Consider the following 113,516-nt stretch of genomic DNA (forward strand, 5'->3'; position numbering starts at 1 on the left):
AGCCCGCTCACTACAACAATGTGGAACGATTCCGAAGCGAAAGTGATCTAGTCTCAGTCACCCAGGGAGAGATCGCCATGTTCCGCTACTTCGAGCAACTCAGTTCGCGTATTGCAGCACCCTTCGTAGCCGGCAGCTCCCGCGACAGCAAGGTGTGGCAGTGCCGCTGCGGCCAATCGCTGTTCTTTCGCAACAGCCAGTGCCTGGCCTGCCAGGCGCTGCTGGGCTATCAACCCCAGCAAAGTCGACTCGCCTCCCTGCAACCCGGCCCGGTCGAAGGTACCTGGCTGCAGGACGGCAACCTCGACGCCGGCGCCTTCCGCCGCTGCGCCAACCTCGACACCCCGGCCGCCTGCAACTGGCTGATCCCGGCCCACAGCACCGCGCCGCTGTGCGTGGCGTGCAGCCTGAACCGCACCATTCCTGACTTATCGATCCCGGAAAACCACGAGCGCTGGCGCAAAGTCGAAACCGCCAAGCGTCGCCTAGTGGCGCAACTCATCAGCCTGGGTCTGCAAGTGGTGCCCAAAAGCGTCGACGAAGACACCGGCCTGGCCTTCGACTTCGTGGGTATCGACTTGGAAGGCAATGCCCCCATGACCGGCCACTCGAACGGCCTGATCACCCTGGACATCAAGGAAGCCGATGACGCCCACCGCGAAAAAGTCCGCGTACAAATGCGCGAGCCCTATCGCACCCTGCTCGGGCACTTTCGCCATGAAGTCGGCCATTACTACTGGGACCGGCTGATCGCCAATACCCATTGGCTTGAACCGTTTCGCCAGCTGTTCGGCGACGAACGTGCCAGTTACGCCGAGGCCCTCGACCAGCACTACCAGAACGGCCCACGCCTGGACTGGCAGCAAACCTGCGTCAGCGCCTACGCCACTATGCATCCCTGGGAAGACTGGGCCGAAACCTGGGCGCATTACCTGCACATGATGGACGCCGTCGACACCGCCCTCGGCTTTGGCATGAGCGCCCGCGAGATGGACCTGGATTACCAGCCATTCCCGCTCACCACCCTGTACGATCCCGAACACCCTGGCGGCGTGGCATTCCTGTCGTTCGTCAACGCCTGGATCGAGCTGGCCGGTATGCTCAATGAGCTGTCGCGCAGCATGGGCCAGCCGGATTTCTATCCCTTTGTGCTGCCACCGGCGGTGATTGCCAAATTGCACTTCATCCACCTTGTGATTCAGGAGGAGGGCGGCAGGGCCGATGAGGCGGTGATTCTGTAGGGGCACAAGTGCTTGAGCCCCTTCATATTTTTAATCCGCCCCCAACGGTTGTAACTTCCGAGGAGATCGGTACAATGGCCCCGCTTGCCGAGAGGCAGGCGTCGTTATGGTGACCCCATCGGTCCCCCCGCAACGATTACCCGTGAACCTGGTCAGAGCCGGAAGGCAGCAGCCACAGCGGGAACATTGTGTGCCGGGGTGTGGCTGGTGGGGTTGCCTCCATAACGCTCTTCCTTGCAACACCTCCTTAAATTCAATTCAAAAAAATGCGTCCAAGCCATCTGCCATCGAGCAGTCCATGGCGGCATACTCCAGTGCCTGGCATCCGGAGACAACACACGTGGAAAAAGTCGACGACCTCACGCGCGAGAAGCTGCGGGAGTGGCAGATGCGGCGCCTGGAGATCAAGGACCGCATTCAATCCCATCCTGAACAGACCCTGGAATTGTCACGGGTGCTGGACCTTATGGACGACGAGCACGCGGAAATCCTCAGCCAGGCAGAAATGATCCGGACGGGGGAGGTGGCCAACGAGCCCGCACCGCCTGTCGATCCAGCAGCGCCGCCCCTCACAGGTGCCTACACGCTGCAATTGAATGTGGCCGCACAGAGTGCCGAAGACCTGCGCCGGCTACTGGATATGGCGGTCTTCGAACTCCAGCAGCAGGTCACTGCGATGGCCACTACGGCTGACACGGGTCCTCATTGCGGCGGTATGTCAGGCTCCCTCGGGGAGTATCGGTTTGAACTGGGCGGTCAGGGCAATGCCTGATTCCCTGGCGGCGAGGCGTTATGCAACCGGAACACTTTGATTTAGCCAGCCCGGTCTTCCTGCCTGTCACGGAGGAAACCTGCACGGCCCTGCTCGGCGCGGACGCTGCCAAGGCCCTGGTCGGCCTGACGGACCCGGAGTTGGCCGCCGTGCTGGTGATCCAGAACCTGGCCCAGGCGGCGCAAAAGGACCTGACGTGCGCGGGTGCCGAGCGTATCTTGGCCAAGTTGCTCGATTGGTCGGTGGACACCCAGGCAGAGGGCGCCGCCACGTTGTTGTCCGAAGCCCTGCGGCTGTTCGATGCGCGCAAGCTGTACTTCGGCTTCAATGCCCTTAAAACCGTCAATCTGCGCCTGCTCTCGGCTGAAGAAGTCGCGGCGCGGGATTACCTGCTGCCTACGGGTAAATGGGATATCGGCTACAAGGTCCGCCATTTGCGCAACAACGATCCGTTCAGCCAGCAGATGGTCACGCCCCGGCACCGCGAGCGCTGGCTCAGCCCGGCCCAGGACAAGCTGGTGCGGACCTTTCGCGCCAACCTGAACGAAGACCTGCATGTCCAAGGCTACGCCGGCATCGGCAAGAGCCACCTGCTCGGCGCGTTGATGGAGTGCCTGCGGCCGGCCCAGACCCTGATATTGGCCCGCACGGGGGCAAAACTCGCGACTTTGCGTGAACGCATGGGGCTGGCCAAGGACAGCAAGACCGGCTCGACCTTCGCCGCCTTCGCCAAGGCACTTTTGCAAGGGCAGCGCCCCGCCGCGCAGGCCGCGCCAGTCCGGTTGCCCGGCAAACACGAAGTGTCGCAGACCCTGAATATCCATGGCTGGCGTGGTCACGATGGTGCAGCAACGCTCGATATCTGCCTGAAGGTGCTCGACAGCTATTGCCACTCCAACCATCACAGTCTGTCGGCCCGGCATCTGCCGCATTTCAAACAGCCTCTGTCCAGCGTGGATGCCCAGGCGTTGCTGGAGTATTCCAGCCGGTTGTGGACGTACGTTCAAGCCAACCCGCAATGGGCCGGTCAGACGGCCTTCGCAGCCCTGTTGCTGATCAAGCGTGCAAGCCTCGACGGATGCGTGGTGCCGCCGCGCTACACCCATGTGCTGATCGATGAAAGCCAGGACATCCCGCCTTCGTTGTTGCAGATTATCGAGCGTGGCCGTCAGGTGCTGATCACCCTAGGCGATGAGTACCAATTGGCCAGCGGTGTAATGGTCAGGCGCAAGCGCGAAGTCCGGCACACCGATATCAATTACTCGGTGCGTTCGGGCCGCAACGTCGAGCGCCTGGTCAACCCGCTGATCAGCGTGCACTCGCAAAAGGGCAAGACGCCCTTCGAAGGCGCGCGGGATGCCGACGTCGGCATTGAGCATTATCCTCAGGGCTTCGTGCCACCCGAAGGCTGCGTGGTGTTGACCGCGTCCCCGTGGGACACCATGAAATGGGCCATCCAGTTGCAACAGGCTAACTGCCCATTTGGCTTCTTCGACAGTGCCGCGCAGCAGGATCTGCAGCGCTTCATGATCAGCGTCATCGCGCTGTTCAAGCCAGAGTTCTACAGCAACGAGCACAACGACAACGGCCCCCATGCGTACTTCAGCGACATGGATGACTGGCAACAGGTGCGCGATGCCAGCCAGTACGACGAGTCGTTCCTGTGGGTCGAGGATGAGTTGGAAAAAGGCTTCAACGTCGCTGATATCACGCGTTTGAATCGCCTCAGCGGCGTCCCCGGCAAACGCTGCCTGCTGATGTTGGCGGAGGAGGCGGGCGGCATGGAGTTCGACCGGGTGTTGCTCACGCCGGAGTTGCTGACCAACGTGAAATTCAAGGACGCCTATGCGTTCGACCAGCGACTGTGTGCGGTGTACATCGCCATTTCACGGGCGCGGGTGCAGCTGTACCTGCCTTACGACGTGGTTGAGTGGATTGATTTCCACACCTATCAGAAAACCCGTGAATTCCACGGTTACTGATTTATTTAATTCGGCTGTTTCACAACTTTCAGCGGTCGCTCTGGACAACCTAAAACCACCTTGTTAGTTTCCGCCAGCCACTTGTTTCAGAGTATGACAAGGTGCGGAGTTGATATTGAAGTGCCACCACTTCTTTAACTAACAAGGATGTCTTTGATGAAAAGCCTGCAAGGGTTGCCCCGTCTTATCAGTGCCTCGGTAGGTGCGCCCGGTAAAGCCCGCAACTTGCCCGCCGATGTGCAGTGCATCCAATATTTATTCAATCTGATCATTCCAAAACTGGGTTTTCCGCTGACCGAAAACGGTAAGTGCGATGGCCAGTTGGTGCAGTGCATCAGCCAGTACCAGTTCCGTCATCTCAAATATTCGCATCCCGATGGGGTGATCGACCCGACCGGTAAAACCTTCAACAGCCTGATCGAAGAGGCGGTGAAGGTGCCGGTGAAGGCGTTTCCGAGCATGCGTATTCCAAGCTTTCTGAATGCATTCGGTAACAACCAGGGTGACGCGGTGCAAGCCACCGTCAACGTGTACCTGGACCGTATGCGGGCGATGATCGAGGCTGAGCGGCGCAACCGCCAATTGATGTTGCAGGCCACGTGTGATGGCGGCATGACGCTCACCGATACGGATTTTCAGAATGCCGCCAAGCAGTTGGGCAACGGCATTTCGGTGAATGTCATCAGGGCCTTCGCCACGGTGGAGTCCGGTGGTCGCTCGGGGTTCGGGCCGGCCAAGTTACCGATCATTGCGTTTGAAGGGCACCAATTTCGCAAGTACACCAAGCATATCTACGACCAGGCGCATCCGCTGCTTTCGTACATCTATGTGAGAAAGGCCGGGCCGCAGTGGCAGGTCAATAACAAGGATCAGGTCAAGGCCTGGGAAACCATGGCCACTGCATTCGCCCTGGACCAGGAAGCGGCGTTGATGTCGGCGTCGTGGGGCATGTTTCAGACCATGGGGTTTAACTACGCTTCATGCGGTTACAAGACGGTGTTTGAGTTTGCCGCGGCATTAAAAGTGAATATCGGTAACCAACTGAAGGCGTTTCTCGCGTTTTGCGCTAACAGCCCGGCGTTGATGACGGCCATGAAAGCCAAGGATTTCACTTCGATGGCCCGTAACTATAACGGCAAGGACTACGGCAACTATGACGTCCTGATGAAAGACGCCTACGAGAAACTTGAAGGAAAAAAATAAGATGATCCGTTTTCTAGCAGTGGGTGTGTTGTCGTTGTGCGTCGCAGCGCCTGTCTTGGCCGGTTCACCGGCGTTGCATTCAGGCAAATACGAAGCGCTGATGCTGGCCGTGACGCCTGAACATCAGGTGGAAGGCTATTACGCGGAAGAGATGGGGGAGGGCGTTACTCGCAGCTGCACGTTCTTTCTGCAAGGCAAGCCCTCAGCGCTGACCACCTGGAACGACACTGCCTATCCCGGCAGCGTGGCGCCTTCTTCGGACGGCGTGATCCTGACCGTGGAACAGGGTCGCCAGCATCCCGGTTGCTTGAGTGTACTGATGCCAGAGATCGCCACTGGCCTGGACTTGACCCAGACCGCCAACAAAAAGTGGATCGGCCTGGTGCAGGTATCCGCTGCCAAGGCTTACCTGCTGAAAACCCCAAGTGCCAAGGCCGCCAAGCGCCCCTACATCGTCAAGAATGACGTGGTCGGGGTGCTGGCCTTCAAGGATGGCTGGGCCCAGGTCGAGTTCATCAATGCCGATGACCGCTCGTTTACTGGCTGGATCAGCCAGGATCAGTACGCGCGTTTGGCGGCCCCTAAAAGCTGATCAGCCGAAGGTTTCACGCAACAACCCAGCAAATGCATCCCGCGCCAGATGCCGCTGGGTGTCCTTGTGCCAGAACAGCAGGTTGTCCACCGCCTGCAGTTCATCGAACCGGTACGACGCCAGCTGATTGGCCTGCTCATAGCGGGCCAGGATGCCTTCCGGCGCCAGCGCCACACCAATCCCGGCACTCACGCAACCAATGATCGTGCCCCAACTGGCATAGCTGGCAATGGTCGGCTTGAAGGCGTGGGGCCTAACCCAATTCTCCAGCGCCGCCCGATAGGGGCAGCCCGGCGGCCACACCAGCAAGGTGCGGCCAGCCAGGTCTTCGGCGCTGCGGATCGGTTCGCTGGAGGCGCTGGCGATCAGCACCAGGCGCTCGCTGTAGACCACGCTATGGTCGAGCTTTGCGCGTTTGTTGCCGGCGGCCACCAGCGCCACATCCAGGCGATGGTGTTGCAGGTCATCGAGCAGCTCGCCCCAGGCGCCGGTCACCAATTCCAGGCTGACATCCGGGTAGCGCCGGTGATACTCCGCCAACAGCGGCGGCAGTCGGCCGCTGGCGCTGGACTCAACTGCGCCGATGCGCAGGGTGCCACGGGGAATGGCGTTGGCGTCCACGGCGCGTTTGGATTCGTCCACCAGGGCGAGGATGCGTTCGCAGTATTCGAGGAAAATCTCCCCCGCCGCACTGATCGCCAACCCACGCCCGGCGCGGATGAACAGCGGCGTGCCCAACTCGCTTTCCAGTTGCTTGATGCGCGTGGTGATGTTGGACGGCACGCAATGCAGTTGCACGGCGGCCTGGGCCACGCTGCCGGTTTGCGCTACGGCTCGCACCATTTTCAGTTGGGCCAGTTCCATTGCTCAGTTCCAGTGATTTCAGAAGTCAGAAACGCTTAATTGTCCTACGCCTTTTGCGGGCCAAGACTGACGGCATTCCTTCTCAGTTTTCGGATGCCGTCGATGAACACCCCGTCACCCCTGAAGCTTACGCTAGTCATCGCCAGCGTCATCCTCTGTTGGGCCTATTCGCCGATTGGCGTGCACATGGGGCTGCACAGCTACAGCCCTGGCCAGCTGGCGCTGCTGCGGTTCTTGATCGCCTCGGTGTTCATGGCCGGTGTGGCGCTGGTGATGGGCATTGGTCGGCCACGTCTGCGGGATCTGCCGTGGCTGTTGGTGTTGAGTTTTTTCGGGGTGTTCCTGCATCACACCAGCCTGAACTATGGACAGCAATTCGTCACGGCGGCGGCGTCCAGCGTGTTGGCACAATCGGCGCCGCTGTTCAGCGTGCTGATCGCGTTTTTCTGCTTGAGGGAACGTGTCAGCCTCTGGCGCTGGAGCTGCGTGTTGCTCGGCCTGCTGGGTGTGCTGGTGGTGATCTGGGGCGATCACGGCCTGGGCGATATCGACCCGCGTGGCCTGTTGATCCTGCTGGCGGCGGTGTCGTGGAGCCTGTACTTCGCCATCCAGAAACACTACGCCCATCGCTATAGCCCGCTGACCATGGCGTGCTACATGGTGTGGGCCGGCACGCTGATGCTCTGTGTGAACCTGCCAGGTCTGCCCGCCGCCGTAATGCACGCGCCGTTGCCGGAAAACCTCGCGGTGCTGGTGCTCGGGATCTTTCCGAGTGCCCTGGCTTACCTGGCCTGGGGTTATGTGCTGAAACATGTCGAGGTCAGCCGCGCCTCGGTGGCGATGTACCTGATCCCGCCCGTGGCCATGACGATGGCGGCGACGCTGCTAGGCGAGCACATCGCCCTGCAAGTGGTGCTGGGCGGTGTGATCGTGTTGGCCAGCGTGGCCGCCATCAGTCTTGAGGGGCGTTGGGCGCGGTCTCTCCGGTGTACAGTTGGATGATCTGGTCGATCTCGCCCGACATCTTCATCCGCAACAAGGTGCGCAGGATCAACTGCACCGGCACGTTGGGGTCATTACGCACGGTGCAGCCCAGGTTCTGCTCATCGATCACCGCCACCTTGTGCAGGCGTTTGCCCACCGGCATCCGCTGGTTGAAGCGGTCGAGTATCCATTCATTGATCACCGCGAACTTGAAACGCCCGGCCACCAGTTTGTGCAGCACCTGCTCTTCGCTGCGCGCATCGTCGCGGCTGAGCTGGCCGCCGGCAAACAGCGGGTCGAGGGTGGCGTAGCGGTAATTGAGCACGGTGCCGATGGCTTGCGGCGCGAGTTTGTCGACCTGTACCGGCTGCGCAGGAATGTGCGTGCTGACCAACAGGTTGCGCTGCACCATCAGCGGAATGCTCCAGGTATAGTCGCCGGACTGGTCGTCGACCCAGGCCTGGGTGACATAACAGCGCACATCAATATCACCGTGTTCCATGGCGCTGGAGATGCGCGCCCGTGCCAGCACGTGGAATTGCGCCGGGCGGCCGACCTGAGTGGCCAGGCTCAACATCACGTCATACAAAATGCCCTGGGTGGGCCGGCCGTCCTCCAGCTGCACCATGGGCATCGCCCAACTGTCGGAAACCGAGAAGCGCAGCGGTGCGGGCGCTGCAAGGCTGGCCGTGGCAATCATCCATAAAACGCCCAGGACTGCGCGCATAAGCTCTCCGGGTTCAGGCCTTTTTGGGGCCAGTCACAAGAGCTTAGTCAGATTAGGCAAGCGTGCCGGATGCAATTTCCCCCTTGCTCCGCTAGCATTACCGGCTTCTGTTTCCCAGTTGCGACGGTTTTCCATGAGTTATCAGGTTCTTGCACGTAAATGGCGTCCGCGCTCGTTCCGCGAAATGGTCGGCCAGACCCATGTGCTCAAGGCTCTGATCAATGCCTTGGACAGCCAGCGGCTGCACCACGCGTACCTGTTCACCGGTACGCGAGGGGTGGGCAAGACCACCATTGCGCGCATCATCGCCAAATGCCTGAACTGTGAAACCGGTATCACTTCTACGCCATGCGGCACCTGCTCGGTGTGCAAGGAAATCGACGAAGGGCGCTTTGTCGACCTGATCGAGATCGACGCCGCGAGCCGCACCAAGGTCGAAGACACCCGCGAGCTGCTCGACAACGTGCAGTACGCGCCGAGTCGCGGCCGCTTCAAGGTCTACTTGATCGACGAAGTGCACATGCTCTCCAGCCATTCCTTCAACGCCCTGTTGAAAACCCTGGAAGAGCCGCCGCCCTACGTCAAATTCATCCTGGCCACCACTGACCCGCAGAAACTTCCTGCAACGATTCTGTCGCGGTGCCTGCAGTTCTCTCTGAAAAACATGACCCCCGAGCGGGTGGTCGAGCATTTGACCCACGTGCTGGGCGTCGAGAACGTACCGTTCGAAGACGACGCGCTGTGGCTGCTCGGCCGCGCCGCCGATGGCTCGATGCGTGACGCCATGAGCCTCACCGACCAGGCCATTGCCTTTGGTGAAGGCAAAGTCATGGCCGCCGACGTGCGCGCCATGCTTGGCACCCTCGACCACGGCCAGGTATTCGACGTGCTGCACGCGCTGATCGAAGGCGACGCCAAGGCGTTGCTCGAAGCCGTGCGTCACCTGTCGGAGCAAGGCCCGGACTGGAACGGCGTGCTCTCGGAGATCCTCAATGTGCTGCACCGCGTCGCCATCGCCCAGGCCCTGCCTGAGGGTGTCGACAACGGCCATGGCGACCGCGACCGTGTGTTGGCCCTGGCCCAGGCATTGCCGGCCGAAGATGTGCAGTTCTATTACCAGATGGGCCTGATCGGCCGCCGCGACCTGCCCCTGGCGCCCGATCCGCGGGGTGGCTTTGAAATGGTGCTGCTGCGGATGCTGGCGTTCCGGCCCGCCGATTCGGCGGATGCGCCGAGACAGCCGCTAAAGCCAGTGGGGATCAGCCAGGCCACAGTTGATTCCGCCAAACCAGTGGCTGGCTCGGCGGTGGTCGCGCCAGTGGTGGCTGCGCCTGCGCCAGTCGTGCCCGAGCCTGAGCCTGAGCCTATGGTCGCTGCGCCGGTGGTCGAGCCGCAAGCCATTATCGAGCCTGAGCCAGTCGTCGACCTGCCCTGGAATGATCCGGTTGAAGCTGAAGTCGAAGCCGAGCAAGCGCCCGCCGTGGAGCCTGTGCTGGAAACCACCGGCGAGCAGCCCGAGCTGACCCCGATGCCTACGCCGACCCCGGACAGTGTGGTGCCGGACGCCCCGGAATGGGTGTCCGCGCCGGTTCCCGAGCCGACCGTGGCCCAGGTGGAAGCCGCCACGCCGGGCATCGACCTCGACGACGAACCGCCGCTGGACGAAGACTACATCGAGCCGGACATGGATTCGGCCTACAGCTACCTGGACGACTTGGCCAGCGAACACACCGCCGAACCGGCCCCCGAGCCCGAGGCGGAACCCGCTGCCGCGCCGGCCACCGGCCTGGCCCTGCAATGGCTGGAATTGTTTCCGAAGCTGCCGATTTCCGGCATGACCGGTAGCATCGCCGCCAACTGCACGCTGATTTCCATCGACGGCGATCACTGGCTGTTGCACCTGGACCCGGCCCACAGCGCCCTGTTCAACGCGACCCAGCAACGCCGCCTGAATGACGCACTGAACCAGTACCATGAGCGCACGCTGACCATTGCCATCGAGCTGATCAAGCCCGAGCAGGAAACCCCGGCCCAGGCCGCGACCCGCCGGCGTATCAACCGCCAGCGTGAGGCCGAGGACTCGATCCACGGTGATCCGCTCATCCAGCAAATGATGCAACAGTTCGGTGCGGTCGTCCGTCACGATACTATTGAACCTGTCGAAGCCCCGGTGGCGTCATAAACCGGGCTACTAACTTGACCCACGTACTTTGAGGTGATTCCCATGATGAAAGGTGGCATGGCCGGCCTGATGAAGCAGGCGCAGCAGATGCAGGAAAAGATGGCCAAGATGCAGGAAGAACTGGCCAACGCCGAAGTCACCGGTAAAGCCGGTGGCGATATGGTCAGCGTGGTGATGACCGGTCGTCACGACATCAAGCGCGTGAGCATCGACCCAAGCGTATTGCCTGGCGTCGGTGAAGATGACCTGGAAATGCTCGAAGCCTTGTTCGCCGCGGCCGTCAACGACGCCGTGCGCAAGATCGAAGCCAACAGCCAGGAAAAAATGGGCGGCGTGACCGCAGGCATGCAATTGCCGCCGGGCATGAAGTTGCCGTTCTGATCCGGTAGCGTTAGCTAGACTCCAATGCCAGGCCTCGTGCCTGGCATTTTTGTTTGTGCCAAATCTGATCGAACCCTGGCACGGCACGCATGGTCTGCACCCTATACCGATGGATTCGATAAAGGAGCCCTTTCATGCCTCAAGAACCGACCCTGAACCAGCGCATTGTCCTGGTCTCACGCCCCCAGGGCGCACCGACCCCGGAAAATTTCCGCCTGGAACGCGTGAATCTGCCGGAGTTGGCCGACGGCCAGGTCCTGCTGAAGACGTTGTACCTGTCCCTGGACCCTTATATGCGCGGGCGCATGAGCGACGCACCGTCCTACGCCGCGCCGGTAGAAATCGACGAAGTGATGACCGGCGGGGCTGTCAGCCGTATCGAGCAATCGCGTAATCCGAAATTTGAAGTGGGCGACCTGGTGGTCGGCTCGACCGGTTGGCAGAGCCACAGCATTTCCGATGGCCGTAACCTGATGCCGGTGCCCAAGGGCCTGGCCAGCCCGTCCACGGCCCTCGGAGTGCTGGGCATGCCGGGCATGACCGCCTACATGGGCCTGATGGACATCGGCCAGCCCAAAACCGGGGAAACCCTGGTCGTCGCCGCGGCGTCTGGCGCGGTGGGCTCGGTGGTGGGGCAGGTGGCCAAGCTCAAGGGCTTGCGCGTGGTCGGCATCGCCGGAGGCGCCGACAAGTGCCGCTACGTGGTGGATGAGTTGGGCTTCGATGCCTGCATCGACCACAAAAGCGAACACTTCGCCGATGAATTGGCCCAGGCCTGCTTCAAGGGTGTGGACATCTATTTCGAGAACGTCGGCGGCAAGGTGTTCGACGCCGTGGTGCCCTTGCTCAATCCCAAGGCCCGGATTCCACTGTGTGGGCTCATCGCCGGCTACAACGCCCATCAACCCCCCAGCGGCCCGGACCGGCTGCCGGCGCTGCAACGGACCTTGCTGACCAAGCGCGTGCGGATCCAGGGTTTTATCGTGTTCGATGACTACGGTGATCGCCAGCCCGAGTTCCTCAGCGCGATGGCGCCGTGGGTGCGTGACGGCAAGATCAAGTTCCGTGAGGACGTGGTCGAGGGCCTGGAGCAGGCGCCCGAAGCCTTTATCGGTCTGTTGGAAGGGCGCAACTTCGGCAAGTTGGTCGTGCGCATTTGACGCTTATCCGGGGCGCGGGTATAAACCGCGTCTCGTTGTTTTGTCGGACCCTTCGCCCATGAGCTTCAGCCCCCTGATTCGCCAACTGATCGACGCCCTGCGCATATTGCCGGGTGTCGGCCAGAAAACCGCCCAGCGTATGGCGCTGCAACTGCTGGAGCGTGATCGCAGCGGCGGCGCCCGGTTGGCCCAGGCCTTGAGCCAGGCCATGACCGGTGTCGGCCACTGCCGCCAGTGCCGCACCCTCACTGAAGAAGAACTCTGCCCGCAATGCGCCGACCCGCGCCGCGACGATACGCTGCTGTGTGTTGTCGAAGGGCCGATGGATGTGTACGCGGTGGAGCAGACCGGCTATCGCGGTCGCTACTTCGTGCTCAAGGGCCACCTGTCGCCGCTGGACGGCCTGGGCCCGGAAGCCATCGGCATTCCGCAGTTGGTTACGCGCATCGAAGAGCAGGGCACGTTTACCGAAGTGATCCTGGCCACCAACCCGACGGTGGAAGGTGAGGCGACCGCACACTACATCGCGCAATTGCTGACCAACAAAGGCCTGATCACCTCGCGTATCGCCCACGGCGTGCCGTTGGGCGGCGAGTTGGAGTTGGTGGATGGCGGCACGCTGGCGCATTCCTTCGCAGGCCGCAAACCCATCGCCCTCTAACGGGCGACACCGTTAAAAATGTGTGCGGGCTTGCTCGCGAATGCGGTGGATCAGTCAATATCTTTGTTGACTGATACCCTGCATTCGCGAGCAAGCCCGCTCCCACATTGGTTCTGTGTCGTCATTAGAGTTTTCGCACGGCTTGATAACCAAGCAAGCGCTTGGTAAGTTCGCTCCACCTCACCGTGGAGCTTGCCGATGTCTGCCTATCAGCACTACTTCGACCCTAGCCACCAATTGGTCCGCGACAGCGTGCGTCGCTTCGTCGAGCGCGAGATGCTGCCGGGCATCGAACAGTGGGAGGAGGCAGAGAGCTTCCCCCGAGAGCTGTACCTCAAGGCGGGTGCGGCGGGGATTCTTGGCATCGGCTACCCGGAAACGTTGGGCGGCAGCCATGAAGGCGATCTGTTCGCCAAGGTCGCGGCCAGCGAAGAGCTGATGCGTTGCGGCTCCGGCGGCGTCGTGGCGGGGTTGGGGTCGTTGGATATCGGCCTGCCGCCTATCGTCAAATGGGCGCGTCCAGAGATTCGCCAGCGTGTCGCCCCGCAAGTACTGTCGGGCGAGAAGATCATCGCCCTGGCGGTCACCGAGCCGGGTGGCGGTTCGGATGTGGCCAGCCTGCAAACCCGCGCCATTCGTGACGGCGAGCATTACCGCGTCAGCGGCAGCAAGACCTTCATCACCAGCGGCAGCCGCGCCGACTTCTACACCGTGGCCGTGCGCACGGGCGGGCCGGGCTTTGCCGGCATCAGCTTGTTGTTGATCGAAAAAGACACCCCTGGTTTCAGCGTCGGCCAACAGCTGAAGAAAATGGGCTGGTGGGCGTCGGACACCGCTGAATTGTTCTTCGACGATTGCCGCGTGCCCGTCGGCAACCTGATCGGCGCTGAAAACATGGGCTTTGCCTGCATCATGGGCAACTTCCAGAGCGAGCGTCTGGCCCTGGCATTGATGGCCAACATGACGGCGCAGATGGCGCTGGAGGAAAGCCTCGAATGGGCTGCGCAACGCGAAGCCTTCGGTAAACCCATCGGCAAATTCCAGGTGATCAAGCATCGCCTGGCGGAGATGGCCACCGCCGTGGAGGTTTCACGGGAGTTCACTTACCGCCAGGCGGCCAAGATGGCCGCGGGCATCAGCGTGATCAAAGAGATTTCCATGGCCAAGAACCTCGCCACCGATACCGCCGACCGCGTCACTTATGACGCCGTGCAGATCCTCGGGGGCCAGGGTTACATGCGCGGCAGCCTGGTAGAGCGGCTGTACCGCGACAACCGCATCCTGTCCATCGGTGGAGGCACCCGTGAAGTGATGAATGAAATCATCAGCAAGCAGATGGGGCTTTGATCACTGTTCGCTCAGTGCAAACTGCGTCAGGCAAAAAGTCGGGATGCCCATGTCTTCCAGGCGCTGCGAACCGCCCAGCTCCGGCAGATCAATAATCGCCGCCGCTTCGAAAATCGTCGCCCCCATGCGTCGCACCAGGTTCGCCGCTGCAATCAGGGTGCCGCCGGTGGCGATCAAATCATCGAACATCAGCACCGAATCGCCCTCGCACAGGCTGTCGGCATGCACTTCCAGGAACGCCTCGCCGTACTCGGTCTGGTAACCCTCGGCCAGCACGTCAGCTGGCAGCTTGCCTTGCTTGCGGAACAGGATCAGCGGCTTGTTCAGTTGGTAGGCGATGATCGAACCGATCAGGAAGCCCCGCGCGTCCATCGCGCCGATATGGGTGAATTCGGCCTCGACATAACGATGGGCAAAGCTGTCTGCCACCAGGCGCAAGGCGCGGGGCGATTGGAACAACGGCGTGATGTCACGGAAGATCACCCCAGGCTTGGGGAAGTCGATGACGGGGCGGATCAGGGATTTGATGTCGAACGAATCAGAGGTCATCGTCGAAGAGTCCTGGGGCTGGAAACGGACTCGAAGTATACCTGCGGCCTCGCCGGTTGGCGCGGCCGCAAGTGTCTGCATCAACCTTCCAGCGAGCCACCGGCCAGCGCACATAGCTGGATCGGGTCGAGGATATGCACTTCTTTACCTTCGGCGGCGATCAGCTCGTTCTGCTGGAAGCGGGTAAACACGCGGGACACGGTTTCCACCGCAAGGCCCAAGTAGTTGCCGATTTCATTGCGCGACATGCTCAGGCGGAACTGGTTGGCCGAGAAACCCCGGGCCCGGAACCGCGCCGACAGGTTGACCAGGAAGGTGGCGATGCGCTCGTCGGCGGTTTTCTTCGACAGCAGCAGCATCATTTGCTGGTCGTCACGGATCTCGCGGCTCATCACACGCATCAACTGGCGGCGCAGTTGTGGCAGTTGGATGGCCAGTTCGTCCAGGCGTTCGAAGGGGATTTCGCAAACGGATGTCGTTTCCAGCGCCTGCGCCGACACCGGGTGAATCTCGGTGTCCATGCCCGACAAGCCCACCAGTTCGCTGGGCAAGTGGAAACCGGTGATCTGCTCTTCGCCGCTGTCGCTCAGGCTGAATGTCTTCAACGCACCCGAACGTACTGCATAAACGGAATCGAACTTGTCGCCCTGGCGGAACAGAAACTCGCCTTTTTTCAGCGGGCGGCCACGTTTAACGATGTCGTCCAGCGCATCCATGTCTTCCAAATTCAACGAAAGTGGCAAGCAGAGGGGGGCCAGGCTGCAATCCTTGCAATGAGCCTGGCTGTGAGCGCGCAGTTTGACTGGCTCGGACATTTCTTAAATCCTTGTGGGAAAACACACATAAGACGTAAGGGTAACGCACTGGGGTGCGCTGAGGCCAGCCTGTACAAAAAACCGGCAGCGGTATAAAGGTTTTTGTGTCGGGGTCGATACAGAAGGCATACCTATTGAGTCGGAGCTTGGATCATGTCTGTTATAGCTGCCTACAACCCTGCCATCCGCATTCCGACCGTCCCGGATGCAAAGCCTGCGGCTGAGGCCAAGGAAGCAGCGCCAGAGGTTGAAACCACCCATGCACCCAAAGTGGTGGAAGGTGTGACGGTGACTATTTCTGCCGATGCGTTCAAGGCGGCAGGTGCGGCCAAAAGCTCCAATGCGGATATCGATGACAGCGGCCTGGACGACAACGTCAAGCAGGTGCTGAAAATGATCCGTCAGTTGAAACAACAGATCGCCGAAAAACAGGCCGAGCTGGCGGCCGTTGCAGCGGCCAATAATCTTTCCCCTGAAGAGGCGCGCGCGAAAACCAGCGCGTTGCAGAGCGAGATCAGTTCTTTGCAGGCGGGCCTGATGTCGGCCCAGACATCACTCGCCAAGTCGATGAAAGGTATGAGTGCCGAGGATTCGATGAAAACCGCCTCACTGGCGATGTAATCAGATCACCCGTGAAAACCGTTGCCTGTTCTGGTGCTCCAGGTAGGCATCGAACACCATGCACACCGAACGCACCAGCAATCGCCCGGCCGGCAATACGCGAATGCCCTGGGCGTCGAGTTCGATCAGGCCATCCTCAGCCATCGCCGTCAGTTGCGGCCAGATGTCGTCGAAATACCCGCGAAAATCCATGTTGAAGGCCTGCTCGATCGTCTCGAATGCCAGGCTGAAATTGCAGATCAACTGCTGAATCACTTCCCGCCGCAACCGATCATCCGTAGTGCAGACCAGGCCGCGACTGGTGGCCAGTTGCGCGCCGGCCAGGGTGTTCTGGTAGCCGTTGAGGTCGCTGCTGTTCTGGCAGTACAGGTCACCGATCTGGCTGATCGCCGACACGCCGAGCCCGATTAAATCGCAATGACCGTGGGTGGTGTAGCCCTGGAAGTTGCGTTGCAGGGTGCCTTCTTCCTGGGCGATGGCGAGTTCGTCGTCGGGCAGGGCGAAGTGGTCCATGCCGATGTAGCGGTAACCGGCCTGGGTCAGTTGCTCGATGGTGGTTTGCAGCATCAAGAGCTTTGACGCGGGGGAGGGGAGTTCATCCGTGTTGATGCGCCGCTGGGGCATGAAACGCTCCGGCAGATGCGCGTAGTTGAACACCGACAGGCGGTCCGGTTGCAGCCTGATCACTTCTTCTACAGTGCGCGCAAAATTGATCGGCGTTTGCTTGGGCAGGCCGTAGATCAGGTCGATATTGATCGAGCGAAATTGCAGGGTGCGCGCTGCATCGATCACCGCGCGGGTTTCCTCAAGGCTCTGCAGGCGATTCACCGCCCGTTGCACTTCGGGGTCTAGGTCTTGCAGGCCGATGCTCACGCGGTTGAAGCCGAGCTCACGCAGCAGGCCCATGGTGGCCCAGTCCGCTTCACGGGGGTCGATCTCGATGCCGTAGTCGCCGGAATCGTCATCCAGCAAATTGAAGTGCTGGCGCAGGCAGCCCATGACCTGGCGTAGTTCATCGTGGCTGAGAAAGGTCGGGGTGCCGCCGCCAAAATGCAGTTGCTCAACCCGCTGTTTCGGATCGAGATGGCAGGCCACCAGTTGGATCTCTTGCTCCAGGCGTTGCAGGTAGGCCTGGGCGCGGCCACGGTCCTTGGTAATGACCTTGTTGCAGGCGCAGTAGTAGCAGATGTTCGCGCAGAACGGCACATGCACATACAGCGACAACGGTCGCACGGCTTTGCGGCTGTCGCGCAGGGCGTGGAGCAGGTCGAAGGTGCCGACCTGGCTGTCGAATTGTACGGCGGTGGGGTAGGACGTGTAGCGCGGTCCCGCCAGGTCGTAGCGGTGAATCAGATCGGTGTCCCAACGAATGGCGTCGAGCATGCGGGCGTTCCCCCGGATAGGCTAGTGGGCCGAGTCTAGGGGCGTGGCACAGGTGCCATCTTGATTTGCATCAACGGGGAGCGGCGCTATGCCACATGGCGATTTAGTGGCCCATCAACCAGTGCTGATGAGGTCCGGGCAACGTCCAGATACCGAAGAGTATCACCAGCAAGCCACCCGTCATCCGCACGCTGCGTTTACGCAATAACGCCGTGACCCGCTCGGCGGCCAATCCTGTCGCCAGCAATACAGGCCAAGTCCCTAGCCCGAACGCCAGCATCAGCAACCCGCTGTCCAGCGCATTGCCCTGGCTCGCCGCCCACAGCAGGGTGCTGTAGACCAATCCGCACGGCAACCAGCCCCACAGCGCGCCCAGCAGCAAGGCGCGCGGCACGCTGGACACCGGCAGCAAACGGTTGGCGACGGGTTGTATATAGCGCCACAGGCCACGCCCGAGGCTTTCGATACGGGTCAGGCCGCTCCACCAGCCAGCCAGGTACAGGCCCATGCTGATCAACAGCAACCCGGCCAGTACGCGCATGAACATCGCCGCCGGGCTGTTGGCCACTGCCCAACCGGCCAGGCCGATCAACACGCCCGCAGCGGCATAGCTGAAGATGCGCCCCAGGTTGTACGCCAGCAGCAGTTGAAACCTGCGGCCGCGCTGTTCCTTGGGGATCGCCAGGGTCAGCGCGCCCATCAGCCCGCCGCACATGCCCAGGCAATGGCCACCGCCAAGCAGGCCGAGGATTAGCGCGGAGACCAGCAGTGGCGCCAGCTCAAGCATGGGGCGGGTCTTTCGGCGGTTGTTCGGCGTGGTTGGCCTCTTCGACGCCGGCCAGGTGGTTGGGGTCCTGGTCGTCGAACAGCACGCTATGGGCCGGGCCGTCGAGGTCGTCGTACTGGCCGCTGTCCACCGCCCAGAAGAAGATGTAGATGGCCACGCCCACTAACAGCAGCGCCGCCGGAATCATCACGTATAAAGCTGGCATCTGCACTCCATGGCCGTGCGGCTCACACCGGCAGCGGGCGGGTTACTGAGGGGGCTCGGGCCGTTGGCGCGCTCGGCAGGCGAGTCAGGCGCAGGGCATTGAGCACCACGGTCAACGAACTGAGGGACATGCCCACTGCGGCCCAGATCGGGGTGATCCAACCCAGGGCGGCAAACGGCAGCATAAGGCCATTGTACAGCCCGGCCCACAGCAGGTTTTCAATGATCACCCGGCGGGTGCGCCGTGCCAGGGTAAAGGCTTGTACCAGCGCGTCCAGACGGTTGGACAGCAACACCGCGTCGGCGCTGGTCTTGGCCAGGTCGGTAGCGGTGCCCATGGCCACGCTGATATCGGCGGCGGCGAGTACTGGCACATCGTTGACCCCGTCGCCGAGCATCAACACCTTGCGGCCCTCCCTGTGAAGTTGTTGCAGTACTTGCAACTTGTCATCGGGGCGCAAGCCGCCGTGGGCTTCGTCGATGCCCAGTTCGGCGGCGACGCTGGCGACCATCGGCGAACTGTCGCCGGACAGCAACAACGTGCGCCAGCCACGCGCCTTGCACGCAGCGAGCAAGGCCGGCGCGTCGCTGCGCAGGCGGTCGTCGAGGACGAACCAGGCCAGGGCGCCTTCGCGGTCGCCCAGGAGCAGCCATTGGCCAGAAAGCTCAGGCGCAGCTGGGATTGGGCAACCACTGAGTTCACAGACGAAACCCGGTTGGCCAATGCGCAATACGCGCTCGCCCACACGCCCTTCAAGACCCAGCCCTGGCGAACTGATGACCTCATCGGCGGCCAGTGGCGCGCGGCCAAAAGCGCGGGCAATCGGGTGTTCGGAGCGGTTTTCCAGGGCGGCGGCGAGGCTAAGGCACAGGTCGGTGCTCAAGCTGCCCAGAGGGCGGATGGCCCGCAACGCCAGGCGCCCTTCGGTGAGGGTGCCGGTTTTGTCGAAAATCACCGTGTCGATCTGGTTCAAGCCTTCCAGCACATGGCCGCGCGTCAGCAGCAAGCCGAGTTTGTGCAGGGTGCCGGTGGCGGCAGTAAGGGCGGTGGGTGTGGCGAGGGACAGCGCACAGGGGCAGGTCGCCACCAGCATCGCCAGCACAATCCAGAACGCCCGCGACGCATCCAGCTCCCACCACAACAGGCCGATCAACGCGGCGGCGATCAGCGAGCACAACAGGAACCACTGCGCGGCACGGTCGGCGATCTGCGCCAGGCGCGGTTTCTCGGCCTGGGCCCGCTCCAGCAGGCGCACGATGGCGGACAAGCGTGTGTCGTGGCCCAAGGCGCGCACTTCGACGGTCAGCGCGCCCTCGACGTTGAGGGTGCCTGCGGTGACCGCGTCGCCGGTCTGGCGCGGTTGCGGCAGGTATTCGCCAGTCAGCAGGGACTCATCGATGCTCGATTGCCCATCGAGGATCACGCCATCTGCTGGCAGCACGGCGCCAGGGTGGACCAATACGCGGTCGCCGAGTGCCAACTCAGGGAGAAGGATGCGCTCACTTTGGCCATCGGCTTTAAGGCGCAGGCATGAGGCGGGCAGTAAATTGACCAATTGCGCAGTGGCGGCCGCCGTGCGTTCGCGGGCGCGGCGCTCCAGGTAGCGACCGGCCAGCAGGAACAGCGCAAACATGCCCACCGCGTCGAAATACAATTCGCCCACGCCGGTGATCGCGGTCCAGATCCCCGCCAAGTAGGCACCGCCGATGGCCAACGACACCGAAACGTCCATGGTCAGGTGACGCGTGCGCAGGTCGCGCATGGCGCCTTTGAAAAACGGTGCGCAGCTGTAGAACACGATCGGCGTTGTAAGAAACATCGCCACCCAGCGCAGGATCACGTGCAGCTCCGGGCTCAGGTCGATATTGAATTCCGGCCAGGTGGCCATGGTTGCCATCATCGCCTGAAACCACAAGAGCCCGGCCACGCCCAGCTGGCGCAGGGCCAGGCGGTTTTCGCTGGCCAATTGCTCGGCGGCGCGGTCCGGCTGATAGGGGTGAGCGGCGTAACCGATATGACGCAATTCGCTGAGCAGTTGGCTCAGCGGCAGTTGTCCGTCGGCCCAACGCACTTGCAGGCGATGGTTGGACAGGTTCAGCCGCGCCTCCGCCACGGCGGGCAGGCTGCGCAGGTGTTTTTCGATCAACCAGCCGCACGCAGCACAGCTGATGCCTTCCATCAACAGGGTGGCTTCGGCCAGTTCGCCTTCGTGGCGCACAAAAGGTTTTTGTACATCGGCGCGGTCATACAGCGCCAACTCGTCCACCAGTTGCACCGGCAATGCCTCGGGGTTGGCCGAGGCTTCGCTACGGTGCTGGTAATAGCTTTCCAGGCCGCCGGCCACAATGGCTTCGGCCACCGCCTGGCAGCCTGGGCAACAGAGCTCGCGGCGTTCACCGAGGATCACTGCGGTGAAGCGGCTGCCCGGCGGAACGGGCAGGGCGCAGTGGTAGCAGGGGATTGGGCTGGTCATGGCGCTGCTATTTTTTCAGGTCTTCAGCACCCTGCAACGGTTCATCGCCCAACAGCAAGTCCTTGTCGTGGCTGACCTGTTCTTCTTCGAACATGCGCCAAGTGCGGTCGCCTTCGACGCCGAGCAATTCGACGAAGCGACGGCCTTCGACCTTGTCAGTGACCTGGCCGATGTAGCGGCCGGGTTCGCTGTCGCTGCGGGCCAGGTTGATCTTGCGATCCTTCTCCGGCTGCGTCGGGGAAATCAGGTTCAATTCCAGGGTGGTCGGGTTGCTGTTGCCGGTGAGGTTCACTTCGACTTCACCGGTCAGCTCATCCAGGTGCACCTTGGCGCGCAGTTGCAGGGTCTGGGCCAGCAGTTCGCGGTCCAGGGAGCGGTTGATGCCTTTGCCGGCCTCGTAGTAGTTGTCGTTGACCAGGTTGTCCGGGTTGTTCACCGCGATGGTCACCATGGACAGGGTCAAGGTCACCGAACAGGCCAGGATCCCAATGATGATCCAGGGCCAGAGGTGCTTGTACCAGGGGCTTGCGGCAGTGGCTACGGACATGGTTCTGCTCTCTTCTAACGAACTTGTGGGCCGATGAATCGGCTCTTGGCTTCAATATGGACGCTGGCGTCATCGGCATCGGTGAGGATGAATTTCACCTCGTTGGTGCTCGACGGCAGTTGTTCTGGCGCACTCGACAGCTCCACCGGCATGCTGACGATATCACCGGCGGCCACCTTGATCTCACGGCGACCTTGCAGCTTGAGGTCGGGCAAGCCTGCGGCGTCGAGCACGTAGGTGTGGTCGCGCTGGTCCTTGTTCATGATCTTCAGGCTGTAGACGTTTTCGATGCGGCCTTCGGCGTTTTCGCGATACAGCACACGGTCCTTGCTCACGTCGAAACCCACCAGCGAGCGCATGAAGAACGCGGCCACCAACAGGCTGATCATCGCCAGCAGCACCAGCGCGTATCCAATCAGACGCGGGCGCAGCTTGTGGGTTTTCTGCCCGGACAGGTTGTGCTCGGTGGTGTAGCTGATCAGGCCGCGTGGGTACTCCATCTTGTCCATGATGTTGTCGCAGGCGTCGATGCACGCGGCGCAGCCGATGCACTCGATCTGCAGGCCGTCGCGGATGTCGATACCGGTCGGGCACACCTGCACGCACATCGTGCAGTCGATGCAATCGCCGAGGCCTTGGGCCTTGTAGTCGACGCCTTTTTTGCGCGGGCCACGCAGCTCGCCACGGCGCGGATCGTAGGAAACGATCAGGGTGTCCTTGTCGAACATCACGCTCTGGAAACGCGCGTACGGGCACATGTAGATGCACACCTGTTCGCGCAGCCAGCCGGCGTTGCCGTAGGTGGCGAGGGTGAAGAAACCCACCCAGAAATATGACCAGCCATCGGCTTGGCCGGTGAAGAAGTCGAATACCAGTTCGCGGATCGGCGAGAAATAGCCGACAAAGGTCATGCCGGTGACAAAACCGATCAGCAGCCACAGGGTGTGCTTGCTGAATTTGCGCAGGAATTTATTGGCGCCCATGGGGGCCTTGTCGAGCTTGATGCGCTGGTTGCGGTCGCCTTCGGTGACCTTTTCGCACCACATGAAGATCCACGTCCACACGCTTTGCGGGCAGGTATAACCGCACCACACGCGCCCGGCGTACACGGTGATAAAGAACAGGCCAAATGCCGCGACGATAAGAATGCCCGAGAGCAGGATGAAATCCTGGGGCCAGAAAGTCGCGCCGAAAATAAAGAATTTACGCTCCGGCAGGTTCCACCACACGGCCTGGTGGCCACCCCAGTTCAGCCACACGGTGCCGAAGTAAAGCAGGAACAGACCGGCACCGCCGAGCATACGCAGATTGCGGAACAGGCCGGTGAAGGCGCGGGTGTAGATCTTCTCTCGCGAGGCGTAGAGGTCGACAGTTTTGGCAGGCGGGGTAACGTCATGTACCGGTATTTGGTCGCTCATCATTGCATCCCACGGCGGTGGAGATTTGCCTCGGCCAGTACGTGCCAACCGGGGTCAAATTAGGGGTGTTGCAGTGGCCTAATGATACGCCCCCGATGCTGTGCAAAGGGTGCGACCTTTGGTCGCGTTGGGGGAAATCAATTGATGGTGTACGTGATCTGGATCAATTGACTTGGGAAGTATGGCCGGTTTTGGTGAGTAAGCAGGTCATTCGTCCCACGGATTGATCAGTGGGACGCCGCTGGATTTGAAATCACTGATGTTGCGCGTCACGACGGTCAGCCCGTGAGCCAGAGCGGTAGCGGCGATCAGTGCATCACTTTCATTGGTCCGGTCAGGCACATGCAGATGTGCACAACGCAGGGCGACTGCGGTATCCACCGGCAGAATCCTGGAATCAAAAGCGGGCATTACATGGCGCTTGAGCCAAGTTCTTAGCACCTTGCCTTGTACCGGGTCTCGGCGCTCGATACGCAATACCCCGGTCTCCAATTCTTTAAGCGTTATCGCAGAAATAAACATGCGCGCAGCGATGACACTTTTTGCCCATGCGACCACCTTTGCATCGGCATGGGGTTTGCGAAGTTCAGAAATAACGTTGGTGTCGAGTAGGTACATCAAGAGAGGTCCACAGGTCGATGAGTGATCACGCCGCGTTCGGTTTCGAAGTCGATATCGGCCGCTTCTGGCATCACTAGCAGATCAACGATGTCGGCATTGAGCCCTGTCAGTTTCTGGTAGTCCTCAATGCTTAGCAGTACATGGGCCGGCTTGCCGCGATCAGTGATAAAAACCGGCCCTTGGCGAGCTGCTTTTTTGGCACCACTTGTGTCTTGGTTGAATTCGCGGCTGGAAATGGTGGTGATGGTCATGGGGTGTTCCCCCTTCGTTAGACTGGATGTAGTTACGTTACTACTTGGCTGTCACAAACCGCAAGTGTGAGGCTACAAGTGGTAGTGGGTTCCTGCTGACATAACCCCGAGAGCCAGAATGAACAAAGCCCCGCCAGCTTTCGCTGCGCGGGGCTTTGATGTTTCGAGGGCTTACTGCTCTTCAGCCTTCTTATCCCCATGGGACAAGCTGTACACATACGCCGCGAGCAAGTGCACCTTGTCATTGCCTTGCAGTTGTTCCTGCGCCGGCATCTGGCCCTGGCGGCCCCAACGGATGGTCTGTTGCAGTTGGGCGAAGCTGGAACCGTAGATGAACGCACCGGGGTGGGTCAGGTCAGGCGCACCCATGGCAGGGGTGCCTTTGCCGGCCGGACCGTGGCAGGCCACGCAGTTGGCGGCGAAGAGTTTCTCGCCGTTGGCCACATCGGCTTTCACGCCTTCGGGCAGCTTGCGGCCGTCGAGGTTGGTCACCACGAACGCGGCGACGTCGCTGACACCTTGCTCCTTGAGGATATCCAGCCAGGCCGGCATCACGGCATGGCGGCCCTTCATGATGGTTTCCTTGATGGTGGCCGGCTCGCCACCCCAGCGCCAATCCGCGTCGGTCAGATTGGGGAAACCATAGGCGCCTTTGGCGTCGGAACCGTGGCACACCGAGCAGTTGGAGGCGAACAGGCGGCCGCCCATTTTCAAGGCTTGCGGGTCCTTGGCCACTTCTTCAATCGGCATCGACGCGAATTTGGCGAAGATCGGGCCGAACTTGGCGTCCGACTTGGCCATTTCCTTTTCCCATTCGTGTACGCCGGTCCAGCCGGTCTGGCCGTTGGCGAACGGGGTTTGCTTTTCTGTGTCGAGGTAGTTGTAGCCCGGCAGCAGGCCTTTCCAGTTGCCCAGGCCGGGGTACAGCGCCAGGTAGCCGAGGGCGAAGATGATGGTGCCGACGAACAGCATGAACCACCATTTCGGCAGTGGGTTGTCGTACTCCTCGATGCCGTCGAACGAGTGGCCGACGGTCTCGTCGGTTTGCTCGGCGCGCTGGCCCTTGCGGGTCGACAGCAGCAGCCAGGTCAGGGCGAAGATGGTACCCAGACTGAGGACTGTGACGTACAGACTCCAGAACGTAGTCATTCTTTGTTACTCCTAGAAGCTTGCTCGACGTGCTTGATGGCTTCGGGATCATCCGCAAAGGGCAGCAAGGTCGCGTCTTCAAACTCCGACTTGCGCTTGGGGCTGAACACCCACAACGCCAGGCCGATAAAGGCCACCATCACCACAACGGTGCCCAGGCCACGAATCATCCCGATATCCATGAAGAATCACCGTTTGCTTTTGATGATGGTGCCCAGGCCTTGCAGGTAGGCCACCAATGCGTCCATTTCGGTCTTGCCCTTCACGGCTGCGGCTGCACCGGCGATGTCTTCGTCGGTGTAGGGCACGCCCAGGGTGCGCAAGACTTCCATCTTCTTCGCGGTGTCCTTGCCGTCGAGCTTGTTTTCCACGAGGAACGGGTACGCCGGCATTTTCGACTCAGGCACCACGTTGCGCGGGTTGTACAAGTGCGCACGTTGCCAGTCATCGGAGTAACGACCGCCGACACGGGCCAGGTCCGGGCCGGTGCGCTTGGAACCCCACAGGAACGGGTGGTCCCACACGCTTTCGCCAGCGACCGAGTAGTGACCGTAGCGTTCGGTCTCGGCGCGGAACGGGCGGATCATCTGCGAGTGGCAGCCGACACAGCCGTTGGCGATGTAGACGTCGCGTCCTTCCAGTTCAAGGGCGGTGCGTGGCTTCATGCCTTCGACAGGCTTGTTGGTCACGTCCTGGAAAAACAGCGGAACGATCTGGGTCAGGCCGCCGATACTCACGGCGATGACCATGAAGAAGGCCAGCAGGCCGATATTCTTCTCGACTACTTCATGCTTCATCAGTGGGCTCCCACAACGGCGATCTTGGCGGCGGCTTCGGCTTCTGCAGGGTCGGAGGCACGCACGGTGCGCCAGACGTTGTAGGCCATGAACAGCATGCCGGCGGCAAAGAACGCACCGCCCAGGGCGCGGACGATGTAACCCGGGTGGCTGGCTTGCAGCGCTTCGACGAAGGAGTAGGTGAGGGTGCCGTCATCGTTGATCGCACGCCACATCAGACCCTGGGTGATGCCGTTGACCCACATGGAGGCGATGTAGAGCACGGTGCCAATAGTGGCCAGCCAGAAGTGCGTGTTGATCAGCGCGACGCTGTGCATCTGCGCACGTCCGAACAGTTTGGGGATCATGTGGTACAGCGCGCCGATGGAAATCATCGCCACCCAACCCAGCGCCCCGGCGTGTACGTGGCCGATGGTCCAGTCGGTGTAGTGGGACAGCGAGTTGACGGTCTTGATCGCCATCATCGGCCCTTCGAAGGTCGACATGCCGTAGAACGCCAGCGACACCACGAGGAAACGCAGGATCGGGTCAGTGCGCAATTTATGCCAGGCGCCCGACAGGGTCATCATGCCGTTGATCATGCCGCCCCAACTCGGGGCCAGCAGGATGATCGACATCGCCATGCCCAGCGACTGCGCCCAATCCGGCAGCGCGGTGTAGTGCAAGTGGTGCGGACCTGCCCAGATGTACAGGGTGATCAGCGCCCAGAAGTGCACGATGGACAAACGATACGAGTAAATAGGACGTTCGGCCTGTTTGGGCACGAAGTAGTACATCATCCCCAGGAAACCGGTGGTCAGGAAGAAACCCACGGCGTTGTGGCCGTACCACCACTGGATCATCGCATCCGTGGCCCCGGCGTAGGCCGAGTAGGACTTGAACAGGCTCACCGGCAACGACGCGTGGTTGACGATGTGCAGCATCGCCGTCACCAGGATGAAGGCGCCGTAGAACCAGTTGCCCACGTAGATGTGCTTGGTCTTGCGCTTGACGATGGTGCCGAAGAACACCACGGCGTAGGTCACCCACACGATGGCGAGCAAAATGGCGATCGGCCATTCCAGCTCGGCGTATTCCTTGGTGGTGGTGTAGCCCAGGGGCAGGGTGACGATGGCGCTCACGATGACCGCTTGCCAACCCCAGAAGGTGAAGGCCGCGAGGCTGTCGGAGATCAGCCGCGTCTGGCAGGTTCGCTGCACGACATAGTAGGAGGTGGCAAACAATGCACAGCCACCGAAGGCGAAGATCACCAGGTTGGTGTGCAGCGGGCGCAGGCGGCCAAAGGTCGTCCATGGCAAACCGAAATTCAATTCCGGCCAAACCAGTTGCGAGGCGATGAACACCCCGAGCCCCATGCCAAGGATCCCCCAGACCACCGTCATGATGGCGAACTGGCGGACTACCTTATAGTTATAAGCAGTCGGACTGATTGCTGTGCTCATTCTAAGGTTCCACGGTTTAGGTTTTTTTATAGGTAAAATCGGCCGCAAGTATGTAGAAAGCGAGGGGCCATTGCAACGCAATGGCTGACCTGTATCAATGCGTTCCACGCCAGATTCTGCGCCCTTTCCATGTTTGGCGTAAGGACAAAATCCGAAATCGAAAGCTGATCGAGTGGACAGGAAAATTTTGGGGTCGCAACGAATGCCGTCGCGTACGCCAGGATTGGTCCGCTGTGGGAACAAGCGTAGACCCGAAAGTGAGGAGGGGAAAGTTGTGCTTTGGAAGGGTGCGACACTTGGTCGCTAGCCAGGTAGAGCGGCTGCCCCAGATTGGGGCAGCGCTCAGCGGTTACTCAGGCTGGCTTTCTGGCGTTGCGCCATCAGCGTTGTGGGACAGGCTGTAAACATAGGCGGCCAACAGGTGCACCTTGTCATTGCCTTGCAACACTTCCTGCGCCGGCATCTGGCCTTGACGGCCGTGGCGGATGGTTTGCTGCAACTGCGCGAGACTGGTGCCGTAGATGTAGCCGGCCGGCTTGGTCAGGTCAGGTGCGCCCATGGCTTCCATGCCGTGGCCTTCCGGACCGTGGCAGGCGACACAGGTGGTGTTGAACGCTGCTTTGCCGGCGGCCAGGTCGGCGCTGTTGTCGGCGGGCAACGGTAGCTTGGCCATATCGTGGCGCACATAAGCGGCGACGTTTTTCACACCGTCGTCGCCGAGCATGTCACCCCAGGCCGGCATCGCCGCGTGGCGGCCGTTCAGGATGGTGGTCTTGATCGCTTCGGCCGAGCCGCCCCAGCGCCAGATATTGTCCGCCAGGTTCGGGAAACCAAACGCGCCCTTGGCATCCGAGCCGTGGCACACCGCGCAGTTGGAGGCGAACAGGCGACCGCCCATTTTCAGCGCTTGCGGGTCCTTGGCCACTTCTTCCACGGGCATGGCCGAGAATTTGGCGAAGATCGGCCCGAACTTGGCGTCGGCCTTGGCCATTTCCTTGTCCCATTCCTTGGTCTGGGTCCAGCCGTCTTCATAGCCCGGCAACACGCCTTTCCAGTTGCCCAGGCCCGGGTAGAGGATCAGGTAGCCGACCGCAAACACCAGGGTGCCGGCGAACAGCATGAACCACCACTGGGGCAGCGGGTTGTCGTATTCCTCGATCCCGTCGAAGGCGTGGCCCATGGTCTGGTCGACGCTGCCCTTGGTCTCGCCCTTACGGGTGCCGACCAAGAGCCAGGTCAGGCCGATCAGGCTGCCGAGGGTCAGTACGCAGATCCATGTACTCCAGAATAGGGTCATGGCCGAGTGCTCCTTATTGCAGGCTCTTCTTGAGCGTCGGATGGAGAAGGTTCATCGGCGAAGGGCAGCAGGCGTGCCTGCTCGAATTCCGCATTGCGCCGGTTGTTGAACACCCACAGCGACAGGCCGATAAAGGCGATGGCGACCACCAGCGTGCCGAGGCCGCGGATGGTGCCCGCATCGAATTCAAATCCCATGGCTCACCTCTTGCTCTTGATGGCAGTGCCGAGCACTTGCAGGTACGCAACCAGCGCGTCCATCTCGGTCTTGCCCTTGAGGCTGGCGACGGCGCCACTGATGTCGTCGTCGGTGTACGGCACGCCGAGGGTGCGCATCACTTTCAACTTGGTCTCGGTGTGGCTGCTGTCGACCGCGGCGGTGACCAGCCACGGGTAGGCCGGCATTTTCGACTCGGGCACCACGTTGCGCGGGTTGTACAAGTGCGCGCGGTGCCAGTCGTCCGAGTAGCGTGCGCCGACGCGTGCCAGGTCCGGCCCGGTGCGCTTGGAGCCCCACAGGAACGGGTGATCCCAGACGCTTTCGCCGGCGACCGAGTAGTGGCCGTAGCGTTCGGTCTCGGCGCGGAATGGGCGGATCATCTGCGAGTGGCACTGCACACAGCCTTCGCGGATGTAGATGTCACGGCCTTCCAGTTGCAGCGCGGTGTAGGGCTTCATGCCCTCCACCGGCTTGTTGGTGACGTCCTGGAAGAACAGCGGGACGATCTGGGTCAGGCCACCGATGCTCACGGCCAGCACCATGAGCAGCATCAGCAGGCCGACGTTTTTTTCAATCGTTTCGTGTTTCATCACAGACTCCTCAGGCCAGCTGCGCAGTGGTAGTGGCTTCGACGGGCTGCGCCGAACGCACGGTGCGCCAGGTGTTGTAAGCCATCAGGAACATGCCGCAGAGGAACACCGCGCCGCCCACCAACCGCACGATGAAGCCAGGGTGGCTGGCCACCAGGGTTTCGACGAAGGAGTAGGTCAAGGTGCCGTCTTCGTTGACCGCACGCCACATCAGGCCCTGGGCGATACCGTTGACCCACATCGAGGCGATGTAGAGCACGGTGCCGATGGTGGCCAGCCAGAAGTGCGCGTTGATCAGGCCGAGGCTGTACATCTGCTCGCGACCGAAGACTTTCGGGATCATGTGGTACAGCGCGCCGATGGAGATCATCGCCACCCAACCCAGCGCCCCGGCGTGTACGTGGCCGATGGTCCAGTCGGTGTAGTGGGAGAGGGCGTTGACGGTCTTGATCGCCATCATCGGGCCTTCGAACGTCGACATGCCGTAGAACGCCAGGGACACCACGAGGAAGCGCAGGATCGGGTCGCTGCGCAACTTATGCCAGGCGCCCGACAAGGTCATCATGCCGTTGATCATGCCGCCCCAGCTCGGCGCCAGCAGCACCAGCGACATCACCATGCCCAGGGATTGTGCCCAGTCCGGCAGCGCGGTGTAGTGCAAGTGGTGTGGGCCCGCCCAGATGTACAGGGTGATCAGCGCCCAGAAGTGCACGATGGACAAGCGATAGGAATACACCGGACGCTCGGCCTGCTTGGGCACGAAGTAGTACATCATCCCCAAGAAGCCGGCGGTGAGGAAAAAGCCTACCGCGTTATGCCCATACCACCACTGCACCATGGCATCCGTCGCACCGCCGTAGAGGGAGTAGGACTTGGTCAGGCTGACCGGGATTTCCAGGTTGTTGACGATATGCAGGATGGCCACGGTGATGATGAACGCACCGAAGAACCAGTTACCGACGTAGATGTGCTTGGTGTTGCGCTTCATCACCGTGCCGAAGAACACGATGGCGTAGGCCACCCAGACAATGGTGATGAGGATGTCGATCGGCCATTCCAGCTCGGCGTATTCCTTGGAACTGGTGTAGCCCAGTGGCAAGGAGATGGCAGCCAACAGGATGACCAGCTGCCAGCCCCAGAAGCAGAACGCGGCGATTTTCGGCGCGAACAGCTGGGTTTGGCAGGTGCGTTGCACCGAGTAGAAGGAGCTGGCGAACAGCGCGCAGCCGCCGAAGGCGAAGATCACCGCGTTGGTGTGCAACGGGCGCAGGCGGCCGAAGCTGGTCCACGGCAAGTCGAAGTTGAGTGCAGGCCAGACCAATTGGGCGGCGAGAAAAACCCCGAGCCCCATGCCGACGATGCCCCACACCACCGTCATAATGGCGAATTGGCGGACCACCTTGTAGTTATAGGCGGTACTTAATGTAGTGTTCATGGTTCCCCATCCACGGTTCAACCCAAGCCAATGCGGCACTTGGGCTGGAGTTATAGGCAGACTAAAAAGCGAGGCAAGCATGGGCAAAGAGCACAAGGCCAGTATTGACGGGGATCAATGGGCGCAGTGTGTGCGGGAACGCGGCTGGTTGTGGGATGTCGCGGCGGACGTAGCAGGAGGTACACCTGTGACGCTGATCCTGGCCCACGGTGCCGGTGCACCGATGGACTCATCCTTCATGAACGACATGGCTGCACGCCTTGCCGGGCATGGCGTCAACGTGTTGCGCTTCGAATTTCCCTACATGGCCCAGCGCCGTGTCGACGGCGGCAAACGCCCACCCAACCCGGCGCCGAAACTGCTGGAAACCTGGCGCGAGGTGGTGGCCGAGGTGCGACGTCATGTCGCTGGGAAGCTGGCGATTGGCGGCAAGTCCATGGGCGGGCGCATGGCCAGTTTGCTGGCGGATGAAGTGGGCGCGGACGGGTTGGTGTGCCTGGGGTATCCGTTTTATGCGGTGGGTAAACCGGAGAAGCCGAGGACTGAGCATCTGGCTGGGTTGAAGACGCCGACTTTGATTGTGCAAGGCGAGCGGGATGCTTTGGGCAATCGGGCTGCGGTTGAGGGGTATGCGTTGTCGCCGAGCATCGAGGTGATGTGGCTGGTGGCGGGGGATCATGACTTGAAGCCGTTGAAGGCGTCGGGTTTTAGTCATGAGCAGCATCTAGAGGCTGCGGCGGTGAAAGTTTCCAGTTTTCTTATGAGCCTTGAGTGAAACCTGTGGCGAGGGAGCTTGCTCCCGCTGGAGTGCGAAGCGCTCCCAAAATTTTGGGGCCGCTGCGCAGCCCAGCGGGAGCAAGCTCCCTCGCCACAGTGGCCTACCGGTTAAAACGCTCGACCAGGGAGTACTGGGTATTGGCTGTGTGAGTCAATTCTTCACTCAACTGCGCCGAGTTCAACGCCTGCTCCGACGTCTGATCCGCCAGCAATGCAATGGTGCTGATGTTACGGCTGATCTCTTCGGCCACCGAGCTTTGCTCTTCAGTTGCCGCCGCGATCTGCGTGGTCATGTCGGTGATATGCGCCACCGCCTCACTGATGCCCACCAGCGCCTGATCCGCCTCCATCACCCGCGCCACACCTTCTTCAGCCTGGCGGTGCCCGGCGTCCATGGTTTGCACGGCGGCGGCGGCAGTCTGTTGCAGCTTGGCGATCAGGGCGTGGATCTGCCCGGTCGATTCAGCTGTGCGTTGCGCCAGTTGACGGACTTCGTCCGCGACCACCGCAAAACCACGACCCATCTCGCCGGCACGTGCCGCTTCAATGGCCGCGTTCAGTGCCAGCAGGTTGGTCTGGTCGGCAATGCCCTTGATCACGTCGACCACGCCGCCGATCTCATCACTGTCCTTGGCCAGTTGGGTCACGGTCACGCCGGTCTCACCCACTGCGACGGACAGACGCTGAATCGCCTCGCGGGTTTCCCCGGCGATATCGCGGCCGCGACCGGTCAGGCGGTTGGCCTCTTGGGTCGCATCGGCGGTACGTTGAACGTGGCTGGCGACTTCCTGGGTGGTGGCTGCCATCTGGTTGACGGCAGTCGCCACCTGCTCAGTCTCGACGCGCTGGCGTTCCAGGCCACTGGAGCTGTTATGCGCCAGGGTGTTGGATTGCGCGGCCTGGTCGTTGAGGTGTTCGGCGGTGTCCTGCAAGCGCGTCAGACAGGTCTTAAGACGTGCCTCCTGGCTGAGGATCGACATTTCCAGACGCGCCTGGGCGCCACGGCTGTCGGTGTACATCTGCGCGATCAACGGGTCGGAGGTGGTCTGTTCGGCCAGGCGCAGCAAGCGCTTGAGGCCGCGCTGTTGCCAGCTCAGGCCCAGCAGGCCCAGCGGCACCGACAGCCCCGCCGCCAGGGCAAAGCCCCATTGGGAGGTGAGGGTGGCGCCGATCATGAAGCTCAACTGGCTCACCAGGATAAACGGCAGCCAGTCCTGCAACACCGGCAGCCACTTGTCCCGCTGAGGGATCGCTGACTTGCCCTGGTTGATGCGGTGGTAGAGCGCTTCGGCCCGGCGGATCTGCTCGGCGGTGGGCTTGATGCGCACCGATTCGTAGCCGACCACCTGGTTGCCTTCGAAAACCGGCGTCACATAGGCGTTGACCCAGTAGTGGTCACCGGTCTTGCAGCGATTCTTGACAATGCCCATCCATGGCAAGCCTTGTTTGAGCGTCGACCACATGTGCGCGAACACCGCCGCCGGAACGTCCGGATGACGGACCAGGTTGTGCGGGGCACGCACCAGTTCGTCGCGGGAGAACCCACTGATTTCGACGAAGGCGTCGTTGCAGTAGGTGATCACGCCTTTGGCATCTGTGGTGGAGATCAACCGTTGCTGAGCGGGGAAGGTACGTTCGCGCTGGGTAACGGGTTGGTTATTACGCATGATTGTTCAATCCGCAAGGCTTTCAGGGGGTATCGGCAGCTACAGGCGGTTATTTAACTTATTTTTGCAATAATCCATCGCTGCCGAAGGCCTCTTCGCTGATGAGGGGGCACTCAGCCCCACAAGGAAGCAGCCATCAGTTCGGCAGCCACGGGGTACCTGCAAGGTGAAATAAACCAGTCCAGGCGCAAAAACGCCCAACGCTTGATCGTCACATAGCGTTGAAGGAGCCGGCCCGGGGTTTTCACCACCAAGGGGGTGCTGAGCACGTCCAGCGCCATGTTGCGCTGGATAAGCGTGCGAGAGTAGTTCTCTTTGAACGAGTCTCTGTTGATGGAGGCAAGGCTCAGTCTTTCCAGGGCTTGTAGCGCGCTGTCGGTGTCGCCGGGCTCAAACACACAGGCGTTGGCGATCTTGGCTTTGGTGAACTGCTTGGCGTAGCCGGCCAACCCCGCCAGGATCGGCTTGCCGGTAGCGGCGTATTCAAACAGTTTGGAAGGCAGGACCCGGCGGAAAGACTTGAAGGTATTGAGGTGCAGGAAAAGGATGTCTGCCTGCCGATAGAATTCGATAAGGTTGGACCGCCTCGTCGGCGCAATCAGCTCGACGTTGGTGACATTCTGGGCCGCCAGGGCGCTGCGCAGTTTGCCCGCACTGCCGCCATCGCCGATCACGTAGAACTGAGCCGTGTGCGACAACTTCAGGGCCAGCGTCGGCAGGATATGCTCAAGGCCTTGGCCAGCCCCAATATTGCCTGCGTACACGATCTTGAGCCGGGCTGCGCTGGTCGCCGTTTTTTCCTGGTTTACCAGTGGTTGCAGGAACAGATCATCGACGCCATTGGTGTACGTCGAGAATGTCAGGTTCGGGTAGCGTTCGAAGAAGTAATCCTCAAACCCTGGGGAAATCAGATTTACCCGGCTCGCCTGGCGGATCGTGAAACGCTCCACCCATGAGAAGAGCAAGGTCCCCGCTCGGCCAAACCTGCTGGGGAAAAGCTCCGGTAGGGTGTCGACGAAAATATCCCGGATATCCAGATACAACGGAGTCCTGGTTCTGAACGCTATCGCCGCGGCAAGTGCGGCGGTCATCAGGCGCGACGAAGACGCTACAATCAAGTCGTAGTCCTGACCTTTGACGGCGTTGCTTACGCCTCGGGCATAGGTGGCAAATGCCCGGGCTTGATCGGCAATCCCACTTTTGTGAATGGGCAGGGGAATGCGTCGAATCGTCAGGCGAGCGCTTTCCTGAAAGATATCGGCCTGGGTGTTGTACGAGTGATACCGGTTGGGTTGCGTGGTGAGTACGTCGATCTGCAACTCGCTACTGCCGTGCGCCAGCAACGCCTTGACCAATGCTTCGACGCGAAACGAACCCGCCGCCAGATCCGGCGGGTAATAGAAACTCAGGAGCAGAACGCGCCGGATTACGGGCATGTGGCGCAGTGCTCGCGTTCCAGGACTTTTTGGTAGAGGTCCAGCAGCTGGTGTTCCTGTTGTTCCCAATTCAATTGCGCAGCGGCTTGAGCCGCATGGTTGGCGAATGCCTTGCGCAATGTCGCATCACTGCTCAAGCGATTGATTGCCGCGCTCAAGGCCTCATCGTCGCGATCACGGACGAGCAAGCCGATGTCGTGAGCCCTGACAATGCGTCGGATTTCCGGAAAGTCCGTCGCCACCACGGGCAGGCCGGCAATCAAGTATTCGAAGAGTTTGTTCGAGTCGGTAGTGAAGTGGTTCAGGCAGGTATTTTCAATGGGCTGCACCCCAATGTCCGCCGACGCCGTATAGCTGGGAAGATCAGCCAGGGAGACTGTCGGGATAAAATGCACCTGCTCCGTCAGGCCCAGTTCCTGGCTGAGCGCGGTCAAGGGCTTGGCCAGGCGGCCGCCCCCGATAAACACGAAGTAAGTGTTGGGCACGGTGGCCGCCACTCGCACCAACCGTTCGAGACCACGCCCCTGCTGCAATCCCCCTTGGTAGACCACCACCGGCCATGGTTGCGTCAAGCCGAGCTCTTCGCGAATACGTGCGCTGGCGGGGCTGCTGGTGAAGCGTGGTCGATTTTGCAGCACCACGGGGCGAGGTATCCCGTAGGCCCGGGCAAAGAACTTGGCGCGCGCATCGGTCGTCGTGATGGTGCCTTGGACCCTGGGCATCAATGTCCGCTCCACGCGGGCAACCAGGCCACGAAAACTGTTGTAGCCCTCGCGGCTGGTGCTGATTTCGTGGGCGTCATACACCACTTTCGCACCGCTCAGCCTAGCGGCCAGCCAGGCAGTGGGCAGGGTATTGACGTCATGGGCATGGACGACCGTTGCACGGTGGCATGCGACTCGCGCAAGCAGGCCCAAATGCGTCCACAGTCGGGCAACAATGCGCAGGACTTGCCTGGCCGGGCTCAGGCGGCCGATGGCGCCACTGCCAACTGCCGAGGCAGGCGCTGCTGTGCCGGACTTGCGCAGCTTCCAGAGCGGGCTGCGTGCCACGCGAACCACGTGAGTTCCGTTTTCCAGGGTTTCTTTTTCCAGGGTGACGCCGGGCGTGTGCAAGGCAAACACCGTCACTTGGTAACCGGCGGACTGGAGCGTCTGGGCTTCCTTCAACACGCGTGCGTCGTTGCGGAATTCATTCCAGACGATCATGGCGATACGGGGCACTGGCTATTGTTCCTGTTCATTGCGGGGTGTTTTAAGGTGTTCAAGTTGCTCGAGCATGTTGGGCAGTAGCGCAACGGCATCACTGAAGTTTGAACGGTGGCACAAGCGTTCGAAGGCGTAAGTGAATGCGCACAACAACACGGCAGCAGCAGGAACATCCACCAGGCTTTTACGCTCCTGTCGGGCTGTCTCGATGCCTAGTCTGAGTGTGGCGTGCTCGCCCACCGGCCAATTCGAACCCAAAGGCTCCATTTTCCAGCTGGCCCAATGGCTGACATGCGTGGTGCCATCAACGGCAATGAGCAATGTGTCTGAAGTGGTGTCCAGGGAGATGATTTGTCTCGGAAGGTCTGCCAGCACGCTGATCAGGAAATCGTACTGTTCGCTGAAACGCTCAATGTCTGCCACCTGTTCCTGGCTGGAAATGATGTGCAGATTTTCAATGATTTTGCGCGAAAGCCTTTGCTCGAGGTATTGATGAGAGCGGCTGAAACGCTTGACCAACGATTCGGATGGTTCAATGCAAAGCAAGCGCTGGTTGATGGAAATGACCCCCGTGCCGATTTCACGATGCGCCAACTTTCTATAATTATTGAAGTTGAACACATGGCAGGTCAGGTTCTGAATCCCGGCTCTTCCGAGAAACTGTGGAGCGGGTATATGGGGCGTATTTTTAAGCAGCGTATATTCTTGCTCCGCCAGTGATTTACTGTGTTCACCAAAAAGCTTGAAGAGGTATTTTTCAATATTGGGACTTTGCGCTGAGGTAAACTCAGCTTCAAAAGAATAGATATCCGTTCGGCCAATCTGGTGCCATTGGGTCGAGACCAGTTGGAGGTCAGCTGACGTTACACTCTTTATTGCCGCGGCAACCCACTGGTCGCGTTGTGCTTTGTTTAGAAGTTCGGTGATTTTTTCGGCGTAGGTACCGTTGTCAACGATGAGTTGCTGGTTGTGGAAAAACAAAGCGTTGATTTGGCGGTGCTGAGACCTTAGCGCAATGATGTCCTGCAAGAGGATGTTGAGCCGGGACATGCCTTGCCGAATCAATAGGAGTGAAATCAAGGCAGGGAAGATTTTGGGCGGTGACAGGTATAAAAAATCAATGATCATGCAAGCAAATACGAAAAGAAATCCCATGGAGCACATGGCATTCAACGTGGTGGCATGATGGTGCTCTAGGAGTCTTCTAGCCTTAGGGCTTTTATTATATAGGCTGACTAGGCCGATATAGGCAAGTGCGCAATAGGTGAGCGTTGCAGAGAAAAGGAGCGGGTAGATGTAAAGTAATATGGCCAGGGATGCTGCTGCGAAAGTGCCCGCCGACAGTCCACGGGTAAAACGCGCGTACGCTTGGGAAGCCAGTTGGTGCTGATTCTCGAAAAGCGCAAGTTTGCCGCTGTTTTTTAGCAGCTTTTGGGCGCCCTTTCTTGAGTGGTGCGCAATGATAAATTCACAGCCCAGATACAGCAGATAACACATCAGTGCCAGCAGACTGAGCCCGACGATTAGATGAGCTTTTTGCAGGCTCTTCAAATACAGGGGGTAGTATTTTGGAACAGTGTCCGAACCGAGCAGGATAAGGACTTTTATGGGGAGGAAAAATGTGAGGACTAACAATATTTGCGCGAATAGATTCGCCGTGAGCACGGTAAGTGTAGCTGCCGGTGTGACCTCGTAAAACTTTCGGCCCAGTGAGTAAAACCACCCCAGAGTGGACTTAATGTTTTTTTGAAGTTTCATCATTGTAGGTTAAACGGAGCTATCAAAAACAAGGGCATGTCCTCTGCAGCCGGTCGCGAGGGCCCCTGAGGCCCTCTGCGTTGGTCGGTATTATTCAGATTGACTGCCAGTACAGCGACAGTTGGCTGGTCTGGCCCGTGGTAGTGGTTTGTTCATGATAAATACTTCCTACCACCGGAAGGCCGGTTTTGTAGTAGTGAACCTTGAATGCCTTGTCACTGTTTTCAATGATTTTGCGGGTGTAACCCAGCGTTGAAAATTTTTGAAAAACAGCGTTTTCTGCGACTTTTGCCCCTGAGTTGAATTTGACTTCATGCAGCTTCAACTCGCCTTTGGCATTCGGCTTGGCAATCGTCTTGACCAGATCACCGCTGAGGGAGATTTTTTCGCCGTCACTCAGTATCAGTGTGCTTTTGTTTGCGGGGTTCGCGGCGCCCTGTGACGGCGAAGCGTTTTCGTTTCCGCAACCCGCCAAGCTGAGCAGAGCAGTGAGAAGGATGACTGTTTTTTTCATGGTGAATGCTCAGAGTTAATGTTGGTTGTTAATTCATGATGCGGGCGAGTAGTTGTTTCGCCACGGTTTTGTAGTAAGCGCTGGTGTAGTGATAGGGACAGAACGCCCACTTGTGGTCACCACCGGCCATCAGGCCAGCCTCCATGCCGCCAATCTGCTCGACGGCTGTCGAACTGTCTTCAAGGGGTGCGAGCATCGTGGAGATGATCTCGTTGTTCAGTTCGATAAGTTTTGCGAACTCAGAAGTATCAAACGACTCAACTTGATTGGCCTTGTCACGATAGGTGCTTGCCCAAACTGCCTTATGCACGAAAATATTCGGGCATATGGACGAGACTTTCTCCAGAAATGCGGGGAGTGCCCATGCCCTGAGTGCTTTTGCTTCAACACTCCATGGCCGCTTGATCTCAAAGTCGATTGCGGCGCGTTCAAAGGCCTTGATCAGTGGTCCGCTGGCGGAAAAAATCGAACCGTTGTGTTGGATCAGACCGATGCGTTCATCGATGAAGTCGACAAGGATAATATCCGGTCGAGACTTCTCCAGATCCTCCCAATGATTTTTGGCAAGGTCGTAAGCCGCACGTTTATCTTCGAATCCTTCGCCGGCCACCCGTACTCTTGCGTCCGTGCACGGCATTCCCATGTAAGAAACGACTGAAGACCTGGCCATGTAGAAGCACACTTCAAAGTCGTCCAGCGCCGACTTCTGAAACTCAAAAAGGTCTCGTGTCACGCACGAACCAAGAATGGCCACTCTCACTTTGTTGGAAGCGCCATTAACGGGGTTCGGACGAACTGCACGTCGCTCGAAGCGTTCTTTTTTTGCCGTCAGGGACTCAAGTTCGCGCGCTGTATTTTCAGACGGAGTGCGCAGCTCTTTCTTAATTTCGTTGCGTAGATTGCCGAGTTTTTCCAGGTACTTGTGTGGCATGCCAATGGGTGATTGGCGCAACATCGTGCACAAGTAGTTCAATTGTTCCTGAGACAGACCATAGTGCTGAAAAAAAGAGGGATCGAAGCCGATCTTTTTTTCAGTGTCACCCAGGATTCTCGCGCGCGCGCCAAAGAAGTAGGAATCACTGAGAGGGTGCTTAGTGTAAAGAAACAGCGGATAAGGCTTCTTCAAGGCGATGTGCGTAGACGGGATGCCTTGTTTTTCCAGTGTTTTAATCACAAGGTGGTGCGCGTATTGCGTGATACTTTTTTCCTTCACCCCCGGCGTGCGGTCTACCAAGGTGAGGGCTAATGCCAGCGTGTCGTAAGTGACTTCACGATAGCAGTTGTCGGAAGGTAGAAACTCGATGCCGTTATTCAGTGAGATGACCAGTACGTGCTCTGAAAGCGTGCTGTTCAACGCGGCGTCTTGGATATGGGCTACTACATCTTTGTGAATACAGTCATCGTCATCGATGCGCGACGTGATCAGCGTGTGTGCGTCCACGGTCTTGAGCAACTGCGACACTTCGTGGCTGACCAGAGAGTAATCGTCGACCTGAATGATTTTTGCATTCAGCTGTGTCTTGATGATGGCCTGCTGTAGACGGTGCAAGTGAACGATGGGTAATTGCGTGTCGGCAAAAATAACCCATTCGAAATCGGTGTTACTTTGATTCGCCAACGATGGAAATACTGTATTCAAAAGTATTTCCATGCGGTACATCAGCCATAGTTCGTCTTTGATGCCGATACCGAAGTTGGTAAAAAAATAGTGCTTGAATGGCGTGTTCATGGATGACTCATTTTACCGATCAGAGTGAGTTCAGCGGAGCAGATATGTGTTTTCTCGCTCTGCCCTACGACACGCCGCCTGGCGTGTGCGGACTTTTGGGCGAAGAGCATGGGGTTGAGAAACAGCGCTTCCATGGCATCGCTTAACCCACTGAATGATTCAGGATCACATAAATACCCGCAGTCCGAGTCGACAAATTCCGCTATTGCACCCACGGCATTGGTCACGGGTACCAACCCCGACGCCATTGCTTCATCACGCGACACACCCTGGGTATCCATCCGACTTGGACACAGGAATACCCCGAACTCTTTGTGAAGTCTGGCGATATGAGCCTGGGGCAGATAGCCTCTTTGAATCTGGACATTGGGATACTGGCGCAAGGGCGCAAGGGTTTCATCAAATAGCGGACCGTCGCCCACCATGAGTATCTGCAGCTCACTGAACCATGGCTTCTGCGCCAACAATTGAATCGCTTTGACACTCAAGTCATTGGCATAGGTGCGTGACGCATACGGCCGAATCGATAAAATCTTCTTGCGCTGCTCAACCGGCTTTTCCTCGTAGGAAAACAGCTCGGTATTGATCGGGTTGTGAATGATCTCGTATTGGCTTTCTGGCAAGCGAAAGCCAAGGTCTTCCATCACTTCTTCGGCGAAATAGCGCGATACAAACACCAGCTTCAGATTGGCCGGCATTGGCTGCAGCAACTCACGCCAGAAGGCCATGCGTTTTTCGCTGTCGAGTTTGCCCAGTGCCAGTTGCTCTTGCGTGTTGTAGTTGTATTCGCGGCGCCACCAGGGTTGGATTTCAGCGCCGTGGACCCATACGGTGAGGTTGATGTGGTCCAGGTGCTTGCGCAGCACTTCCCACATGGCGGGGTCGAGGAAATGCACGAGTACTGACCGATAGGCGCCGGACTCGAGCATCTTCGTCAGTGTTGCCTGAGAACCGGTGACAACATCCACGTTTTCGAACTCGTGGTAGCTCACCGACTCGTTGTTGCGCAGGCGGAACACGTCGACGTTGATGCCTTGTTCTTTATAGGCCGTGACACGCGTATGGACGAAACCGTTGCGGTACAGATCGTCGTAGGCCGGGTAATGGTTGGTGATCAGTAAGTGCTCGGCTTTGCCCAGCATGTCTGATGGCTGCAGATCACGATGGCCCAGCACCAGCGCCTTGATATGTGCGCTGCCGTTGGCGTAGACGCGCACGCCCAGGCGGACGAAGGCCGCTTCGGGCGGGACGTCGAAGGTGTGGTTGCGGTTGGCATGTTGCATCACATGGCTGATGCGCTGCTTCTGCGCATCGAGGAACAGCACCACCCATTGGATATTCAGCCCTGGTGTCGCGTCGAGGTAGAGCTTGACCTTGTTCCCGCCACCGAGCACATCGACGGTCAGTTCCTGCTTGGCGTAGTGGTACTCATGCTTGCCATCTTCAAGGGTGGACTCGATTTGCCATTCGCGGCCCTCAACCGTTTCCTTGAGGTGCTTGCTGCGCATTGGCTCAAACAAGGCTGCCAGTTGGCTGCCGCAGATTTCTGGCGAGGTATGGCTGTTCTGCAGGGGGGCGATGGCTTCGGCGCGACGTTGAAGCTCATGAATGCTGATGCCGGTGTCCAGTTCAAGGTCGTCTACCACGGCCGAAACATCCGTGCCGCCTGCGTGCCTGCAGTAGTTGAAGGCATCGATGGCCAGGCATTGCGCGTGGGGATAGTGCAACTCGGGTGCGTTTTTCAGCCAGGTGTTGACGCTCTGGTCGCCAATTAAGTCGATGTGGATCAGTGCAGTTCGTACGGCCAGCGTCTCAGGGCAGTGGTATGCCTGGCCTGGGTTGACCAATTGGATACCGTTGGCATCCTGGACAAAGTACGTGGTTTTACCCAGCACCCGCGCCTGGCTGTAGCGTGTCGCCAAGACCAGATCGAGCAGGTAGTTGGGGCCGTAATAATCGTCGGCAACCATCGTTCCCAGCCAAGCCGCATCGCCCGCCAGGGTTTTCAGTGGGGTAGACGCGACCTGTGCCGGCGTCAGCAGTTGCACGCGCGGATCACAGGCAGGTAACGCGCACCAAAGGTCTTCATCCACCACTACGTGCATCAGGAAATCAGGGTGGCGCTGACGCATGACGTGCTGGTTCAACGCCGCAAGCTGCGTGGCGTTCTCCGCCTTCGCGACGATGCACACACGAGGCAATAGGTTTGCTTGTGGCTCGCCGGTTACCTTGCTGATCACGTAGTTCAGTCGATGCGCGTAGGTGTGCTCTTGCATGACCTTGCGCAGGGCAGCCAGGCGCAATTTGTCGCTGTATCGCTCATCCGTGGTATGCAGGCTCAGCCGGCGCAGCATTTCCGGGCCATTGTCTGTGGTGATGACCAAATCCCCAAAGAGCAGGCGCACGCCTCGGGAAAAGTTGCTGACGGTGATGGTGTTGGAGCCCAGCAGTTCAAACACGCGACGGGCGAACATCGACTGCGACTGTTTGATCGAGTTGAGGTTGATTGCATAGCGGTAGCCTTTGTAGGCCAGGTCGATCTGGTCAAAACTCAGGGTACCGACAATGTAGGGCTGGTATTGCGGGGGAAACTGGTAGTTCTTGTCGTCCTTGCCGAAGTTGCGGTCAAAGATGTCCAGTGGACGCAGGCGCGGCAATTCGCCGACAAAGCTGGCGAGGTCGCGGGTACGCTCGGGATAGCGCGCGTAGTAGGCGCCTGCGAAGCAGAACGCGTCTTTGCGTTCATACAGTTCCACCGGGTTATGCACGGCCGGCTGACAAGCGAAGGGCAGCAGGTATACGCGCTCATGACCCAGCGCACCTTTGTAGCGGTGGATACAGTCGATATCGGTGGTGAACACGAAGTCGAACTGTTTGGCAGTGGAGAGGAAGGTCTCGAAGTGGACCGGGTCTTCCTTGTTCCAGAAAACCGTTGGAACCTTGTGCTCGCCGCACCATTTGAGGATGTCTTGCAGCTCATGGCTGTTGTGCCCGATCTTGCTGCCCCACAAATCGTCCTTGCCGCGCCATGCCGATTCGATAAAGAGCAGCTCTGGCTGGAACGCTTCAAGCTCTACTTGCCAGTTGTGCGGTGTCAGGGGCAGCAGGTTGCACTCATTGCGGTACGAGCCGAAGGTGAATTCGTCCATCACACAGGCGACTTTCAAGGGGCTTGCCGTGCCTGTTGCATCGTTGAGCAGGCTGCTGCGCGCATGGCTGATATCGTCCAGCAAAGAGGGCAGCGACACCGGCTCGGTAGGGGGGGGCAGCAGTGCTGCAACCGGTGTTTCAACGGTGTTGCCCGAGGCATGGCTGTTCTTGCGGGTCTTGGCCGCTTGACGATACAGGTTGAGCAGATTGGCCGGCAGACGCACCATGCCACCCAATGAACCGGCGCTCGACTTCAATTGGTAGCCCAATTGGTAGGTAAGACTCGAACGTGTCTTGATCAGGCGCTGTTCCGCCTGGTGACGCTTGGCTTCTGAGTTGCGCAGGTCGTCATTCAGCGCTTCGATCTGACGCTGTTGGGCGTCGCTTTGTTCGCGCAGCGTATTCAGCTCGGCGTTCAGTCGCGGAATCTGGGCATCCGTCGCCTCTCGGTATTTTTTGTTGGCCTCTTCCAGCCAGCTTTTGCACGAGGCCAGCTCACGCTGTACCAGGCTCAAGGTCTGTTCGCGTTCATCCAGATGTTCGGCCTTGCGCTGCAGATCACTTTCCAGCAGCGGGCGAGAGGTTCGCTCCTGATCAAGTGCGTCTGTCAGTTCCACGATCTGTGTACGGCAAGCCTTGAGTGCCTGATTGAGTTCAAGGATTTGTTGCTCATACTGGACATGAAGCCCGTCGATTTGCAGCAGCAGCGTGTCGATGTCTTTTTCCAGGTTCGATTGGAGCGATTCCTGTGCATGGCGCTGCTCTTCGGCTTGGTGAACGGCATTCAGCCGTTCGGTTTGTGCCAGGTGACGGCTTGTCCGTTCCTCCGTGACGTGTTCCTGCAGGCGCAGGTTCTGCTCGTTGAGCGTTTGGAGCTCATCGTTCAGCACGTTCAATCGGGCCTGCGCGTCAGCATGCCGGCTGTGCAGTTCGTCCAGTTCGCACTGGTACTGCGCGTGCTGATCTAGCTTCATTGCTTCCAGCTCGCTCAAGCGTGTCTTGAGTTGCTGGTTGTGCTCGATGGCCACCTGGTGCTTTTTATTGGATTCGTCCAGGCTTGACGTGAGCTCCGCCAGTTTGGCCAGCTCGGATCGCTGGTCGCTGACGGTCTGCTGCAGCGCCTTGGCCTTCGCCGCTTCGGGCTTGAGTTGGGCAATCTGTTCGGTGGCGGCTCGATATTTCGTGTTCGCCTCTGCCAGCTGTTTACTGGTGTGGGTCAAACTGTTTTGCAGGTTGCGTTCGATGGCTTCGAACGCTTTTTCGAGGTTGGCCACCTGTTCGATGCCCATGTCCAGAGGGGCCGGTGTGGTTGCGTCTTTTGGTTTGACGGCCACTACGCCAAGCCATTTGCCCAGCACCTTTACCTGAGTGATGTGCAGATGCTTGCTGAGCAGGCGCAAGGGCTCAAGCAAGTAGAACGTGTGCTTGTGGTCGATGAAATCATTGACGCCGAACGGCACAGTGATAATCAGGCAGCCATCCGGTTTGAGCAGGGAGGCGGCTTTCTCCACAAACAATTCCGGACGCACCAGGTGCTCGAGCACTTCGCTGATCACAATAGTGTCCGGCTCGGTGTCCTGAGTGTTCAGCGTCAAGAAGTCGGCATTCACGTAGCAGACTTTTTCCTGCACGTGGATGGGTTCGTTGGCCAGGTAGTGCCTGGCTTCCTCAATGGCCTGGGGGCTGGTGTCGACGCCGGTGACATTGCAACCCTCACGGGCAAGCAGCAGCGGGACGATACCCTGGGAGCAGCCCACATCCAGTACTTTACTCCCGCAGACCTGGGCGCAAATCCAGTGAATACGTGCCTGGGTTTCACGCATGAAGTGTTCGCCCAACTTCCCGTAATACGCCTCCATTACGCGATCATGAATGTCTGCCAGGGGCGCAGGCGCTTCCGCTGGCGTGGGGAGTTGGACGCTATTCATCTTCAATATCCTTATCAGGCCGCGAACACGCCGGCGGCGTCGATCACGATCGCCTCGTTGCGCAAATCGCCCATGGATTTGAACTCTCGGTGCTTGACCAGCAAAACGTGGATGTGAGCGCTGTCCAGCGCATACGCGGTGTCCACCAGTTGGTGGCCGGCAAGCGAGGCGGGCAACGCTTCGATGTTCGGCTCGACCAACATCAATTCAACGCCCAGTTCTTCACCCAACACTTGGGCGATACTCAGCGACGGGCTTTCGCGCAAGTCATCGATATCGGGTTTGAAGGCAAGGCCGTAGCAGGCGATACGTACCTGGCGTGCCGACATGTCGCGATGCTTGAGCAGAAACTCCGCCAAGGCCGTCTTGACTTGCCCGATGACCCACAGCGGCTTGCGATCATTCACCTCGCGGGCGCAGCGGATCAGGTTGGCCAGGTCTGGCGTCTTGCTCACGATGAACCAGGGGTCGACCGCAATGCAGTGCCCGCCCACGCCGGGGCCAGGTTGAAGGATGTTGACCCTGGGGTGATGATTGGCCAGGCGAATCAACTCCCAAGGGTTGATCTCGAGTTCGGCGCAAATCATCGAAAGCTCATTGGCAAACGCGATGTTCACATCGCGAAAGCTGTTTTCGGTGAGCTTGCACATCTCGGCTGTGCGGGTGTCGGTGATGATGCATTCGCCTTCGACAAACGCTTCGTACAGGCGTACGGCGGCGGACGAGCAGGCAGGCGTCATGCCGCCGATGATCCGGTCGTTATCGACCAGTTCGCGCAGCACGTGCCCCGGCAATACCCGCTCCGGGCAGTGGGCAATACGGATGTCGGATTGTTCCCCATGGGTGGCGGGGAAGGTCAGGTCCGGACGCGCTTCGGCAAGCCACGCGGCCATTTGTTCTGTCGCACCGACGGGAGAGGTCGATTCCAGGATCACCAGGTCGTTCTTTTTCAAGACTGCGGCGATGGCTTGGCTGGCTGCCTGGATGTAGCTGAGATCCGGTTGGTGGTTTTCCTTGAACGGCGTGGGTACGGCGATCAGGAATGCATCGGCCGGCTCGGGTGTGGTGGTCGCACGCAGGTACCCTTCGGTAACGGCGGCGTGCACCAGCATATCCAGGTCGGGCTCGACGATATGTATTTCGCCGCGGTTGATGATGTCTACAGCGTGCTGGTTGACGTCGACACCGATGACTTGCTTTTTGCGAGAGGCAAAGATGGCTGCTGTGGGCAGGCCGATGTAACCCAGGCCGATGACCGATACTCTTGGAAAATTCATGGCGCGCCCCGATTTTTTTCAACGTGCAATGTCATCAACGCTTCCCGGATCAATGCGCATGCTTCGCCCGAGCCATAGGGGTTGTGGGCAAAGCTCATGGCTTGATAGGCCGCGTTGTCACTGAGCAGAACGCTCAAGTTGTGGGTGATCGATTCCACGTCCGTGCCCACCAGTTTCACCGTCCCGGCGTCCACGGCTTCAGGGCGTTCGGTGGTGTCACGCATCACCAGCACGGGCTTGCCCAGCGCGGGTGCTTCTTCCTGTATGCCGCCGGAGTCAGTGAGGATCAGGTAGGAGCGAGTCATGAGGTAGACAAACGGCAGGTAGTCTTGCGGTTCGATCAGATGCACGTTGCTGATACCCGCCAGCAGGCGTTGTACGGGTTCGCGTACATTGGGATTCAAATGCACCGGATAAACGAACTCCACCAAGGGATACTCGCGTGCCGCGTTGGCCAAGGCCTGACAGATGCGCTCGAAGCCATCACCGAAATTTTCCCGACGGTGGCCGGTGATCAGGACCAGGCGATTCTCTTTGGGCAAAAACGAGAACTGCTCGTCGAACTGGGCGCGCACGCGGGTGGCGGGGTCGTCGAGTTTCTGCACGGTTTTAAGCAAGGCATCGATCACGGTGTTTCCCGTGACGTGGATGGCGCCCTCGTCGACCCCTTCATTGAGCAGGTTTTGTCGAGAGTTCTGGGTCGGCGCGAAATGCAAGGTCGCGAGGCTGCCGGTCAGGCGCCGATTGCCTTCTTCAGGCCACGGTGAATACAAGTTGTTGGTGCGCAAACCCGCTTCGACATGGGCGATGGGAATTTGCTGGTAATAGGCGGCCAGGCTTGCGGAGAAGGTGGTTGCGGTGTCGCCGTGGACCAGGATGACATCTGGCTTGAAGTCCTCGAGCACGGGCTTGAGCCCCTGCAGGATGGCCGTTGTCACGCCTGTCAGGCCTTGGCCCGCCTTCATTATGTTGAGGTCGTAGTCGGGGGTCAGGTCAAACAGATCAAGGACTTGGTCGAGCATTTCCCGATGTTGCGCGGTAACGCAAACCCTCGATTCAAATCGATCGTCGTTTTTCAGCTCGATGACCAGAGGCGCCATCTTGATGGCTTCGGGGCGTGTGCCAAAAATTGACAGGGTTTTAATGGGGTTTTTAATCACTTTATTACCGAAGCATCGATTGGTGTTTGATAATTTAAATACGCCGCTTGGGTGTAAATTAACTAACTGTCCCAATATTAAAAAACAGAAAGACCGAACTTCGCAACGGGGTGCGAAGCTTCTAAAGGAAGGGGGATATTGAAAAAGAAAACAGTTCCATTTAGCGCGATCCGTGGCCTATGTGACTCCGAAAATTCGCTCAGGCATGTCGCGACAATCCTTCTGAGAGGCGCGTAGTCATACCTTAAGCCGCAGGCACCGTACCACTTTGGATCCGATAAATCTTCGCGAAAAAAATTGATCAAACGGTTTACTTTCGTACTGGCAGCAGGTATCGGGGCGAATCTCAATGGAACTAATCGGAAATGAATAATTTTACGTAAATCATTGAAAAATAATGGAAAAAATATTCAAAATAGACTTTTTCAAGAATTTATGGGCGCCGCTGGTCGGAAATGACGAAATTGTTACAAGAAATAACAAAAATGTAACAGGGCGAAAAAAACGCGTTGACAGGGCGCTGGGGAGGAGCGCCGCGCGGAAAAAATCGGGGTGCAACCCATCCGTATCCGAGCGGGGGAGAGGGCGGTGGGCGCATGATTTTTTTGAACGTTCGGCGCGGGCTTTGATCGGCGCAGGCCCACCTGATTGTAATATGAAGCTGTACGCTAATGGGTTTGCAAGTTGAAGTTTAAAAGTGCGGCGAAGACTTTGATGTTGAGTTTTTAAGGGGCGAAATGTTTGAGCGAATTATCGTTTTATTGTGTGGTACATGTCCTACGTTGTGGGACCTAACATTGGATACGTAAGTAATCCGAAGTGAATCAAGTTCAAGCCAAAGTGCGTAGCTATTGCCGCGCCCAAACCGCCGAACCGATACGCCAGGCCATAACCCACCCCAGCGATGCTCGCCAGCAGCACCCAATGCCAGCCCGCGCCAAGGTGCGCCACCCCGAATAGCAGCGAGGCCAGCAGCAGCGCGAGGTTGTCGCCGTAGGGCAAATGCTTGAAACGCTGGCTCAAGCCACCTTGGACATAGCCACGGAACAGCGCCTCCTCGACCAACGTCACCAACAACAGGTTGTTAAGCACCCACAGCCAGGCCTGGTCCGGCCATTTCGGTGCCCAACTGATGACACCCAGCAAGGCGGCGGTGCCCAAAGCGGTGATGGCGGTGAGGGTCAACGCCAGCGCCGTCACGCAGATCGACAGGCGCAGCGAGCGCCGTGCCACGATCCACGGGCAGGCCAGGAGCAGCCAGAACCCGATCAGCGGTTTGTCCTGGTTCAGGAACATCGAGAAGGGCACGGCATCGTCGGTGAGATGTTGTGGGGCAATGCCACGTCCGTTGTAGAAGCCGGGCAACCAGTGCATCGCCAGGCTCAGTGCCAATACGATAAACAACCCGTGGCCCAGGTAGCGTGCCCACGGCGTGCGTTGCTGGCGTACGGCGTAGCCGGCGATCAGCAGCAGGGCGACGGACACCCCCGCCAGTATCCCCAGTTGCCCGTAGATCAAGGCCAGCAGGTAGCCGAGGGAAAGTAGCGCCAGGTACAGCCAGGGTAATGCGATCATGGGGAATCCTTGGGAAAATCTGCGCGGCATTATAGCCACCCGTCCTGCTGGGCCCCATGAAACTCCCTCTACATTCGCGGTTGGATTGTAGTGGTAAGCCCGCTCACAGTTTTTTCGGTCGCAACACCAACCACAACGCCCCCGCAATCAACACCCCGCCATACAAGTGCGCCATCGACAACGGCTCATCCAGCAGCAACGCGCCCCACAGTACGCCGAACGGCGGGATCATGAAGGTCACGGTCATCGACTTCACCGGTCCAATGGACGTCAGTAGGCGGAAGTAAAGAATGTAGGCAAACGCCGTACACACCAGCCCCAAGCCCAGCAACGACACCCACACCTTCCACCCACCCCAACTCGCGGGCGGTTGGCTGATTGCGCTGTAGGCGAAAAACGGCAACAGGAACAAAGTCGCACCGAGCATGCTGCCCAGGGCCGACAGGCGACTGTCCAAGCCGCCGCGCTGGTCCAGCCAGCGTCGCGCCAGGAACCCGGCAAAGCCATAACAGGTGGTCGCCAGCAAGCAGGCCAGCGCGCCCATCAACAATTCCAGGTCAAACGCCACGGGCCCGGCGCGGGTCAGTACACCCACACCGAACAAGCCCAGGCACACGCCGGCAATTTTTGACGGCGTCAGGCGTTCGCTGAAAAACAGCCCGCCGATCAACACACCCATCAACGGCGTGGTGGCGTTGAAGATCGCCGAGTAACCCGCCGGCAACACCTGGGCCGCCACCGAGTACATGGTCGCCGGGATCCCGGAGTTGATCACGCCCAATAGCAACACGGTCTTGAACTTGCCCTGGAAATCCCAGCTCACGCGCATCATCGACAAAATCACCAGCAACCCGGCGGCGGCAATCGACACGCGGAAAAACGCGGTCGGCACCGTGCCGATCTCCGGCGCAATGATGCGCATGAACAGGAAACTCGCCCCCCAAATAGCAGCGAGCCCTAGCAAATACAGGCTGTCGACAGGTCTCACGCAACACTCCTACCTCAATAAGCCCGCGAGTGTTGCATGACATTTCCAATGATTACAGGACAAACCGCGTCACCAGCCCATTCAGGTCCACCGCCAGGCGCGACAGTTCCTGGCTGGCCGCCGAGGTCTGGGTGGCACCGGCGGCGGTCTGGGTGGACAGGTCGCGGATGTTCACCAGGCTGCGGTCCACATCGCGTGCCACCAGCGCCTGCTGTTCGGCGGCGCTGGCGATCACCAGGTTGCGCTGGCTGATCTGCGAGATGGCTGCGGTGATTTTTTCCAGGGCGCTGCCGGCGCTGTTGGCGCGTTGCAGGGTCTGGCCGGCGTGTTCGGCGCTGCTGTTCAGGGCTTCGACGGTGTCCTGGGTGCCTTGCTGGATACCAGTGATCATCTGCTCGATTTCTTCGGTGGAATCCTGGGTGCGTTGCGCCAGGGAGCGCACTTCATCGGCGACAACGGCAAAACCACGCCCGGCCTCGCCCGCGCGGGCCGCTTCAATGGCGGCGTTGAGTGCCAGCAGGTTGGTCTGCCCGGCGATGCCTCGGATCACTTCCAGCACCTTGCTGATGTCCTGGGCCTGTACCGCCAGGCCTTCGGCTTTGTTTGAAGCGCCGAGCACTTCGTCCACCAGGTTCTGGATCGAGCTGATGGTTTCGCTGATCTGGTAGTGGCCGTGCTTGCTGTCCTCGTCGGAGGCCTGGGACGCCTCGGCGCTGGACACCGCATTGCCCGCCACTTCGTCCACGGCCGCGCTCATTTCGGTCACGGCGGTGGCGGCCTGTTCGATCTCGTCGTTCTGCGCTTGCAGCCCTCGGGTGCTTTGTTCCATCACCGAACTCATCTCTTCGGCCGCAGAAGCCAGCTGCTGCGCCGACTCGCTGATGCCACGGATAGTGCCTTGCAACTGCGCCTGCATGGTGGCCAGGGCCGTGAGCAATTGAGCCGGTTCGTCCTTGCCGCTGACGGCGATCGGCTGGCTCAAGTCGCCGCCGGCAATGGTGCGGGCCACGATCAGGGCCTGGCCGAGCGGGGCGGTGATGCTGCGGGTCAGCAGCCAGGCCAGCAGCAAGGTGGCGATCAGCGCGAACACGATGATCGAACCGACGATCCACTGTGCGCTGGAATAAGTCTGCGCGGCGGAGTCCACGGCGGTCTCCACACCGCTCTGGTTGAAGGTGATCATGTCCTCCAGGCTTTTGTTGAGGATCACGCCCTGTGGCGCCAGGCGGCTGTTGAGCAGATCGATGGCGTCCTGTTGCTGGTCCTTGTCCACCAGGGCAACGATCTGCGCGACGAGGGTCAGGTAGGCATTCACGTTACCTTCGAGCTGCTTGAGCATTTCGCGTTCTTCATCGCCGCTGAGCAGGGTTTTGTGATGATCGAGCAAGGTTTGCAGCTCGGTGCGCTGGCGGGTGATCAAGGCTTTGCTGTTGTCACGGATTCGCGATTCGTCGGTGGTTGCCAGGCGCAACGCCTCCAGACGGATACTGGCCACGAAGGCCGCGCTGTCGTGGATGTTCTCGATGCTCGGCATCCACGATTCTTCGATAACCAGTGCGCTCTGCCGCAACTTGGCCATCTGGCCCAGCCCAAACATCCCGACGATCACCAGCAAGCTGGCCAAAACCCCAAAACTCAGACTGGCACGCAGACCGATCCTCATGTTCCTCAATGACATCTCAATGCTCCTTGGGCGATTAGAACCTGTTCCCGGATCGGTCTTTGGACCTTGTTAGGGTGGGAGAGGGCGCGCTATATATCAAAGTGCCATCACCCTGGTAATCAGGGTTTCCCTTAGTTGGATCCAAAGCGCCGAGCGGAGATCGCGCCCAGCGTTGAGCAAGGTTTTTCGGCATTGGACAGCCAAGCCCCGCCGTTGCAGGCGTGCGGGAAAAGCGCAGTGCGACTTTTGGGTGCGTTTATTGACCGGATGGTCGAATTAAAAAAATTGAAAATAAATGTACGAAATGAACGAAGTTGTACAAGGCAGCGCAAGAAATGACCCTTCTCCTGTTCTCGTACACTGGCTAAGCTCAGGGCTTCCAGATGCCCGCAGAGGTTTCCCGCATGTCCCAATCCGCCCTCGCCCTCGCTGTCGCCCGGATGATCCTCGATGGCTTCGACGATTACCGTGAGCACTTTCGCCAGATCACCGATGGCGCCCGCGAGCGTTTTGAAAAGGCCCAGTGGCAGCAGGGGCAGGCGGCGTCGGCGGCGCGGATCAACCTCTATGAAGAAAAGGTCAGCGAAGTGATTGCGCGTTTGCGCAGCAGCTTTGATGACGGCGCATTACTCGATGTTGACCAGTGGCCCGTGGTGAAAAGCGCCTACATCGGCCTGATCGACCTGCGTTTCGACGATGAGCTGTCCGAGACCTGGTACAACTCGATCTTCTGCGGTCTGTTCAGCCACGACCTGATCAGCGACGGCTGCATGTTCATCCACACCACCCGGCCCAGCCTGCGCCGGGCACGGGCCGCGCAGACGCGTACCTACACGCCTGCCGGGAAAATCCCGGAAATGCTCGCGCAGATCTTTGCCGACTACCGTTTCAGCGAGCCTTACGCCGACCTGGCCGGCGACCTGCGCCGCCTTGAGACCCAAATGCGGGAAAACCTGCCGGACTGGGTGTGCAAGGACCCGGACCTCAAGGTCGAGCTGTTTTCCTCGGTGCTCTACCGCAATAAAGGCGCCTACCTTGTAGGGCGTATCTACACTCGCGACGAACAATGGCCACTGGTGATCCCACTGCTGCACCGTGAAGGGCAGGGCATCCAGATCGACGCGCTGATCACCGACGAAGCCGACGTGTCGATCATCTTCTCGTTTACCCGTTCCTACTTCATGGTGGATGTGCCGGTGCCGGCGGAATTCATCGGCTTTCTCAAGCGCATTCTGCCGGGCAAGCACATCGCTGAGCTGTATACCTCCATCGGTTTCTACAAGCACGGCAAGTCAGAGTTCTACCGCGCCTTGATCAACCACCTGGCGACCACCGACGATCAATTCATCATGGCCCCCGGCGTGCGTGGCATGGTCATGAGCGTGTTCACGCTGCCGGGCTTCAACACGGTGTTCAAGATCATCAAGGACCGCTTTTCACCGTCGAAAAACGTCAACCGCGCCACCGTGATCGAGAAGTACCGGCTGGTCAAAAGCGTCGACCGGGTCGGGCGCATGGCCGATACCCAGGAGTTCGCCGACTTCCGTTTCCCCTTGAGCAAATTCGAGCCCGAATGCCTGGCCGAATTGCTGGAAGTGGCCGCTGGCACCGTCGAAGTCGAAGGCGACACGGTGTTGATCCGCCACTGCTGGACCGAACGGCGCATGACCCCGCTCAACCTCTACCTCGACAACGCCAACCCCGCCCAGGTGCGTGAAGCCTTGGAAGACTATGGCCTGGCGATCAAACAACTGGCGGCGGCCAACATCTTTCCCGGCGACATGCTGCTGAAAAACTTCGGTGTCACTCGCCATGGCCGCGTGGTGTTCTACGACTACGATGAGATCTGCTTTCTCACCGAGGCCAACTTCCGCCACATCCCCGCGCCGCGTACCCCAGAAGATGAAATGGCTTCCGAGCCCTGGTACTCCATTGGCCCGCTGGATGTATTCCCTGAGGAATTCCCGCCGTTCCTGTTTGCGGATGCTGGCCAACGCAAGTTGTTCGATGAGCTGCATGGCGAGTTGTACAACGCCGATTACTGGAAAGGGCTGCAGGAGGCGATTCGCGCCGGTAAGGTGATTGATGTGTTTCCTTACCGGCGTCGGTGGGAGGAGAACCAGTAAAAGCTTTTAACTAAACCTTAAAGCGCCGCTCAGGCCAGGCAGCCTTGGTAGCGTCAGCTGTTTCCTTTACGGTTTTCCTTGCGGACATCCTTCAGCCAGGATTGGTCTCGACCCATCACCGTCAGCTCATCCGTAACGTTGGACGCTCGGTTCTTATCGGTGGGATTGGTACCGTTGGTTTGCACGTCGCGAGCCTGTTTGTATAGGGATGCCATTTCTTTGTTAAGCGCGTTATCGGTTTGTTTGACTTCGCGGGCGTTATTGAACTTTGTGATCGGGTTGCTGGTTTTTGGCGGGTTCGAAAGTTGATCGATGCGTTTTTGCGTCAGATTGATAGCAGGTTGAAAACTTGACGCGGGAAGCGCGGGTGTCGGGAACGTGGCGGGCAGGTTTTCCAGCTTGTCTTTGTTTTTTTTGAGCGCTTCGAGTTTCTTTTGTCTGTTTGGGCTCAGTGCTGAAGTGGGTTGTTGATCGAGCAGTGGCGCGGATGACTGGCTCCCGGAGGGTTTAAGCCAGGAGCCTTGGGATGCGTTGTTTTCAGGTGCGATAGACTGATATTTGTCGGCATAACTGTGGGTATTGCCGCTGTACGCGTGGTTGTTGGAGTTGATGGGCATACAAACCTCGTGCGATGAGCTTGGGGGGGGCTGTTGTTTCTAATGTGCCGAGTGGTTCCACTACTATTGCGTCACAGGCCGCTCATGAAATTCATGCCGCGTACTGCCTGACTGGACGTGTGGAAGTTCGAGATTCGATTGGCCGTCAAATTGGTGGGCGGTGTCGACGCGCTCTGCGGGGCTGCGTTGGACGACGGCTTTTCGGTGTAGGCGGGCGGGAACTCATATTTGGGCGGTGGTTCCGACGCTGCCGAGCGCGGTTGGGCCTGCATGGATACAGAGTAGCTGGGTAGATAAGGTTGGCTGTTTGTCGAATCGATAGGCATAAAAGCTCCGGTTTCATGAACGATACAGCGATCTGCCAATGGCTTCTGGCAGGTTGATTTGACCCTGCGTACGTCACTCAAACCATCGGATTTGCATGGTGAGATGGTCGGATGAGCGACTTTCTCTCGTAAGAAATATGTTCATTCGCAGGCGCGACGCGGCCAGTCACTGACTGAACATCTCCAGAAATGTAGAAATCTGCGACAATCGCCCCTCGTTTTTTCCGTCCACCGTTATGCAGGCGCGCCCTGCCTCACCCAGAAGACCTTTGCCACCCTGATGACCGACCAAGCGCCCACTATCGACCAACTGCTCAAGACCCTCGATCACGCCATGCTCGCCGACCGCCACCGCTTGCGGCGGCAGTTGCTTGAGCTGCGCAAGAAACCCGACGAGGAAAAGCTGGCGCAGTGGGTCGCGCGCATGCAGGCGTCTTGCGCCCAGGTCACGGCGCGGCGTGCCAGCCTGCCGGTGATCCGCTACGACGACAGCCTGCCGATTGCGGCCAAGCGTGATGAGATCAAAGCCGCGCTGAACAAGCACCAGGTGCTGATCATTGCCGGTGAGACCGGCTCGGGTAAGACCACCCAGTTGCCGAAGATCTGCCTGGAAATCGGTCGAGGCCAGTTCGGTCTGATCGGTCACACCCAGCCACGGCGAATTGCAGCACGCAGCGTTGCCAGTCGGGTGGCCGAGGAGTTGGCCACACCGTTGGGCGCGTTGGTCGGCTATCAGGTACGTTTTGAAGACCAGAGCGATTCCAACACCCTGATCAAGCTGATGACCGACGGCATCCTGCTGGCGGAAACCCAGAACGATCGCTACCTGGAACGCTACGACACGATCATCGTCGACGAAGCCCACGAACGCAGCCTGAACATCGACTTCCTGCTGGGCTACCTGAAGACCTTGCTGCCGCGTCGTCCGGACCTGAAAGTCATCATCACCTCGGCAACCATCGACCTGGAGCGTTTTTCCAAGCATTTCGACGACGCGCCGATTGTCGAAGTGTCGGGCCGTACTTTCCCGGTGGACACCTGGTATCGCCCGTTGACCCTGGAGCAGGACGAGGAGGGCAACCGCGTCGAGGATGACTTGACCGTAGACCAGGCGATACTCGCCACCCTCGATGAAATCGCCGCCTACGAGCGCAGCGAGCGCCGCAGCCCTGGCGATGTGCTGGTCTTCCTGCCGGGCGAGCGCGAGATCCGCGACGCCGCGGACATGCTGCGCAAGGCCCAGCTCAAGCACACCGAGATCCTGCCGCTGTATGCGCGCCTGTCGCCGGCCGAACAGCAGCGCATTTTCCAGTCCCATCCGGGCCGGCGCGTGGTGCTGGCGACCAACGTCGCGGAAACCTCGCTGACTGTGCCGGGCATTCGTTATGTGATTGACAGCGGCACCGCGCGCATCAGCCGCTACAGCTACCGCGCCAAGGTGCAGCGCCTGCCGATCGAGGCGATTTCCCAGGCCAGCGCCAACCAGCGTAAAGGCCGCTGCGGTCGGGTCGAGCCCGGCATTTGCGTGCGTTTGTACAGCGAAGAAGATTTTATCGGGCGTCCGGAATTTACCGACCCGGAGATCCTACGCACCAACCTCGCGGCTGTGATCCTGCAGATGCTGCACCTGCGCCTCGGCGAGATCACCGATTTCCCGTTTATCGAGCCGCCGGACGGCAAGGCCATCAGCGACGGTTTCAACTTGCTGCAAGAGCTGTCGGCGGTGGACCGCAACAGTCAGCTCACGCCATTGGGCCGTCAGTTGGCGCGCCTGCCGGTGGACCCGCGCATGGGCCGCATGCTGCTGGAAGCCGCCAAGCTCGGCAGCTTGCAGGAAGTACTGATCGTCGCCAGTGCCATGTCGATCCAGGACCCGCGCGAGCGTCCGCCGGAGCGTCAACAGGCGGCCGACCAGGCTCACGCGCAATGGAAAGATCCGGATTCGGACTTCGCCGGGTTGGTCAATCTGTGGCGCGGTTTTGAAGAGCAGCGCCAGGAACTGACCGCCAGCCCGCTGCGCAACTGGTGCCGCAAGAACTTCCTCAACTACCTGCGTTTGCGCGAGTGGCGCGACTCCCATCGCCAGTTGAGCCTGATCTGCCGCGACATGCAGCTGACCGTCAATAAAGAGCCGGCGGATTTCCCGAAACTGCACAAGGCGGTGCTCTCCGGCCTGCTCAGCCAGATCGGCCAGAAAACCGAAGACGGCGATTACCTCGGTGCGCGTCAGCGGCGCTTCTGGATTCACCCGTCCTCGGGCATCGGCAAGAAGCGTCCGCAATGGCTGATGACCGCCGAGCTGGTGGAAACCACCAAGCTGTATGCGCGCATGGTCGCCAAGATCGACGCCGACTGGATCGAGCCGCTGGCCGGGCACTTGATCAAGAAAAACCACTTCGAACCCCATTGGGAGAAGAAGCGCGGCCAGGTGGTGGCCTTTGAGCAGATCACCCTGTTCGGGTTGATTGTGGTCGGGCGTCGGCCGGTGCATTACGGGCCGATTGACCCGGTGGTGTCTCGCGAGTTGTTTATCCGCGAAGGTCTGGTGCGTGGCGAGATCCAGTCGCGGGCCAAGTGCCTCACGGCCAACCAGCAACTGCTGGAGCAACTCGACGAACTGGAAGCCAAGGCGCGCCGTCGCGACATCCTGGCGGACGAGGAAACCCTGTTCGCCTTCTACGACGCGCGGTTGCCAGCGGAGATCCACCAAACCGCGACCTTCGACAGCTGGTACAAGATCAACAGCCAGAAAGACCCGCAGCTGCTGATTATGCGCGAAGAGGACGTACTGGCCCGTGAGGCCAGTGAAGTCACCGCCGCGCATTATCCGGACACCCTGCACCTGGGCGATCTGGAACTGGCGTTGAGTTACCACTTCGAACCCAATCACCCACGCGACGGCGTGACCCTGCGCGTGCCGGCGCCACTTTTGCCTGCGTTGCCGCCGGAGCGCCTGGAATGGCTGGTGCCGGGGGTGATCGAAGCCAAGTGCATTGCCTTGGTGCGTAACCTGCCCAAAGCGCTGCGCAAGAACTTCGTGCCGGTGCCGGACTTCGTCAAGGCTGCGCTGCAACGTATCGAGTTCGGCCAGGGCTCGTTGCCCCAGGCGTTGGGCCGTGAGTTATTGCGTATGACCGGTGCGCGGGTCAGCGATGAAGCCTGGGCCGAAGCCGCGCAGCAGGTGGAAAGCCACTTGAAGATGAACCTGGAAGTGGTCGACGGTCAGGGCAAGTTCCTCGGCGAAGGCCGCGACCTGGCCGAACTGACCGCACGCTTTGCCGAGGCCAGCCAGGCCGCGCTGGCCGTGCCGCAAACCGCGAAAAGCCAACAGCCGGTGGAAGCCAAGGTGTTTGCGGCGGTGGCGGAAAAGACTCAACAGAAGATCGCCGGGCTGTCGATGACGGTGTATCCGGCGCTGGTGGAAGAAAACGGCACGGTCAAGGAAGGGCGCTTCTCCACGGCTGCCGAGGCGGAGTTCCAGCATCGCCGGGCGTTGCAGCGCCTGCTGATGCAACAACTGGCGGAACCGGCGAAATTCCTGCGTGGCAAATTGCCGGGTTTGACCGAGCTGGGCCTGATGTACCGCGAGTTGGGGCGCATCGATGCGCTAGTGGAAGACATCTTGCTGGCCAGCCTCGACACCTGCGTACTCGAAGGCGAAGCCAGCCTGCCGCGCGATGGTGCTGGCCTGGCCGCCTTGGCTGAGCGCAAGCGTGGCAGTTGGACCGAACACGCCGAACGCCTGGCGCGCCTGACCCTGGACGTGCTGAAACTGTGGCACAGCCTGCAAAAACGTTTCAAAGGCAAGATCGACCTGGCACAGGCCGTGGCCCTGAACGACATCAAGCAGCAGCTGAGCCACTTGGTGTACCCGGGTTTTGTGCGGGAAACCCCGGCTCAGTGGTTCAAGGAATTGCCGCGTTACCTCAAGGCCATCGAGTTGCGCCTGGAGAAACTGCCAAGCCAGGTGCAAAAGGATCGGGTGTGGAGCGGCGAACTGGCCGGTTTGTGGACGCAGTACGAAAACCGCCTGAAAAAACATGCCCAGGAAGGCAAGCGCGACCCTCAGCTGGAGCTCTATCGCTGGTGGTTGGAGGAATATCGCGTGTCGTTGTTCGGCCAACAACTGGGCACCAAAGTGCCGATTTCCGACAAGCGCTTGAGCAAGCAATGGAGTTTGGTCGAAGCTTGACCCCCGTAGATCCTCTGCGGTGCGGTGAGCGGGCTTGTTGTGGTGAGCGGGCTTGCCCCGTGCTGGGGCGCGAAGCGGCCCCTCGTACAGGCAATCAAGATATTGCTGAAACACCACAGGGGTTTGGAATGGGGCCGCTTCGCGCCCCAGCGCGAGCAAGCTCGCTCACCACAGGGTTGTGTGTAAGCCTCTGACCAGGGTGTTTATCTGGCATATGGCGCCAAATCCCAGGGTTTGTGGCAAACTTCGCGCCTATAAATGCCGGGATCGTCGTGAAGGGCTGCGACGCGATGGAATAAAGCGATGCCAGTTTGATGTCCGCTGGGCGGGATCGAACTACCTATAGTTTGGTACGACGGTACCAATATCTTCTGCCTGACAGATTTAGAGGAACGACCGTGCATAACGTCGTCATCAGCGGCACTGGCCTGTACACCCCGGCCAACAGCATCTCCAACGAAGAGCTGGTGCAGTCTTTCAATGCCTACGTGCATCAGTTCAACAGCGACAACGCCGCCGCCATCGAGCGCGGTGACGTGCAGCCGCTGACCGAATCCAGTGCAGCCTTCATCGAAAAAGCCTCGGGTATCAAGAGCCGTTTCGTGATGGACAAGGACGGCATTCTCGACCCGCAGCGTATGGCTCCACGCCTGCCCGAGCGCAGCAACGACGAGTGGTCGGTGCTCTGCCAGATGGCCGCCGGTGCTGCCGAACAGGCCCTGCAACGCGCCGGCAAGACCGCCGCCGACATCGACGGCGTGATTGTCGCCTGCTCCAACCTGCAACGTGCCTACCCGGCCATCGCCATTGAAGTCCAGGAAGCCTTGGGTATCCAAGGTTTTGGTTTTGACATGAACGTGGCGTGTTCCTCGGCCACCTTCGGCATCCAGAACGCCGCTAACAGCATCCAACTGGGCCAGGCGCGGGCGATTTTGATGGTCAACCCGGAAGTCTGCACCGGCCACCTGAATTTTCGCGACCGTGACAGCCACTTCATCTTTGGTGACGCGGCCACTGCCGTGGTGCTGGAGCGCGCCGACCTGGCGACTTCCGAGCATCAGTTCGATGTGGTGAGCACCAAGCTGCTGACCAAGTTCTCGAATAACATCCGCAACAATTTTGGCTTCCTCAACCGCACGGCGGAAGAGGGCGTCGGCGCTCCGGACAAGCTTTTCGTACAGGAAGGCCGCAAGGTATTCCGCGATGTGTGCCCGATGGTGGCCGAGCTGATCGGCGTGCATTTGCAAGAAAACCAGCTGAACGTAGCCGATGTGAAGCGCTTCTGGCTGCATCAGGCCAACCTGAGCATGAACCACCTGATCGTGAAGAAACTGCTGGGCCGCGAAGCCTCGGTGGAAGAAGCGCCGGTGATCCTCGATACTTACGCCAATACCAGTTCGGCGGGCTCGGTGATTGCGTTCCACAAATACCAGGACGATTTGCCCAAGGGCTCCGTGGCGGTACTCAGCTCGTTTGGCGCGGGCTATTCGATCGGCAGCGTGATCCTGCGCAAACGCTAAGACAATCGAGGTCTTGAATGGCAGCAGCGGACGACGCGCACCTGCTTGAACGCCTGCTCAAGGGTGAGCAGCGGGCCTACAAGGAATTGGTCACCACCTACCAGAGCGCCATGCGGGCGGTGGCTTATGCCATTGTCGGCCAGCGTCACGCCGACGAAGTCGTGCAAGACGCCTGGCTGTCGGTGGTGCGCAACCTGGCCAAGTTCGAGGGGCGTTCCAGCCTCAAGACCTGGCTGCTGACCATCACCGCCAACGCCGCCAAAGGGCGCTATAAGCAGAATCGTCGCGAAGTGTTGCTCGACGACCTGCCTTCGCCCCATGGCACGATTGGCGATGACCGTTTCTCCCCCGACGATGGCCACTGGGCCGTCGCCCCCTACGCCTGGCACCAGGACACTCCGGAAGCCCTGCTGACCGAGGATGAACTGCGTAAATGCCTGGAGCATACGTTGCTGAGTTTGTCTGAGTTGCAGAGCAGCGTGCTGGTGCTGCGTGAACGCCAGGGGCTGGAGTTGGAAGAGATCTGTAATCTTCTGACGCTGTCGCTCTCCAATGTCCGTGTGCTGTTGCATCGAGCACGGCTTAAAGTCTTCGCCACGGTGGAGCATTTTGAGGAAACGGGCGAATGTTGACCTGTAAAGAACAAGTGGCACGTTCCAGTGACTATCTCGATGGGCAATTGACCTTTCGCGAGCGTCTGCTGGTGCGTCATCACTTGATGTTCTGCCCGAACTGCCGCCGGTTTATCCGCCAGATGCGTCTGATGCAGGCGACGCTGAAGATAATGCCGGATGAGCCGGTAGAGGGTGTGGAGGCCTTGGCGCAGCGGTTGGCTGAAGAACGACTCAAGGATCACAAAGGCGGGGAATAAGCAGGCTCGCGTGGCTGGATCGGACGGATGATGGGGACCGATCCACCCACGCAAGGCTGTTGTAGCCACCTCGGGCCGTCCTGGCCCAAGGCTTTCAGCACTGACAGTTAGAACTTGGCTTCTGCGTCCAGCTGCAGGGTGTTGGCGTTCGCATCGCGATAGCCGGTGGCGCTGGCGTAGTCCGCTTTGGTCAGGAAGTAAGTGGCGCCGATGGCAAAGTTCTTGTCGATGTCGTAGCCGACCTTGAACTTGTGACCGCGTGCACCGGTGAAGCCGCCGGCGAAGTCGGAGTCGGTAAAGGCACCCACCACCGCATAACGTTGTACGTCGCGGTAGTTGTAGTCCAGGTTCAGCCCAAACACTTTGGACTTGGCGCCGAGCAACCAGGCGGTGTCCTTGTCTTTGTCAGTGGCCTTGGTGTTCTGCACGTACTGGCCATAGAACGACAACGGTACGGCCAGGCCGCCGATATCGACTTGGCTGAAGCCTTCATACAGGCGGTACTCGCTGGCATTGCCGGCGGTGGTGTTCGCGACGGTTTCGGCCGGGGTCAGGCACTGGAAGGAGCCAGCGGTCGGGCAGCGGCTGTCTTCGTCGTTCTGGAAGGCGTAGACGCTACCACCCAGGGTCAGTTTCAGGTTGTCGGTCAACGAGAAGCGCGAGCCCAGCTGGCCGGCGGTCATACGCAGGTCGTTGCGAAATTGCACGCCGTCGCCGTTGACGTTGTCCTTGAGGCTGTAGTTACCCAGGCTGCCGAACAGTTCGGCGCTGCTGCCCAGTGGGTATTTGTAGGTGACGGCCAGGCCTTCCGGGTTGATATCGCTATCCCAGATCACATCACCCATGCTGACCCACGGCTGCAACATCTTGCCGCCGATCACGTGCAGGTTCTTGATTTGGGTCGGGTGGTAGTCGATGTAACCCAGGTCCAGCCAGATCGACTTCTTGTTGAAGTAACCATCCAGGTCCTGGTTGGTGGAGCGCGCATCGTCGCTGCTGCCGGTGGCGACACGAATACCGGTGTCGACCTGCGAGTTGATCTCGGTAAAAGCGCCCAGACGCGCACGGATGCGCTCGCGATCCTTGTCTTTGCCGCCGTTGTTCGGGGTGCCGTCGATCTTGATGGTTTCGTGACGGAAACGCACATCACCCTTGAGTTGAGTCTTGGCCGCCCAGGCCAGCTTCTGGTCGAAGCTGCTCAGCTCATTGGTTTTCTTCGCGGTGGCCGCGATCTGTTCGTTGGTCTCTTGTTGAGCTTGCCGTGCGATCTGCTGCTCTTTCTGGTCCCGTGCCAGTTCAGCTTGCAGTTCGCTGTACTGAGCATTGGTGATCTGGCCGTTGGCCTTGAGCATGTCGAGCAATTTAGCGTCGACTGCAGCGCTGGCCGGAACGCTCAGGGCCAGTAACAGGCCGCCGCACAGGACCGCCGCAGTTTTAGTGGAAGCAAGACGCATATCAATCTCCGAAAGTGAGGAGGGATGGCAAACCATCCAGGACACAACCGACCGATGACGGACGGAAAAATAACCACCTGCTAGAACCAGGCGCTCTAAAAACAGGCGTCAGTATCACGATCGTTTATGACGGAGCGGTGGCGAAGTGATGTCATCTAGATGACAAATTTTTCATGTTCGGAACTATTGGTTTAGAGCCTTGTCGCGCGAAGCGGGGGTGTGCCGAGGCCGGCAATCAGCGATACTCGCCAGGCTTTCACGCCCTGAAGTAGTGAGGATTCCGATGCCGTTGCAACGCCTGGACAGCCTGTCCGAAATCGCCCCGCAAGCCTGGGATGCGCTGGTGCCACAGGCCCAGCCGTTCGTACGGCACGCCTTCCTGAGCGCATTGGAAGACAGCGCCAGCCTGGGCCCGCAATCGGGCTGGCAACCGGAGCATTTGCTGCATTGGGAAGGTGATCGGCTGGTGGCGGCACTGCCCAGTTACCGCAAGTGGCATTCCTACGGCGAGTACGTGTTTGATCACGGTTGGGCGGATGCCTGCGAGCGGGCGGGCATTGAGTATTACCCTAAGTTGCTGACCGCCGTGCCGTTCAGTCCGGTCAGCGGGCCACGCCTGTTGGCGGCGAGTGCAGAGGAGGGTTTCGAACTGCTGAAAAGCCTGCCGGGTTACCTGGAAATTGAAGGGCTCTCGAGTGCCCACATAAACTTCACCGACGAACTGGCCGATGCGGCACTGGCCGAGCAACCGGGCTGGCTGCAGCGCCTGGGCTGTCAGTTTCACTGGCAGAATCGGGGTTACCGCGACTTCCAGGATTTTCTCGATGCGCTGAGTTCACGCAAGCGCAAACAGATGCGCAAAGAACGCGAACAAGTGGCAGGGCAGGGCATCGACTTCGAGTGGCTGCAAGGCCATGAACTGAGCGAAGCCCAGTGGGATTTCGTCTACGCCTGCTATGCCAACACCTACGCGATCCGCCGCCAATCACCTTACCTGACCCGCGCGTTCTTCAGCCTGCTGGCCGAGCGCATGCCCGAAGCGATCCGCGTGGTCCTGGCCAAACAAGGCACACGCCCGGTGGCAATGGCCTTCAGCCTGATCGGCGGCGATAGCTTCTACGGCCGCTACTGGGGTTGCCTGGCAGAGTTCGACCGCCTGCATTTCGAGACCTGTTTCTACCAGGGCATGGACTACGCCATCGCCCACGGCCTGCAACGTTTCGATGCGGGGGCACAGGGCGAGCACAAGTTGATCCGTGGGTTTGAGCCGGTGATTACACGGTCATGGCACTACTTGCGCCATCCGGGCCTGAAGAGTGCGGTTGAGGATTTTCTGGAGCGCGAGCGCGTGGGGATTGCGGCGTATGCGCAGGAGGCGAGGGCAGCCCTGCCTTATCGGCAGGGCTGAACCATTGGTCTGGCGGCGCTTCAAACCCAGACTGAAATCGTTATCCTGTATGTACAAAAGTACATACAGGATGTGCCATGTTATTTGAGTGGGATGAATCCAAAAATAACGCCAATATTGTTAAGCACGGCATCGATTTCAATGACGTCCCGGATATCTTTAGGCACCCCAATGCTGGCCTTACGCGATGATCGAGCGGATTATGGCGAGGAGCGTTGGATTAGTATTGGCTGGATCAAATTGTTAATAGGTGTGGTCGTATACACCGAACGACGTGGTGATGTGATCCGTATCATCTCCGCCCGAAAAGCAACCAAGAAGGAGGCCAAATATTATGACGCAAACATCGAAAACTGATTGGGAGCGCTTGGCCAAAATGAATGATAAAGAGATCGATACCAGCGATATCCCTGAGCTGGATGCCGATTTTTTCCGGCGTGCTGAGTTACGTGTCCCCGTGAAGCAGGCGGTCACTATCAGGCTAGACGCTGACGTACTGGAGTGGTTCAAAGGTCAAGGATCTGGTTACCAGACGCGCATTAATCAGCTATTGCGCCAGTACATGCAGGCCCATCAAGGGTGATTGGCATTTAGAAAGGTTCAGCCCTGCCTTATCGGCAGGGCTGAACCCATCTTGCCTCAGCCCGGCGCCTCCTTGCCAAGCCATCGATAGGTAACCCCACCCATCACCGCGCCAAGGATCGGCGCGAGCCAGAACAACCACAACTGCTGGATCGCCCACCCGCCGACGATCAAGGCCGGGCCGGTACTGCGGGCCGGGTTGACCGAGGTGTTAGTCACGGGAATGGAGATCAGGTGGATGAGCGTCAGTGCCAGGCCGATGGCGATGGGCGCAAGGCCCGGCGGGGCACGGCGGTCGGTGGCGCCGAGGATGATCACCACGAACATGGCGGTCATCACCAGTTCACAGACAAACCCCGCCGCCATCGAATACCCGCCGGGCGAATGCTCGCCATAGCCGTTGGACGCCAGGCCCGACGCCAGTTCGAACCCCGGTTTGCCGCTGGCAATGAAATACAGCAGCGCAGCGGCGATCGTACCGCCGACCACCTGCGCCACGATGTACGCCGGCAGTTCCCTGGCCGGGAACCGTCCGCCTACCACCAGCCCCACCGACACTGCCGGGTTGAGGTGACAACCGCTGATATGCCCGATGGCGAACGCCATGGTCAGCACCGTGAGCCCGAATGCCAGGGACACGCCCAACAATCCGATCCCGACTGCGGGGAACGCTGCGGCCAACACCGCACTCCCGCAACCGCCCAACACCAACCAAAACGTACCTAGCCCCTCTGTGATTGAACGCTTGAACAAAGACATGCAGCCCGTCCTTGATAGATCGCTCTACCGGATCCGTAAATCAGTGATGCTCCCTGCAGATTTACTTCAGCGCCCTTCTGGGCACTGCACTGATTACAGCAGGATTGCGACACAAATCCAGGGCATGAAAAAGCCCCAGGCCCTTGTGTTTCAGGGGCTGGGGCTGTTTCGGCACTGCAGTATCAGTCGATACCGACGAACCCACCCGTCTGGTGCTGCCACAACCGCGCATACAGCCCGCCATGGGCCAGCAGCTCGGCGTGACTGCCACTTTCGGCGATCTGGCCTTTCTCCAGCACCACCAGGCGGTCCATCCGTGCAATAGTCGACAACCGGTGCGCGATTGCAATCACCGTCTTGCCCTGCATCAGGGTTTCCAGGCTCTCCTGGATCGCCGCTTCCACTTCCGAATCCAACGCGGAAGTGGCTTCGTCCATGATCAGGATCGGCGCGTCCTTGAGCAGCACGCGGGCAATGGCGATACGCTGGCGCTGCCCGCCGGAAAGCTTCACTCCGCGCTCACCGACATGCGCATCCAGCCCGGTGCGGCCTTCGGAGTCCGACAGCAATGGGATGAACTCATCGGCGCGCGCCTTGTGTACGGCGGCCCAGAGTTCTTCGTCGGTGGCGTCGGGCTTGCCGTACAGCAGGTTGTCGCGGATCGAACGATGCAGCAGCGACGTGTCCTGGGTGATCATGCCGATCTGTTCGCGCAGGGATTCCTGGGCGACCTCGGCAATGTTCTGGCCATCGATCAGGATGCGTCCGCCTTGCAGGTCGTACAGGCGCAACAGCAGATTGACCAACGTTGACTTGCCAGCACCGGACGGGCCGATCAGGCCGATCTTTTCACCGGCCTTGATCTCAAGGTTCAGGCCGCCAATGATTCCGCTCTTCTTGCCGTAGTGGAAATCCACCTGTTCGAAGCGCACTTCGCCCCGTGGCACGCTGAGGCGCGGGGCATTTTCGCGGTCGATCACGGCAAGTGGCTGGGCGATGGTTTTCAGGCCGTCCTGTACTTGGCCGATGTTCTCGAAAATGCCGTTGACCACCCACATGATCCAGCCGGACATGTTGACGATACGGATCACCAAACCGGTGGCCAGGGCAATCGCGCCTACCGAGATCAGCGACTGCGTCCACAGCCACAGGGCCAGGCCGGTGGTGGTGACGATCAGCAGGCCGTTCATGGTGGTGATCACGATGTCCATGCTGGTCACCACGCGGCTGGCCAGCTGGGTCTTTTCGGTTTGCTCGATGATCGCTTCCTTGGCGTATTCCTGCTCATAGCGGGTATGGGCGAACAGCTTCAAGGTGGTGATGTTGGTGTAGCCGTCGACGATGCGGCCCATCAACTTGGAGCGCGCTTCGGAGGAAATCACCGAGCGCTCCTTCACCCGTGGCACGAAGTAGCGCAGCGCCAGGCTGTAGCAAAGGATCCAGCTCACCAGCGGGATCATCAGGCGCCAGTCGGCTTCGGCAAACAGCACCAGGGAACTGATGGCGTAGATCGCCACGTGCCAGATTGCATCCACTGCCGCCACCGCAGAGTCGCGCAGGGAGTTGCCGGTTTGCATGATGCGCTGGGCAATACGCCCGGCGAAGTCGTTCTGGAAGAAATTCAGGCTCTGCTTGAGCACATAACTGTGGTTCTGCCAGCGGATCAGGCTGGTCATGCCGGGGCTGATGGTCTGGTGCACCAGCAGGTCATGCAGGGCGCCGAAGATCGGGCGCAACAGCAGGGCGACCACGGCCATCCAGATCAGCTCAGTGCTGTGCACCTGGAAGAAGTTGGCCGGCGGCGTGCCCTGGGCCAGGTCGATGATGCGGCTCAGATAGCTGAACAGCGCCACCTCGATCAACGCACCGATCAGGCCCACCACCAGCAAGGCGGCGAAATGCGGCCACACCTGGCGCAGGTAGTAGAGGTAGAAAGGCAGGACTTTGTCGGGCGGGGCTTCGCTGGGGGCGTCGCGGAAAATATCGATCAGTTGTTCAAAACGACGATAGAGCATTAGGGTTGACGCCCGCAGGGCGGGCTCTCCTTTCAAATGCGCGCGCGGCCCTGTGAGCGGCGCGCGGAGCTACCTGTTACCTCAGTCGATGCGCTTGGCCGACTTGATGTACACAGGATCGATTGGCACGTTCTGCATGCCCTGCTTGGTGGTGGTCTGCGAGTTGACGATCACATCAACCACGTCCATGCCCTTGACCACTTTGGCGAATACGGCATAACCGCGATCACGGCCTGGGTCGAGGAAGGCATTGTCGGCCACGTTGATGAAGAACTGGCTGGTGGCCGAATCCGGGTCACTGGTGCGCGCCATGGACAGAGTGCCACGTACGTTATGCAGGCCATTGCTGGCTTCGTTCTTGATCGGCGCTTCGGTTGGCTTTTGCGACATCGACTGAGTAAACCCGCCGCCCTGCACCATGAAGCCTGGGATCACGCGGTGGAAAATCGTGTTGGTGTAGAAGCCCTTGTCGACATAGGCCAGGAAGTTTTTGGTGCTGATTGGCGCCTTGACCGGGTCCAGTTCGATCTCGATGTCGCCATTGGTGGTGGTGATCAATACGTGGGGCGCCTTGACGGGCTCGGCGGCCATCAGGTTGGCGGCGAACAGAACGGAACCGGCAAAGAAGGCGATTTTTTTCAACATGGGTCAGTGATCCTGGGTAGTGGTTTCGACTGTCTTTAGAAAATCGAGCAGGGTTGCGTTAAAGACTTCGGGTTGGTCCAAGGGCGTGGCATGGCGGGAATCCTCGATCACCACCAGTCGCGCATCGGGCAGCAGTTTTACATAGTTTTCTTTTTGCGCCACGGGGGTGTAATCGTGGTCGGCGCTGATGACCAGGGTTGGACAGGTGATTCTGGAAAGTCGTTCCTGCACGCCCCAGCCCACAATGGCATCGAAGCTGGCGAGATAAGCACGTTTGTCGTTTTTTGCCCAGCGTTCGGCCATCTTGCGGCGCAGGTCGGCCTGATGCGGTTTTGGGAACAGACGGTCGCCCAATGCCTTGCCGATGGTGGCCAGGCTGAGCACACGCGCCAGGCTCCAGCGTTTGGCCCATTGCCAGTAATCATCGGCACTGCGCACCTTCACCTGCGGTGCGCTGTTGACGATGCACAGGCTCTTGACCTGCGCGGGTTCGTCCACCGCCAACTGGAAGGCAATCATGCCGCCCATGGACAAGCCCACCACATGGGCGGGTGGCAAATCCAAGTGTTCGATCAATGCCAGCAAATCAAAGGTGAAGCCCTGGATGCTGTAGCGCTCGCGCGGTTTGTCCGAGCGGCCGTGGCCGCGCACATCGACCACGATCAGGCGGTAATGCCTGGCCAGCACCGGAATCTGCAGTTCCCAATCCTGGCTGCTGGAGCCCAGGCCGTGGATCAGGATCAACGGCGTGCCGTGGCCGTATTCTTCGTAGTGCAGGCTGCATCCTTCGTGGTCGAACCAGGCCATGCATGAACTCCGTTTCAGGCTTGCTGCGGGGCGGCGAAAGGCGCGTCCAAGGGGGCGGTGTCAAAGGTGCGCAGCAGTTCCACGAGGATCTGCGTCGCCGGCCCCAAGGGTTTGTCTTTGTTGGAATACAGGAAGAACGTGGGGTGACGGCTGCCGCCCTGTTCCAAGGGTAGTTGCTTGAGCACGCCCTCGGCGAGTTCGCGTTCGATCATGTGTCGGGGCAACCACGCGAAGCCCAGGCCACTGCCCACAAAGGCGGCGGCGGTCGCCAGGCTGCCGACGGTCCAACGCTGTTCAGCGCCGAGCCAGCCCACATCGCGCGGTTGCTGGCGGCCGGAGTCGCGGATCACCACTTGCATCTGGCTCTCCAGGTCCTGAAAGCTCAGCTCGCGATTCATGCGGTGCAAGGAGTGCTCGGGATGCGCCACGGCGACAAATTCCACATCGCTCATTTCCGTGCCCAGGTAGCCCGGGATGCTGAAGCCGCAAATCGCCAGATCGGCCACGCCTTCCATCAACAACTCTTCAACACCCGACAGCACTTCTTCACGCAGGCGCACGCGACAACCCCGACTCTGCGGCATGAATGCGGTCAGCGCGCGCACCAGGCGTGCGTTTGGATAGGCCGCATCCACCACCAGCCGTACCTCGGCTTCCCAGCCTTGTTCCATATGGTGGGCGAGGTCTTCCAACTGGCTGGCGTTTTTCACCAACTGTCGGGAGCGGCGCAACAGCACTTCACCCGCGTCGGTGAGCACCGCCTTGCGCCCGTCGATGCGCAGCAGCGGCACGCCAAGCTGGTCTTGCATGCGGGCCACGGTGTAGCTCACCGAGGACTGCGAACGGTGCAGCGCTTCGGCCGCCTGGGCGAAGCCGCCATGGTCGACCACGGCTTGCAGTGTGCGCCATTGATCGAGGGTAACGCGGGGCGCTTTCAAGATGGGTTCCTCTTGTCCTAAGCTGACAGTCCTTATTGGAGACTGCCGAATGAGAAAATTCTGTTGTGTGTTGCTGGCGCTGCTGCCGTTGAGTGCATTTGCCTACCCTATCGACGTGACGAAAAAGATCGACGGCGTCAGCATCGACTACACCGCCTCCGACGTGGACGGCGATATCAGCTCGATTCAACTCAATAACTACGGCACTCAAGACGCGGTCTGCTCGGTAACCTTCACCAACGGCCCGGAAGCGCCGCGCCGCAGAACGGTCACGGTGCCAGCGGGCAAAAGCACCAACACCACGGTCAAGTTCAACCGCGCCATTATCAAGATGCGTATTGCCCTGGCTTGCGCGCCAAAGTAGCCCAGCAGCGGAGCATGCTCCGCTTATAAACAAATTTATAGATGGGTTATAGCAGTTTTTTGCGCTTTTTTATCGAATTGGCTCTGTTTAATCTCCACTCCATCGCCTTACAGCAATTTCCGATGGAGCCTACAAAGCCATGTCCAATGTTCTGATCATCGAAAGCAGTGCTCGCCAGCAGGATTCGATTTCCCGCCAACTGACCCAGCAATTCATCAGCCAATGGCAGGCCGCCCACCCGGCGGACCAGATCACCGTACGTGACGTGGCCCTCAACCCGGTTCCACACCTGGACGCCAACCTGCTCGGCGGCTGGATGAAGCCAGCGGATCAGCGCAACGACAGCGAGCAGGCGTCCCTGGATCGCTCCGATGCATTGACCAACGAACTGCTGGCCGCTGACGTGCTGGTGATGGCTGCGCCGATGTACAACTTCGCTATCCCCAGCACCCTCAAAGCCTGGCTGGACCACGTGCTGCGGGCTGGTGTGACCTTCAAGTACACCGCCACCGGACCACAGGGTCTGCTGACCGGCAAGCGCGCCATCGTGCTCACTGCGCGCGGCGGTATCCATACTGGCGCCAGCTCCGATCACCAGGAACCTTACCTGCGCCAGGTCATGGCCTTTATCGGGATTCATGACGTCACCTTCATTCACGCCGAAGGAGTGAACTTGAGCGGTGACTTCCAAGAGAAGGGCATCAACCACGCCAAGGCGCTGTTGGCTCAGGTCGCCTGATCCGTTAATCGCCAGATAATCCCGCGATGGTTATCTAGCTCCACGCAAGCCCTTCAAGTACGCGTAACAGACCTCCCTTTGCACTTTTGCTCCTGAGTGCTCCTGCCCGACTGCCGCTTTAGCGAGGTCGGGTTTTTTTTGCCCCGAGTTTCTTCAACCGTCGAAAACCTTTAATGTCCCGCCCATTCGAAACGAGGCGCGCATGGGCTACTTACTGGTTGTCACCCTGATTCAGGCATTTTCCTTCAGCTTGATCGGCGAATACCTCGCCGGCCACGTCGACAGCTACTTCGCCGTGCTGGTGCGCGTGCTGCTGGCCGGCTTGGTATTCATCCCGTTGACGCGCTGGCGCTCGGTGGAACCGGGCTTCATGCGCGGTCTGCTGGTGATCGGCGCGTTGCAGTTTGGCGTGACCTACGTGTGCCTGTACCTGAGCTTTCGCGTGCTCACGGTGCCGGAAGTGCTGTTGTTCACCATCCTCACGCCGTTGCACGTGACGCTCATCGAGGATGCGCTCAACCGGCGCTTCAACCCCTGGGCGCTGATTGCCGCGCTGGTGGCGGTGGCGGGCGCGGCGGTGATCCGTTTCGACCAGATCACTGCGCACTTCCTGGGAGGCTTCCTGCTACTGCAACTGGCCAACTTCACCTACGCCGCCGGGCAGGTGATGTACAAGCACCTGGTCAAACGCTACCCAAGCGACCAGCCGCATTACCGCCGCTTTGGTTTCTTCTACGTGGGCGCATTGCTGGTGGTGCTGCCGGCGTTCCTGATGTTTGGCAAGGCCCACTACCTGCCCGATGCACCGTTGCAATGGGGCGTGCTGGTGTTCCTCGGGTTGGTCAGCACGGCGCTGGGCATGTACTGGTGGAACAAGGGCGCTTGCCTGGTGCAGGGCGGCACCCTGGCGGTGATGAACAACCTGCATGTGCCGGTGGGGTTGCTGCTGAACCTGCTGATCTGGAACCAGCATGAACCGTTAGGGCGACTGGCCTTGGGTGGGTTGGTGATTCTGGGGGCGGTGTGGATCAGTCGGTTGGGCAATCAACCGGGCAGTAGTACAGCGAAAAGTTGAATCGCCAGAAATGAGGAGGCCCCGCAAAGCGGGGCCGTCACATAACCTAGTCTCGTCACCGTTTCGTGTCGCACGGGAGTGGAGGTTCCTAGGGCTGCCGGAGCAGGTTGCCACCGTCGATTTGCACGTCAAGCCCCCGGCCTGTCGCTTAATGATTTGGCAACACTCTGTTGTTTTGAGGTAATAAATCCGGCCTGTACCATCGCTCGCGCTTGTGACATTTCTTAGCGTTGAAAGGAGCTCACGTATAGATGGTCTGGCGAACGCTGGAGGCAAGCTCTCCACTCCAAGAATGAGCCGCTATCTCAAGGGGCATCAGGATAATCGAGATCAAGCGGCTACGGCCTACGTGCACAACATGCGGATCGCAGAGTCTCTGGGCTCGATTTTCCATGTGCTTGAAGTAGGGTTGCGCAACGCGATCCAGCGCGGGATTGACCCTAGCTTGTGTGTCTGGATCAAGAGCCATGATCGGCTGCCCACGGTATTGGTTGATTGGCGTCGATGGAAAGAGGCTGTAAGGCGCGAGGTCACGCAGCCCGTCGCTGAGCATCCAGTTCTTCAGCCTTAACGCAATTTCAACGGATATTCGACCACCACATACACCCGGTCGATATCATCCCCGGCCTGGGCATTGTTGGCGCGGTGGCTGACGTGGGAAACCTGCACCGACAGGTCTTTGGCCGGGCCGGATTGCACCACGTAATGCAGGTCGATATCGCGTTCCCAGTGGCGGCCGCCGCGACCTTGTTGGGGTTGGTATTGACCGCTGTCGGCATCAAACGGGTTGTAGGCACCGCCCTGCGGCGCGTGGGTGCCGTCGATACCTCGACCGGTGACGTAGCGGGTCATGAACTTCAAGCCGGGAATACCGAACGTGGCGAGGTTGAGGTCATAGCGAACCTGCCACGAGCGTTCACCTGGGCCATTGAAGTCGGCGTATTTGATGGAGTTGGCCAGGTAGATGGAGTCGCCGCCGACAAAGTCGAACGGCGTATTGCCGTTGATCTCCTGGTAGGCCAGGGTCACTGACTGCGCGGCAAAGCTGTATTTGCTCGACAGGCTGTAGGCGGTGTTGGCGATGGCACCGGCCTCGGCGCGGCCTTGATCTTCGGTGCGGTAGATATTGCCGTCCAGCATCCAGTCGGTCGATGACCCATGCAGGTTGGCATAGAACTGGCGCCAGGTGTCGTTCAACTGCGAAGCGTACAGCGCGCCGCCCACCGGCCGGCCTTCGAAGAATTGCCCGCCGAGGAAGTCGATGGCACCGCTACGGGTGCTGGCGCCGTAGCCGCTGAAATCACCATGCCCGGTAGATGCGTCCTGATTTTTGAAGGCGGTGAAGTGCCCGGCCTGCCAGTGCAGGGCGTCGATCTCGCGACTGTCCAGCAACAAACCGGTGGCGTATTCCGGTTGCAGGCGTTTGTCGGAGGTGTCGAACACCGGGGTTTCGACGGTCATTTCACCCATCGACAGGGTGGTGTTGGAGGCACGCACCTTGAGCGCGCCACCGGCGCTGGCATAGTCGCGCTCGCTGCGCCCGCCGCTGTCCACGGGCAACAGGCCGGTGCCGGAATGGCCTTTGCCACCGTCGAGTTTCAGGCTGGCGAAGGCATGGGCGTCGACACCGAACCCAATCTTGCCAGGGGTAAAACCGGAGGCGAAGTTAGCGATAAAACCTTGTGCCCACTCCTCCTTGTGCGGCTTGCTTGAGGGGGAGCGCTCTTTGTTGTCGAGGTAGAAATTGCGGCTGAGTAAGTCGAGGGTTGAATCGTCTATCAAGCCGGCAGCCAGCACGCTGTTACAGGTGCCGGCCAGCAGCAATGAAAGCAGGGTTGGAGCGCGCATCGGCGTTGCCTCAAAGGATTTCCAATGAGGCCGAGGGTCGCCGAATGTTCAGCGCGGCGATTGAACGGCTGTGCTCAATCGCTCTAGCCCAAGGCTTTTTCCGGTGCAGCCACGTGACTGGCACCCAACACAGCTGGCAACACCCCCGCACGCAAGTCATTCCCACTCGGCTGCTGATACAGGCTCAAGCCAAACTCCGGCAGCACCGCCAGCAGGTAATCAAAAATATCCCCCTGGATCCGCTCGTAATCTGCCCACGCCGTGGTGCGGGTAAAGCAGTAGATCTCCAGCGGCACGCCCTGGGCGGTGGTTTGCATCTGGCGCACCATGCAGGTCATGTTCGGCTGGATGTCCGGGTGACTTTTCAGGTAGGCCAGGGCATAAGCGCGGAAGGTGCCGAGGTTGGTCATGCGGCGGCGGTTGGCCGAGAGTTGCGCACTATGGCCCTGGGCTTCGTTCCAGGCCTTGAGTTCGGCTTGCTTGCGCCCGATGTAATCGGTGAGCAGGTGCACCTGGGTCATGCGTACTTCCTCATCGTCACGCAGGAAGCGCACGCCGCTGGCGTCGATGAACAGACTGCGCTTGATACGGCGCCCGCCGGAGGCCTGCATGCCACGCCAGTTCTTGAACGATTCGGACATCAGGCGCCAAGTGGGGATGGAGACGATGGTCTTGTCGAAGTTCTGCACCTTGACCGTGTGCAAGGTGATGTCCACCACGTCGCCATCGGCGCCGACCTGGGGCATTTCGATCCAGTCACCGACCCGCAGCATGTCGTTGCTGGTCAACTGCACGCTGGCGACGAACGACAGCAGCGTGTCCTTGTACACCAACAGGATCACTGCCGACATGGCGCCAAGCCCTGACAGCAGCAACAGCGGCGAACGGTCGATCAGGGTGGCGACAATGATGATTGCGCCAAACACGAACAGCACCATCTTCGCCAACTGCACGTAGCCCTTGATCGAGCGGGTGCGCGCGTGTTCGGTGCGGGCGTAGATGTCCAGCAGGGCGCTGAGCAGGGCGCTCATGGCCAGCACCAGGAACAGAATGGTCAGTGCCAGGGCCACGTTGCCGATGAACAGGATGGCGGTCTTGCTCAGGTCCGGCACCAGGTACAGGCCGAACTGGATCACCAAGGACGGCGTCATCTGTGCCAGGCGATGGAAGACCTTGTTGTGCCGCAGGTCGTTGAGCCAGTGCAGGGCCGGTTGCCGGCCGAGCAGCTTGACGGCGTGGAGGATGAGGTAACGTGCCACTCGTCCGAGCAACAGCGCCACCACCAGCAACACCAGCAAGCCGAGGCTGGCATGCAGCAGCGGGTGTTCGTCGAGGGCGCCCCAGAGGTCTTGGACGTTGAGCCAGAGCTGTTTGATATCCATGGGTGAAACCGATTCTTCTATAAGACAACACGGGGCGATTAGAGCATTTAAGTGCAACAAAGTTGATGTCATGGACAAATGCACTGACAAAAAAGCAGCCGATTAGCACCGTTCGCGTAAAGAAACTCGGTTTGGACGCGCGAAACCGGTAACCTATGCAGCTGATTTTTTGTATTTCTTCGAGGTAGCACCCGTGTTTTCCCAATTCGCCCTGCACGAACGCCTGCTCAAAGCCGTGGCCGAGCTTAAATTTGTCGAGCCTACGCCTGTGCAAGCAGCGGCCATCCCGCTCGCGCTCGAAGGGCGTGACCTGCGGGTGACAGCTCAAACCGGTAGCGGCAAGACCGCCGCTTTCGTCCTGCCTGTGCTGAACCGCCTGATCGGCCCGGCCAAGGTTCGCGTCAGCATCAAGACCCTGATCCTGCTGCCGACCCGCGAGCTGGCCCAGCAGACCTTGAAAGAAGTCGAACGCTTCTCGCAGTTCACCTTCATCAAGTCCGGCATCATCACCGGCGGTGAAGATTTCAAGGTCCAGGCCGCCATGCTCCGCAAGGTGCCTGACATCCTGATCGGCACCCCAGGCCGCATGATCGAGCAGCTCAACGCCGGCAACCTCGACCTCAAGGAAGTCGAAGTGCTGGTGCTGGACGAAGCCGACCGCATGCTCGACATGGGCTTTGCCGACGACGTGCAGCGCCTGGTGGGCGAATGCGTCAACCGCCAGCAGACCATGCTGTTCTCCGCCACCACTGGCGGCTCGACCCTGCGCGACATGGTCGCCAAGGTGCTGAACAACCCTGAGCATCTGCAGGTCAACAACGTCAGCGACCTGAACGCGACCACGCGCCAGCAGATCGTCACCGCCGACCACAACGTGCATAAAGAGCAGATCCTCAACTGGCTGTTGGCCAACGAGACCTATCAGAAAGCCATCGTGTTCACCAACACCCGTGCTGCCGCTGACCGCATCTACGGCCGCCTGGTAGCCCAGGAATACAAGGCGTTCGTGCTGCACGGCGAGAAAGACCAGAAGGACCGCAAGCTGGCGATCGACCGCCTCAAGGCCGGCGGCGTGAAGATCCTGGTCGCCACCGACGTCGCCGCCCGTGGCCTGGACGTGGACGGCCTGGACCTGGTGATCAACTTCGACATGCCGCGCAGCGGCGACGAATACGTGCACCGTATCGGCCGTACCGGGCGTGCTGGCAATGATGGCCTGGCCATCTCGCTGATCTGCCACGGCGACTGGAACCTGATGTCGAGCATCGAGCGCTACCTCAAGCAGTCGTTCGAGCGCCGCACCATCAAGGAAGTCAAAGGCACCTACACCGGGCCGAAGAAGGTCAAGGCGTCGGGCAAGGCCGTTGGCGTGAAGAAGAAAAAGACCGACGCCAAGGGCGACAAGAAGAAAACCGGTGCCAAGTCGCCGACCAAGCGCAAGATCGCCAACCGGCCGAAGACCGACAACCTGTCGCTCGTCAGCAAGGACGGCATGGCGCCGCTCAAGCGCCGCAAGCCTGAAGCCCCGGCTGCCGAATAAGGCGCAGGTGATGTGAAAAAACCGGACGATTGTCCGGTTTTTTTATGCCGTCAGTTCTTGGCCTTGGCGGAAGCTTCCTTGAGTTCCTTAAGCCGGGCGTCGATCAGCTGGCACTTGTCAGGGAACTCCGCGCTTTCGGTGTCCAGGTCCATCTTCTGCAGCTCGTCGTTCATCTCCTTGGCCTTGGTCGGGTTCTGTTCGGTCAGCTTGGCCACTTCCTGGGCCAGTTGCTCGCGCTTGGCCGTGGCCTCGTCGGGGGTACAGGCCCAGGCGGGCAGGGCGGTCAACAATGCGGCGGCGATGGCCAGGTTCATCAGGGTTTTCATGGGTGGACCTCCTTGGCAGGGATACTCAGTGGAGGTCGCGGGCATTGGGAAAGTTCACACTAATGACGCTCGTCTGCTGAGCTGAACGGCCAGTGACGTGGCCGGTCACACCTTTAACGGGCTACTTTCCACCCGCCCGCAGGAGGAATCAGGATGACGACTTACAACTGGGATCTGATCGAACGTCTGCTGCATGAAGTGCAGAACGGCGAGGGCAGCTTCGCCCCGCGCAAATACGCCGAGCAGGAAGCGGCCGAGAAGGCCACGGCGGGCGAGTCCACCGGCAACCTGGACGCGCTAAAGAAGACCGCTGCGGACTACGAAGCGCTGCTGTTCAAGCGCGGTTTTATCGAGTCGCGCCCCGAAGATGAGGGCGGCAATGGCGAGAATTTCATCCTGACCCCGTTGGGAGCACAGTTATTGGCGTTGATCGACAGCTCGATCCCTGGCAATGATCACCCGCGTCAGGTGCTGGATGAACAGCCTGACGCGCTGGACCCGGCGACCTTCGCCGAGGTGGCCTCCAAGGCCCAGATCGCCTGACCCCCTCACGCCCCGGCGCTGCCGCAATGCCGGGGCGAAACTGTCAGATCGGTAATCTGCCGCTAAGCTGGCTGACAGCCGGCCCTGCCTACTCTGCTGCCATTCAACTCATGGATTTGAATCGGCATGCACTCCAACACTACCCGACGTACCTTCGTCAAAGGCCTGGCTGCCGGCGGCTTGCTGGGCGGGCTCGGCCTCTGGCGCAGTCCGGTGTGGGCCTTGACCAGTCCCGGCCAGCCCACGGTGCTGGCCGGCATCGAATTTGATCTGTTCATCGACCAGAGCCCGGTCAACCTTACCGGCCGTAAACGCACAGCACTGACCATCAATGGCAGCCTGCCCGGCCCGCTGCTGCGCTGGCGTGAAGGCGACACCGTGACCTTGCGCGTGAACAACCGCCTGGCCGAACCGACGTCGATCCATTGGCACGGCATTCTCCTGCCGTCGAACATGGACGGCGTACCGGGATTGAGCTTCAAGGGCATCGAGCCGGGTGGCGTGTTTGTCTACCAATTCACGGTCAAGCAGCACGGCACTTACTGGTACCACAGCCATTCCGGGTTCCAGGAACAGCAGGGCGTGTATGGCCCGCTGGTGATCGACCCGAGGGAGCCCGAGCCGTATACCTATCAGCGCGACTACGTGGTGATGCTGTCGGACTGGACCGACGAAGACCCTGTCGCCTTGATGAAAACCCTCAAGAAACAGTCCGACCACTACAACCTGCACAAGCCGACCGTGGGCGACTTCGTGCGGGATGTGGGCAAGCAAGGCTGGTCGGCCACGGTGGCTGACCGCCTGATGTGGGCGCAAATGAAGATGAACCCCACGGACTTGGCCGACGTCAGCGGCGAAACCTACACCTACCTGCTCAACGGCCAACCGCCGGAGCGCAACTGGACCGGCGTATTCAAGGCGGGCGAGACGATCCGGTTGCGCTTTATCAACGGCTCGGCAATGAGCTATTTCGATGTGCGCATTCCGGGGCTGAAGATGACCGTGATTGCCGCCGATGGCCAGCCAGTGCAGCCGGTGAGCGTCGACGAGTTCCGTATCGCCGTGGCGGAGACCTTCGATGTACTGGTCGAGCCGACGGCCGAGGCTTACACGCTGTTCGCCCAGTCAATGGACCGCAGTGGTTATGCCCGCGGCACGCTTGCCCGACAAACCGGGGCGATGGCCACCGTACCGGCACTGGACCCGCGCCCCTGGATCACCATGGAGGATATGGGCATGGGTGGGATGGACCACGGCGCCATGGCGGACATGCCGGATATGGCGGGCATGGATCACAGTGCCATGTCGATGCAGGCCCATCCGGCCAGCGAGCAAGACAACCCGCTGGTGGATATGCAAGCCATGAGCCCGGTGCCCAAGCTAGACGATCCCGGCATCGGCCTGCGCAACAACGACAGGCGTGTCCTGACTTACGCCGACCTGCGCAGCGCCTTCGAAGACCCTGACGGACGAGATCCCGGTCGCACCATCGAACTGCACCTCACTGGGCATATGGAGAAATTCGCCTGGTCATTCAATGGCGTGAAGTTCTCCGATGCCGAACCCTTGCAACTGACCTACGGCGAGCGCGTCCGACTGGTGCTGGTCAACGACACCATGATGAGTCACCCCATTCACCTGCACGGCCTGTGGAGTGACCTGGAGGACGAAAACGGCCAGTTCCAGGTGCGCAAGCACACCATCGACATGCCGCCGGGCTCACGGCGCAGCTACCGGGTGACCGCCGACGCCCTGGGGCGCTGGGCCTACCACTGCCACCTGCTGTACCACATGGAAATGGGCATGTTTCGCGAGGTGCGCGTGCATGAATAAGGAAACGAGCATGAGCCGTCGTGTCTTATCCGTCTTGATCGCACTGGCGTTTGCTCCAATGGCGGCGCAGGCCGACGAATTCCAGGGCATGAGCCCGGCGACACCGGCGCTCACTGAGAGCCGCACACCGATCCCCGTATTGACGGACGCCGATCGCGCTGCGGTCTATAACGCGCCTGGTGGGCACGTGGTTCACGACAGTGGCATCAATTCCCTGCTGCTGATCAACCAGTTGGAATGGCAAGGCGGCGAGGGTGATGGCGCGCTGAACTGGGATATCAAGGGCTGGGTCGGTGGCGATATCGATCGCCTGTGGCTGCGCAGCGAAGGCGAGCGCAGCGCCGGTCGCACCGAAAGCGCTGAAGTCCAGGCGTTGTGGGGGCATGCCATCAGTCCTTGGTGGGACCTGGTCGGCGGTGTGCGCCAGGACTTCAAACCCGGTGACGGCCAGACCTGGGCGGCCTTCGGCGCGCAGGGCATGGCGCTGTACAACTTTGAAGCCGAAGCCACGGTGTTTGTCGGTGAAGCCGGGCGCACTGCTGCGCGGCTGGAGGGCGACTACGACATCCTGCTGACCAACCGGCTGATCCTGCAGCCCACCGCCGAACTCAACTTTTATGGGCGCAACGATCCGCAGCGCGGCGTCGGTTCGGGCCTGTCGGACAGTGAGTTGGGCCTGAGGCTGCGTTACGAAGTGCGCCGCGAATTTGCGCCCTATGTGGGCGTGACCTGGAATCGCAGCTACGGCCAGACCGCGCAATACGCCAGGGATGAAGGCGAAGACACGCGGCAACTGCGCTGGGTCGTGGGTGTGCGCTTGTGGTTCTGACGTTTTTACTCTTCCTATAACTCGCCGCCATGAGCGGCCTGGAGCCTTGCATGTCGATGTTGAAAACCGCCCTGGCGGGCCTTGTGTTGTGCACCAGCGTGGCGGCTTCAGCCCATCCCACGCTGCTGTCTTCCAGCCCGGCATCCGGTGCCCAGGGTGCTGCACCCGCAGTGATTGAACTGCGCTTCTCGGAAAACCTGCTGACGCAGTTTTCCGGCGCCAAGCTGACTATGACCGATATGCCGGGCATGCCCAATTCGCCAATGCCGGTAAAGGCCAGTGTCGCCGCCAGTGCTGATCCCAAAGTGATGCTGATCAAGCCGGCCTCCACGCTGACGGCGGGCACCTATCGGGTGGACTGGCGCGCGGTGTCGTCCGATACCCACCCGATCCTTGGCAATGTGGTGTTCAGCGTCCAGCCATGAGTGAACTGGTTCCGGTATTACTGCGCTTTGCCCTGTATCTGGACTTGATGCTGCTGTTTGGACTGGGGCTGTTCGGCCTGTATGCAGACAGCCGGTTGCTGAGTCTGAGGCCGCGGCTACGGACATTGGCGGGGCTGGGTTTGCTGCTGTCGGTGGCGTCGTTGCTGTCCATGACCCAGGCCATGAGCGGCGCCGAGGATTGGCCAACACTGTGGACGCACCTGCAGATGATGCTCTGGCACACCGAATTAGGCTGGATGTGGTGGCTACGCATTGCAGCGCTGGTTCTGGTTGCACTCAATACCCGGTTGGCCACCGGGTTCGGCGGTATCGCGTTGGTGACGCTGGCCTGGACCGGGCATGGGGTGATGCATGAAGGCTCGTTGGGGCTGTGGCATCTTCTCAGCGACAGTGCGCATCTGCTGGCAGCGGCGGGCTGGGTCGGGGCATTGGCGGCGTTCGGGCTGATGTTGAGGCGTACATCTGAGCAGGCGGTGCCAGTGCTGGCACATGCCTTGGCAGGCTTCGAGCGTGTCGGCGCAGTCTTCGTCGCGGTGCTGATTGGCACGGGCGTGGCGAATTATCTGTTTGTGATTGGGCCGAACCTGGATGGCATTACGGGCGGCGTCTACGCGATCCTGTTGTGCTTGAAGTTGGGCTTGTTTGGATTGATGTTGGGGCTGGCGGCGCTTAATCGCTCACACCTGACGCCGTTGTTGCAGCGCTCCCTGGCGGCGGGTGACCACCGAGCAGCGCGTGAAGCCTTGCGTCGCAGCATCACCCTGGAGTTTGCGGCGGTGGTGCTGATCCTGGCGCTGGTGGCCTGGTTGGGAACCTTGGCCCCCCGCTAGGACTGCGCACTTTTCAGGCATTTGAGCGCCTGGAAGTCGCTACGCACCTTGTCGATTTTCTGGGTGAGTTTCTGCCGTTGTTGCACGGTGCTTTCGGCCATCACGTCGACAATCAGGCTGCGGGCCGCGGCTTCCGTCTGTGCGTAGGCGCTGCGGTATTGCGGGGTCCACAGGCTTTCGCGGTCTACCAGCAACTGCTGCATTTTCTGTGGGAAGTCGGCGTTTTTGCGCTGTTGCACGGCGTCGATAAACTGCGCCTGCCAGCGGGCGCGGTTGCCGATCCATTCCTCGTTCTGCTCGCCCAGTGCAATGGACCAGGCGGTCACGCGGTTCTGCTGGCTGGCGCTGAGCGGGCCGATCCAGGCGTCCAGTCGCTTGTTCATGCGCTCGGCGCGTTCCTTGATCTGCTGGGCCAGGGGCGGCTTGAGGTATTCGTCCTGGCGTTTGCGCAGGTCCTTGGCCAGGGCATCGCTCATTTCCTTGACCTGCTGATCGTCCAGGCCTTGGAGCAGTTCGATGGCGGAGGGCGTGATCTCACGGGCGACGTCGTCGATGGCTTGTTTGGCCTCGGTGGTCCGGGCCTGGAGCGCGGCGTCGGTGACCTGGTTGTTGTCGGCCATCCGTTGCAGGCGGTCCAGCCAATCCAGGTAACCTGGCAATTGCGTGGTGCAGTGCCAGGCCAGGTGTTCCTTGAGCGTGTCGTTGAACCAACTCTTCTGCCCGGCATTCATGTCCAGGTAGTCGTTGAGGGTCCAGGGGATGATCACGTCGAGGTTGCGATAGGCCAGGCCCACGCGATTGCAACCGGTGAGCACCAGGCTCAGGGTCAGCAGTACCACCAGTAGTTTGAGCCGACGCAGCATGGGCGGGTCCTTCGCAGAGTGGGTTATCACATGTGAACCCGCGCCGGGTGCGACAGTTCAGCCCCTCAATAAAACGGCCGTGCGGCCTTCAGCGTCAACAGGCCATCGCATTGCGAGTTGTGTCCGGAATAGGCCGAGCAATCCCCGCCGCTAAGGCTGGAGTCGCTGTAGATCAGGTTCAAGTCCACGCCCATCCACTGCCGGGAGAATTGCACCGACCAGTCGCTGAAGGTGCGGATGGAGCCGCCCTCCACTGAAACCGGCGTGCCCAACTGATGAGTGGTGTACTTCATACTGACGCCAATGCCGAACGGCTGGGTGCCGCCGAGGTCGGCAAACAGGGTGCTGTCCTGGCGATCCGGGTCGTTGCTGAAAGAGGCGCCGAAGCGATTGCCCAATAGGTTCAGGCCACCGTAGAACTCCTGGCTGTCGAGGGGGCTGAGCTTGGGGTAGCTGTAGTGGATCAGGCCCACTTCGTAGCCCAGGGTCTGGTCGAAGGGGTGCTTGAAGCCCATGTAGGAATCGACTTCGAGGTTGCTGGACGAGGACAGGCCCATGTTCGGGGAAAACTGGCCGAAGTACAGGCCGCTGTCGTGGCTCAGGTCCAGCCCGCCATGGAACGAATCGCTGCCGGGAGACGTTGGCTTGACCAGGCCCTGGGCCATGCTGCGGCTGGGCGTCGTGCCCAATTTCAAGTCGAAGTCACCCAATTCACGCTGGAAGATCTGCGCTTCGGCGAGAGGGCTGGCAATCAGGGCACCGACCAGGAACATGCAGGGTTTGAACATGCTTCACTCCATGAAAAGCGAGGAGCAGTGACGGAGAAAATCGGGCAGATGCCCGTGCTAGACGTGTGCAAGCATACCGGCGAATGCCAGGCGGTGAGGCCCGTTCGTCGATTAGCGCGTGATTGAAGGTATTGCAGAGGGTCTTTCGGGCTCTAGTCCTAGCGCCTTGAAGGCAAGACGCTTAGGGACCAGGTGTGTTGCGCGGTATTACTTCTTACCCAGGCTGATCTGCTTGGATGGGCCGAAAGTCTGGCCGCTCACGCCCTTGGCAATCTGCTGGATTTCGCCGCCGGACTTGAGGAAGGCAGCAATCTGGCTGTTGATCGATTCGCTGGTTTCAACGGCGGGAGCTGGCTTTGCTTTGCTGTTGGATGCTTTTACGCGCATGGCGGCCACTAACCTGTAGAAAATTAACTTGGCCAGACATCGTACAGGAAATACTTGACAATTGCTTGGCAAATATCCCCCGGGAATAAGTGGGACGGTGGGAAATAGCCGAAGTTGATCGCTGAAATAATCCCCTAACTTACTGTTTTAACTCGAAACCATGCAGCTGTCCGCGACCGACTGCGTGGAAAATTTGGGCCGATTGATCAGACGAGCGGGGCAGCGCCATGGCAACCCGCGATTTTTCAGGCACGCGCGCGTGGCGAGCGCAACTCGGGTAGAATGCCGCCCACGTAATGAGGGTATTGAAAATGGCTTTGGTCGGGCGCTACAACAGCTTGCAAGTGGTTAAACACACTAACTTTGGTTTGTACCTGGACGGTGCGCAAGATGGCGAAATCCTCTTGCCTAATCGGTATATCCCCAAAGATATTCCCAGTGAAGATGAAGACTGGCTTAACGTTTTCATTTACCTGGACAGCGATGACAAACTTATCGCCACCACTGAAAAGCCCAAAGTTCAAGTGGGTGAGTTCGCCAGTTTGAAAGTGGTAGAAGTCAACAGCATTGGCGTGTTCCTCGATTGGGGCCTGCCCAAGGACCTGTTGCTGCCGTATTCGGAAGAAAAACGCCAGATGACCGCAGGCGAATATTGCGTGGTGCACGTCTACCTCGACAAGCACACCAAGCGCATCACCGCCACTGCGCGCCTGGATCGCTACCTGGACAAGACGCCGGCCAACTACCAGGTGGGCCAGGAAGTCGACCTGCTGGTGGCCGAAGCCACTGACATGGGCTTCAAGGCGATCATCAACAACGAGCATTGGGGCCTGATCCACAAGAACGAAGTGTTCAAGTTCCTGCGCCCAGGTAAAGAAGAAAAAGGCTTTATCAAAGAGATCCGCGCCGATGGCAACATCAGCCTGAGCTTGCAGCCGGTTGGCCAGGAAGCGGCCTCCAGCCTCAACTCGAAGATCCTCGCCAAGTTGCGTGAAAACAACGGCAGCTTGCCGGTCAGCGACAAGAGCGATCCGGCCGTGATCAGCAACTTGTTCGGTGTGAGCAAGGGCAACTTCAAGAAGGCCATTGGTGCGTTGTACAAGCAGGGCCAGATCGTGATCCACGCGGATCGCATTGAACTAAGCTGACCCCGCTTTGCTCTTCTGTAGACGCCCGTCAGCGTCTACAGAGGTTGCATCAATGAGCAAGAAATCGCTGTTCGCCTACCTCGGCACGTTGCTTGCCTTCCTGGTGCTGGATGGTCTCTGGCTCGGTGTCCTCATGGGACCCACCTATAAATCCCTGCTGGGTCCACTGATGCTGGACCAACCCCGCCTGTTGCCCGCCACACTCTTCTATCTCCTGTACGTGCTCGGTTGCGTGGTGTTCGTGGTCTTGCCCAGCGCAAGCTGGCAACGCGCTGCACGCCTGGGTGCCTTGCTGGGCCTGGTCGCCTATGGCACCTATGACTTGAGCAACTGGGCCACGCTGCAAGGTTGGTCTACGCAGTTGGCGGTCATGGACATGGCGTGGGGCACCTTCTTGACTGCAGCCTGCTGCACGGCAGGTTATCTGTGTGCACATCGAGTGCAGCGCTGATTGTGTACAGGATTTTTGTGCACCGTTGCTGAGCGTAGGCCCTGTGTCCATGTCTGTTCCCCTCCCTTTGGAACGCCGTTCCAGAGGGATTGGGCTCAATTGGCACGCATTCTGCTGAATGCCTCGTATACAAACCATGCGGCCTCCCGTATGCATCCCCGTGACGGAAGTGCAGGCCGGTATTTCGAGGAGCCCCGCGATGACCGAACAATTGCCCAAAGGCTACAGCCCACGCCTGTATAACCAGGACCTGGGCCCGCTGCCGCAAAAGTGGAACTGGTACAACATTTTCGCCTTCTGGATGAGCGACGTGCACAGCGTCGGCGGTTATGTGTTCGCTGCCAGCCTCTTCGCCCTGGGCCTCGCCAGTTGGCAGGTGCTGATCGCCTTGCTCGCCGGGATCTGCATCGTGCAAGTGATCGCCAATCTGGTAGCCAAACCGAGCCAGCAAGCCGCTGTGCCTTATCCGGTGATCTGTCGCCTGGCATTTGGCGTGTTTGGCGCGAACATTCCTGCGGTGATTCGCGGCTTGATCGCGGTGGCCTGGTATGGGATTCAGACATACCTGGCGTCGAGCGCCTTGATCATCGTGGTGCTGCGCTTCTTCCCACAGATGGCGGTGTACGCGGAGCCGCATTTCGCAGGCTTGTCCTACCTTGGCTGGTTTGGTTTCCTCAGCCTGTGGCTGTTGCAAGCGGCGGTGTTCTGGGCCGGCATGGAATCCATCCGGCGTTTTATCGATTGGGCGGGGCCTGTGGTCTACGCGGTGATGTTCGCCCTGGCGGGCTGGATCGTGTGGAAGGCGGGCTGGATCGTGTGGAAGGCGGGCTGGTCGAACATCAGCTTTACCCTGGCGGAAAAATCGCTGTCGGGCTGGCAGGCCTTCGGCCAGGTGATCGTGGCGACGGCGTTGGTGGTGTCGTACTTCTCCGGGCCGACCCTGAACTTCGGTGACTTCAGCCGCTACTGCCGCAGCATGCAGGACGTACGGCGCGGCAACTTCTGGGGGCTGCCGGTGAATTTCCTGGCGTTTTCCCTGGTCACCGTGGTGATCGTCTCGGGCACTTTGCCGGTGTTCGGTGAAATGCTGCATGACCCGATCGCCACGGTTTCGCGCATCGATAACAGCATGGCGGTGTTGCTGGGGGCGTTTGCTTTTGTCACCGCGACCATCGGTATCAATATCGTCGCCAACTTCGTGTCCCCAGCCTTTGACTTCGCCAACGTTGCGCCGAGCAAGATCAGCTGGCGCGCGGGTGGGATGATCGCCGCAGTAGCGTCGATCTTCATCACACCGTGGAACCTGTTCAATAACCCGCTGATGATCCACTACACCCTGGATATTCTCGCGGCTTTTATCGGGCCACTGTTCGGCATCCTGCTGGTGGATTTCTACCTGATCAAAAAACAGCAGATCGACGTGGACGCGTTGTTCGATGACAGCCCGAGCGGACGTTACTACTTCGACGGTGGTGTGAACTGGACGGCGGTCAAGGCGCTGGTGCCTGCGACGCTGGTGGGCGTCGCGATCACCTTTACCCCGGCGTTGCAGGGCATGGCCAACTTTGCCTGGTTTACCGGCTGCTTCCTGGGTGGGCTGTTTTTCCTGGTGTTGGCGCGGCGTGAACAGGGGCGTGTGCCTGCACCGCTGGTTGCCGGCTGACCAGGATCGAGCCCGCCAACAGCAAGCCAGCGCCGGCCACCACCAGTGCCGGTTGCAGCCCACCACTCAGGTGGCTGCTGATCGAGGCCAGCAACGGCCCGCTCAATTGGCCGATGGCGAAGCTGGCGGTCAGCAGTCCGGTGCTGCGCTGGTAGCCGTGGGGCGCGACCTCGCGCAGGCGTGCCATCACCAACTGCATGCAGGCCAGGAACGGCCCGCCGCACAGCAGCACCCCCAATGCCAGGCCCCAGCCATTGCCCAGCAAGCAGGCAAACACTCCGGCCGCTTGCAGCCACAATGTGGTCATCAGCCAGCGGCGAGTGGTGTCTGGGTCCTTGCGGCGTAGGGTCGCCACCACCACGCCAATCGCGGCGGCCAGGCCGAAGCATGGCCAGAACAGGTCGGCTTGCCAGGCACCTTTGAATTGCGCGCTGGCCATCTGCGACAGGAACGTCGCCGGGATGATGTAACCAAGACCATACAACACATAGATCCAGCACAAGTGCGCGATGCTGCCGTTGCTTCCAGCATCGGTCTGGCCGACAACGGGCGTGCCGCTGGCGGAGGGCTTCGGCAGGAAAGGCAGGATGGCCAGCAACATCACCAGCGCCACCCCGCCATACACCAGCCACAATGTGCCCGAATTTTGCCCCATCAGATTCGAGCCCAACGCCAGTAAGCCAGTCAACAAAATCCCCAGCCCCGGCCCGGCGAAGACCAAGGCACCCAGGCGCGGACGTCCGGCGGCAATCGCCAGCGGCTGGCTCAGGCTGGTGATCATTACCAGGGCCCAGGCACTCGCGACACCGGTGCCAAAGCGCAACAACAGGTGCGGCCAGAACCCGTGGGCCCAGTACGACGCCAGGGTCAGCAGCACGCACAGCCACAACCCGCCATATAAACGCCCACGGACATGATGGTGGCTGCGCGCGAAGATCGAATCTACCGCGCCGACGAAGTAGCCCAGGTAGTTGGCGGCGGCAATCAGGCCGGCGCCGGTCAGGTCGATCTGCCCTTCACTGAGCAGATGGGGCATTTGTGGGGTGAGGGCGAAGCGGCCAATCCCCATCGCCATCATCAGGGCGACAAAGCTGGCGAGTAAGCGAACTAATGGAGACATGTTCAGTATTCCTGCGGGTAAACGAATACCCTCAGGCTAAAGTGGATTGACTTTCTGCAAAAATGAATAATAGTGAGTAACTTGTTCAGTTTTGGAGAAAGGTATGGAGTTCAGTCAATTGCGCATTTTCCAGGCGGTGGCGGAAGAGGGCTCCATCACGCGTGCGGCTGAGCGCTTGCATCGGGTGCCGTCGAACCTGTCGACGCGCCTCAAGCAAATGGAGGAGCAGCTCGGCGTAGAACTGTTCGTGCGCGAGCGCCAGCGCTTGCAGCTGTCTCCGGCCGGCAAGGTGTTGCTGGACTACAGCACTCGACTGCTGGCCCTGCACGACGAAGCCCACGGCGCGGTGCAAGGCGGGCAACCGGCCGGCGATTTTGTGGTGGGTAGCATGTACAGCACAGCGGCGGTGCATCTGCCGAAGCTGCTGGCGGGCTATCACAAGGCTTATCCAATGGTGAATCTTCAGGTGCAATCGGCACCCAGCGGAGAACTGCTCGAAGGGTTGATCACCGGCCGGCTGGATGCGGCATTTGTGGATGGCCCCATCACCATCGCTTCCCTGGACGGTGTGCCTTTGTGCGAAGAACGCCTGGTGCTGATCTGCGAGGCCGACCATCCGCCAGTACAGGGTCCGCAGGATGTGGCGGGGCGTTCTGTGTTCACCTTCCGTCGCAGCTGTGCCTATCGCACCCGGCTGGAAACCTGGTTTTCCCATGAGCGGGTGGCCATGGGCCGGGCGATTGAGATCGAGTCTTATCAGGGCATGCTGGCGTGCGTGATCGCCGGGTCCGGGGTGGCGTTGATGTCCGAATCCATGCTGGAGAGCCTGCCCGGCAAGGACAGCGTGTCCGTTCATCCGCTGAAAGGGCCTTTTGCCACTGCGACCACTTGGCTGATGTGGCGAAAGGGTATGCTCGGCGCTAACCTCAACGCATGGATCGACCTGCAGCAAGCTGGCAAGGCTGAGGTCCTGCACGACACGCGCGCCATTGCTTGAGCGATCCGTCAGGATTTTGATGAATTCAGTAATAGTTCGTTGTGGTTTCGTTCAAGCATTACGTAGGACTTAGGGCTACTATCACTGTAGGAAAAGGCGACAGAACTTGCGCCTACCAGCATTACCCTCAAAGGGGGCAACCATGAAAGAGAAAATTCAAAACTGGCTCCATGATCTGGGTGTTGCACTGGGCTTGATCGAGCCTCCGCTGCAACCCGTGCCGATTCGCACCGATGACGAGCAACGTCGCCCACGTCGCAGGTAAGTCCTGGAAGCGCTCACGCGATCCAATCGCGCGGGCGCTGACACCTCGGGTCGTTCTTCAGGGCGTGTTCGGTTCCCTGTAATCAGGCTGTATTCGCCGTACATTTCGTAGTGTCCGCAACTGTCTGACGAGGCATGCCTCATTGTCAGAGCCTTCTTCTTATTTTGTCATCCGTGCCCTTTTCCCGGTTCGTCCTTCTATATTTTTGCCTTCACATGGATGAATGGGCATTGGAATGTCGAGCATTGATAGCGAAGGCATGTTGATTTCCGAAAGAGTCGAACTCCGTCGGTTTCCAACGATCGAGCATGGGGATTTGCGTAGCGTGAGCGCTTTGGTAGTCCACCAGACGGATGCTCCGACGGCGCAACACACCTTTAATGCTTACCTTGCCAAGGGCAATGGAGCGCACTTTCTCATCGAGAAAAATGGCGTGATCTATCAGACGGCGAGCCTCAAAAAACGCTGTTACCACGTTGGGCGCTACCTGCGCTCCAAGTGCCTGGCAAAGGATAAGGCGACGTGCGATACCGCTCAAATCCAACCTATCCAGGCACTCACCTGGGCCTTGCAGATTCGAGCGCTGGACCGCTATGAGCGCACCAAGGACTACCCTGAGCGATACCCGATGAACGCGGACTCTTTGGGAATTGAATTGGTCGGCAAGCATCTGGATGCTGCCCGTTACGAGGACGTGACCGCTATGCAGAATCAATCCCTGCGGTGGTTGGTGGCTGAGTTGTATGGCCATTTCCGCCTGACGCCGGAGGACGTCTACACGCATCCGCAAATCTCCTACAAACATCCGGGTGAAGCCAGTAGCGCGGTGTGGCAATGAACCTGCGGCGAGGGTTGTTGGGCGTATGGGTGATACTTGCCGGGCGCGCGGCCTGCGCTGCGGATATCGACGGCATTGCCATCTCGGGCTTCCACTCCGAAGAACCGGAGCGCTGTCGACCCAGCGACGTTATGTTGGATGAGCGACAAGTCGCGTCCTTCTTCAAGCGCGCTGAACCTATTAACGCACGCACGCTGCATGACGAATACGACTGGGCACCTTGTTACCTCGAAGGCACACTGAAGTATCGCGGCAAGGCGTGTACTTGGCGGGTGAGGGCGGGGGCCACAGGGGAGATCGAATGCCCTGCAACCGAGCAGTATTTTGGCTGTAAGTCTTGCGGTGATTTGTTCGAACAGGTCCGCCTGGATGCTGAGTAAAAAAAACGGGCACGACATCCGACGTCGCGCCCGCTGAAGAAACCGCTCTAAATACAGTTGTATCTCAAACCGCGTTGGCCGCTACACCCGCTGGCCGGCGCGACAGCAAACTCACCACCACAAAACTCACCAGCCCGATCGCCAGGCTGTAGTAGATCGGCGTGTTTGCATCCAACCCGTCCTTGATCATGAACACCAGCGCCGTCACGAAGCCCAGGGTCATGGAGGTGATGGCGCCTGAGGTGGTGGCGCGCTTCCAGAAGATCGCGCCGATCAGCGGGATCAACATGCCGCCCACCAACAGGTTGTAGGCCAAGGTTAGAGCGCTGATCACATCGCTCACCACCAGGGCGATACCCAGCACGGCAATGCCGGTCAGCATCGTGAACAGGCGGTTGATGGCCAGGCTCGACTGTTTGCCGCCCCGCAGGCGTGGCAGCAGGTCTTCGGTCAGGACGGTGGAGGCGGCGAGCAGGCCGGCACTGGCGGTGGACATCATTGCCGCCAGTGCTGCGGCAATCACCAGGCCACGGATGCCGTCCGGCAGCGAGGCTTTGACGATGGCGGCAAAGGCGTTGTTGACGTTATCCAGGTCCGGGATCAGTACATGGGCGGCCATGCCGATCAGCGCACAGGCCAGGCCGTAGAGGATGCAATAGAAACCGGCGAACGTGCCTGCGTACTTGGCGACCTTTTCGTCACGGGCAGTGAACACCCGCTGCCAGATGTCCTGGCCGATCAGGATGCCGAAGAAGTAGATCATGAAGTAGGTGATGATGGTGTCCCAACCGATCGCGGTGAAGCTGAAACTCGACGCGGGCAGCTTGGCCACCAGTTCGTCCCAGCCGCCGACGCGGTACAGGCAGATCGGCAAGAGGATGAACATCAGGCCGACGGTCTTGATCACGAATTGCACGATGTCAGTGAGCGTCAGCGACCACATGCCGCCGATGGTCGAGTACACCACCACCACGCCACCGCCGAGCAGCACCGAGATCCAGAACGGCAGGCCGAACAGCACTTGCAGCACGGTGCCGATGGCCAGGATCGAGGTCACGCCGATCATCAGCGCGTAGGCCAGCATGATCACCGCGCTGGCCTGGCGGGCCATGGGGTTGTAGCGTTTTTCCAGCACCTGGGTCACGGTGAAGATCTTCAGCTTCAGCAGCGGCTTGGCCAGGAACAGGTTCAGCGCAATGATGCCCATGCCCAGCGCGGCACACAGCCAGAAGCCGGAGATGCCATGCACGTAGCCCAGGCGCACGGTGCCGACGGTGGACGCCCCGCCCAACACCGTTGCGGCCATGGTGCCCATGTACAGCGACGGGCCCAGGTTGCGCCCGGCCACCAAGTAGTCTTCGTGGGTCTTGGCGCGGCGCATGCCGTAGTAGCCGAGCACGAGCATGCCGGCGGCGTAGATGAGTACGACGAATAAATCCAAAGCCATGACGGCGGTTCTCCGATTATCTTTTTATTGTGATGAAGAGGCTTGCTGTGGTGAGGACGCTTGTTGTGGCGAGGGAGCTTGCTCCCGTTCGACAGCGAAGCTGGAGCCAGCTTTTTTGGGGCCGCTACGCAGCCCAGCGGGAGCAAGCTCCCTCGCCACAACGGCCGGCCCATAAACAGCCGCCGGTTCCGGGAACACACGAAGCAAGGTCAGGTACACCACCGAGGCCAGCCCCAGCGTCACCGGCAAACTGATATCAATGCCATCGGCCAGATTGCCCAGCGGCCCGACAAACTGCCCCGGCAGGTTGACGAAGCACAGGCCCACCAGCGCACTCGGGATCCAGGCCCCCAGCCCGCGCCAGTTCCAGCCATGGCTGAACCAGTAGCGGCCGCCGGTTTCACCGCGCGTGAACACCTGCAGGTCATCCGGGCAGTAGAAGCCGCGACGCACGATCAGGCCGATGATCATCATCACCATCCACGGCGTGGTGCAGGTGATGATCAGCACGGCGAAGGTCGACACGCTCTGCACCAGGTTGGCGGCGAAACGTCCGATAAAGATGAAGGCAATCGACATCACCCCGATCAGCAATGTGGCCTTGACCCGCGACAGCAGGCGCGGGAATACGCTGGACATGTCCAACCCGGTGCCATACAGCGACGTCGTGCCGGTGGACATGCCGCCGATCACCGCGATCAGGCACACCGGCAGGAAGAACCAGCTCGGCGCCACGGCCAGCAAACCGCCGACATAGTTGTTGGCCGCAATATAGTCCGGTGCCTTGATCGCCACGATGGTCGCGGTGGCCAGGCCGAACAGGAAGGGGATCAAGGTGGCGATTTGCGCCAGGACCACTGCCAGCATGATGCGTATTTTCGGCGTCTCACGCGGGATGTAACGCGACCAGTCACCCAGGAACGCGCCGAACGAAATCGGATTGCTCATGGCCACCAGTGCGGCGCCGATAAAGGCGGCCCAGAAGCCGGTCTGGCCCAGCGCTACAGTGCCGGCGTAGTGGCTGTCGAAGGCCGGCGCAAACGCGAAGATCCCCAGCAGGAACAGCAGGCTCGCCGCCCATACCGCAATGCGATTGACCCACAGCATGAAGCGAAAGCCGTAGATGCACACGGTCAGCACCAGAATCGCGAACACGCCGTAGGCCAGGCCCAGGCTCAGGTCGGTTTCCGGCAAGCCAATCAGACGTTTCGCACCGCCCACCAGCGCATCACCTGAACTCCACACCGACAGTGAGAAGAAGGCAATCGCCGTCAGCAGCGAGAGAAACGAGCCGACAATCCGCCCGTGCACGCCAAAGTGCGCACCGGAAGACACCGCGTTGTTGGTGCCATTGATCGGCCCGAACAGGCCCATCGGCGCCAGGATCAGCGCGCCCACCAGCACGCCCAGCACAATTGCCCAGACGCCGGCCTGGAACGACAGGCCGAACAGCACGGGAAAAGAACCCAGCACGGCGGTGGCAAAGGTGTTCGCACCGCCGAAGATCAGTCGGAACAGATCCTTGGGGCCGGCGGTACGCTCATGGTCCGGGATCTGCTCGACCCCGTTGGTTTCTATCTTGCGAATACTTTTATCGTTGTTTTTATTATTCATGATCTGCTCCGATCACATTGGCTAAGGGGGCGGCAGCCCTTCCGGCATAGCGGACAAATGTTCGTGACAGGCCAGCCACAGGCCTTGTTTTTGTTCTGTGCGAGACTCTTGCCGTTTGAAGACAATGGTCTCGCGTTCCTGGCTAAAAAATTGCTCCCCGTTCATGCGCAGCTCAGTGGCCACGTCATGCATGAAAATCGCCACGTCACCTTGCAGGCTGACAAAGGCGTTGCTCGAGGTGCAGGACAGCACCTCGAACCCCTCGTCCCGACGCCAGCGGTCCCACAACGCCTGGTAGGCGTCGCGACTGAGCAGCGGCTGGGGCAGGGTGTAGAACACGAAGCTGGCGTCCGCCGTGAACGCGCCGAAGTAGGCGGCGCGGTCATTGCGGGCGAAGGCCGCCACCAGGTCGGCGGCGGCTTGCAGTACTTCTTGGGCGCTCATCAGCGATGGGCCACGCCAGGCAGTACGCAGAGCATCTCGTACAGCAGGTTGGCGCCCAGCAGCGAAGTGTTGCCGGTGGTGTCGTAGGGCGGCGAAACTTCTACCAGGTCGCAACCAATCAGGTCGAGACCCTGGCAGCCACGGATGATCTCGATGGCCTGGATGGTGGTCAGCCCGCCGATTTCCGGGGTGCCGGTGCCCGGTGCCCAGGCCGGGTCGATGCCATCGATGTCAAAGCTCAGGTACACCGGACCGCCGCCGACTTTTTCACGCACTTCGGCCATCAAGGGCGCGAGGGAGTGGTGCCAGCATTCTTCGGCCTGGACCACACGGAAGCCCTGTTTGCGGCTCCAGTTGAAGTCTTCGGCGGTGTAGCCCTGGGCGCGCAGGCCGATTTGCACCACACGGTCGCAATCGAGCAAACCTTCTTCTACCGCGCGGCGGAAGGTGGTGCCGTGGGCGATTTTCTCGCCGAACATATGGTCGTTGACGTCAGCGTGGGCATCGATGTGCACCAGCCCGACCTTGCCGTGTTTCTTGTGGATCGCCCGCAGGATCGGCAGGGTGATGGTGTGGTCGCCGCCCAGGGTCATCGGGATCACGTCGTGTTCGAGGATCTCGTCGTAGGCTTCTTCGATGATGCGCACGGCGTCGAGCAGGTTGAAGGTGTTGATCGCCACGTCGCCGATGTCGGCCACCGACAGCGAATCGAACGGTGCGGCGCCGGTGGCCATGTTGTAAGGGCGGATCATCACGGATTCGGCGCGGATTTCACGCGGCCCGAAGCGAGTACCGGCGCGCAGCGAGGTGCCGATGTCCAGCGGCACGCCGACAAAGGCGGCATCCAGGCCCTTGGCCGTTTGCAGGTGGGGAAGACGCATCATGGTGGCGATGCCGGCAAAGCGCGGCATTTCGTTGCCGCCCAGTGGTTGGTGGAAAATCTTGTCCACGGGAGTGCCTCATCGTTGTTTTGTTTGTTAGGGGCCGATTCTGCGAAATACGTGGAAACGAAAGAATCGGCAGGGGCAAATACTTAGTTCAGATTTTTCTAAACTAATGCGCACAGGTAGACTGCAACGACCCACACCCGGAGCCGACCATGGCCAACGCCTTGCCCGACCTGAAACTCCTGCGCATCTTCGTCAGCGTCGTGCGGCACCAGGGGTTCGCCAATGCCCAGCACGAACTCAACCTGTCCACCTCGGCCATCAGCACCTACATGAGTCAGCTGGAAGCGGCGCTGGGCCTGGTGTTGTGCCATCGCGGGCGGGGTGGTTTCAGCCTCACCAGCAAGGGCGAGTTGTTCCATCAGGAAACCTTGCGCCTGTTGGGCGAGCTGGAAGGTTTCGAGCAGTACGCCGCCGCGTTGAAGGGCGAGTTGCGCGGCACGCTGAAGCTGGGTGTACTGGACTCCACGGTCAGCGACAAAGCGTTACCCTTCGCCGAAGTGATCGGCGCCTACAGCCTGGAACACCCGGCGGTGCACTTGCATCTGTCGGTGATGAGCCCTTACGAACTGCAACTGGGCGTGCAGGACAACCGTCTCGACCTGGCCATCGGCGCGTTTTCCAACCGCATGAGCGGACTGATCTACATGCCGCTGTACCGCGAGCAGCACTGGTTGTATTGCAGCACGCGGCATCCTTTGTTCAATGAACGGCGCATTCCCGAGCAGGTGATCACGCAGCAACGAATGGTCGGTCGCGGCTACTGGAGCCAGGCCGAATTGGCAAGGCACGGCTTCAAACACAGTGCCGCCACCGTGGAAAGTATGGAGGCGCAGTTGATCCTGGTGCTGTCCGGCGCCTACATCGGTTATTTGCCCGAACACTACGCCCAGGCCTGGGCCGACAAAGGCGATTTGCGCGTCTTGCTGCCGGCGACCTTCGGCTACCAGGCACCCTTCTCGATGATCATGCGTCGAGGTCGCAGCCGTGAACCGCTGATCCAGACGTTCCGCGACTTGCTCAAAGCCCAGCTCAACCAGGCCTGATAAACCATGTCCAGACCCCAATGTTCCCGTTGCCTCAGGCCTGTCGCCCACTGCCTGTGCGCGCTGATCCCCAGCCTCGATAGCCGCACCCGCGTGTTGCTGTTGCAGCACCCGAGCGAGGTCAACCATGCGCTGAATACCGCACGGCTGGCGGCGTTGGGGTTGAAAAATGCGCAGTTGGTAGTAGGGGAGGTGTTTGAAGACTTGCCGACGTTGTTGAACGTGCCCGGTTACCAGGCACGGCTGCTGTTTCCGGCTGACGACGCCCAGCCACTTAAAGCCTATGCGCCAGAAGATCAGCCGCTGCTGCTGGTGGTCCCCGACGGCACTTGGCGCAAGGCGCGCAAGCTTTTGCACCTCAACCCGCTATTGGCGGCGTTGCCAAGGGTGGCGTTGGCCGACAGTGCAGTGTCCCGCTATCGGCTGCGCAAGGCGCCTGGCCCCGGCGCGCTGTCGACAGTGGAAGCGATTGTGCAGGCGCTGGAGGTCCTGGAGTCGCCAGCTTCGTTTGCACCCTTGCTCAAACCCTTCGATGCGTTGATCGACGGCCAGATTGCGGCGATGGGGCCTGATGTGTTCAGACGCAACCATGGCGAGCAGTGAACATTCGGTGCCTTATTCCTTTAAGCCATAAGCACCGCACTTTGCGTGATATGGCCCGCCGGCCTTTCCCGGTATGATGTTCGCCCCCGCAGTCTGGATTGCGAATACGCCATGACCTTGCAGTACCCTACAATCGCCGATTGCGTCGGCAACACGCCCCTGGTCCGCTTGCAACGCATGGCGGGTGAAACCAGCAATACCCTGTTGCTCAAGCTCGAAGGGAACAACCCGGCCGGCTCCGTCAAGGACCGCCCGGCGTTGTCGATGATCACCCGCGCCGAACTGCGCGGGCAGATCAAGCCCGGCGACACCCTGATCGAAGCCACTTCGGGTAACACCGGGATCGCCCTGGCCATGGCCGCCGCGATCAAGGGTTACAAGATGATCCTGATCATGCCCGACAACGGCAGCGCCGAACGCAAGGCGGCGATGACCGCCTACGGCGCCCAGCTGATCCTGGTCACCCAGGAAGAAGGCATGGAAGGCGCACGGGACCTGGCCGAGCGCATGGCCGCCGAAGGCCGTGGCCTGGTGCTGGACCAGTTCGCCAACGGCGACAACCCCGAGGCGCACTACACCACCACTGGCCCGGAAATCTGGCGCCAGACGGGGGGCACCATCACCCATTTCGTCAGCTCCATGGGCACCACTGGCACCATCATGGGCAACTCGCGCTACCTCAAGGAGCAGAACCCGGCGATCCAGATCGTCGGCCTGCAACCGATGGAAGGCTCGGCCATTCCCGGTATCCGCCGCTGGCCCGAGGAGTATCTGCCGAAGATCTACAACGCGACCCGCGTAGACCGCATCATCGACATGGCCCAGCGCGAAGCCGAAGACACCACCCGCCGCCTGGCCCGTGAAGAAGGCATCTTCTGCGGTGTGTCCTCCGGTGGCGCGGTGGCCGGCATGTTGCGTTTGTCCAAGGAAGTGGAAAACGCGGTGATCGTCGCGATCATCTGTGACCGAGGCGACCGCTACCTGTCGACCGGCATCTTCGACGAACCCAACTGATGGCCAAGCACGAGAGAGGCCTGCGCTTCCAACCGACGGGCGGCAGCCGGGCCCCGCAGATTCCTGTAGGCAAGAAACAGCGCCTGACCATCGAGCGCCTGGCCAACGACGGCCGTGGCATCGTGTTCTTTGAAGGCCGTACCTGGTTTGTGAACGGCGCGCTGGCCGGCGAAGAAGTCGAAGCGCGGGTGTTGGGCGCCCACGGCAAGATTGTCGAGGCGCGCACCGAGCGCGTGTTCAAGGCCAGCGAATTGCGCCGCCCGGCGCCGTGCGCCCATGTCGGCCGCTGCGGCGGTTGCAGCGTGCAGCACTTGCCCCATACCGAACAGCTTGCCCTGAAACAGCGCATGCTCGCCGAGCAACTGTCCCGTGTGGCCGGTGTCGAACCGCAAGAGTGGGCCCAGCCTTTGAGTGGTCCGGAATTCGGTTACCGTCGCCGCGCCCGCGTGGCCGTGCGCTGGGATGCCAAGGCCAAACAGCTGGAAGTAGGGTTCCGCGCCGTGGCCAGCCAGGACATTGTTGCCATCGACGATTGCCCAGTGCTGGTACAGGCCTTGCAACCGATCATGCAGCGTCTGCCGAACATGCTGCGTCGCCTGAGCAAACCGCAGGCCCTGGGGCATGTTGAATTGTTCAGCGGCACCTCCATCGCCGTGTTGCTGCGGCACATGGCGCCGCTGTCGGAAGCGGACCTGCAGGTGTTGAAAGAATTTTGTGCCTTCCATGAAGCCCAATTGTGGCTGCATGGCGAGGGTCAACCTGAGCCGGTCGAAGTCGATTCGGTCTTGGGTTTTCGATTGGAACAATGGGATCTGGAGTTGGCCTACCGACCTGGCGACTTCGTGCAGGTCAACGCCGGGGTCAACGAAGCAATGGTGGCCCAAGCCCTTGAATGGCTGGCGCCACAACCCGACGAACGGGTGCTAGACCTGTTTTGCGGCTTGGGCAACTTCGCTCTGCCACTGGCGCGCCAGGTGCGTGAAGTGGTGGCGGTGGAAGGCGTGCAGACCATGGTAGACCGCGCGGCCGTCAACGCCGTCAGCAACGATTTGCATAATGCGCAGTTTTTTCAGGCCGATTTGTCCCAGCCTTTGACTGACGCGGAATGGGCCAAACAGGGCTTTTCTGCGGTACTCTTGGACCCACCCCGTGATGGTGCCCTGGAGGTTGTGCGCAAGCTCGCGACCCTGGGAGCCAAGCGTCTGGTGTATGTGTCCTGCAACCCGGCCACGCTGGCGCGGGACACGGTTGAGTTGGTCAAGCAAGGCTACCGGCTAAAACGTGCCGGGATCCTCGACATGTTTCCGCAAACCGCGCATGTCGAGGCCATGGCGTTATTTGAAGCGGGCTAGGATGCCCGTTTAATCCGACCGGCCTGTCGTCTCCAGGGCCTGTGATCTGCCAGGGAGCAGTAGAAGGTCGGCGATGAATTCTGGCGCATCGAAGGTGCGTCGTAGGGAAGGTAAGCAAGATGGTACAGGTGAGAGCACACCAGCCGATCAACACCGACGGCAGTATCAATCTCGAGGCATGGCTGGATCATGCCATCAGTGTCGACCCGGCACTGGACCGTGAAGCCTTGAAAGCAGCCTGCGAGTTCGCTCGCGAGTCTGAGCAGCAAGACAATGCGGCCAAGAACCTTTGGGCCGAAGGCACTTCAAGCTTTCGCACCGGGTTGGAAATCGCCGAGATCCTCGCCGATCTCAAGCTGGACCAGGATTCACTGATTGCCGCCGTGCTGTATCGCGGTGTGCGTGAAGGGCATATTCAGTTGCCCACCGTCAGCCAGCGTTTCGGCGCCGTGGTGGCCAAGTTGATCGACGGCGTGCTGCGCATGGCCGCGATCAGCGCCAGCCTCAGCCCACGTCAGTCCATGGTGCTGGGCACCCAGGGTCAGGTCGAAAACCTGCGCAAGATGCTGGTGGCGATGGTCGACGATGTGCGTGTCGCCCTGATCAAGCTGGCCGAGCGCACCTGCGCGATCCGTGCGGTGAAGACCGCCGACGACGAGAAACGTAACCGCGTCGCCCGCGAAGTTTTCGATATCTACGCACCGCTGGCGCACCGCCTGGGTATCGGTCATATCAAGTGGGAGCTGGAGGACTTGTCCTTCCGCTACCTCGAACCCGATCAATACAAACAGATTGCCACGCTGCTGCACGAGCGGCGGCTGGACCGTGAGCGCTTCATCGCCGACGTGATGAACCAGTTGCGTTCCGAGTTGCAGGCCACCGGCGTCGATGCCGACATCAGCGGCCGCGCCAAACACATCTATTCCATCTGGCGCAAAATGCAGCGCAAGGGCCTGGCCTTCAGCCAGATCTACGACGTGCGGGCCGTGCGCGTGCTGGTGCCGGAAATGCGCGACTGCTACACCGCGCTCGGCATCGTCCACACGCTGTGGCGGCACATTCCCAAGGAGTTTGACGACTACATCGCCAACCCCAAGGAGAACGGCTATCGCTCGCTGCACACCGCGGTAATCGGCCCCGAAGGCAAGGTGCTGGAAGTGCAGATCCGCACCCACGCCATGCACGAAGAGGCCGAGCTGGGCGTGTGTGCGCACTGGCGCTACAAGGGCACCGACGTCAAGGCCGGTTCCAACCAGTACGAAGAGAAAATCTCCTGGCTGCGCCAAGTGCTGGAATGGCACGAAGAACTCGGCGACATCGGCGGCCTGGCCGAACAGCTGCGCGTGGATATCGAGCCGGACCGGGTCTACATCTTCACCCCGGACGGCCACGCCATCGACTTGCCCAAGGGCGCCACGCCGCTGGACTTCGCCTACCGCGTGCACACCGAGATCGGCCACAACTGCCGGGGCGCCAAGATCAATGGGCGCATCGTTCCGCTCAACTACAGCCTGCAGACCGGTGAACAGGTCGAGATCATCACCAGCAAGCACGGCACGCCGAGCCGCGACTGGCTGAACCCGAACCTGGGCTACATCACCACGTCGCGGGCGCGGGCGAAGATCGTCCACTGGTTCAAATTGCAGGCGCGCGACCAGAACGTCGCCGCCGGTAAAACCTTGCTTGAGCGCGAACTGGGGCGCCTCGGTCTGCCTCAGGTGGACTTCGACAAGTTGGCCGAAAAAGCCAACATGAAGATCGCCGAAGACATGTTTGCCGCCCTCGGTGCCGGCGATTTGCGCCTGGCCCAACTGGTCAACCTGGCGCAACAACTGGTCGAGCCGGAACGCGGCAGCGAACAGCTGGAACTGATCCCACGCAAGGCCACCGGCTACAAGCCCGGCAAACGTGGCGATATCCAGATCCAGGGCGTGGGCAACCTGATGACCCAAATCGCCGGCTGCTGCCAGCCGTTGCCGGGTGACGCCATCGTCGGCTACATCACCCAGGGCCGTGGCGTGAGCATTCACCGCCAGGACTGCGCCTCGGTGCTGCAACTGGGCGGGCGTGAGCCGGAGCGGATCATCCAGGTCAGCTGGGGCCCGGTGCCGGTGCTCACCTATCCGGTGGACATCATTATTCGTGCTTACGACCGTTCCGGCTTGCTGCGGGATGTGTCGCAAGTATTGCTCAATGAGCGGATCAACGTGCTGGCGGTCAACACCCGCTCGAACAAAGAGGACAACACTGCGTTGATGTCCCTGACCATCGAGATTCCGGGGCTGGACGCACTGGGGCGGTTGCTGGGGCGGATTTCCCAGCTGCCGAATATCATCGAGACGCGGCGTAACCGAACCCCATGATGTATTCGCTTGAAGACCTGCTGCACTTGATGAGCCGCCTGCGGGACCCGCAATACGGGTGCCCGTGGGACATCAAGCAAACCTACGCCACCATCGTCCCGCACACCCTGGAAGAAGCCTACGAAGTGGCCGATGCCATTGAGCGCGGCGACTTCGATCACCTGCAAGGCGAGTTGGGCGACCTGTTGTTCCAGGTGGTGTATTACAGCCAGTTGGCACGGGAAGAAGGGCGCTTCGAATTCGCCGGGGTGATCGACAGCATCACGCGCAAGCTGATCCGTCGTCATCCCCACGTGTTCCCCACGGGCGATCTGTACGCACCGCTGGACATCCCGCAGCTGAGTGAAGAACAGGTCAAGGAGCGCTGGGAGCAGATCAAGGCTGAGGAGCGTGCGGAAAAGTCCGACGCGCCGGAGCAACTTTCCCTGCTGGATGACGTGCCCACGGCGCTGCCGTCCCTGTCCCGCGCCGCCAAATTGCAGAAGCGCGCCAGCCAGGTCGGCTTCGACTGGCCGTCGGCCCTGCCGGTGGTGGATAACGTGCGCGAAGAGCTCGATGAAGTGCTCGAAGCCATGGCCGACAACGATTCTGCGGCGATTGCCGATGAGGTCGGTGACCTGCTGTTCGCGGCGGTCAACCTGGCCCGTCACCTCAAGGTCGACCCGGAAACCGCGCTGCGTGGCGCCAATGCCAAGTTCGAACGACGCTTCCGATTTATCGAACAGGCATTGCGTGATACGCACCAATCCATAGAAGATTGCACCCTCGAAACGATGGACGCCCTGTGGGGCGAAGCCAAACGTCAGGAAAAGAATGTGTCCAGCTGCGGTTGAGCAGTTGCCTAAGTGAGTAAGCACCATGAGCCTTTCCCTTCGCGACCAGTTGCTCAAAGCAGGTCTGGTCAACCAAAAGCAGGCCAAGCAGGTCGGCAAAGAGAAACAGAAGCAGCAGCGCCTGGTCCATAAAGGCCAGATCGAGGCGGATGACACCCAGGCCCGCCTGGCGGCCGAAGCGCACGCCGAGAAGGTCAAGCGCGACCAGGAGCTGAACCGTCAGCAGCAGGAAAAAGCCGAAGCCAAGGCGCGCACCGCCCAGGTCAAGCAGCTGATCGAGACGTCGCGCCTGCCCAAGCTGACCACCGAGGACTACTACAACTTCGTGGATGACAAGAAGGTCAAGCGCCTGTCGGTCAACACTTTGATGCGCAACAAGCTGAGCAACGGCTCCCTGGCTATCGTGCATCACGGCGGCAGCTACGAGGTGATCCCGCGCGAAGCGGCGCTGAAGATCCAGGAGCGCGCACCGGAGCGTATCGTGCAGCTCAACATCCTGACGGAAAGCCAGGTGCCGGACGAGGATGACCCGTACGCGGCCTATCAGATTCCGGATGATCTGATGTGGTAAGGCTGTAGAAACAACAAACCCCGCTGAAAAGGCGGGGTTTTTGTTTGCAGGCAATCCAGCTGCTGTGTGGGGCTGGATGCCTGCCGAATTTCAGAGTCTCAGGAGCTTTGCGCCTGGCGTCTCATCTCAAGGGCTTCAAGCTCGTTTTTATAATTATGAGCGTCGCTCTCGTTGTGAAACATGCCGACCAACAGGTCTTGTTGGTGTACATCCCAGATGTGAATCCCATGGCCCAGTGCTTCGTGGGACATATGTTCGTCGTCGCGTTCAGTTACTTTTACAGTCATCTGCTTGCTCCAATCTCTGGTGGATCTGCGGCAAGTCGTCGCAGGCCTTCGTTATATGATTTGTTAGCTTGCTAAGTAAACCGACTTTTCGCGCAACAATTCATTGCAGCCAATGCAACAGTCCTGCAGGCCTTGTAAACCGCGGCATTGCGCCGCAGGGCGCTGAGTTTTATGACAAAAGTTTCATGTTCGCATCAGGGGCGGCTCAATCGACGGGCGAAAAAAAGCCCCGCATTCGCGAGGCTCTTTGTTCCAGCTACCGATCAGCTACCTTTAACAGCCTTACCGTCAACAGTACCGTCCTGCAGCATGATGTTGTATTCCTTGCCGTCGGTTTCCACCTGACGCAAGGCAACCAGGATGCCGCCCTGGTCCTTGGCAAACCACATCTGGGTGATGCGCTTGCTCTGAGTCGGGTCACGCACGCGCTCAACCTTGATCGCGTCGATGGAGCCGACCTTGGTCTGGACCTTTTCCGGGCCGATCACGCGGAAGTCGTAGGTGTCGACGTCAGTGCCTTCCACCACGTTGTAGCTCATGCTCTTCTTGCCGGCCGCCACATCGCGCTGCAGGGCCAACTGATAGGTCGACTTGTCGAGCATGCCGCTTTGCAGGGGCACGTTGACCGCGTCCTTGTTTTCAAAACCGGTGACTTTCTTGGCGGTCTGGTCGAAGTCCAGGTTGATCTTCTTCGCCTTGCCCAGGCCACCGCGTTCGAAGGTGTAGCTCTTCGGTTGCAGGGTGTCCTTGTCGAATTGGATCACGCTGGTTTCGGTGAGGCTGGCGATCATCATGGAAGCCTTGAAGTTCAAGGTCCAGGTGCCGTCGCCATTCTTGGCCAGGCTGCGTTCAGCCGAACCACTCATGGGCAGCTGTTTCCAGTCGGCGGTGTAGCTTACGGAGAAAGGGTGAAGGTCTGCTGCTTGCACGGCTGGCAAGGCGAACAGCGCAAAAGCGAAGAGCAAGGCGCGACGCATAAAATCTCCTAGGTTCGAATCAAGTGGCCGCTGGCCGCGAGTAACTGACCGTCCAATAATGCACCCTGGTCACCAAGAATCAACCGCCCCTCGGCAAACCAGCGAACTGCCAGCGGGTAAATCCTGTGTTCCTGGGTGTGAACCCGTTGCGCAAGCGTCTGCGCCGAGTCGTCAGACTCTACCGGAACCACTGCCTGTACGACCAGAGGCCCGCCATCGAGTTCCTCGGTGACAAAGTGCACGCTGCAGCCGTGTTCGCTGTCGCCGGCATCGAGCGCGCGCTGGTGCGTGTGCATGCCTTTGTATTTGGGCAGCAGGGAAGGGTGGATATTGAGCAGGCGCCCTTCGTAATGTCGCACGAAATCAGCGCTGAGGATGCGCATGAAGCCGGCGAGTACCACGAGTTTGGGGTTGAAGGCGTCGATCAGTTCGATCAAGGCGCTGTCGAAGGCCTCGCGACCTTCGAAAGCCTTGTGATCCAGTGAGCGGGTATCGATACCCGCGTCCCTGGCGCGTTGCAGGCCGTAGGCGTCGCTGCGGTTGGAGATCACCGCAGCAATGCGCACCGGGCTGTCGCCGGTGCGCATGCTGTCGATCAGGGCCTGCAAGTTACTGCCGGTGCCGGAAAGCAGCACCACGACATCACAGGTCTGAGACATTAATGAGCCTTGAGGTTCTTCAGTTCAACCTGGGCCGCGCCTTCGGCGGCAGTGGCGATCTGACCGATGACCCAAGGCTGCTCGCCGGCTTCACGCAGTACGTTCAGCGCGGTTTCAACGTGCTCTTGCGCCACGCAGATGACCATGCCCACGCCGCAGTTCAGCACGCGGTGCATTTCGGTTTCATCGACGTTGCCTTTCTCTTGCAGCCAGTCGAATACCGCAGGACGCTGCCAGCTGGCCACGTCGACGATCGCCTGGGCGCCTTTTGGCAAGACGCGCGGGATGTTGTCCAGCAGGCCGCCACCGGTGATGTGGGCCATGGCCTTGACGGCGCCAGTGTCCTTGATCAGCTTGAGCAGAGGCTTGACGTAGATGCGGGTCGGGGCCATCAGCAGGTCGGTCAGCGGCTTGCCATCGAGTTGGGTGTTCTCGATCTCGGCGCCGGACACTTCGATGATCTTGCGGATCAGCGAGTAACCGTTGGAGTGCGGGCCGGAAGAAGGCAGGGCCAGCAGGGCGTCACCGGCGGCAACCTTGGAGCCGTCGATGATCTCGGCTTTTTCCACGACGCCGACGCAGAAGCCGGCCAGGTCGTAGTCTTCGCCTTCGTACATGCCTGGCATTTCAGCGGTTTCGCCGCCGACCAGGGAGCAACCCGACAGTTCGCAGCCAGCGCCGATACCGGTGACCACTTGTGCAGCGGTGTCAACGTTCAGCTTGCCGGTAGCGTAGTAGTCCAGGAAGAACAACGGCTCGGCGCCGCACACCACCAGGTCGTTGACGCACATGGCAACCAGGTCGATACCGATGGTGTCGTGCTTGTTCAGGTTCAGTGCCAGGCGCAGCTTGGTGCCCACACCGTCAGTGCCGGAAACCAGTACAGGCTGCTTGTAGCCGGCCGGGATTTCGCAGAGGGCGCCAAAACCGCCCAGGCCGCCCATGACTTCGGGGCGCGCAGTGCGCTTGGCGACGCTCTTGATGCGTTCGACCAATGCTTCACCGGCGTCGATGTCTACACCGGCGTCCTTGTAGCTCAGGGAGGGTTGCTTGCTCATGATCCAGGCCTTTAGGGGGGATTCAGGGGTAACGACCGAGCTGGCGGGGGCTTTTATAAAGGCCACGCCGTTGACGGTCTGCGAAGGCGCGCGATTTTATCAGGCTTGAGGGGCAGCGGCCATCCTCGGGCCGACGGGCAGGGGCATATGGTGTTAAAAAAATGCTAATCGGGTCTGCTTTGGCGCGTATTAAGGTATAGCCTTTACGGCGCTAGCGTTGTGACAGTACGAAAACTTACCAAGACCCTGTGAATGTTTTACCGGTCGCCGTGGTCACAGCCTTGGCAAACCGAGTTCACGCGGTCTGTTCCAGCCGCTAAATTTGTCGTTCGGGAATCTTCCATGCGTCTGTGTAAATTCTTCTTTGTAGGCTGCTTGTCGTTGGTCAGCCTGGCGAGTCATGCCGAAACCCTCAATGGCCTTTATCAAGTACTCGAACCCGTCAGCAGCCAGTCGCCCCAAGAGCGTGACCAGGCGACCCAGCGCGCCGTGCAGACCCTGGTGATCCGCCTGACCGGCGACGCCAAGGCCGCCGACGGCCCAGGCCTGGCGGCCGTTCGTAAAGATCCGCAACAAATCATCAGTCAATATGGCTACGACGCCGGCCCGCCGGAAAGCCTGCAAGTGGATTTTGACCCGGTGAGCACTGATCGCGTCTTGCGTGAAGCTGGCTTGTCGATCTGGGGCAGCAATCGGCCGTCGATCCTCGGCTGGTGGCTGAACGACTCCACCGAAGGCAGCAGCCTGGTGGGTGATGGTCAGACTGTCGCCCAAGCGCTGCGCCGTGCCGCGCAACACCGGGGCTTGCCGTTGCGCTTGCCCCTGGGCGACCTGGATGAGCAGGTGGTCGCCACCGCACCGAACCTGGAAAGTGCTGACGCCACACCGCTGCGCGACGCTTCTGAGCGTTATGGCGCCGACGCCTTGCTGGCCGTGCATGCGCGCCAGGAAGGCAGCCAATGGCAAGCCAAATGGCGTTTGTGGCTGGGCGACAAGAGCGAGCAGGGCACCGCGCAAGGGGCCGACACCGGCGCTGTGGCCGACGAGGTGATGCTGGCGGTCAGCCAGAAATTGGCGCCGCGCTTTGCGGTCAAGCCTGGCGTGAGCACCGAACAATTACTGGAAGTGCAGGGCATGACCCTGGAGCGTTATGCCGCGCTGGGTCATCTGCTTGAGCCTTTTGGCGGTCAGCCACAGCTCGTGGACGGCAATCGCATCGTGTACCGCGTCAATGGCAGTGCCGATCAATTACGTACCCAGTTGAGCCTGGCCAAGTTGCAGGAAATTCCAGCAGGTGAAGTGCCGGTCCAGCAACCCGTAGTGGACGGGACTCAGCCGGCGGTCGCGCCCGAACCTCAGGCGCAACTGCGTTTTCGTTGGTAGCAGTTTTCTTCTTTATATAGATGGAGTGGTTTATGGCGGATACGCGTCGTTGGGTGTGGCTTGGCGGGATTGTCCTGCTGTGCGTTTTTGTGTTCCTGCTGCATTCGATCCTGACGCCGTTCCTGGTCGCGTTGCTGCTGGCCTATCTGTTCGATCCGGTGGTGGATCGCCTGGAGAAGGCCGGGTTGTCGCGGACTTGGGGCGTGGTGGCGGTATTCGCCCTGTTTACCCTGATCATCACGGCGTTGGTGCTGGTGCTGGTGCCGATGCTCGCCAAGCAACTGTTCCGCCTGTATGAGCTGGCGCCGCAGATGCTCGACTGGCTGCAACACACGGCGATGCCGTGGGCCCAGGCCAAGTTGGGGTTGTCGGATGGTTTCTGGAAGTTCGACAAGGTCAAGGCGGCTATCAGCGAGCATATGGGCCAGACCACCGATATCGTCGGTGTGGTCCTCAGCCAGGCGACGGCCTCCAGCCTGGCGTTGATCGGCTGGTTGACCAACCTGGTGCTGATCCCGGTGGTGGCGTTCTACCTGCTGCGCGACTGGGACATCATGATGGCCAAGATTCGCAGCCTGCTGCCGCGCAATCGCGAAGAGCGCATTGTCTCTCTGGCCGAGGAGTGTCATGAAGTGCTTGGCGCCTTTGTGCGCGGCCAATTGCTGGTGATGTTGGCACTGGGGATTATCTACGCCGCTGGCTTGATGGCCATCGGCCTGGAGCTGGGCCTGTTGATTGGCCTGATCGCCGGCCTTGCCGCAATCGTGCCTTATATGGGCTTTGTGATTGGTATCGGTGCGGCGTTGGTGGCGGGGTTGTTCCAGTTTGGCGGTGACCTGTACCCGATGCTTGGGATCGTGGCGGTGTTTATGGTCGGCCAGGCCCTGGAAGGCATGGTGCTGACGCCGTTGCTGGTGGGTGATCGGATCGGCTTGCACCCGGTGGCGGTGATCTTTGCGATCCTGGCGGGCGGTGAGTTGTTCGGCTTCACTGGCATTCTGCTCGCGCTGCCGGTGGCGGCGGTGATCATGGTGCTGGTGCGCCATGTACACGATTTGTATAAGGATTCGGATGTTTATACGGGGGTTGAAGACCCCGATCTGTAATCCCTCTGCCACAAACCCGGCCCAGGCCGGGTTTGTTGTTTCTGGAGTCGGGGCTTCAATCAATCTGCGTAAATCCAACAAGTTAACGCAAACCTTTGATTTTGCTTGGGGTCTGTTGCATTGTGCGCCCGGCGTCACGGGTATAAACTTTGCAAACTTTACACAGAGGCCACTAACGGTTCGTTTGGAGCCGTTCAGTCAGCATGAAACCGATTCAGCTGCCCTTGGGTGTGCGTCTGCGTGACGACGCCACCTTTATCAACTACTACCCAGGCGCCAATGCCGCTGCACTCGGCTATGTCGAGCGGCTCTGCGAAGCCGACGCCGGGTGGACCGAAAGCCTGATCTATCTGTGGGGCAAGCACGGCGTAGGGCGTACCCACCTGTTGCAGGCCGCGTGCCTGCGGTTCGAGCAGATGGGCGAACCGGCGGTTTACCTGCCCCTGGCCGAGTTGATGGACCGCGGTATCGGCATCTTCGATCATCTTGAGCAGTACGAACTGGTGTGCCTGGACGATCTGCAAGCCATCGCTGGCAAGGCGGAGTGGGAAGAGGCGCTGTTCCACCTGTTCAACCGCTTGCGTGACAGCGGTCGGCGCCTGCTGATTGCCGCGTCCACCTCGCCACGCGAGTTACCGATCAAGCTGGCCGACCTCAAGTCGCGCATGACCCTGGCGCTGATCTTCCAGATGCGCCCACTCTCCGATGAAGACAAATTGCGTGCCTTGCAACTGCGTGCATCCCGTCGCGGCCTGCACCTTACAGACGAGGTGGGGCACTTTATCCTCACCCGTGGCACGCGCAGCATGAGCGCGTTGTTCGATCTGCTTGAACAGCTCGACCAAGCCTCCTTGCAGGCCCAGCGCAAGCTGACCATTCCCTTCTTGAAAGAAACCCTCGGCTGGTAGCCGGCCCGCTGTTTTCGCGGTTTTCGGCAAATTCCAGGCGCCAGAAAACCTGCGTTTGAGCCGGTTTGGCTACGCAAAAGGCAGATATAGGGTGTTAAGGGCTTAGATGTCATAGTCCAAACAAGAAGTCACATAGATCACGATTGAATTTGCAAATCGATGTGATAGAGGGCATAGTCTCGTCTTCTTTACATATCAGCCACGGTCGTGCCCATGCTAAATCGCTTCGCACCCCTCGTGCCTCTCGCACTCGTTACCCTGTTGTTTGGTTGCGCCTCCCACCCTCAACAGGTGGCAGAACAGCAAAAACCACAGGTTCAAAATCAGGCAAAATTCGTTGCTGCGCAGTCTGCTTCTGTTTATGAAGAAGAGCTGGCAACGGAAAAAGAACTTGCCAATTTCAATGGCAGCAAGCCTTACCAGCTGCCCGTTCTGGCCGACAGCATCCTCGAACGTGGCATGTCCCTGATCGGTACCCGTTACCGTTTCGGCGGCACCTCTGAAGCCGGTTTCGACTGCAGCGGTTTCATCGGCTACCTGTTTCGCGAAGAAGCGGGCATGAATCTGCCACGCTCCACCCGCGAAATGATCAACGTGGATGCACCGTTGGTCGCGCGCAACAACCTCAAGCCCGGTGATCTGCTTTTCTTCAGTACAGCGGGTCGTGGTCGTGTAAGCCATGCCGGTATCTACCTGGGCGATAACCAGTTTATCCACTCCAGCAGCCGTCGCAGTGGCGGTGTCCGGGTCGATAACCTGGGTGACAGCTACTGGAGCAAAACCTTCATCGAAGCCAAACGCGCACTCGCCATGGCCCCGACGACGGTTACCGCTAGCAAGTAAACTTAAAGTGATACTTGAAGTTTGACGTGTAAGCGCTAGAATCCCTGGACATTGTTGTAATCCGTTCGCGCGAGCTTTGCTTGCGCGTTCTGGTTTTCAGCGTTCGGCAGCGAAAGCCGCATCCAGACCAGGATTGTTCTGCCCATGTCGACCTCGGCCCGCCTGATCCTTATTCTTTGCGCCGCGCTGCTCAGCGCCTGCGCAAGCCGCCCGCCGCCCGCGCCTGTGGCCGTCAAGCCCAAGCCGGTGTTCAACTACTCCACCCAGAATTTCTCGCCTGCAGCCGAAGATGTGCTCTTCCGCGCGCTGGGCCTGGTCGGCACGCCTTATCGTTGGGGCGGCAACACACCGGACTCCGGGTTTGATTGCAGCGGCCTGATCGGGTTTGTCTTCCGCGATGCTGCCGGCATCTCCCTGCCGCGTACCACCCGTGAACTGATCGTGATGCGCGCGCAGGATGTCAGCGAGCAGAACCTGCAGACCGGCGACTTGCTGTTCTTCGCCACGGGCGGCGGTTCACAGGTCAGCCACGCCGGGATCTACGTCGGCGAAGGCCGCTTTGTGCACGCGCCGCAAACCGGCGGTACAGTGAAGTTGGACACCTTGTCCAAGGCGTATTGGCAGAATGCCTACCTGAGCGCCAAACGTGTATTGCCAGGAAATCTGGCGCGTAATCCCTGAATTGGCAGAGATCCAAGTGTGGGAGCGGGCTTGCTCGCGAATGCGGTCTGTCAGTTTGCTAATGTGCTGACTGACACACCGCATTCGCGAGCAAGCCCGCTCCCACATTGATTTTGTGGTGGGTTTAATTGACGCTCCACCCCCAACCTACTACCCTTCGCCGCTTGTTCCAGGTGCTCTGTGACCCATGGGTCGACCGAGTGAAACAGGGAAGCCGGTGAGTGAGCGCACTTGTACACAGTGCCGCCGCGATTCCGGCGCTGCCCCCGCAACGGTAAATGAGTCAAGACGCTGCCTTTTGCCACTGTATCGCTCGCGATATGGGAAGGCGCAGCGTCGGTCTGCGCGTCTATAAGGCGCGCGCCACTCATGAGCCCGGAGACCGGCCTGCAACATCCAACAGCATCACGGTGGGCGATGCTTGGCTGTCTGTTTTTTCTTTTTCCTGCCCGCCGTTTTTGTCCAGCCCCAACGGAGAGCTGCCATGACCGATTCCCCCGACCGCGACGAACGCCACCTGGCGCGCATGCTGCGCAAAAAAGCCGTGATCGATGAACGCATCGCCAATTCCCCGAACGAGTGCGGCCTGCTGCTGGTGCTGACCGGCAACGGCAAAGGCAAGAGCAGCTCCGCGTTTGGCATGCTGGCCCGGGCCATGGGCCACGGCATGCAGTGCGGCGTGGTGCAGTTCATCAAGGGGCGCAACAGTACCGGTGAAGAGTTGTTCTTCCGCCGTTTCCCCGAGCAAGTGCGTTTCCACGTCATGGGCGAAGGCTTCACCTGGGAAACCCAGGACCGCCAGCGCGACATCGCCGCCGCCGAAGCCGCCTGGGCGGTTTCCCGCGAGCTGCTGCAAGACCCGTCCATCGGCCTGGTCGTACTGGATGAGCTGAACATCGCCCTCAAGCATGGCTACCTCGACCTGGACCAGGTGCTCAGCGACCTGCAAGCCCGCCCGCCGATGCAACACGTGGTGGTTACCGGCCGTGGCGCCAAGCCTGAACTGATCGAAATGGGCGACACCGTCACCGAAATGGGCATGCTCAAGCACGCGTTCCAGGCCGGTATCAAGGCACAGAAGGGCGTCGAACTTTGAATCAGCCCCGTCATTGCCCGGCCGTCTTGATCGCCGCACCGGCGTCCGGCCAGGGCAAAACCACCGTTACCGCCGCACTGGCCCGCTTGCACCGCAACCTGGGGCGCAAGGTGCGCGTGTTCAAATGCGGCCCGGACTTCCTCGACCCGATGATCCACGAACGCGCCAGCGGTGCGCCGGTGTATCAATTGGACATGTGGATGGTGGGCGAGCAGGAAAGTCGCCGCTTGCTGTGGGAAGCGGCGGGGGAGGCGGACCTGATCTTGATCGAAGGCGTGATGGGTCTGTTCGACGGCACGCCGTCCAGCGCCGACCTGGCGCGACACTTTGGTGTGCCGGTACTTGGTGTGATCGACGGCACCGCCATGGCCCAGACCTTTGGCGCGTTGGCCCTGGGCCTGGCGCGTTATCAGCCGGACTTGCCGTTCGCTGGCGTGCTGGCTAACCGCGTCGGGACCCTGCGCCATGCGCAATTGCTTGAAGGCAGCCTCACCGAAGGCTTGCGTTGGTACGGCGCGCTGTCTCGCGAGACCGGTATCGAGCTGCCTAGCCGTCACTTGGGTTTGGTGCAGGCGAGCGAACTGAATGACCTCGATGTACGCCTGGATGCCGCCGCTCAAGCACTGGGCAGCAGTTGCGAAGTCGCTTTGCCGCCGCCGGTCACCTTTGCCGCGCCTGAAGTGATCGACGCCGAGCCACTGCTTAACGGCGTGCGTATCGCCGTGGCCCGCGACGAAGCCTTCGCGTTCACCTATGGCGCCAGCCTTGACCTGTTGCGGGCAATGGGCGCCGAGCTGAAGTTCTTCTCGCCGATCCATGATCGCCAATTGCCGGCCGCCGACAGCCTCTACCTGCCCGGTGGTTACCCGGAGCTGCACCACCAGGCGCTGTCGCAAAATACCACGATGCTCGACGCCATCCGCGCTCATCATGCCGCCGGCAAACCGCTGCTCGCCGAATGCGGCGGCATGCTCTACCTGTTGGACTCGCTGACTGATGTCGACGGCACTCGCGCCGAACTGGTGGGCCTGCTGCAAGGCGATGCGGTGATGCAGAAGAAGCTCGCGGCCTTGGCGCTGCAAAATGTCGAATTGCCCGAAGGCACCCTGCGCGGCCATACCTATCACCATTCGCTGACCACCACCGAATGGCAGCCGATTGCCCGTGGCCTGAGCCCCAATGGCGGGCGCGGTGCCGAGGCGGTTTATCGGCAGGGGCGGATGACGGCGTCCTACGTACACTTCTATTTCCCCTCGAATCCCCAGGCGGTGGCCGCATTGTTCGCGCCCGATCCAGCACTATGAGTGACAACGCCTTCCCCCAGGCCGACCGCGACGCCGTCTACCGCGCCATCGCCGAACGCCGCGACATGCGCCACTTCAGCGGCGGCACTGTCGCCCCCGAATTGCTGCACCGCCTGCTCCAGGCCGCGCACCAGGCACCCAGCGTGGGCCTGATGCAGCCCTGGCGTTTTATCCGCATCAGTGACCGTCAGTTGCGTGGTCAGATTCAACAGTTGGTGGAAGAAGAGCGCATTCGCACCGCCGAAGCCCTGGGCGAGCGCTCCGATGAGTTCATGAAGCTCAAGGTCGAAGGCATTCACGACTGCGCCGAAGTGCTGGTGGCGGCGTTGATGGATGATCGTGAGCGGCACATCTTTGGCCGGCGCACCTTGCCGGAAATGGACATGGCGTCATTGTCCTGTGCTATCCAGAATCTGTGGCTGGCGGCCCGTGTCGAAGGGCTGGGCATGGGCTGGGTCTCGCTGTTCGAGCCCCAGGCCCTGGCCGATCTGCTGGGTTTACCGCCCGGCGCGAAACCCTTGGCGGTGCTGTGCCTGGGGC

Annotated in this window: 106 protein-coding genes, 1 other RNA gene, 1 pseudogene and 1 riboswitch (1 of these 109 running past the window's edge); of the genes and pseudogenes, 53 read left to right on the forward strand and 55 right to left on the reverse strand. The window is 60.1% G+C overall.

Going from position 1 to position 113,516, the window contains the following annotated elements; all coding sequences use genetic code 11:
• Positions 1-77: 77 nt before the first annotated feature.
• From HX823_RS03180 to HX823_RS03205, 6 genes are all read left to right on the forward strand, one after another.
• The gene (locus HX823_RS03180; protein ID WP_177074098.1) at positions 78-1,241 is read left to right on the forward strand and encodes a putative zinc-binding metallopeptidase; all 1,164 of its coding nucleotides are present in this window, start codon (positions 78-80) and stop codon (positions 1,239-1,241) included.
• Between the two features lie 116 nt (positions 1,242-1,357).
• Positions 1,358-1,454, forward strand: an RNA gene (gene ffs / locus HX823_RS03185) — signal recognition particle sRNA small type.
• Between the two features lie 127 nt (positions 1,455-1,581).
• Complete coding sequence (locus tag HX823_RS03190; protein WP_177074099.1) at positions 1,582-2,013, forward strand: hypothetical protein; 432 nt, start codon at positions 1,582-1,584, stop codon at positions 2,011-2,013.
• 20 nt (positions 2,014-2,033) lie between these two features.
• Entirely contained in the window at positions 2,034-3,995 is a 1,962-nt protein-coding gene (locus HX823_RS03195) for an AAA family ATPase (protein WP_177074100.1), read from the forward strand.
• 156 nt (positions 3,996-4,151) lie between these two features.
• Positions 4,152-5,198 (forward strand): N-acetylmuramidase family protein, encoded by a 1,047-nt coding sequence (locus HX823_RS03200; protein ID WP_038844696.1) that lies wholly within the window; start codon positions 4,152-4,154, stop codon positions 5,196-5,198.
• Between the two features lies 1 nt (position 5,199).
• Positions 5,200-5,790 carry a hypothetical protein gene (locus tag HX823_RS03205; RefSeq protein ID WP_177074101.1) on the forward strand — a complete coding sequence of 197 codons (591 nt, stop codon included), beginning with the start codon at positions 5,200-5,202 and terminating at the stop codon, positions 5,788-5,790.
• Here the strand turns inward: HX823_RS03205 and HX823_RS03210 are convergent, their stop codons facing one another.
• Positions 5,791-6,654, reverse strand: coding sequence for a LysR family transcriptional regulator (locus HX823_RS03210; protein WP_038844693.1), 864 nt, complete (start codon positions 6,652-6,654; stop codon positions 5,791-5,793). It lies immediately after the preceding gene.
• A 102-nt stretch (positions 6,655-6,756) separates the two neighbouring features.
• Here HX823_RS03210 and HX823_RS03215 point away from each other — a divergent pair, with 102 nt between their 5' ends.
• A complete protein-coding gene (locus tag HX823_RS03215) occupies positions 6,757-7,656 on the forward strand; it encodes a DMT family transporter (protein WP_038844692.1) in 900 nt (299 codons plus the stop codon).
• On the opposite strand, the gene HX823_RS03220 is transcribed toward HX823_RS03215, so the two are convergent.
• On the reverse strand, positions 7,607-8,365 hold the full coding sequence (locus HX823_RS03220) for an ABC transporter substrate-binding protein (RefSeq protein ID WP_038844691.1): 759 nt from the start codon (positions 8,363-8,365) through the stop codon (positions 7,607-7,609). The two genes, HX823_RS03215 and HX823_RS03220, sit on opposite strands and share 50 nt — an antisense overlap.
• Before the next feature lie 133 nt (positions 8,366-8,498).
• Between HX823_RS03220 and dnaX the strand changes: the two genes are divergently transcribed.
• From dnaX to HX823_RS03245, 5 genes are all read left to right on the forward strand, one after another.
• On the forward strand, positions 8,499-10,547 hold the full coding sequence (gene dnaX, locus HX823_RS03225) for a DNA polymerase III subunit gamma/tau (protein ID WP_177074102.1): 2,049 nt from the start codon (positions 8,499-8,501) through the stop codon (positions 10,545-10,547).
• A gap of 42 nt (positions 10,548-10,589) precedes the next feature.
• Positions 10,590-10,928 carry a YbaB/EbfC family nucleoid-associated protein gene (locus HX823_RS03230; protein ID WP_003175481.1) on the forward strand — a complete coding sequence of 113 codons (339 nt, stop codon included), beginning with the start codon at positions 10,590-10,592 and terminating at the stop codon, positions 10,926-10,928.
• 134 nt (positions 10,929-11,062) lie between these two features.
• Positions 11,063-12,088, forward strand: a complete 1,026-nt coding sequence (locus HX823_RS03235) for an NADP-dependent oxidoreductase (protein WP_177074103.1) — start codon at positions 11,063-11,065, stop codon at positions 12,086-12,088.
• Between the two features lie 58 nt (positions 12,089-12,146).
• Positions 12,147-12,749: a recombination mediator RecR gene (gene recR, locus HX823_RS03240; RefSeq protein WP_177074104.1), complete on the forward strand. Its 603-nt coding sequence runs from the start codon at positions 12,147-12,149 to the stop codon at positions 12,747-12,749.
• Between the two features lie 198 nt (positions 12,750-12,947).
• A complete protein-coding gene (locus HX823_RS03245; protein WP_177074105.1) occupies positions 12,948-14,096 on the forward strand; it encodes an acyl-CoA dehydrogenase family protein in 1,149 nt (382 codons plus the stop codon).
• Here the strand turns inward: HX823_RS03245 and HX823_RS03250 are convergent, their stop codons facing one another.
• Both HX823_RS03250 and fnr read right to left on the reverse strand, forming a co-directional pair.
• Positions 14,097-14,645, reverse strand: a complete 549-nt coding sequence (locus HX823_RS03250) for an adenine phosphoribosyltransferase (protein ID WP_038847960.1) — start codon at positions 14,643-14,645, stop codon at positions 14,097-14,099.
• An 80-nt stretch (positions 14,646-14,725) separates the two neighbouring features.
• The gene (gene fnr / locus HX823_RS03255; protein WP_033900561.1) at positions 14,726-15,460 is read right to left on the reverse strand and encodes a fumarate/nitrate reduction transcriptional regulator Fnr; all 735 of its coding nucleotides are present in this window, start codon (positions 15,458-15,460) and stop codon (positions 14,726-14,728) included.
• Positions 15,461-15,613: 153 nt separating this feature from the next.
• Between fnr and HX823_RS03260 the strand changes: the two genes are divergently transcribed.
• Positions 15,614-16,081, forward strand: a complete 468-nt coding sequence (locus tag HX823_RS03260; protein ID WP_080642402.1) for a hypothetical protein — start codon at positions 15,614-15,616, stop codon at positions 16,079-16,081.
• Here HX823_RS03260 and hemN read toward each other — a convergent pair whose 3' ends face one another.
• From hemN to ccoN (HX823_RS03340), 16 genes are all read right to left on the reverse strand, one after another.
• Positions 16,082-17,464, reverse strand: a complete 1,383-nt coding sequence (gene hemN, locus HX823_RS03265; protein ID WP_033900564.1) for an oxygen-independent coproporphyrinogen III oxidase — start codon at positions 17,462-17,464, stop codon at positions 16,082-16,084.
• 103 nt (positions 17,465-17,567) lie between these two features.
• On the reverse strand, positions 17,568-18,251 hold the full coding sequence (locus HX823_RS03270; RefSeq protein ID WP_038847970.1) for a sulfite exporter TauE/SafE family protein: 684 nt from the start codon (positions 18,249-18,251) through the stop codon (positions 17,568-17,570).
• Positions 18,244-18,456: a cbb3-type cytochrome oxidase assembly protein CcoS gene (ccoS, locus tag HX823_RS03275; RefSeq protein WP_038847971.1), complete on the reverse strand. Its 213-nt coding sequence runs from the start codon at positions 18,454-18,456 to the stop codon at positions 18,244-18,246. Before ccoS ends, HX823_RS03270 begins: the two co-directional genes overlap by 8 nt.
• 22 nt (positions 18,457-18,478) lie before the next feature.
• Complete coding sequence (locus HX823_RS03280; protein WP_177074106.1) at positions 18,479-20,929, reverse strand: heavy metal translocating P-type ATPase; 2,451 nt, start codon at positions 20,927-20,929, stop codon at positions 18,479-18,481.
• A gap of 7 nt (positions 20,930-20,936) precedes the next feature.
• The gene (locus HX823_RS03285) at positions 20,937-21,476 is read right to left on the reverse strand and encodes a FixH family protein (RefSeq protein WP_015885303.1); all 540 of its coding nucleotides are present in this window, start codon (positions 21,474-21,476) and stop codon (positions 20,937-20,939) included.
• A gap of 14 nt (positions 21,477-21,490) precedes the next feature.
• Positions 21,491-22,894, reverse strand: a complete 1,404-nt coding sequence (gene ccoG / locus HX823_RS03290; RefSeq protein ID WP_071493841.1) for a cytochrome c oxidase accessory protein CcoG — start codon at positions 22,892-22,894, stop codon at positions 21,491-21,493.
• Between the two features lie 207 nt (positions 22,895-23,101).
• Positions 23,102-23,512, reverse strand: coding sequence for a type II toxin-antitoxin system VapC family toxin (locus tag HX823_RS03295; protein ID WP_177074107.1), 411 nt, complete (start codon positions 23,510-23,512; stop codon positions 23,102-23,104).
• On the reverse strand, positions 23,512-23,766 hold the full coding sequence (locus HX823_RS03300; protein ID WP_038847979.1) for a type II toxin-antitoxin system Phd/YefM family antitoxin: 255 nt from the start codon (positions 23,764-23,766) through the stop codon (positions 23,512-23,514). Before HX823_RS03300 ends, HX823_RS03295 begins: the two co-directional genes overlap by 1 nt.
• Positions 23,767-23,937: 171 nt before the next feature.
• The gene (ccoP, locus tag HX823_RS03305) at positions 23,938-24,915 is read right to left on the reverse strand and encodes a cytochrome-c oxidase, cbb3-type subunit III (RefSeq protein ID WP_061449227.1); all 978 of its coding nucleotides are present in this window, start codon (positions 24,913-24,915) and stop codon (positions 23,938-23,940) included.
• The gene (locus tag HX823_RS03310; protein WP_003175465.1) at positions 24,912-25,097 is read right to left on the reverse strand and encodes a CcoQ/FixQ family Cbb3-type cytochrome c oxidase assembly chaperone; all 186 of its coding nucleotides are present in this window, start codon (positions 25,095-25,097) and stop codon (positions 24,912-24,914) included. Before HX823_RS03310 ends, ccoP (HX823_RS03305) begins: the two co-directional genes overlap by 4 nt.
• A gap of 6 nt (positions 25,098-25,103) precedes the next feature.
• Positions 25,104-25,712: a cytochrome-c oxidase, cbb3-type subunit II gene (ccoO, locus tag HX823_RS03315; protein ID WP_003193167.1), complete on the reverse strand. Its 609-nt coding sequence runs from the start codon at positions 25,710-25,712 to the stop codon at positions 25,104-25,106.
• Positions 25,712-27,154: a cytochrome-c oxidase, cbb3-type subunit I gene (gene ccoN, locus HX823_RS03320; protein ID WP_016979311.1), complete on the reverse strand. Its 1,443-nt coding sequence runs from the start codon at positions 27,152-27,154 to the stop codon at positions 25,712-25,714. The genes ccoO (HX823_RS03315) and ccoN (HX823_RS03320) overlap by 1 nt, the downstream gene beginning before the upstream one ends.
• Before the next feature lie 349 nt (positions 27,155-27,503).
• Positions 27,504-28,451, reverse strand: a complete 948-nt coding sequence (gene ccoP / locus HX823_RS03325; protein ID WP_038847984.1) for a cytochrome-c oxidase, cbb3-type subunit III — start codon at positions 28,449-28,451, stop codon at positions 27,504-27,506.
• A complete protein-coding gene (locus tag HX823_RS03330; RefSeq protein WP_010208563.1) occupies positions 28,448-28,648 on the reverse strand; it encodes a cbb3-type cytochrome c oxidase subunit 3 in 201 nt (66 codons plus the stop codon). The genes ccoP (HX823_RS03325) and HX823_RS03330 overlap by 4 nt, the downstream gene beginning before the upstream one ends.
• Before the next feature lie 3 nt (positions 28,649-28,651).
• Positions 28,652-29,260 carry a cytochrome-c oxidase, cbb3-type subunit II gene (ccoO, locus tag HX823_RS03335; protein WP_038847986.1) on the reverse strand — a complete coding sequence of 203 codons (609 nt, stop codon included), beginning with the start codon at positions 29,258-29,260 and terminating at the stop codon, positions 28,652-28,654.
• Between the two features lie 10 nt (positions 29,261-29,270).
• Positions 29,271-30,695 (reverse strand): cytochrome-c oxidase, cbb3-type subunit I, encoded by a 1,425-nt coding sequence (gene ccoN, locus HX823_RS03340; protein WP_016979314.1) that lies wholly within the window; start codon positions 30,693-30,695, stop codon positions 29,271-29,273.
• A gap of 79 nt (positions 30,696-30,774) precedes the next feature.
• Between ccoN (HX823_RS03340) and HX823_RS03345 the strand changes: the two genes are divergently transcribed.
• Complete coding sequence (locus tag HX823_RS03345; RefSeq protein WP_177074108.1) at positions 30,775-31,470, forward strand: alpha/beta family hydrolase; 696 nt, start codon at positions 30,775-30,777, stop codon at positions 31,468-31,470.
• Between the two features lie 103 nt (positions 31,471-31,573).
• Here the strand turns inward: HX823_RS03345 and HX823_RS03350 are convergent, their stop codons facing one another.
• The 12 genes from HX823_RS03350 to HX823_RS03405 form a co-directional block, all read right to left on the reverse strand.
• Positions 31,574-33,139, reverse strand: coding sequence for a PAS domain-containing methyl-accepting chemotaxis protein (locus tag HX823_RS03350; protein ID WP_038847993.1), 1,566 nt, complete (start codon positions 33,137-33,139; stop codon positions 31,574-31,576).
• A gap of 113 nt (positions 33,140-33,252) precedes the next feature.
• Positions 33,253-34,494, reverse strand: a complete 1,242-nt coding sequence (locus tag HX823_RS03355) for a glycosyltransferase family 4 protein (protein ID WP_371317937.1) — start codon at positions 34,492-34,494, stop codon at positions 33,253-33,255.
• Between the two features lie 71 nt (positions 34,495-34,565).
• On the reverse strand, positions 34,566-35,798 hold the full coding sequence (locus HX823_RS03360; protein ID WP_371317938.1) for a glycosyltransferase family 4 protein: 1,233 nt from the start codon (positions 35,796-35,798) through the stop codon (positions 34,566-34,568).
• A 3-nt stretch (positions 35,799-35,801) separates the two neighbouring features.
• Positions 35,802-37,544 carry a hypothetical protein gene (locus HX823_RS03365; protein WP_177074110.1) on the reverse strand — a complete coding sequence of 581 codons (1,743 nt, stop codon included), beginning with the start codon at positions 37,542-37,544 and terminating at the stop codon, positions 35,802-35,804.
• Between the two features lie 91 nt (positions 37,545-37,635).
• Entirely contained in the window at positions 37,636-38,055 is a 420-nt protein-coding gene (locus tag HX823_RS03370) for a hypothetical protein (RefSeq protein ID WP_177074111.1), read from the reverse strand.
• A 28-nt stretch (positions 38,056-38,083) separates the two neighbouring features.
• Positions 38,084-39,784 (reverse strand): DUF6270 domain-containing protein, encoded by a 1,701-nt coding sequence (locus HX823_RS03375; RefSeq protein WP_177074112.1) that lies wholly within the window; start codon positions 39,782-39,784, stop codon positions 38,084-38,086.
• Positions 39,781-44,862 (reverse strand): methyltransferase domain-containing protein, encoded by a 5,082-nt coding sequence (locus HX823_RS03380; protein WP_177074113.1) that lies wholly within the window; start codon positions 44,860-44,862, stop codon positions 39,781-39,783. Before HX823_RS03380 ends, HX823_RS03375 begins: the two co-directional genes overlap by 4 nt.
• Positions 44,863-44,876: 14 nt before the next feature.
• A complete protein-coding gene (wecC, locus tag HX823_RS03385) occupies positions 44,877-46,139 on the reverse strand; it encodes a UDP-N-acetyl-D-mannosamine dehydrogenase (RefSeq protein WP_038848002.1) in 1,263 nt (420 codons plus the stop codon).
• Positions 46,136-47,284 carry a non-hydrolyzing UDP-N-acetylglucosamine 2-epimerase gene (gene wecB / locus HX823_RS03390; RefSeq protein ID WP_080642404.1) on the reverse strand — a complete coding sequence of 383 codons (1,149 nt, stop codon included), beginning with the start codon at positions 47,282-47,284 and terminating at the stop codon, positions 46,136-46,138. The genes wecC and wecB overlap by 4 nt, the downstream gene beginning before the upstream one ends.
• Before the next feature lie 792 nt (positions 47,285-48,076).
• The gene (locus HX823_RS03395; protein WP_177074114.1) at positions 48,077-48,874 is read right to left on the reverse strand and encodes a CPBP family intramembrane glutamic endopeptidase; all 798 of its coding nucleotides are present in this window, start codon (positions 48,872-48,874) and stop codon (positions 48,077-48,079) included.
• Positions 48,875-48,977: 103 nt separating this feature from the next.
• Positions 48,978-49,862, reverse strand: coding sequence for a DMT family transporter (locus HX823_RS03400; protein WP_177074115.1), 885 nt, complete (start codon positions 49,860-49,862; stop codon positions 48,978-48,980).
• A 52-nt stretch (positions 49,863-49,914) separates the two neighbouring features.
• Positions 49,915-51,540 carry a methyl-accepting chemotaxis protein gene (locus HX823_RS03405; RefSeq protein ID WP_038848009.1) on the reverse strand — a complete coding sequence of 542 codons (1,626 nt, stop codon included), beginning with the start codon at positions 51,538-51,540 and terminating at the stop codon, positions 49,915-49,917.
• Positions 51,541-51,929: 389 nt separating this feature from the next.
• Between HX823_RS03405 and aceK the strand changes: the two genes are divergently transcribed.
• Entirely contained in the window at positions 51,930-53,651 is a 1,722-nt protein-coding gene (gene aceK, locus HX823_RS03410) for a bifunctional isocitrate dehydrogenase kinase/phosphatase (protein ID WP_177074116.1), read from the forward strand.
• A gap of 53 nt (positions 53,652-53,704) precedes the next feature.
• Here aceK and HX823_RS03415 read toward each other — a convergent pair whose 3' ends face one another.
• Both HX823_RS03415 and HX823_RS03420 read right to left on the reverse strand, forming a co-directional pair.
• On the reverse strand, positions 53,705-54,268 hold the full coding sequence (locus HX823_RS03415) for a hypothetical protein (protein WP_038848014.1): 564 nt from the start codon (positions 54,266-54,268) through the stop codon (positions 53,705-53,707).
• A 71-nt stretch (positions 54,269-54,339) separates the two neighbouring features.
• Entirely contained in the window at positions 54,340-54,594 is a 255-nt protein-coding gene (locus HX823_RS03420; RefSeq protein WP_177074117.1) for a hypothetical protein, read from the reverse strand.
• A 280-nt stretch (positions 54,595-54,874) separates the two neighbouring features.
• Between HX823_RS03420 and hrpA the strand changes: the two genes are divergently transcribed.
• The 4 genes from hrpA (at position 54,875) to HX823_RS03440 (ending at position 61,177) form a co-directional block, all read left to right on the forward strand.
• On the forward strand, positions 54,875-58,786 hold the full coding sequence (gene hrpA, locus HX823_RS03425; RefSeq protein ID WP_177074118.1) for an ATP-dependent RNA helicase HrpA: 3,912 nt from the start codon (positions 54,875-54,877) through the stop codon (positions 58,784-58,786).
• A 398-nt stretch (positions 58,787-59,184) separates the two neighbouring features.
• A complete protein-coding gene (locus HX823_RS03430; RefSeq protein WP_177074119.1) occupies positions 59,185-60,306 on the forward strand; it encodes a beta-ketoacyl-ACP synthase III in 1,122 nt (373 codons plus the stop codon).
• A 17-nt stretch (positions 60,307-60,323) separates the two neighbouring features.
• On the forward strand, positions 60,324-60,938 hold the full coding sequence (locus HX823_RS03435) for an RNA polymerase sigma factor (protein ID WP_016979344.1): 615 nt from the start codon (positions 60,324-60,326) through the stop codon (positions 60,936-60,938).
• The gene (locus HX823_RS03440) at positions 60,932-61,177 is read left to right on the forward strand and encodes an anti-sigma factor (protein ID WP_177074120.1); all 246 of its coding nucleotides are present in this window, start codon (positions 60,932-60,934) and stop codon (positions 61,175-61,177) included. The genes HX823_RS03435 and HX823_RS03440 overlap by 7 nt, the downstream gene beginning before the upstream one ends.
• Positions 61,178-61,284: 107 nt before the next feature.
• Here HX823_RS03440 and HX823_RS03445 read toward each other — a convergent pair whose 3' ends face one another.
• Complete coding sequence (locus tag HX823_RS03445; protein ID WP_038848022.1) at positions 61,285-62,631, reverse strand: putative porin; 1,347 nt, start codon at positions 62,629-62,631, stop codon at positions 61,285-61,287.
• 283 nt (positions 62,632-62,914) lie between these two features.
• Here HX823_RS03445 and HX823_RS03450 point away from each other — a divergent pair, with 283 nt between their 5' ends.
• The 3 genes and pseudogenes from HX823_RS03450 to HX823_RS03460 all read left to right on the forward strand — a co-directional run bounded on the left by HX823_RS03450 (position 62,915) and on the right by HX823_RS03460 (position 64,622).
• Positions 62,915-64,039 carry a GNAT family N-acetyltransferase gene (locus tag HX823_RS03450; RefSeq protein WP_177074121.1) on the forward strand — a complete coding sequence of 375 codons (1,125 nt, stop codon included), beginning with the start codon at positions 62,915-62,917 and terminating at the stop codon, positions 64,037-64,039.
• 77 nt (positions 64,040-64,116) lie between these two features.
• Positions 64,117-64,396: pseudogene (locus HX823_RS03455) on the forward strand (BrnT family toxin).
• A complete protein-coding gene (locus tag HX823_RS03460) occupies positions 64,374-64,622 on the forward strand; it encodes a BrnA antitoxin family protein (RefSeq protein ID WP_016979349.1) in 249 nt (82 codons plus the stop codon). The pseudogene HX823_RS03455 and the gene HX823_RS03460 overlap by 23 nt, the downstream one beginning before the upstream one ends.
• 56 nt (positions 64,623-64,678) lie before the next feature.
• Here the strand turns inward: HX823_RS03460 and aqpZ are convergent, their stop codons facing one another.
• From aqpZ to HX823_RS03485, 5 genes are all read right to left on the reverse strand, one after another.
• Positions 64,679-65,380, reverse strand: coding sequence for an aquaporin Z (aqpZ, locus tag HX823_RS03465; protein ID WP_177074122.1), 702 nt, complete (start codon positions 65,378-65,380; stop codon positions 64,679-64,681).
• Positions 65,381-65,562: 182 nt separating this feature from the next.
• Positions 65,563-67,395, reverse strand: a complete 1,833-nt coding sequence (locus HX823_RS03470) for an ABC transporter ATP-binding protein (protein WP_038848030.1) — start codon at positions 67,393-67,395, stop codon at positions 65,563-65,565.
• An 81-nt stretch (positions 67,396-67,476) separates the two neighbouring features.
• The gene (locus HX823_RS03475; protein ID WP_033900612.1) at positions 67,477-68,040 is read right to left on the reverse strand and encodes a peptidylprolyl isomerase; all 564 of its coding nucleotides are present in this window, start codon (positions 68,038-68,040) and stop codon (positions 67,477-67,479) included.
• 3 nt (positions 68,041-68,043) lie between these two features.
• A complete protein-coding gene (locus HX823_RS03480) occupies positions 68,044-68,847 on the reverse strand; it encodes an alpha/beta fold hydrolase (RefSeq protein WP_177074123.1) in 804 nt (267 codons plus the stop codon).
• Between the two features lie 14 nt (positions 68,848-68,861).
• The gene (locus tag HX823_RS03485; RefSeq protein ID WP_038848033.1) at positions 68,862-69,785 is read right to left on the reverse strand and encodes a LysR family transcriptional regulator; all 924 of its coding nucleotides are present in this window, start codon (positions 69,783-69,785) and stop codon (positions 68,862-68,864) included.
• Positions 69,786-69,834: 49 nt separating this feature from the next.
• Between HX823_RS03485 and HX823_RS03490 the strand changes: the two genes are divergently transcribed.
• The 3 genes from HX823_RS03490 to HX823_RS03500 all read left to right on the forward strand — a co-directional run bounded on the left by HX823_RS03490 (position 69,835) and on the right by HX823_RS03500 (position 71,963).
• A complete protein-coding gene (locus HX823_RS03490; RefSeq protein WP_177074124.1) occupies positions 69,835-70,149 on the forward strand; it encodes a 3-phosphoglycerate kinase in 315 nt (104 codons plus the stop codon).
• Positions 70,150-70,288: 139 nt separating this feature from the next.
• The gene (locus tag HX823_RS03495; RefSeq protein ID WP_177074125.1) at positions 70,289-70,888 is read left to right on the forward strand and encodes an FMN-dependent NADH-azoreductase; all 600 of its coding nucleotides are present in this window, start codon (positions 70,289-70,291) and stop codon (positions 70,886-70,888) included.
• A gap of 202 nt (positions 70,889-71,090) precedes the next feature.
• On the forward strand, positions 71,091-71,963 hold the full coding sequence (locus HX823_RS03500) for a carboxylate/amino acid/amine transporter (protein WP_177074126.1): 873 nt from the start codon (positions 71,091-71,093) through the stop codon (positions 71,961-71,963).
• A gap of 567 nt (positions 71,964-72,530) precedes the next feature.
• On the opposite strand, the gene HX823_RS03505 is transcribed toward HX823_RS03500, so the two are convergent.
• Positions 72,531-73,811 carry an OprD family porin gene (locus HX823_RS03505; protein WP_177074127.1) on the reverse strand — a complete coding sequence of 427 codons (1,281 nt, stop codon included), beginning with the start codon at positions 73,809-73,811 and terminating at the stop codon, positions 72,531-72,533.
• 83 nt (positions 73,812-73,894) lie between these two features.
• Positions 73,895-75,193 (reverse strand): mechanosensitive ion channel family protein, encoded by a 1,299-nt coding sequence (locus tag HX823_RS03510; RefSeq protein ID WP_177074128.1) that lies wholly within the window; start codon positions 75,191-75,193, stop codon positions 73,895-73,897.
• A gap of 193 nt (positions 75,194-75,386) precedes the next feature.
• Between HX823_RS03510 and HX823_RS03515 the strand changes: the two genes are divergently transcribed.
• A complete protein-coding gene (locus tag HX823_RS03515) occupies positions 75,387-76,733 on the forward strand; it encodes a DEAD/DEAH box helicase (protein WP_016979359.1) in 1,347 nt (448 codons plus the stop codon).
• A gap of 50 nt (positions 76,734-76,783) precedes the next feature.
• Here HX823_RS03515 and HX823_RS03520 read toward each other — a convergent pair whose 3' ends face one another.
• On the reverse strand, positions 76,784-77,059 hold the full coding sequence (locus HX823_RS03520) for a hypothetical protein (protein WP_177074129.1): 276 nt from the start codon (positions 77,057-77,059) through the stop codon (positions 76,784-76,786).
• 153 nt (positions 77,060-77,212) lie between these two features.
• Between HX823_RS03520 and HX823_RS03525 the strand changes: the two genes are divergently transcribed.
• The 5 genes from HX823_RS03525 to copD all read left to right on the forward strand — a co-directional run bounded on the left by HX823_RS03525 (position 77,213) and on the right by copD (position 81,540).
• A complete protein-coding gene (locus HX823_RS03525) occupies positions 77,213-77,602 on the forward strand; it encodes a hypothetical protein (protein ID WP_010208626.1) in 390 nt (129 codons plus the stop codon).
• 126 nt (positions 77,603-77,728) lie between these two features.
• Positions 77,729-79,435, forward strand: a complete 1,707-nt coding sequence (locus tag HX823_RS03530; RefSeq protein WP_177074130.1) for a copper resistance system multicopper oxidase — start codon at positions 77,729-77,731, stop codon at positions 79,433-79,435.
• A 10-nt stretch (positions 79,436-79,445) separates the two neighbouring features.
• On the forward strand, positions 79,446-80,264 hold the full coding sequence (locus HX823_RS03535) for a copper resistance protein B (protein ID WP_177074131.1): 819 nt from the start codon (positions 79,446-79,448) through the stop codon (positions 80,262-80,264).
• A gap of 50 nt (positions 80,265-80,314) precedes the next feature.
• Positions 80,315-80,689, forward strand: a complete 375-nt coding sequence (copC, locus tag HX823_RS03540; protein ID WP_038847282.1) for a copper homeostasis periplasmic binding protein CopC — start codon at positions 80,315-80,317, stop codon at positions 80,687-80,689.
• The gene (copD, locus tag HX823_RS03545; protein WP_177074132.1) at positions 80,686-81,540 is read left to right on the forward strand and encodes a copper homeostasis membrane protein CopD; all 855 of its coding nucleotides are present in this window, start codon (positions 80,686-80,688) and stop codon (positions 81,538-81,540) included. Before copC ends, copD begins: the two co-directional genes overlap by 4 nt.
• On the opposite strand, the gene HX823_RS03550 is transcribed toward copD, so the two are convergent.
• The 3 genes from HX823_RS03550 to HX823_RS03560 all read right to left on the reverse strand — a co-directional run bounded on the left by HX823_RS03550 (position 81,537) and on the right by HX823_RS03560 (position 83,578).
• On the reverse strand, positions 81,537-82,403 hold the full coding sequence (locus tag HX823_RS03550) for a DUF6279 family lipoprotein (protein ID WP_177074133.1): 867 nt from the start codon (positions 82,401-82,403) through the stop codon (positions 81,537-81,539). The two genes, copD and HX823_RS03550, sit on opposite strands and share 4 nt — an antisense overlap.
• Positions 82,404-82,468: 65 nt before the next feature.
• Positions 82,469-83,191, reverse strand: a complete 723-nt coding sequence (locus HX823_RS03555; protein WP_038847287.1) for a TorF family putative porin — start codon at positions 83,189-83,191, stop codon at positions 82,469-82,471.
• Positions 83,192-83,398: 207 nt separating this feature from the next.
• Positions 83,399-83,578 carry a hypothetical protein gene (locus tag HX823_RS03560; protein WP_003193095.1) on the reverse strand — a complete coding sequence of 60 codons (180 nt, stop codon included), beginning with the start codon at positions 83,576-83,578 and terminating at the stop codon, positions 83,399-83,401.
• 311 nt (positions 83,579-83,889) lie between these two features.
• Between HX823_RS03560 and HX823_RS03565 the strand changes: the two genes are divergently transcribed.
• From HX823_RS03565 to HX823_RS03575, 3 genes are all read left to right on the forward strand, one after another.
• Positions 83,890-84,726: a S1 RNA-binding domain-containing protein gene (locus HX823_RS03565; RefSeq protein ID WP_177074134.1), complete on the forward strand. Its 837-nt coding sequence runs from the start codon at positions 83,890-83,892 to the stop codon at positions 84,724-84,726.
• Positions 84,727-84,778: 52 nt separating this feature from the next.
• Entirely contained in the window at positions 84,779-85,177 is a 399-nt protein-coding gene (locus tag HX823_RS03570) for a DUF2177 family protein (RefSeq protein WP_177074135.1), read from the forward strand.
• A gap of 199 nt (positions 85,178-85,376) precedes the next feature.
• The gene (locus HX823_RS03575; protein WP_177074136.1) at positions 85,377-86,840 is read left to right on the forward strand and encodes an NCS1 family nucleobase:cation symporter-1; all 1,464 of its coding nucleotides are present in this window, start codon (positions 85,377-85,379) and stop codon (positions 86,838-86,840) included.
• On the opposite strand, the gene HX823_RS03580 is transcribed toward HX823_RS03575, so the two are convergent.
• Positions 86,752-87,960, reverse strand: coding sequence for an MFS transporter (locus tag HX823_RS03580; RefSeq protein WP_038847295.1), 1,209 nt, complete (start codon positions 87,958-87,960; stop codon positions 86,752-86,754). The two genes, HX823_RS03575 and HX823_RS03580, sit on opposite strands and share 89 nt — an antisense overlap.
• A 103-nt stretch (positions 87,961-88,063) precedes the next feature.
• Between HX823_RS03580 and HX823_RS03585 the strand changes: the two genes are divergently transcribed.
• From HX823_RS03585 to HX823_RS03595, 4 genes are all read left to right on the forward strand, one after another.
• Positions 88,064-88,957: a LysR family transcriptional regulator gene (locus HX823_RS03585; RefSeq protein WP_038847298.1), complete on the forward strand. Its 894-nt coding sequence runs from the start codon at positions 88,064-88,066 to the stop codon at positions 88,955-88,957.
• 142 nt (positions 88,958-89,099) lie between these two features.
• A complete protein-coding gene (locus HX823_RS31905; RefSeq protein ID WP_003193089.1) occupies positions 89,100-89,222 on the forward strand; it encodes a PA1414 family protein in 123 nt (40 codons plus the stop codon).
• 235 nt (positions 89,223-89,457) lie between these two features.
• A complete protein-coding gene (locus tag HX823_RS03590) occupies positions 89,458-90,060 on the forward strand; it encodes a peptidoglycan recognition family protein (protein WP_038847313.1) in 603 nt (200 codons plus the stop codon).
• Positions 90,057-90,440: a hypothetical protein gene (locus HX823_RS03595; protein WP_177074137.1), complete on the forward strand. Its 384-nt coding sequence runs from the start codon at positions 90,057-90,059 to the stop codon at positions 90,438-90,440. The genes HX823_RS03590 and HX823_RS03595 overlap by 4 nt, the downstream gene beginning before the upstream one ends.
• 64 nt (positions 90,441-90,504) lie before the next feature.
• On the opposite strand, the gene HX823_RS03600 is transcribed toward HX823_RS03595, so the two are convergent.
• From HX823_RS03600 to speB, 4 genes are read right to left on the reverse strand one after another with little or no spacing between them, the layout of a single operon-like run.
• A complete protein-coding gene (locus tag HX823_RS03600; protein WP_177074138.1) occupies positions 90,505-91,887 on the reverse strand; it encodes a sodium:solute symporter in 1,383 nt (460 codons plus the stop codon).
• A 24-nt stretch (positions 91,888-91,911) separates the two neighbouring features.
• Entirely contained in the window at positions 91,912-93,501 is a 1,590-nt protein-coding gene (locus HX823_RS03605) for a cytosine permease (protein ID WP_177074139.1), read from the reverse strand.
• A 21-nt stretch (positions 93,502-93,522) separates the two neighbouring features.
• Complete coding sequence (locus tag HX823_RS03610; protein ID WP_038847685.1) at positions 93,523-93,945, reverse strand: nuclear transport factor 2 family protein; 423 nt, start codon at positions 93,943-93,945, stop codon at positions 93,523-93,525.
• A complete protein-coding gene (gene speB, locus HX823_RS03615; RefSeq protein ID WP_016976505.1) occupies positions 93,945-94,895 on the reverse strand; it encodes an agmatinase in 951 nt (316 codons plus the stop codon). Before speB ends, HX823_RS03610 begins: the two co-directional genes overlap by 1 nt.
• 149 nt (positions 94,896-95,044) lie before the next feature.
• Between speB and HX823_RS03620 the strand changes: the two genes are divergently transcribed.
• From HX823_RS03620 to HX823_RS03650, 7 genes are all read left to right on the forward strand, one after another.
• Positions 95,045-95,938 carry a LysR family transcriptional regulator gene (locus HX823_RS03620; protein ID WP_028617381.1) on the forward strand — a complete coding sequence of 298 codons (894 nt, stop codon included), beginning with the start codon at positions 95,045-95,047 and terminating at the stop codon, positions 95,936-95,938.
• Positions 95,939-95,944: 6 nt separating this feature from the next.
• On the forward strand, positions 95,945-96,541 hold the full coding sequence (locus HX823_RS03625; protein WP_177074140.1) for a tRNA-uridine aminocarboxypropyltransferase: 597 nt from the start codon (positions 95,945-95,947) through the stop codon (positions 96,539-96,541).
• 111 nt (positions 96,542-96,652) lie between these two features.
• Positions 96,653-97,555 (forward strand): cysteine synthase CysM, encoded by a 903-nt coding sequence (cysM, locus tag HX823_RS03630; protein ID WP_038847688.1) that lies wholly within the window; start codon positions 96,653-96,655, stop codon positions 97,553-97,555.
• Complete coding sequence (gene rlmD, locus HX823_RS03635) at positions 97,555-98,907, forward strand: 23S rRNA (uracil(1939)-C(5))-methyltransferase RlmD (protein ID WP_177074141.1); 1,353 nt, start codon at positions 97,555-97,557, stop codon at positions 98,905-98,907. The genes cysM and rlmD overlap by 1 nt, the downstream gene beginning before the upstream one ends.
• A gap of 119 nt (positions 98,908-99,026) precedes the next feature.
• Positions 99,027-101,270, forward strand: coding sequence for a GTP diphosphokinase (relA, locus tag HX823_RS03640; RefSeq protein ID WP_177074142.1), 2,244 nt, complete (start codon positions 99,027-99,029; stop codon positions 101,268-101,270).
• Positions 101,270-102,103, forward strand: a complete 834-nt coding sequence (mazG, locus tag HX823_RS03645; protein WP_038847693.1) for a nucleoside triphosphate pyrophosphohydrolase — start codon at positions 101,270-101,272, stop codon at positions 102,101-102,103. Before relA ends, mazG begins: the two co-directional genes overlap by 1 nt.
• A 25-nt stretch (positions 102,104-102,128) precedes the next feature.
• Positions 102,129-102,674, forward strand: coding sequence for a DUF2058 domain-containing protein (locus tag HX823_RS03650; protein WP_016976511.1), 546 nt, complete (start codon positions 102,129-102,131; stop codon positions 102,672-102,674).
• A gap of 98 nt (positions 102,675-102,772) precedes the next feature.
• On the opposite strand, the gene HX823_RS03655 is transcribed toward HX823_RS03650, so the two are convergent.
• The 4 genes from HX823_RS03655 to purM form a co-directional block, all read right to left on the reverse strand.
• The gene (locus tag HX823_RS03655; protein ID WP_044287624.1) at positions 102,773-102,961 is read right to left on the reverse strand and encodes a hypothetical protein; all 189 of its coding nucleotides are present in this window, start codon (positions 102,959-102,961) and stop codon (positions 102,773-102,775) included.
• 263 nt (positions 102,962-103,224) lie between these two features.
• Positions 103,225-103,938, reverse strand: a complete 714-nt coding sequence (locus HX823_RS03660; RefSeq protein WP_033900686.1) for a DUF3108 domain-containing protein — start codon at positions 103,936-103,938, stop codon at positions 103,225-103,227.
• 8 nt (positions 103,939-103,946) lie between these two features.
• Positions 103,947-104,597 (reverse strand): phosphoribosylglycinamide formyltransferase, encoded by a 651-nt coding sequence (gene purN / locus HX823_RS03665; RefSeq protein ID WP_177074143.1) that lies wholly within the window; start codon positions 104,595-104,597, stop codon positions 103,947-103,949.
• Positions 104,597-105,655: a phosphoribosylformylglycinamidine cyclo-ligase gene (gene purM, locus HX823_RS03670; RefSeq protein WP_016976515.1), complete on the reverse strand. Its 1,059-nt coding sequence runs from the start codon at positions 105,653-105,655 to the stop codon at positions 104,597-104,599. The genes purN and purM overlap by 1 nt, the downstream gene beginning before the upstream one ends.
• 342 nt (positions 105,656-105,997) lie before the next feature.
• Here purM and HX823_RS03675 point away from each other — a divergent pair, with 342 nt between their 5' ends.
• The 8 genes from HX823_RS03675 to bluB form a co-directional block, all read left to right on the forward strand.
• Positions 105,998-107,038, forward strand: a complete 1,041-nt coding sequence (locus HX823_RS03675) for a DUF2066 domain-containing protein (RefSeq protein WP_177074144.1) — start codon at positions 105,998-106,000, stop codon at positions 107,036-107,038.
• Between the two features lie 32 nt (positions 107,039-107,070).
• Positions 107,071-108,144, forward strand: a complete 1,074-nt coding sequence (locus tag HX823_RS03680) for an AI-2E family transporter (RefSeq protein WP_038847700.1) — start codon at positions 107,071-107,073, stop codon at positions 108,142-108,144.
• A gap of 203 nt (positions 108,145-108,347) precedes the next feature.
• Positions 108,348-109,052 carry a DnaA regulatory inactivator Hda gene (hda, locus tag HX823_RS03685; RefSeq protein ID WP_010208669.1) on the forward strand — a complete coding sequence of 235 codons (705 nt, stop codon included), beginning with the start codon at positions 108,348-108,350 and terminating at the stop codon, positions 109,050-109,052.
• A 213-nt stretch (positions 109,053-109,265) separates the two neighbouring features.
• On the forward strand, positions 109,266-109,895 hold the full coding sequence (locus HX823_RS03690) for a C40 family peptidase (protein ID WP_033900694.1): 630 nt from the start codon (positions 109,266-109,268) through the stop codon (positions 109,893-109,895).
• A gap of 144 nt (positions 109,896-110,039) precedes the next feature.
• On the forward strand, positions 110,040-110,576 hold the full coding sequence (locus tag HX823_RS03695; RefSeq protein WP_028617370.1) for a C40 family peptidase: 537 nt from the start codon (positions 110,040-110,042) through the stop codon (positions 110,574-110,576).
• A gap of 154 nt (positions 110,577-110,730) precedes the next feature.
• Positions 110,731-110,982, forward strand: a riboswitch (cobalamin riboswitch).
• A 78-nt stretch (positions 110,983-111,060) separates the two neighbouring features.
• Positions 111,061-111,672 (forward strand): cob(I)yrinic acid a,c-diamide adenosyltransferase, encoded by a 612-nt coding sequence (cobO, locus tag HX823_RS03700; RefSeq protein ID WP_010208674.1) that lies wholly within the window; start codon positions 111,061-111,063, stop codon positions 111,670-111,672.
• Complete coding sequence (locus HX823_RS03705) at positions 111,669-112,976, forward strand: cobyrinate a,c-diamide synthase (protein ID WP_177074145.1); 1,308 nt, start codon at positions 111,669-111,671, stop codon at positions 112,974-112,976. The genes cobO and HX823_RS03705 overlap by 4 nt, the downstream gene beginning before the upstream one ends.
• Positions 112,973-113,516, forward strand: the 5' portion of a protein-coding gene (bluB, locus tag HX823_RS03710; RefSeq protein WP_177074146.1) for a 5,6-dimethylbenzimidazole synthase. Its footprint extends 107 nt past the window's final position; 544 of the gene's 651 nt are visible here — the first part of the coding sequence; the start codon lies at positions 112,973-112,975; its stop codon lies beyond the right edge, outside the window. The genes HX823_RS03705 and bluB overlap by 4 nt, the downstream gene beginning before the upstream one ends.

The sequence above is a fragment of the Pseudomonas sp. P7759 genome, from assembly GCF_013386445.1.
In the GTDB taxonomy this organism is placed as follows: domain Bacteria; phylum Pseudomonadota; class Gammaproteobacteria; order Pseudomonadales; family Pseudomonadaceae; genus Aquipseudomonas; species Aquipseudomonas azotoformans_A.

What these genes read in the sequence shown, in the direction of transcription:
- HX823_RS03180 (WP_177074098.1), top strand. Translation starts at nt 78, where the DNA reads ATGTTCCGCTACTTCGAGCAACTCAGTTCGCGTATTGCAGCACCCTTC.
- HX823_RS03195 (WP_177074100.1), top strand. Translation starts at nt 2,034, where the DNA reads ATGCAACCGGAACACTTTGATTTAGCCAGCCCGGTCTTCCTGCCTGTC.
- HX823_RS03200 (WP_038844696.1), top strand. Translation starts at nt 4,152, where the DNA reads ATGAAAAGCCTGCAAGGGTTGCCCCGTCTTATCAGTGCCTCGGTAGGT.
- HX823_RS03205 (WP_177074101.1), top strand. Translation starts at nt 5,200, where the DNA reads ATGATCCGTTTTCTAGCAGTGGGTGTGTTGTCGTTGTGCGTCGCAGCG.
- HX823_RS03210 (WP_038844693.1), bottom strand. Translation starts at nt 6,654, where the DNA reads ATGGAACTGGCCCAACTGAAAATGGTGCGAGCCGTAGCGCAAACCGGC.
- HX823_RS03215 (WP_038844692.1), top strand. Translation starts at nt 6,757, where the DNA reads ATGAACACCCCGTCACCCCTGAAGCTTACGCTAGTCATCGCCAGCGTC.
- HX823_RS03220 (WP_038844691.1), bottom strand. Translation starts at nt 8,365, where the DNA reads ATGCGCGCAGTCCTGGGCGTTTTATGGATGATTGCCACGGCCAGCCTT.
- dnaX (WP_177074102.1), top strand. Translation starts at nt 8,499, where the DNA reads ATGAGTTATCAGGTTCTTGCACGTAAATGGCGTCCGCGCTCGTTCCGC.
- HX823_RS03230 (WP_003175481.1), top strand. Translation starts at nt 10,590, where the DNA reads ATGATGAAAGGTGGCATGGCCGGCCTGATGAAGCAGGCGCAGCAGATG.
- HX823_RS03235 (WP_177074103.1), top strand. Translation starts at nt 11,063, where the DNA reads ATGCCTCAAGAACCGACCCTGAACCAGCGCATTGTCCTGGTCTCACGC.
- recR (WP_177074104.1), top strand. Translation starts at nt 12,147, where the DNA reads ATGAGCTTCAGCCCCCTGATTCGCCAACTGATCGACGCCCTGCGCATA.
- HX823_RS03245 (WP_177074105.1), top strand. Translation starts at nt 12,948, where the DNA reads ATGTCTGCCTATCAGCACTACTTCGACCCTAGCCACCAATTGGTCCGC.
- HX823_RS03250 (WP_038847960.1), bottom strand. Translation starts at nt 14,645, where the DNA reads ATGACCTCTGATTCGTTCGACATCAAATCCCTGATCCGCCCCGTCATC.
- fnr (WP_033900561.1), bottom strand. Translation starts at nt 15,460, where the DNA reads ATGTCCGAGCCAGTCAAACTGCGCGCTCACAGCCAGGCTCATTGCAAG.
- HX823_RS03260 (WP_080642402.1), top strand. Translation starts at nt 15,614, where the DNA reads ATGTCTGTTATAGCTGCCTACAACCCTGCCATCCGCATTCCGACCGTC.
- hemN (WP_033900564.1), bottom strand. Translation starts at nt 17,464, where the DNA reads ATGCTCGACGCCATTCGTTGGGACACCGATCTGATTCACCGCTACGAC.
- HX823_RS03270 (WP_038847970.1), bottom strand. Translation starts at nt 18,251, where the DNA reads ATGCTTGAGCTGGCGCCACTGCTGGTCTCCGCGCTAATCCTCGGCCTG.
- ccoS (WP_038847971.1), bottom strand. Translation starts at nt 18,456, where the DNA reads ATGCCAGCTTTATACGTGATGATTCCGGCGGCGCTGCTGTTAGTGGGC.
- HX823_RS03280 (WP_177074106.1), bottom strand. Translation starts at nt 20,929, where the DNA reads ATGACCAGCCCAATCCCCTGCTACCACTGCGCCCTGCCCGTTCCGCCG.
- HX823_RS03285 (WP_015885303.1), bottom strand. Translation starts at nt 21,476, where the DNA reads ATGTCCGTAGCCACTGCCGCAAGCCCCTGGTACAAGCACCTCTGGCCC.
- ccoG (WP_071493841.1), bottom strand. Translation starts at nt 22,894, where the DNA reads ATGAGCGACCAAATACCGGTACATGACGTTACCCCGCCTGCCAAAACT.
- HX823_RS03295 (WP_177074107.1), bottom strand. Translation starts at nt 23,512, where the DNA reads ATGTACCTACTCGACACCAACGTTATTTCTGAACTTCGCAAACCCCAT.
- HX823_RS03300 (WP_038847979.1), bottom strand. Translation starts at nt 23,766, where the DNA reads ATGACCATCACCACCATTTCCAGCCGCGAATTCAACCAAGACACAAGT.
- ccoP (WP_061449227.1), bottom strand. Translation starts at nt 24,915, where the DNA reads ATGACTACGTTCTGGAGTCTGTACGTCACAGTCCTCAGTCTGGGTACC.
- HX823_RS03310 (WP_003175465.1), bottom strand. Translation starts at nt 25,097, where the DNA reads ATGGATATCGGGATGATTCGTGGCCTGGGCACCGTTGTGGTGATGGTG.
- ccoO (WP_003193167.1), bottom strand. Translation starts at nt 25,712, where the DNA reads ATGAAGCATGAAGTAGTCGAGAAGAATATCGGCCTGCTGGCCTTCTTC.
- ccoN (WP_016979311.1), bottom strand. Translation starts at nt 27,154, where the DNA reads ATGAGCACAGCAATCAGTCCGACTGCTTATAACTATAAGGTAGTCCGC.
- ccoP (WP_038847984.1), bottom strand. Translation starts at nt 28,451, where the DNA reads ATGACCCTATTCTGGAGTACATGGATCTGCGTACTGACCCTCGGCAGC.
- HX823_RS03330 (WP_010208563.1), bottom strand. Translation starts at nt 28,648, where the DNA reads ATGGGATTTGAATTCGATGCGGGCACCATCCGCGGCCTCGGCACGCTG.
- ccoO (WP_038847986.1), bottom strand. Translation starts at nt 29,260, where the DNA reads ATGAAACACGAAACGATTGAAAAAAACGTCGGCCTGCTGATGCTGCTC.
- ccoN (WP_016979314.1), bottom strand. Translation starts at nt 30,695, where the DNA reads ATGAACACTACATTAAGTACCGCCTATAACTACAAGGTGGTCCGCCAA.
- HX823_RS03345 (WP_177074108.1), top strand. Translation starts at nt 30,775, where the DNA reads ATGGGCAAAGAGCACAAGGCCAGTATTGACGGGGATCAATGGGCGCAG.
- HX823_RS03350 (WP_038847993.1), bottom strand. Translation starts at nt 33,139, where the DNA reads ATGCGTAATAACCAACCCGTTACCCAGCGCGAACGTACCTTCCCCGCT.
- HX823_RS03365 (WP_177074110.1), bottom strand. Translation starts at nt 37,544, where the DNA reads ATGATGAAACTTCAAAAAAACATTAAGTCCACTCTGGGGTGGTTTTAC.
- HX823_RS03370 (WP_177074111.1), bottom strand. Translation starts at nt 38,055, where the DNA reads ATGAAAAAAACAGTCATCCTTCTCACTGCTCTGCTCAGCTTGGCGGGT.
- HX823_RS03375 (WP_177074112.1), bottom strand. Translation starts at nt 39,784, where the DNA reads ATGAACACGCCATTCAAGCACTATTTTTTTACCAACTTCGGTATCGGC.
- HX823_RS03380 (WP_177074113.1), bottom strand. Translation starts at nt 44,862, where the DNA reads ATGAATAGCGTCCAACTCCCCACGCCAGCGGAAGCGCCTGCGCCCCTG.
- wecC (WP_038848002.1), bottom strand. Translation starts at nt 46,139, where the DNA reads ATGAATTTTCCAAGAGTATCGGTCATCGGCCTGGGTTACATCGGCCTG.
- HX823_RS03395 (WP_177074114.1), bottom strand. Translation starts at nt 48,874, where the DNA reads ATGATCGCATTACCCTGGCTGTACCTGGCGCTACTTTCCCTCGGCTAC.
- HX823_RS03405 (WP_038848009.1), bottom strand. Translation starts at nt 51,540, where the DNA reads ATGTCATTGAGGAACATGAGGATCGGTCTGCGTGCCAGTCTGAGTTTT.
- aceK (WP_177074116.1), top strand. Translation starts at nt 51,930, where the DNA reads ATGTCCCAATCCGCCCTCGCCCTCGCTGTCGCCCGGATGATCCTCGAT.
- HX823_RS03415 (WP_038848014.1), bottom strand. Translation starts at nt 54,268, where the DNA reads ATGCCCATCAACTCCAACAACCACGCGTACAGCGGCAATACCCACAGT.
- HX823_RS03420 (WP_177074117.1), bottom strand. Translation starts at nt 54,594, where the DNA reads ATGCCTATCGATTCGACAAACAGCCAACCTTATCTACCCAGCTACTCT.
- hrpA (WP_177074118.1), top strand. Translation starts at nt 54,875, where the DNA reads ATGACCGACCAAGCGCCCACTATCGACCAACTGCTCAAGACCCTCGAT.
- HX823_RS03435 (WP_016979344.1), top strand. Translation starts at nt 60,324, where the DNA reads ATGGCAGCAGCGGACGACGCGCACCTGCTTGAACGCCTGCTCAAGGGT.
- HX823_RS03440 (WP_177074120.1), top strand. Translation starts at nt 60,932, where the DNA reads ATGTTGACCTGTAAAGAACAAGTGGCACGTTCCAGTGACTATCTCGAT.
- HX823_RS03445 (WP_038848022.1), bottom strand. Translation starts at nt 62,631, where the DNA reads ATGCGTCTTGCTTCCACTAAAACTGCGGCGGTCCTGTGCGGCGGCCTG.
- HX823_RS03450 (WP_177074121.1), top strand. Translation starts at nt 62,915, where the DNA reads ATGCCGTTGCAACGCCTGGACAGCCTGTCCGAAATCGCCCCGCAAGCC.
- HX823_RS03460 (WP_016979349.1), top strand. Translation starts at nt 64,374, where the DNA reads ATGACGCAAACATCGAAAACTGATTGGGAGCGCTTGGCCAAAATGAAT.
- aqpZ (WP_177074122.1), bottom strand. Translation starts at nt 65,380, where the DNA reads ATGTCTTTGTTCAAGCGTTCAATCACAGAGGGGCTAGGTACGTTTTGG.
- HX823_RS03470 (WP_038848030.1), bottom strand. Translation starts at nt 67,395, where the DNA reads ATGCTCTATCGTCGTTTTGAACAACTGATCGATATTTTCCGCGACGCC.
- HX823_RS03475 (WP_033900612.1), bottom strand. Translation starts at nt 68,040, where the DNA reads ATGTTGAAAAAAATCGCCTTCTTTGCCGGTTCCGTTCTGTTCGCCGCC.
- HX823_RS03480 (WP_177074123.1), bottom strand. Translation starts at nt 68,847, where the DNA reads ATGGCCTGGTTCGACCACGAAGGATGCAGCCTGCACTACGAAGAATAC.
- HX823_RS03490 (WP_177074124.1), top strand. Translation starts at nt 69,835, where the DNA reads ATGAGAAAATTCTGTTGTGTGTTGCTGGCGCTGCTGCCGTTGAGTGCA.
- HX823_RS03495 (WP_177074125.1), top strand. Translation starts at nt 70,289, where the DNA reads ATGTCCAATGTTCTGATCATCGAAAGCAGTGCTCGCCAGCAGGATTCG.
- HX823_RS03500 (WP_177074126.1), top strand. Translation starts at nt 71,091, where the DNA reads ATGGGCTACTTACTGGTTGTCACCCTGATTCAGGCATTTTCCTTCAGC.
- HX823_RS03505 (WP_177074127.1), bottom strand. Translation starts at nt 73,811, where the DNA reads ATGCGCGCTCCAACCCTGCTTTCATTGCTGCTGGCCGGCACCTGTAAC.
- HX823_RS03510 (WP_177074128.1), bottom strand. Translation starts at nt 75,193, where the DNA reads ATGGATATCAAACAGCTCTGGCTCAACGTCCAAGACCTCTGGGGCGCC.
- HX823_RS03520 (WP_177074129.1), bottom strand. Translation starts at nt 77,059, where the DNA reads ATGAAAACCCTGATGAACCTGGCCATCGCCGCCGCATTGTTGACCGCC.
- HX823_RS03525 (WP_010208626.1), top strand. Translation starts at nt 77,213, where the DNA reads ATGACGACTTACAACTGGGATCTGATCGAACGTCTGCTGCATGAAGTG.
- HX823_RS03530 (WP_177074130.1), top strand. Translation starts at nt 77,729, where the DNA reads ATGCACTCCAACACTACCCGACGTACCTTCGTCAAAGGCCTGGCTGCC.
- HX823_RS03535 (WP_177074131.1), top strand. Translation starts at nt 79,446, where the DNA reads ATGAGCCGTCGTGTCTTATCCGTCTTGATCGCACTGGCGTTTGCTCCA.
- copC (WP_038847282.1), top strand. Translation starts at nt 80,315, where the DNA reads ATGTCGATGTTGAAAACCGCCCTGGCGGGCCTTGTGTTGTGCACCAGC.
- copD (WP_177074132.1), top strand. Translation starts at nt 80,686, where the DNA reads ATGAGTGAACTGGTTCCGGTATTACTGCGCTTTGCCCTGTATCTGGAC.
- HX823_RS03550 (WP_177074133.1), bottom strand. Translation starts at nt 82,403, where the DNA reads ATGCTGCGTCGGCTCAAACTACTGGTGGTACTGCTGACCCTGAGCCTG.
- HX823_RS03555 (WP_038847287.1), bottom strand. Translation starts at nt 83,191, where the DNA reads ATGTTCAAACCCTGCATGTTCCTGGTCGGTGCCCTGATTGCCAGCCCT.
- HX823_RS03560 (WP_003193095.1), bottom strand. Translation starts at nt 83,578, where the DNA reads ATGCGCGTAAAAGCATCCAACAGCAAAGCAAAGCCAGCTCCCGCCGTT.
- HX823_RS03565 (WP_177074134.1), top strand. Translation starts at nt 83,890, where the DNA reads ATGGCTTTGGTCGGGCGCTACAACAGCTTGCAAGTGGTTAAACACACT.
- HX823_RS03570 (WP_177074135.1), top strand. Translation starts at nt 84,779, where the DNA reads ATGAGCAAGAAATCGCTGTTCGCCTACCTCGGCACGTTGCTTGCCTTC.
- HX823_RS03575 (WP_177074136.1), top strand. Translation starts at nt 85,377, where the DNA reads ATGACCGAACAATTGCCCAAAGGCTACAGCCCACGCCTGTATAACCAG.
- HX823_RS03580 (WP_038847295.1), bottom strand. Translation starts at nt 87,960, where the DNA reads ATGTCTCCATTAGTTCGCTTACTCGCCAGCTTTGTCGCCCTGATGATG.
- HX823_RS03585 (WP_038847298.1), top strand. Translation starts at nt 88,064, where the DNA reads ATGGAGTTCAGTCAATTGCGCATTTTCCAGGCGGTGGCGGAAGAGGGC.
- HX823_RS31905 (WP_003193089.1), top strand. Translation starts at nt 89,100, where the DNA reads ATGAAAGAGAAAATTCAAAACTGGCTCCATGATCTGGGTGTTGCACTG.
- HX823_RS03590 (WP_038847313.1), top strand. Translation starts at nt 89,458, where the DNA reads ATGTCGAGCATTGATAGCGAAGGCATGTTGATTTCCGAAAGAGTCGAA.
- HX823_RS03595 (WP_177074137.1), top strand. Translation starts at nt 90,057, where the DNA reads ATGAACCTGCGGCGAGGGTTGTTGGGCGTATGGGTGATACTTGCCGGG.
- HX823_RS03600 (WP_177074138.1), bottom strand. Translation starts at nt 91,887, where the DNA reads ATGGCTTTGGATTTATTCGTCGTACTCATCTACGCCGCCGGCATGCTC.
- HX823_RS03605 (WP_177074139.1), bottom strand. Translation starts at nt 93,501, where the DNA reads ATGAATAATAAAAACAACGATAAAAGTATTCGCAAGATAGAAACCAAC.
- HX823_RS03610 (WP_038847685.1), bottom strand. Translation starts at nt 93,945, where the DNA reads ATGAGCGCCCAAGAAGTACTGCAAGCCGCCGCCGACCTGGTGGCGGCC.
- HX823_RS03620 (WP_028617381.1), top strand. Translation starts at nt 95,045, where the DNA reads ATGGCCAACGCCTTGCCCGACCTGAAACTCCTGCGCATCTTCGTCAGC.
- HX823_RS03625 (WP_177074140.1), top strand. Translation starts at nt 95,945, where the DNA reads ATGTCCAGACCCCAATGTTCCCGTTGCCTCAGGCCTGTCGCCCACTGC.
- cysM (WP_038847688.1), top strand. Translation starts at nt 96,653, where the DNA reads ATGACCTTGCAGTACCCTACAATCGCCGATTGCGTCGGCAACACGCCC.
- rlmD (WP_177074141.1), top strand. Translation starts at nt 97,555, where the DNA reads ATGGCCAAGCACGAGAGAGGCCTGCGCTTCCAACCGACGGGCGGCAGC.
- relA (WP_177074142.1), top strand. Translation starts at nt 99,027, where the DNA reads ATGGTACAGGTGAGAGCACACCAGCCGATCAACACCGACGGCAGTATC.
- mazG (WP_038847693.1), top strand. Translation starts at nt 101,270, where the DNA reads ATGTATTCGCTTGAAGACCTGCTGCACTTGATGAGCCGCCTGCGGGAC.
- HX823_RS03650 (WP_016976511.1), top strand. Translation starts at nt 102,129, where the DNA reads ATGAGCCTTTCCCTTCGCGACCAGTTGCTCAAAGCAGGTCTGGTCAAC.
- HX823_RS03655 (WP_044287624.1), bottom strand. Translation starts at nt 102,961, where the DNA reads ATGACTGTAAAAGTAACTGAACGCGACGACGAACATATGTCCCACGAA.
- HX823_RS03660 (WP_033900686.1), bottom strand. Translation starts at nt 103,938, where the DNA reads ATGCGTCGCGCCTTGCTCTTCGCTTTTGCGCTGTTCGCCTTGCCAGCC.
- purN (WP_177074143.1), bottom strand. Translation starts at nt 104,597, where the DNA reads ATGTCTCAGACCTGTGATGTCGTGGTGCTGCTTTCCGGCACCGGCAGT.
- purM (WP_016976515.1), bottom strand. Translation starts at nt 105,655, where the DNA reads ATGAGCAAGCAACCCTCCCTGAGCTACAAGGACGCCGGTGTAGACATC.
- HX823_RS03675 (WP_177074144.1), top strand. Translation starts at nt 105,998, where the DNA reads ATGCGTCTGTGTAAATTCTTCTTTGTAGGCTGCTTGTCGTTGGTCAGC.
- HX823_RS03680 (WP_038847700.1), top strand. Translation starts at nt 107,071, where the DNA reads ATGGCGGATACGCGTCGTTGGGTGTGGCTTGGCGGGATTGTCCTGCTG.
- hda (WP_010208669.1), top strand. Translation starts at nt 108,348, where the DNA reads ATGAAACCGATTCAGCTGCCCTTGGGTGTGCGTCTGCGTGACGACGCC.
- HX823_RS03690 (WP_033900694.1), top strand. Translation starts at nt 109,266, where the DNA reads ATGCTAAATCGCTTCGCACCCCTCGTGCCTCTCGCACTCGTTACCCTG.
- HX823_RS03695 (WP_028617370.1), top strand. Translation starts at nt 110,040, where the DNA reads ATGTCGACCTCGGCCCGCCTGATCCTTATTCTTTGCGCCGCGCTGCTC.
- cobO (WP_010208674.1), top strand. Translation starts at nt 111,061, where the DNA reads ATGACCGATTCCCCCGACCGCGACGAACGCCACCTGGCGCGCATGCTG.